This is a genomic window from Thermobaculum sp. T2p, from assembly GCF_059335935.1.
Genome location: NZ_JANZYQ010000007.1, coordinates 57,672 through 153,163, shown reverse-complemented (window position 1 = coordinate 153,163; position 95,492 = coordinate 57,672). Strand labels below are relative to the sequence as shown.

General features: G+C 60.9%; 91 protein-coding genes and 1 riboswitch (1 of these 92 only partly in view). Of the genes, 42 read left to right on the top strand and 49 right to left on the bottom strand.

Translation table 11 applies throughout. The annotated features are described in order from the left end of the window. Positions 1–99 precede the first annotated feature (99 nt). From N2245_RS04020 to N2245_RS03970, 11 genes are all read right to left on the bottom strand, one after another. A complete protein-coding gene (locus N2245_RS04020) occupies positions 100–597 on the bottom strand; it encodes a DoxX family protein (protein WP_494535445.1) in 498 nt (165 codons plus the stop codon). A 124-nt stretch (positions 598–721) separates the two neighbouring features. Then, positions 722–1,753, bottom strand: a complete 1,032-nt coding sequence (locus N2245_RS04015; RefSeq protein WP_494535444.1) for a universal stress protein — start codon at positions 1,751–1,753, stop codon at positions 722–724. 16 nt (positions 1,754–1,769) lie between these two features. Next, on the bottom strand, positions 1,770–2,378 hold the full coding sequence (locus N2245_RS04010) for an NAD(P)H-dependent oxidoreductase (RefSeq protein WP_494535443.1): 609 nt from the start codon (positions 2,376–2,378) through the stop codon (positions 1,770–1,772). A 34-nt stretch (positions 2,379–2,412) separates the two neighbouring features. Further along, positions 2,413–3,288: a universal stress protein gene (locus N2245_RS04005; RefSeq protein ID WP_494535442.1), complete on the bottom strand. Its 876-nt coding sequence runs from the start codon at positions 3,286–3,288 to the stop codon at positions 2,413–2,415. Positions 3,289–3,803: 515 nt separating this feature from the next. Next, a complete protein-coding gene (locus N2245_RS04000; RefSeq protein ID WP_494535441.1) occupies positions 3,804–4,514 on the bottom strand; it encodes a PIG-L deacetylase family protein in 711 nt (236 codons plus the stop codon). Between the two features lie 10 nt (positions 4,515–4,524). Beyond that, a complete protein-coding gene (locus tag N2245_RS03995) occupies positions 4,525–5,478 on the bottom strand; it encodes a GNAT family N-acetyltransferase (RefSeq protein WP_494535440.1) in 954 nt (317 codons plus the stop codon). Positions 5,479–5,483: 5 nt separating this feature from the next. Continuing rightward, positions 5,484–6,329: a carbohydrate ABC transporter permease gene (locus N2245_RS03990; RefSeq protein ID WP_494535439.1), complete on the bottom strand. Its 846-nt coding sequence runs from the start codon at positions 6,327–6,329 to the stop codon at positions 5,484–5,486. Continuing rightward, positions 6,326–7,255, bottom strand: coding sequence for a carbohydrate ABC transporter permease (locus N2245_RS03985; protein WP_494535438.1), 930 nt, complete (start codon positions 7,253–7,255; stop codon positions 6,326–6,328). The genes N2245_RS03990 and N2245_RS03985 overlap by 4 nt, the downstream gene beginning before the upstream one ends. Positions 7,256–7,261: 6 nt before the next feature. Further along, positions 7,262–8,635, bottom strand: coding sequence for an ABC transporter substrate-binding protein (locus N2245_RS03980; RefSeq protein ID WP_494535437.1), 1,374 nt, complete (start codon positions 8,633–8,635; stop codon positions 7,262–7,264). A 68-nt stretch (positions 8,636–8,703) separates the two neighbouring features. Further along, positions 8,704–9,435 (bottom strand): GntR family transcriptional regulator, encoded by a 732-nt coding sequence (locus N2245_RS03975; protein WP_494535436.1) that lies wholly within the window; start codon positions 9,433–9,435, stop codon positions 8,704–8,706. A 650-nt stretch (positions 9,436–10,085) separates the two neighbouring features. Further along, a complete protein-coding gene (locus N2245_RS03970) occupies positions 10,086–10,403 on the bottom strand; it encodes a hypothetical protein (protein WP_494535435.1) in 318 nt (105 codons plus the stop codon). A 307-nt stretch (positions 10,404–10,710) separates the two neighbouring features. Here N2245_RS03970 and N2245_RS03965 point away from each other — a divergent pair, with 307 nt between their 5' ends. Genes N2245_RS03965 through N2245_RS03955 form a run of 3 tightly spaced genes read left to right on the top strand, consistent with a single transcriptional unit; the run spans position 10,711 to position 12,912 of the window. Further along, complete coding sequence (locus N2245_RS03965) at positions 10,711–11,340, top strand: TetR/AcrR family transcriptional regulator (protein WP_494535434.1); 630 nt, start codon at positions 10,711–10,713, stop codon at positions 11,338–11,340. Then, positions 11,327–12,178: an ABC transporter ATP-binding protein gene (locus N2245_RS03960; protein WP_494535433.1), complete on the top strand. Its 852-nt coding sequence runs from the start codon at positions 11,327–11,329 to the stop codon at positions 12,176–12,178. Before N2245_RS03965 ends, N2245_RS03960 begins: the two co-directional genes overlap by 14 nt. Then, on the top strand, positions 12,175–12,912 hold the full coding sequence (locus N2245_RS03955) for an ABC transporter permease (RefSeq protein ID WP_494535432.1): 738 nt from the start codon (positions 12,175–12,177) through the stop codon (positions 12,910–12,912). Before N2245_RS03960 ends, N2245_RS03955 begins: the two co-directional genes overlap by 4 nt. A gap of 82 nt (positions 12,913–12,994) precedes the next feature. Here N2245_RS03955 and N2245_RS03950 read toward each other — a convergent pair whose 3' ends face one another. From N2245_RS03950 to N2245_RS03940, 3 genes are read right to left on the bottom strand one after another with little or no spacing between them, the layout of a single operon-like run. Then, entirely contained in the window at positions 12,995–13,666 is a 672-nt protein-coding gene (locus N2245_RS03950; protein ID WP_494535431.1) for a DUF305 domain-containing protein, read from the bottom strand. Positions 13,667–13,726: 60 nt separating this feature from the next. Further along, a complete protein-coding gene (locus tag N2245_RS03945; protein WP_494535430.1) occupies positions 13,727–14,089 on the bottom strand; it encodes a hypothetical protein in 363 nt (120 codons plus the stop codon). 5 nt (positions 14,090–14,094) lie between these two features. Beyond that, the gene (locus N2245_RS03940) at positions 14,095–14,379 is read right to left on the bottom strand and encodes a metal-sensitive transcriptional regulator (protein ID WP_494535429.1); all 285 of its coding nucleotides are present in this window, start codon (positions 14,377–14,379) and stop codon (positions 14,095–14,097) included. A 100-nt stretch (positions 14,380–14,479) separates the two neighbouring features. On the opposite strand from N2245_RS03940, the gene N2245_RS03935 reads away from it, so the two are divergent. Both N2245_RS03935 and N2245_RS03930 read left to right on the top strand, forming a co-directional pair. After that, positions 14,480–14,704 (top strand): heavy-metal-associated domain-containing protein, encoded by a 225-nt coding sequence (locus N2245_RS03935; RefSeq protein WP_494535428.1) that lies wholly within the window; start codon positions 14,480–14,482, stop codon positions 14,702–14,704. A 9-nt stretch (positions 14,705–14,713) separates the two neighbouring features. Then, a complete protein-coding gene (locus tag N2245_RS03930; RefSeq protein ID WP_494535427.1) occupies positions 14,714–16,801 on the top strand; it encodes a heavy metal translocating P-type ATPase in 2,088 nt (695 codons plus the stop codon). A gap of 108 nt (positions 16,802–16,909) precedes the next feature. Here the strand turns inward: N2245_RS03930 and N2245_RS03925 are convergent, their stop codons facing one another. After that, positions 16,910–17,557: a protein-L-isoaspartate(D-aspartate) O-methyltransferase gene (locus tag N2245_RS03925; RefSeq protein ID WP_494535426.1), complete on the bottom strand. Its 648-nt coding sequence runs from the start codon at positions 17,555–17,557 to the stop codon at positions 16,910–16,912. Further along, a complete protein-coding gene (locus tag N2245_RS03920) occupies positions 17,541–17,828 on the bottom strand; it encodes a hypothetical protein (RefSeq protein ID WP_494535425.1) in 288 nt (95 codons plus the stop codon). Before N2245_RS03920 ends, N2245_RS03925 begins: the two co-directional genes overlap by 17 nt. Between N2245_RS03920 and N2245_RS03915 the strand changes: the two genes are divergently transcribed. From N2245_RS03915 to hemH, 6 genes are all read left to right on the top strand, one after another. Continuing rightward, positions 17,709–18,629 (top strand): ribosomal RNA small subunit methyltransferase A, encoded by a 921-nt coding sequence (locus tag N2245_RS03915; protein ID WP_494535449.1) that lies wholly within the window; start codon positions 17,709–17,711, stop codon positions 18,627–18,629. The two genes, N2245_RS03920 and N2245_RS03915, sit on opposite strands and share 120 nt — an antisense overlap. Positions 18,630–18,646: 17 nt before the next feature. Continuing rightward, a complete protein-coding gene (locus N2245_RS03910; protein WP_494535424.1) occupies positions 18,647–19,534 on the top strand; it encodes a hypothetical protein in 888 nt (295 codons plus the stop codon). 78 nt (positions 19,535–19,612) lie between these two features. Then, positions 19,613–22,072, top strand: coding sequence for a beta-mannosidase (locus N2245_RS03905; protein ID WP_494535423.1), 2,460 nt, complete (start codon positions 19,613–19,615; stop codon positions 22,070–22,072). Between the two features lie 368 nt (positions 22,073–22,440). Next, positions 22,441–23,433 (top strand): PH domain-containing protein, encoded by a 993-nt coding sequence (locus tag N2245_RS03900; protein ID WP_494535422.1) that lies wholly within the window; start codon positions 22,441–22,443, stop codon positions 23,431–23,433. 82 nt (positions 23,434–23,515) lie between these two features. Further along, the gene (hemE, locus tag N2245_RS03895; RefSeq protein WP_494535448.1) at positions 23,516–24,598 is read left to right on the top strand and encodes a uroporphyrinogen decarboxylase; all 1,083 of its coding nucleotides are present in this window, start codon (positions 23,516–23,518) and stop codon (positions 24,596–24,598) included. After that, on the top strand, positions 24,595–25,557 hold the full coding sequence (gene hemH / locus N2245_RS03890; protein ID WP_494535447.1) for a ferrochelatase: 963 nt from the start codon (positions 24,595–24,597) through the stop codon (positions 25,555–25,557). The genes hemE and hemH overlap by 4 nt, the downstream gene beginning before the upstream one ends. A gap of 51 nt (positions 25,558–25,608) precedes the next feature. Here hemH and cysS read toward each other — a convergent pair whose 3' ends face one another. The 4 genes from cysS to N2245_RS03870 form a co-directional block, all read right to left on the bottom strand. Beyond that, a complete protein-coding gene (gene cysS, locus N2245_RS03885; protein ID WP_494535421.1) occupies positions 25,609–27,963 on the bottom strand; it encodes a cysteine--tRNA ligase in 2,355 nt (784 codons plus the stop codon). 72 nt (positions 27,964–28,035) lie between these two features. Next, entirely contained in the window at positions 28,036–29,022 is a 987-nt protein-coding gene (locus tag N2245_RS03880; RefSeq protein WP_494535420.1) for a glycosyltransferase family 2 protein, read from the bottom strand. Further along, positions 29,013–29,462, bottom strand: a complete 450-nt coding sequence (locus N2245_RS03875; RefSeq protein WP_494535419.1) for a GtrA family protein — start codon at positions 29,460–29,462, stop codon at positions 29,013–29,015. The genes N2245_RS03880 and N2245_RS03875 overlap by 10 nt, the downstream gene beginning before the upstream one ends. Before the next feature lie 12 nt (positions 29,463–29,474). Beyond that, a complete protein-coding gene (locus N2245_RS03870) occupies positions 29,475–31,496 on the bottom strand; it encodes a mannosyltransferase YkcB-related protein (RefSeq protein WP_494535418.1) in 2,022 nt (673 codons plus the stop codon). 205 nt (positions 31,497–31,701) lie between these two features. On the opposite strand from N2245_RS03870, the gene N2245_RS03865 reads away from it, so the two are divergent. Together N2245_RS03865 and N2245_RS03860 are read left to right on the top strand one after the other, a co-directional pair. Beyond that, complete coding sequence (locus N2245_RS03865; protein WP_494535417.1) at positions 31,702–33,216, top strand: sulfatase family protein; 1,515 nt, start codon at positions 31,702–31,704, stop codon at positions 33,214–33,216. Between the two features lie 102 nt (positions 33,217–33,318). After that, the gene (locus tag N2245_RS03860; RefSeq protein WP_494535416.1) at positions 33,319–33,582 is read left to right on the top strand and encodes a hypothetical protein; all 264 of its coding nucleotides are present in this window, start codon (positions 33,319–33,321) and stop codon (positions 33,580–33,582) included. Positions 33,583–33,702: 120 nt separating this feature from the next. Here the strand turns inward: N2245_RS03860 and N2245_RS03855 are convergent, their stop codons facing one another. After that, entirely contained in the window at positions 33,703–34,500 is a 798-nt protein-coding gene (locus N2245_RS03855; protein WP_494535415.1) for a class I SAM-dependent methyltransferase, read from the bottom strand. An 80-nt stretch (positions 34,501–34,580) separates the two neighbouring features. On the opposite strand from N2245_RS03855, the gene N2245_RS03850 reads away from it, so the two are divergent. Both N2245_RS03850 and N2245_RS03845 read left to right on the top strand, forming a co-directional pair. Continuing rightward, the gene (locus tag N2245_RS03850) at positions 34,581–35,678 is read left to right on the top strand and encodes an ADP-ribosylglycohydrolase family protein (protein ID WP_494535414.1); all 1,098 of its coding nucleotides are present in this window, start codon (positions 34,581–34,583) and stop codon (positions 35,676–35,678) included. Then, a complete protein-coding gene (locus N2245_RS03845; RefSeq protein ID WP_494535413.1) occupies positions 35,679–36,089 on the top strand; it encodes a PPC domain-containing DNA-binding protein in 411 nt (136 codons plus the stop codon). It abuts the gene before it with no gap. On the opposite strand, the gene N2245_RS03840 is transcribed toward N2245_RS03845, so the two are convergent. Then, positions 36,086–37,240 carry a class I SAM-dependent methyltransferase gene (locus N2245_RS03840; RefSeq protein ID WP_494535412.1) on the bottom strand — a complete coding sequence of 385 codons (1,155 nt, stop codon included), beginning with the start codon at positions 37,238–37,240 and terminating at the stop codon, positions 36,086–36,088. The genes N2245_RS03845 and N2245_RS03840 overlap by 4 nt on opposite strands. Next, positions 37,209–37,718: an HIT family protein gene (locus tag N2245_RS03835; protein ID WP_494535411.1), complete on the bottom strand. Its 510-nt coding sequence runs from the start codon at positions 37,716–37,718 to the stop codon at positions 37,209–37,211. The genes N2245_RS03840 and N2245_RS03835 overlap by 32 nt, the downstream gene beginning before the upstream one ends. 89 nt (positions 37,719–37,807) lie before the next feature. On the opposite strand from N2245_RS03835, the gene N2245_RS03830 reads away from it, so the two are divergent. Further along, positions 37,808–38,782, top strand: coding sequence for an NAD-dependent epimerase/dehydratase family protein (locus N2245_RS03830; RefSeq protein ID WP_494535410.1), 975 nt, complete (start codon positions 37,808–37,810; stop codon positions 38,780–38,782). 71 nt (positions 38,783–38,853) lie between these two features. Beyond that, positions 38,854–42,174 carry a BTAD domain-containing putative transcriptional regulator gene (locus tag N2245_RS03825; RefSeq protein ID WP_494535409.1) on the top strand — a complete coding sequence of 1,107 codons (3,321 nt, stop codon included), beginning with the start codon at positions 38,854–38,856 and terminating at the stop codon, positions 42,172–42,174. 5 nt (positions 42,175–42,179) lie between these two features. Here the strand turns inward: N2245_RS03825 and N2245_RS03820 are convergent, their stop codons facing one another. From N2245_RS03820 to N2245_RS03775, 10 genes are all read right to left on the bottom strand, one after another. Then, complete coding sequence (locus N2245_RS03820) at positions 42,180–42,317, bottom strand: hypothetical protein (RefSeq protein ID WP_494535408.1); 138 nt, start codon at positions 42,315–42,317, stop codon at positions 42,180–42,182. A 74-nt stretch (positions 42,318–42,391) separates the two neighbouring features. After that, positions 42,392–43,396, bottom strand: a complete 1,005-nt coding sequence (locus N2245_RS03815) for a Gfo/Idh/MocA family protein (RefSeq protein WP_494535407.1) — start codon at positions 43,394–43,396, stop codon at positions 42,392–42,394. Between the two features lie 12 nt (positions 43,397–43,408). After that, positions 43,409–44,389, bottom strand: a complete 981-nt coding sequence (locus N2245_RS03810) for a Gfo/Idh/MocA family protein (protein WP_494535406.1) — start codon at positions 44,387–44,389, stop codon at positions 43,409–43,411. 61 nt (positions 44,390–44,450) lie between these two features. Then, on the bottom strand, positions 44,451–45,527 hold the full coding sequence (locus tag N2245_RS03805) for a serine hydrolase domain-containing protein (protein WP_494535405.1): 1,077 nt from the start codon (positions 45,525–45,527) through the stop codon (positions 44,451–44,453). Further along, entirely contained in the window at positions 45,524–47,158 is a 1,635-nt protein-coding gene (locus N2245_RS03800; RefSeq protein ID WP_494535404.1) for a glycoside hydrolase family 3 protein, read from the bottom strand. The genes N2245_RS03805 and N2245_RS03800 overlap by 4 nt, the downstream gene beginning before the upstream one ends. A 17-nt stretch (positions 47,159–47,175) precedes the next feature. Beyond that, complete coding sequence (locus tag N2245_RS03795; RefSeq protein WP_494535403.1) at positions 47,176–48,201, bottom strand: Gfo/Idh/MocA family protein; 1,026 nt, start codon at positions 48,199–48,201, stop codon at positions 47,176–47,178. Positions 48,202–48,843: 642 nt separating this feature from the next. Then, entirely contained in the window at positions 48,844–49,695 is an 852-nt protein-coding gene (locus tag N2245_RS03790) for an NAD-dependent epimerase/dehydratase family protein (protein WP_494535402.1), read from the bottom strand. Positions 49,696–49,704: 9 nt separating this feature from the next. Beyond that, positions 49,705–50,439 carry an ABC transporter permease gene (locus N2245_RS03785; protein ID WP_494535401.1) on the bottom strand — a complete coding sequence of 245 codons (735 nt, stop codon included), beginning with the start codon at positions 50,437–50,439 and terminating at the stop codon, positions 49,705–49,707. Then, positions 50,436–51,347 (bottom strand): ABC transporter ATP-binding protein, encoded by a 912-nt coding sequence (locus N2245_RS03780; RefSeq protein ID WP_494535400.1) that lies wholly within the window; start codon positions 51,345–51,347, stop codon positions 50,436–50,438. The genes N2245_RS03785 and N2245_RS03780 overlap by 4 nt, the downstream gene beginning before the upstream one ends. Before the next feature lie 76 nt (positions 51,348–51,423). Continuing rightward, positions 51,424–52,857 (bottom strand): sulfatase family protein, encoded by a 1,434-nt coding sequence (locus N2245_RS03775; protein ID WP_494535399.1) that lies wholly within the window; start codon positions 52,855–52,857, stop codon positions 51,424–51,426. 144 nt (positions 52,858–53,001) lie between these two features. Between N2245_RS03775 and N2245_RS03770 the strand changes: the two genes are divergently transcribed. The 7 genes from N2245_RS03770 to N2245_RS03740 all read left to right on the top strand — a co-directional run bounded on the left by N2245_RS03770 (position 53,002) and on the right by N2245_RS03740 (position 60,809). Further along, entirely contained in the window at positions 53,002–53,481 is a 480-nt protein-coding gene (locus N2245_RS03770) for a MarR family transcriptional regulator (RefSeq protein ID WP_494535398.1), read from the top strand. Between the two features lie 20 nt (positions 53,482–53,501). After that, a complete protein-coding gene (locus tag N2245_RS03765) occupies positions 53,502–55,202 on the top strand; it encodes an MDR family MFS transporter (protein WP_494535397.1) in 1,701 nt (566 codons plus the stop codon). Between the two features lie 137 nt (positions 55,203–55,339). Continuing rightward, positions 55,340–56,161 (top strand): DeoR/GlpR family DNA-binding transcription regulator, encoded by an 822-nt coding sequence (locus N2245_RS03760; protein WP_494535396.1) that lies wholly within the window; start codon positions 55,340–55,342, stop codon positions 56,159–56,161. 76 nt (positions 56,162–56,237) lie between these two features. After that, positions 56,238–57,623: an ABC transporter substrate-binding protein gene (locus N2245_RS03755; RefSeq protein ID WP_494535395.1), complete on the top strand. Its 1,386-nt coding sequence runs from the start codon at positions 56,238–56,240 to the stop codon at positions 57,621–57,623. A 78-nt stretch (positions 57,624–57,701) separates the two neighbouring features. Beyond that, on the top strand, positions 57,702–58,559 hold the full coding sequence (locus N2245_RS03750) for a carbohydrate ABC transporter permease (protein WP_494535394.1): 858 nt from the start codon (positions 57,702–57,704) through the stop codon (positions 58,557–58,559). Between the two features lies 1 nt (position 58,560). Then, complete coding sequence (locus N2245_RS03745) at positions 58,561–59,442, top strand: carbohydrate ABC transporter permease (RefSeq protein ID WP_494535393.1); 882 nt, start codon at positions 58,561–58,563, stop codon at positions 59,440–59,442. 23 nt (positions 59,443–59,465) lie between these two features. After that, positions 59,466–60,809: a family 4 glycosyl hydrolase gene (locus N2245_RS03740; RefSeq protein WP_494535392.1), complete on the top strand. Its 1,344-nt coding sequence runs from the start codon at positions 59,466–59,468 to the stop codon at positions 60,807–60,809. Positions 60,810–60,849: 40 nt separating this feature from the next. Here the strand turns inward: N2245_RS03740 and N2245_RS03735 are convergent, their stop codons facing one another. Next, positions 60,850–61,059: a DUF2231 domain-containing protein gene (locus N2245_RS03735; protein WP_494535391.1), complete on the bottom strand. Its 210-nt coding sequence runs from the start codon at positions 61,057–61,059 to the stop codon at positions 60,850–60,852. 32 nt (positions 61,060–61,091) lie between these two features. Here N2245_RS03735 and N2245_RS03730 point away from each other — a divergent pair, with 32 nt between their 5' ends. Then, positions 61,092–61,562: a helix-turn-helix domain-containing protein gene (locus N2245_RS03730; protein ID WP_494535390.1), complete on the top strand. Its 471-nt coding sequence runs from the start codon at positions 61,092–61,094 to the stop codon at positions 61,560–61,562. A gap of 24 nt (positions 61,563–61,586) precedes the next feature. On the opposite strand, the gene cas6 is transcribed toward N2245_RS03730, so the two are convergent. Further along, positions 61,587–62,366: a CRISPR-associated endoribonuclease Cas6 gene (gene cas6 / locus N2245_RS03725; protein WP_494535389.1), complete on the bottom strand. Its 780-nt coding sequence runs from the start codon at positions 62,364–62,366 to the stop codon at positions 61,587–61,589. A gap of 75 nt (positions 62,367–62,441) precedes the next feature. Next, positions 62,442–62,621, bottom strand: coding sequence for a hypothetical protein (locus N2245_RS03720; RefSeq protein ID WP_494535388.1), 180 nt, complete (start codon positions 62,619–62,621; stop codon positions 62,442–62,444). 60 nt (positions 62,622–62,681) lie between these two features. Here N2245_RS03720 and ribD point away from each other — a divergent pair, with 60 nt between their 5' ends. The 3 genes from ribD (at position 62,682) to N2245_RS03705 (ending at position 67,765) form a co-directional block, all read left to right on the top strand. Then, positions 62,682–63,809, top strand: coding sequence for a bifunctional diaminohydroxyphosphoribosylaminopyrimidine deaminase/5-amino-6-(5-phosphoribosylamino)uracil reductase RibD (ribD, locus tag N2245_RS03715; protein ID WP_494535387.1), 1,128 nt, complete (start codon positions 62,682–62,684; stop codon positions 63,807–63,809). A 40-nt stretch (positions 63,810–63,849) separates the two neighbouring features. Next, positions 63,850–64,042, top strand: a riboswitch (cobalamin riboswitch). Between the two features lie 158 nt (positions 64,043–64,200). Next, positions 64,201–66,660, top strand: a complete 2,460-nt coding sequence (locus N2245_RS03710) for a ribonucleoside-diphosphate reductase subunit alpha (protein WP_494535386.1) — start codon at positions 64,201–64,203, stop codon at positions 66,658–66,660. Between the two features lie 43 nt (positions 66,661–66,703). Beyond that, positions 66,704–67,765: a ribonucleotide-diphosphate reductase subunit beta gene (locus N2245_RS03705; RefSeq protein ID WP_494535385.1), complete on the top strand. Its 1,062-nt coding sequence runs from the start codon at positions 66,704–66,706 to the stop codon at positions 67,763–67,765. A 16-nt stretch (positions 67,766–67,781) separates the two neighbouring features. Here the strand turns inward: N2245_RS03705 and cofH are convergent, their stop codons facing one another. The 7 genes from cofH to N2245_RS03670 all read right to left on the bottom strand — a co-directional run bounded on the left by cofH (position 67,782) and on the right by N2245_RS03670 (position 72,817). Next, entirely contained in the window at positions 67,782–70,184 is a 2,403-nt protein-coding gene (cofH, locus tag N2245_RS03700; RefSeq protein ID WP_494535384.1) for a 5-amino-6-(D-ribitylamino)uracil--L-tyrosine 4-hydroxyphenyl transferase CofH, read from the bottom strand. A gap of 275 nt (positions 70,185–70,459) precedes the next feature. Further along, entirely contained in the window at positions 70,460–70,642 is a 183-nt protein-coding gene (locus tag N2245_RS03695) for a DUF2273 domain-containing protein (RefSeq protein ID WP_494535383.1), read from the bottom strand. Positions 70,643–70,652: 10 nt separating this feature from the next. Further along, positions 70,653–71,216, bottom strand: a complete 564-nt coding sequence (locus tag N2245_RS03690; protein WP_494535382.1) for a hypothetical protein — start codon at positions 71,214–71,216, stop codon at positions 70,653–70,655. After that, on the bottom strand, positions 71,213–71,794 hold the full coding sequence (locus N2245_RS03685; RefSeq protein WP_494535381.1) for a hypothetical protein: 582 nt from the start codon (positions 71,792–71,794) through the stop codon (positions 71,213–71,215). Before N2245_RS03685 ends, N2245_RS03690 begins: the two co-directional genes overlap by 4 nt. Beyond that, positions 71,778–72,083 (bottom strand): hypothetical protein, encoded by a 306-nt coding sequence (locus N2245_RS03680; protein WP_494535380.1) that lies wholly within the window; start codon positions 72,081–72,083, stop codon positions 71,778–71,780. The genes N2245_RS03685 and N2245_RS03680 overlap by 17 nt, the downstream gene beginning before the upstream one ends. Before the next feature lie 12 nt (positions 72,084–72,095). Next, entirely contained in the window at positions 72,096–72,530 is a 435-nt protein-coding gene (locus N2245_RS03675) for an Asp23/Gls24 family envelope stress response protein (RefSeq protein WP_494535379.1), read from the bottom strand. Positions 72,531–72,559: 29 nt separating this feature from the next. Beyond that, positions 72,560–72,817, bottom strand: a complete 258-nt coding sequence (locus N2245_RS03670; protein ID WP_494535378.1) for a GlsB/YeaQ/YmgE family stress response membrane protein — start codon at positions 72,815–72,817, stop codon at positions 72,560–72,562. A 169-nt stretch (positions 72,818–72,986) separates the two neighbouring features. Here N2245_RS03670 and N2245_RS03665 point away from each other — a divergent pair, with 169 nt between their 5' ends. From N2245_RS03665 to N2245_RS03650, 4 genes are all read left to right on the top strand, one after another. Then, the gene (locus tag N2245_RS03665; protein WP_494535377.1) at positions 72,987–73,565 is read left to right on the top strand and encodes an RNA polymerase sigma factor; all 579 of its coding nucleotides are present in this window, start codon (positions 72,987–72,989) and stop codon (positions 73,563–73,565) included. Then, the gene (locus N2245_RS03660; protein ID WP_494535376.1) at positions 73,550–73,852 is read left to right on the top strand and encodes an anti-sigma factor family protein; all 303 of its coding nucleotides are present in this window, start codon (positions 73,550–73,552) and stop codon (positions 73,850–73,852) included. The genes N2245_RS03665 and N2245_RS03660 overlap by 16 nt, the downstream gene beginning before the upstream one ends. Continuing rightward, the gene (locus N2245_RS03655) at positions 73,849–74,670 is read left to right on the top strand and encodes a mechanosensitive ion channel family protein (RefSeq protein ID WP_494535375.1); all 822 of its coding nucleotides are present in this window, start codon (positions 73,849–73,851) and stop codon (positions 74,668–74,670) included. The genes N2245_RS03660 and N2245_RS03655 overlap by 4 nt, the downstream gene beginning before the upstream one ends. A 93-nt stretch (positions 74,671–74,763) precedes the next feature. Then, entirely contained in the window at positions 74,764–76,359 is a 1,596-nt protein-coding gene (locus tag N2245_RS03650) for an alkaline phosphatase D family protein (protein ID WP_494535374.1), read from the top strand. 47 nt (positions 76,360–76,406) lie between these two features. On the opposite strand, the gene N2245_RS03645 is transcribed toward N2245_RS03650, so the two are convergent. After that, positions 76,407–77,312: a sulfite exporter TauE/SafE family protein gene (locus N2245_RS03645; RefSeq protein ID WP_494535373.1), complete on the bottom strand. Its 906-nt coding sequence runs from the start codon at positions 77,310–77,312 to the stop codon at positions 76,407–76,409. Positions 77,313–77,469: 157 nt separating this feature from the next. Between N2245_RS03645 and N2245_RS03640 the strand changes: the two genes are divergently transcribed. Further along, complete coding sequence (locus N2245_RS03640; protein WP_494535372.1) at positions 77,470–77,859, top strand: hypothetical protein; 390 nt, start codon at positions 77,470–77,472, stop codon at positions 77,857–77,859. Between the two features lie 4 nt (positions 77,860–77,863). Here the strand turns inward: N2245_RS03640 and N2245_RS03635 are convergent, their stop codons facing one another. Both N2245_RS03635 and N2245_RS03630 read right to left on the bottom strand, forming a co-directional pair. After that, positions 77,864–78,349 (bottom strand): DUF421 domain-containing protein, encoded by a 486-nt coding sequence (locus tag N2245_RS03635; RefSeq protein ID WP_494535371.1) that lies wholly within the window; start codon positions 78,347–78,349, stop codon positions 77,864–77,866. A 12-nt stretch (positions 78,350–78,361) separates the two neighbouring features. Then, a complete protein-coding gene (locus tag N2245_RS03630) occupies positions 78,362–78,865 on the bottom strand; it encodes a hypothetical protein (RefSeq protein WP_494535370.1) in 504 nt (167 codons plus the stop codon). A 38-nt stretch (positions 78,866–78,903) separates the two neighbouring features. Between N2245_RS03630 and N2245_RS03625 the strand changes: the two genes are divergently transcribed. The 3 genes from N2245_RS03625 to N2245_RS03615 all read left to right on the top strand — a co-directional run bounded on the left by N2245_RS03625 (position 78,904) and on the right by N2245_RS03615 (position 81,275). After that, on the top strand, positions 78,904–79,377 hold the full coding sequence (locus N2245_RS03625; RefSeq protein WP_494535369.1) for a response regulator: 474 nt from the start codon (positions 78,904–78,906) through the stop codon (positions 79,375–79,377). A 58-nt stretch (positions 79,378–79,435) separates the two neighbouring features. Further along, the gene (locus N2245_RS03620) at positions 79,436–79,924 is read left to right on the top strand and encodes an SRPBCC family protein (RefSeq protein WP_494535368.1); all 489 of its coding nucleotides are present in this window, start codon (positions 79,436–79,438) and stop codon (positions 79,922–79,924) included. A 247-nt stretch (positions 79,925–80,171) separates the two neighbouring features. Beyond that, complete coding sequence (locus N2245_RS03615; RefSeq protein WP_494535367.1) at positions 80,172–81,275, top strand: AIR synthase related protein; 1,104 nt, start codon at positions 80,172–80,174, stop codon at positions 81,273–81,275. Here N2245_RS03615 and N2245_RS03610 read toward each other — a convergent pair. Genes N2245_RS03610 through N2245_RS03600 form a run of 3 tightly spaced genes read right to left on the bottom strand, consistent with a single transcriptional unit; the run spans position 81,272 to position 85,578 of the window. Next, positions 81,272–81,997 carry a DUF72 domain-containing protein gene (locus N2245_RS03610; RefSeq protein WP_494535366.1) on the bottom strand — a complete coding sequence of 242 codons (726 nt, stop codon included), beginning with the start codon at positions 81,995–81,997 and terminating at the stop codon, positions 81,272–81,274. The genes N2245_RS03615 and N2245_RS03610 overlap by 4 nt on opposite strands. A 10-nt stretch (positions 81,998–82,007) precedes the next feature. Continuing rightward, positions 82,008–84,017, bottom strand: coding sequence for a beta-galactosidase (locus N2245_RS03605; RefSeq protein WP_494535365.1), 2,010 nt, complete (start codon positions 84,015–84,017; stop codon positions 82,008–82,010). A 46-nt stretch (positions 84,018–84,063) separates the two neighbouring features. Continuing rightward, entirely contained in the window at positions 84,064–85,578 is a 1,515-nt protein-coding gene (locus N2245_RS03600) for a DUF4129 domain-containing protein (protein ID WP_494535364.1), read from the bottom strand. 144 nt (positions 85,579–85,722) lie between these two features. Between N2245_RS03600 and N2245_RS03595 the strand changes: the two genes are divergently transcribed. The 6 genes from N2245_RS03595 to N2245_RS03570 form a co-directional block, all read left to right on the top strand. Beyond that, positions 85,723–87,018, top strand: coding sequence for an ABC transporter substrate-binding protein (locus N2245_RS03595; protein WP_494535363.1), 1,296 nt, complete (start codon positions 85,723–85,725; stop codon positions 87,016–87,018). Continuing rightward, complete coding sequence (locus N2245_RS03590; RefSeq protein ID WP_494535446.1) at positions 87,015–87,950, top strand: carbohydrate ABC transporter permease; 936 nt, start codon at positions 87,015–87,017, stop codon at positions 87,948–87,950. Before N2245_RS03595 ends, N2245_RS03590 begins: the two co-directional genes overlap by 4 nt. A gap of 9 nt (positions 87,951–87,959) precedes the next feature. Then, entirely contained in the window at positions 87,960–88,787 is an 828-nt protein-coding gene (locus tag N2245_RS03585; protein ID WP_494535362.1) for a carbohydrate ABC transporter permease, read from the top strand. 142 nt (positions 88,788–88,929) lie between these two features. Further along, positions 88,930–89,811, top strand: a complete 882-nt coding sequence (locus N2245_RS03580; protein ID WP_494535361.1) for a GHMP family kinase ATP-binding protein — start codon at positions 88,930–88,932, stop codon at positions 89,809–89,811. Positions 89,812–89,919: 108 nt separating this feature from the next. Beyond that, complete coding sequence (locus tag N2245_RS03575) at positions 89,920–92,775, top strand: helicase-related protein (RefSeq protein WP_494535360.1); 2,856 nt, start codon at positions 89,920–89,922, stop codon at positions 92,773–92,775. Beyond that, positions 92,775–95,492: the 5' portion of an Eco57I restriction-modification methylase domain-containing protein gene (locus tag N2245_RS03570; protein ID WP_494535359.1), read on the top strand. The gene runs 1,335 nt beyond the window's last position; the window shows 2,718 of its 4,053 coding nt (coding positions 1–2,718); the start codon lies at positions 92,775–92,777; its stop codon lies beyond the right edge, outside the window. The genes N2245_RS03575 and N2245_RS03570 overlap by 1 nt, the downstream gene beginning before the upstream one ends.

Here is a 95,492-nt window from a genome sequence, read left to right as displayed (position 1 = left end):
TCTACCGCGCTTCGCTTGGTGGCCCCGACGAGCGTCGCGAACAAAAGTTCGCAACCCTCGTCGGGGATCATTTCGGAATGTCACCCACAAATATTTTACTCACACCCCCGCTATTCTCCAGGCAAGCATGAGCCCTATAGCTCCGATAAGCAAGATTGGGTTGGTGGATACGGTACCTGCCAATAGGTAGTTAGCGTTCATCACGGCCCCGAAGAAGGCCGCTATCCCCGTGAGCACCCCAAGGATCAGCGCGATGCCCACCAGCACCTCTCCCCACGCCACCAGGTAGCTGAACAGTGTGGCGTTGGGCAGCACCAGCTCCCGCAGAAACCAGGCGTACCATCCCTGCACGTCGGGGTGCTCGCCGCCCGTCTTGGCCAGCGCCCCCTTAGCAAATCCCGCCACCACCGATCCAGCCTTTGACCCTACCCAGACTCCAGACGGGTCAACAATCTTCTCCCACCCAGCCCGCAGCCACTCATATCCTATATAGAGCCTCACCACCAGCCAGAAGATCGCCATCCTGGAATCGGCGAACAAGAACCGAGTGATGCTGGGCTCCGGTCTCTGTGTGGGGTCTGCCGTAGCAACTCTCATCGTAAGTACCTCCCGTTAGGTTGTTAGATCCGTTTCCAGTCCTCAGCATAGCCCTTCGAGCCCTCAGACAGAACACTCCAAAAGGTCGTTTAGCGCTATCTGGAGGGCAGTCTTGCCCCACCCCTTAGGATGGGGCACCCTCCTCACCTACTGCGGCGCCACTGGCTGTGCTAGCCCCCTCCACGGCACCGCCCTTCGGGCGCACGAGCACCAGGGGGGCTGTGCTCCTGAGGAGCACCGAGTGAGCCACGCTGCCCAGCAACAGCCGAGTGGTAGCGCCCCTGCCGTGCGTGGCCATCACCACCAGCGCTGCCCCTACCTCGCGGGCCGCATCATCTATCACCTCGACCGGCGCCCCGACGCTCACGTACGTGCGCGGTCTCCTGTCCCCGCTGGACAACCTACGAGCCACCGCTTCCAGGTAGCTCCGGGCACCCTCCTCCTGCACTTCCAGCTCTTCCTGGAGGTAGGAGATCGCCATCCACTCATTGGCAAGCGTGAGTGTGGGAGGATACACGGCCCGCACCAACACCATCTCTCCTCCCAGGGTATTGGCTAGCAGCGCCGCGAAGGGGATGGCGGCCTCAGCAAACGCCGAGCCATCCAGGGGCACCAGCAGCACGGGTGCCTGGTCGAGTCTAGTGACGTCAGGGTTGTGTATCCATGCCCGGATCAACATCACAGGTACCTTTGCCTGCGCAAGCACGCCCTCGGCGACGCTGCCGTACAAGAACCGAAACACGCCGCTCCGGCCATGCGTGGTCATCACTATGAGGTCGGCGTCCTGTGCCTCCGCGGCGATCCGCGTGGCCGGCGCCCCAGGCGGCACGGACCTCAGCACCCTCACCCCCCGGGACTCGATCCTGCCGGCTATCTCGCCGAGATAGCTGCGCGCCTCATGTACCTCACGGAGGTGTTCCCGCGCCTCCGCAGGCCCGTCAGGCCATTCGGGAGGTACCACACGCACCAGCAGAATCTCCGCGCCACTGCGTTCCGCCAGGACCTGGGCATACGGCAGAGCCTGCTCAGCAAGCGCGGAGCCGTCAAGCGGCACTAAGATCCTCCTCAGGGTGGTAGGTTCGTAAGTGTTAGACATCATCTGATTTCTCCTTAGGGTAGATCTCGAGAGTGGTCTCTGGCGAGGATCGACCCACATCCCTGCAGATCAGCGGCTAGGGTGTCATTGCGGCGATCCGCCCTAGCCGCAGCCACATAGCCACGGTGGCGACCCTCTCCCCTAGCTCTCTGGCGGCGTCCAGCTCTGTCAGGTTCGGAGGCCGGTCGCCGCCCGGCCCGGCGACCGTCACGGCACCGTAAGGGGACCTATGCTCCACGAACATAGGCTCAGGTAGTCCTGGTGTCACTACGACCATCCCCAGATGCATCATGAGCCTGAGCATGGCCTGCAGGGCGTGCTCGCTGCCGGCATGCTCCGCACCACAGCTGACGAAAGCTGCTCCTACCTTGTCCTGGAACATTTGGTGCCACCAAGGTGCCCGGCCCTCGACTTTGGCACCTACTTGCCCAGAGAGCAGAGTCTCGAAGAACGAGAGCACCGGCGATGCCGCGTTGCCGAAGTACGCCGGGGTGCCCACTACGATGGCATCAGCGGTTCGCAGGTCTGCCAGCTCCGGCTGCGGCTCCTCACCTATGCGATACAACCGGACATCAGTGCCTGATACTCGCCTGCAGCCCTCCGCCACCGCCTGGGCCATCACGGCCACTGAGCCGAACCTTGAGTAATACACCACGGCCACCTTTACGTCACGATCCGTATCCACGACATTTCCTCCCTTGTCATCCTTAGCCCCGCGCCTAAGGACGCCTGGAAAGCAGCACCAGAGGGGCAACACCGCAGCGCAGCACCTCGGTCGCCACGCTACCCAGCACCAGTCGCTCGAGGCCGGTACGGCCGTGCGTGGTCATCACCACCAGCCCTGCCCTGTGGCCGCGCTCCGCCCGGCATATCTCTCTCCCCGGATCACCGAAAGCCACATCCGTCTCGGCGTCCACCCCGTGCCGTACGCAATCGCTAGCAACCCTTTGGAGGTAACTCTCGGCCTCCAGCCGCGCCACCTCTTCGGGGTCCTCTGAGTAGCGGAAGGTGTCGGGAGTTGTTTCGGCCAGGATCGCCCCCTGCTGCGCCCTCGCGCTAGCCACTCTGAACAGCACCAACTTGGCCCGAAGCATCCCAGCGATCTCTTTAGCAAGAGATAAGGCAGCCTCGGCGAATTCTGTGCCATCCAGGGGCACCAAGATGGTATCGACTTCGGTTGCCGCCATCGACTCGTCGGTCCATCCCCGGACCAGCATCACCGGTGATTGAGAGCGAGCAAGCACGCCCTCAGCGACACTGCCGTACAGGAACCGAGACACGCCGCTCCGGCCGTGCGTGGTCATCACTATAAGATCGACTCCCTCCAGGATCGACGCGCGCACGATCACCTCTACCGGCTCCCCTATGTGGACGGTCGCCTCGACCTTCAAACTAGCATCCCTTAGCTGGGATACCTTCTCATCCAGGTACCGCTCAGCAGCGTTAAATGCCTCGAGCAGGTTCCCCGCCGACATATGCGGCGAGACCGCCCTCAGCAGGACCAGGCTGCTGGATGGCCCCTTCGCCAAGAGTTTGCCCCAAGGGATCGCCTTCTCTGAGAGATCAGAGCCATCCAGCGGTACTAGCACTCTCATGATATTTCCTCCAGCCGCGAGCTTTGTACCCTCATGGTAGTACAGGAAGATCGCGGACTGACACACCCCAAGGTGTGGTTCTCAGCCACCCGCTGGGGTAGTACTGCGATGCGCTGGATGCTCATCCCCTTTGCCTCGGAGCCCGCGCGCCTCACAAAAAGCGCTGACCCCATCAGCAACGCATCTCAAGAGCCAAGGCCGATCCACCTCATATCCCGGCATACTGCAGCAAGATCCGGAGCACGCTCGCAGTCCATACGCGAGGCAAATCCTTCTTTACTGAAAGATTCGTACGTCCACAGGACGAGGCATCTAGGCAACCCCCCTGTAGTGCGCAATCAGGTTGGACGGCATGACCCGACCCACACCGGAGGACGTCTAGACTATATAGTGAGAGCCGGGAGCTGGACCAGCTACTTGGTCCCACAGTCGGCAGAGCGCTCCGGGGAATGGGTCGTCAGCCGCCTAGCGCCAAGGCAGTCTGAGCTTGGGCTAGGTAGCTGCTCCCTCCTCATCTACTCTTCTAGGAGGCCCATACGCTGCCTGACACTGTAGTAGCTGGCAGGGCGCATGAGCGCCACGGCACGATCGCAGCCCGCCTCCGCCCCCCGCATGCGGCTGGCACCATCGTACCATTGCTCGTACCTGAAGGATACCACCTCACCTCGGAACAGGCTGTAGGCATGAATGGCCTCTAGGTACCGGTCCCATACCTCAGTGACATCCAGGTACACCTCAGGCCTGAAGCCCTCCATATCCTCCCAGTTCTCCGCAAAGTACACCCGGGACGGCGAGTGCTCAGGGTATTCCCTCTTGAATGCCTTGAGGCCAGCAAAGAATAGCGAGGCCATCACGTTATCGTGGGTGTTGTTGTGATCTCTGTGGAAGCTGCCCTTCCAGTGGGTGAGGATGACGTCTGGCCTGTGCTTGCGAATGAGGTCGGCGATGTACCACTGGGCCTCCTCATTGACTGGCAGCTCGCCATCGGGATAAGGTAGCATCACGCATTCAGCTCCAAGGATTTCTGCCGCTCTCTGCGCTTCCTCGCGCTTGATCTCGAGGTACTGCTCCGGTGTCAGGACAGGGCTACCTTTCTCTCCACCGGTCATGTGTACCATCACTGCTTTCCAGCCGGCCTGTACGTGCTTGAGCACCACCGCCCCGCCCATGATCTCAGCATCGGCAGCGTGTGCCCCAACTACCATTATGCATCTCTGTGTTACCACCTTCTACCTCCTAGATATCTTTCTTGAGTACTGCAAAGCGTCTCACCTCATGGAAGCCACACTGTGAGTAGAGCTTGGCTGCATAGTCGCCTGTCCAGAGGAACCATGCGGCATGGTAGCCTTGCTTGCGCATCTCCAGGAGCATGTGCGCCAGCAGCACCCTACCTATACCTCTGCTCCTCATATCGGGATGTACACCAAAGGGGCCAAAGCGTTCTGCTCTGTGCTCGGCGTACCCTATCACCTCGTCATCTCGACAGGCAATCACCATCCCCACCGTGCGGGGATCGCCTGCAAACAGGTCGCCCAGCACCCCAGAAGCTTCCCTATGCCAGTCCCAAGTGAAATGCTGCTGAACAAACGCCAGCACCGGCACTATGTCCCGAGGCTCGACCTCTCGCACGACTATGCCCTCGGCTCGGAGCCTATCCTCCGTCTCGCGAATGTGGTTTGGTATCTGGAAGCCCGTGAGCTCGGCCCGCATGCTGAGCGGCCGCTCTATCACCTGCCATCCGTCCTTCACGAGCCAGTCGACGGCGCGACTATAAGCGTGCACGTCGATACCGGGAGTGAAGTAATAGGGGACATAGGGGGATATAGCTACGGATCTTGTTCCCAACGCGCGCAGTCTCTCTAGAGCGGCCTCCAGGAGCTTACGCCCCAGCCCCTTTCCCTGCCAACTGGGCGCCACTGCAAAGGCTGTGATCCAGGCTTGTTCGGGCTGTAGACCGTCGTTGAAGAAAGGCACCTTACGCTTGATAGATAGCAAGAAGCCTGCAACTTCTCCCTCAACCTCCGCAACCAAGCAGCCCTCAGGATCGAAGTTAGGGTCCAGCAGGACCTTAGAGCGCCAGGTAGCCGCGTTGATAGGGTCCGCCACCAAAGCCTCGTTCCACACTCGCAGCAGATCATCCTCGTCTTGAGCACGATAGGGCCGAATAGAGATAGAAACCTCCGCCGCCATACACCTCACCCCTTCATACCAGTCATAGCTATACCTTGCACGAAGTACCGTTGCAGCGCCAGGAACACCAACACCACCGGGATAATGGCCAAGGCCGACCCAGCCATCTGCAGATTGATCACCTGTGGGCTGCTGGCGTAAACCTTCAGGCTGTTAAGCCCTAGAGGAATAGTCCACATATCAGATGATCTTACCACTACGAGTGGCCAGAGGAAGTTGTTCCACTGGTAGACGAAGGCCAGTATGCCCAATGCGCTCAGCGCAGGTGCGCTCAGAGGCACTGCTATTTGCCAGTAGATCCTGAACTCAGAGGCCCCATCTATTCTGGCGGCATCAAGCAGCTCCTCTGGCAAGCTCAGCATATATTGGCGCATCAAAAAGATGCCGAACGCCGTCACGATGTTGGGCACTATCAGTCCCCAGTAGGAGTTCACCCAGCCCAGCTCCTTCACTATATAGAACACTGGAATGAGTACCACAAAGAACGGGATCATGATGGTGGCTAGTACCAGTATGAATAGTAGGTTGCGCCCTGGGAACTGGAATTTAGCAAAGCCGTATCCTGAGAGCGAGCTGGTAAGCAGGATGCCCAAGGTGGTGGTCAAGGCCACAAAGAGGCTGTTGAAGTACATCCTGCTGAGAGGCAGGACCTCTCGTAGCCGGATGTAGTTCTCAAACTGTGGGTTGTGCGGAAACCACACCAGGGGGCGAGCCATGACCTCCGCGGAGGTCATCAGCGAGGCCAAGATCATCCAGATGAATGGCAACAGCATCAGAAACGCCCCCACCGATATCGCCAAGTACTTCACAGCGTTCACGAACATACTCGATGGCCTGAGTTGTGCGCTCATTCTCTCTCCCTCAACAGGCGTAGCTGGATCAAAGTCATGGCGAACACAACGACGAACAGCAGGATCGCCATAGCCGTAGCTCGTCCCATGCGCAGGAACTGAAATGCCGTCTGATACATGTACAGTACCAACGTGTTAGTCGAGTTGACAGGCCCGCCGTTGGTAAGAATGAAAGGCAGATCAAATACCTGTAGGGACGACAGTGTGATGATCACGGCGACGAACAGGATCGTGGGGCGAAGCAGCGGCAAGGTGATCCTCCAAAACTGCTGCCAACTGTCGGCCCCGTCCACCTTGGCGGCATCGTACACCTCGCCAGGAATACTTTGCAGCCCCGCTAGGAAGATGATCATGTAGTATCCCAACTCGTGCCAGATAGACGTGGCTATCAGGCTGGGCATCGCCTGGCTCGGGCTGTTCGTGAAATCCAGCGTCGGCAACCCCAGGAACTGGAGGACACCGTTGAACAGCCCATATGTGGGGTGATAGAGGTTGGACCACACGATAGCAATGGCCACGGAGGAGGTAACGTAGGGCATGAAGAAGGCCGACCTCCAGAGAGCCCTCAGCCGCAGACGGGAGTTGAGCAGCAGGGCCACTGCCAGGGACAGCGCCATAGTCAGCACAACGTTGCCCAAGGCGAAAACGACGCTGTTCCTGAACGTCTGCCAGAATAGGGGATCCTCGAACAGCAGATAGCGATAGTTCTCGAATCCCAGGAAGCGCGCTCTGCTCAGAGGAACCAGCATGTTCCAGTCGTGTAGGCTCACGTAGATGGTGAAGAGGAAAGGGATGAGAGCGAAGACCAACAGGAAGGCGATGGAGGGGGCTATAAATAGGTAGCCCGCTACCGCCTTCCTGTTGAGCACTCTACGGTGCGCGCGCCTCTCACGTGCTGCTTCCTTTGTGGCACTGATCGTGCGCATGAGCGACTATTGCCTCTTTTCCTTCAAGATACGCTCGGCTTCTTGGGCAGCTGTGTCCAGAGCTTCCTTGGGCGACTTTTGCTTGTACCAGGCCGCCTCTATCTGTTTCTGCAGAGAAGTCTTGATCTCTTGGGCGCCAGGAATGATGGGCTCTGTGCGCGCATTGCTGAGTGCCTCTACGAAGGGCTTAATGAATGGATCGTTGATCCGACTAGCCAAAGCCTTTTGATCGGACAACCTACTAGGTAGGGCGTTCAAACCTGTGGTGAGGTACTCTCCCATCGGGGAAGCCTTACCATTTCTCGGACTGTTAAGGCACTCTATAAACTTCCACGCGATGTCAGCGTGTGGACTGTTCTTGTCAACTCCCCACAACCAGTTGTATTGCAGCGCTACTGACTCATGGCTGTCATTGTAGGGAATTGGTGCGGAGCCAAAGCTTTTGATACCTAAGGAGGATGCTCGGAGCGATGATCCCCACCAATTAGCCATGATTGTCATCGCAGCCTTACCGGCAACGAAGTCCTCAAGCCCAAAGCCAAGATTGACCGAACCATCGTTAATGAGATCCATTTCGAAATCTAGGGTTTGAACGCCAGGTTGTTGATTGAACAATGCTTGGGAATAGTCCTTTGAGACGAACTCGCCACCATTAGACCATAACAAGGAGAGCCAAGGATGAACTACTCCTGAATCCCAACCTTTTATGAGCATAAACCCAGCCTGGGTAATCTTGCCGCTTGAGTCCTTCTTGGTGCACCGCTTGGCTGCTGTCCTAACATCATCCCAAGTCTTAGGTACATCATCGATGCCTGCCTGATTGAAGATCTTCTTGTTGTATATCAACTGGTATGAGTCGACCTCGGTTGGATATCCCCAAATTTGACCATTGTAGGTCACGCCCTCTACGGAGCCTTGGCTATAATTGCTTTTGATATCGTCGACCAGATCTACTGGAGGAGGAGCCAGCAGATCACTGCCTACAAAGTCCGGCAGCCATAGATTATAAAAGTGATAGATGTCCACGGTTTGGCCGCCCAGCCTACCTGTCATTATCTTCGTCAACAGCTGATCGAAGGCCACAGTCTGATGCACGATGCGGACGTTCACCTTGCGGGCGCATTCGTCGAACCAAGGGGTGAGCGCCTTTAGCAAGCTCTGATCACCCCAATGAGTGAGCACGGTAAGCGTAGTACTAGCACCGCTTGGCCCGCTAATATGTGGTGCTGGCGTAGGCGTGCTACTGGCACCGGTCGATCCGCTAGACGTTACAGTAGGTGTTGCCGAAGTATTCGATCCTCCACATGCTGCGAGTAAGGCTGGTATCGTTAGAGTAGATAGTTGTATGAATTGTCTACGGCTCATTCTAGCTGTACTCATATATCTCCTCCTGCCTGAAGAAGTCGTTGGATTGATTCATGATAGATGCTGTCAACCCTTATATGTAATCACCTCCAATCCCTAACCAACCGAGTAGAGAAGGTGTATCTATCTCCTCGGTAGGTAGATACGGCATATTCCACTGGATGACCATGGTTGGTGTAGGTAGTCCTACGGGTAAGTAACACTGAGGATCCAGGAGATATCCTAAGTAGGTTGGCTTCTTCCTTGCCAGCCAACCCAGCTTCAACTTCCTGTAGGGCCTCTACTAGGGAGACTCCGTATTTGGTCTCGAGCAGCACGTATAGCGAGTTATGCTCTAGGTCCTCCGCCACTAGCCTCTCACATCCTGGAAAATGGATATGAGTGAGCTCTAGGGCTAATGGTTCTCCATTGGATATACGCAGGCGGTATAACCGAAATACCTCTTGACCTGGTGAGATCTGTAGTCTTTCCGCCACCATAGAATCGGCATTGTACATGCCAGCGGCCAACACTTTGGTGTTGGGAACTTGTCCCCTGTTATGCATGTCCTCAGTGAAGCTGGTGAGCCTATCTAGTTGCTGATAGATACGGGCTCTACGGACGAAAGTCCCCTTGCCTTGTTCCCTGTAGAGTAGCCCTTCATGGACGAGGTCAGTAATAGATTGCCGCACAGTCATCCTACTAACCCCGTACTGCTCACACAGTTCCCTTTCAGAGGGTAGTCGCATACCCTCAACCCACTCCCCAGACAAGATCTTGTCACGGATGATCTCCTTGAGTTGATAGTACAAGGGTACAGGTGCTCGACGGTACAATTAATGATCTCCATACCTCATGATATTATGTTGTATATACCACTGTTACTATAATCCTTATAAACTGAAGCGACGTCGTTGTCAATACCTAGAATTAGATAAAATCTCCTGGGAGCTTTTATGCTGTGTGTTGGTAGATGCGATTGGCTGTAAGCCTAATATATTGAACTTATACTTCTCAGGAAGGCTTGATTTTGAATGCCACGAGTACGAATCGGCGATAAGCTAGGATCGTTATTGTCGTCAATCCCAACAGAGACCAAGCTTATCCAGAGAATGTCGCTGCACACTAGTGGTATCTCCGTGCTCTCAGCCCTAGGAATACGTCATCAACCGTTTCTTCAGGGTAGGAGGCTATGCCAAGTCTTCCTCTATGTTTTATGTTTTAGCACAAAGGACTAATGCCACCTCTTGTTGTGAAGCTTCCTTGAGGATCGGGTCGCATTCGTTATGGCTCGTCTTCAATATGGATTATAGCTCTACCAATAGAGGTCGTAGCAGATGCTAGGTGACTGATGTCTTTTCCACACAAATGTATGTTTAGAGGCCATTCCCATACACGGAGGGGTGCAGTTGGAGACAAGGTAGCATTTAGCTATTGGTTTGCCATATTGAGCAACTACAATGTAGTTCTTTGGACTCACCTGTTGCTAGGCCACGGGTTGGATAATGTCCGGAGCATCGTTGTGAAAGCTGTTGACGTTCCTGGACACTTGGTAGTGCTCAAGCCAGTCGTCGGGGACAGGCAGCAGGTTGCCCACACCCCAAGGCAACAGCTTCAGATACAGCATCGTGATCACCTTCAATACGGCATAGCGTCCCCAACAGATAGATAACCTCCCAATACCTGCCAGACCACGCACACCCACTGCAGCCCCAACATGCGGGTGGAGAGAATCCTGACAATGAGATGTGCAGGCAAGCTTGCGACGCATCCCATCCCACGCACGGATCAAGCAGGTTCCCATGACTCCCTAGGAGAAAGCTTCAACATCATACGGACGCACCTCTCTGACAGACTCATCCGATAACAGCAGGGCTGTACGTAGCGCAGCTAATGGGACTACAAGAGACGTGGACGCCGGTAGGTTGCTTGAGGGTTCCAAGCCATTACGCGGACCTTGCCCCTGCATTACCAACTCAAGCCAGTCACCGATCGATGACTGACATCTGCATTAAGGCTGCCTGAGAGAACTCGGTTCCGCAACCATTATTGAATGAACGATCAATCAACGATATAATGCGCTTGTGTGACCACTCAGTTAGGAGGAAGGTATGGAAGGAGAAGATCGCAAGCGACAGATCCTGCTCGCGGCTTTTGAGGAGTTTTCTGAGAAGGGGTTCCATGGCGCCACCATCAAGGGCATCGCCGAGCGCGCTGGCCTGCAAGCCCCCGCTCTTATCTACTGGTACTTCCCTGGGGGTAAAGAGGAGTTGTTCTACTCGGCAGTGGAGAGCCAGCTATCTTTCCTCCAGTCTTTCCAGGATCCGGAGGCTCTCCTGGACGTTCCACCGGATGTCGTGCTCCACAAGGTGGCGGATGCCTACGGGGAGTTTGTATCACGTCCGGTGACGATTAAGCTGGCCCGACTGCTTCTGGGGGAGGCCCCGCGTCACCCACAGCTGTTCGACCCAGTGTTAGCCCGCGGCCCCATGAGGGTCATTCAATTCCTCGAGACTTACCTGGAGAGGCAGATACAACTAGGGAGACTGCGACCTCACGACGTGCGCTCCAGCGCGAGGGCCTTCCTGGGCATGCTGTTTCCCATGGGGCTGTCCCACGTGCTCCTCCCACAGTTAAGGGAGCAAGGCCCCACGGACGAGGAGTACATAGACGAAACCATCGAGATCTTCCTAGCCGGCCTCAGACCCTGCAAGGAGGAAGCAAAAGATGAACGCGATTGATGTACAAGGCTTGACCAAGCGCTACGGTCGCACCGAGGCTCTACGAGGAGTGGACCTATCGGTACCGGAGGGTTGCCTCTTCGGCTTGCTGGGGCCCAATGGTGCAGGCAAGACAACGCTCATCAGAACCCTTGTCGGTGCGCTGCGCCCGACAGGAGGCAGCGTGCGCGTGCTGGGGCTGGAGCCCCTCAGGCAGCGCTGGCAACTACGCCAACAGATCGGCTACATGCCGCAGTCGCCTGCGCTCTACGAGGACCTATCAGCGCAGGATAACGTAGCCTTCTTCGGTAGTGCTCACTTGAGCCACGGCCTAAGAAAGAGGGTAGAAGAAGTACTCCAACTAACAGATCTTGCAAACAAGGCTGACTATCCCGTGCACGCCCTCTCCGGAGGTATGAAGAACCGTGTGTCGCTTGCCGCGGCTCTCGTCCATCAACCCAGGATATTGTTCCTCGACGAGCCCACAGCTGGGGTGGATCCTTACCTGAGGGCGAGGCTGTGGGAGCTATTCAAAAAACTGGCCTCAGAGGGCACCACCATCCTCATCAGCACGCACCTGATGGATGAGGCGATGCTGTGCGACAGGGTGGCGATACTGCTGGGGGGTAAGGTGGTCGCCGATTCACCGCCTCGTAAGCTGGTGGAGCATGGTGGCACCCGCCTGCAGGTAAGGGAGTACGGCCGGGTACAAGAGGAGCTTATAGGAGGTAGTCCGGAGGCACTGGCGGAAGCCCTCAGGCCGTACGGCCTCAGGGCCAGCGTGGAGGCCATAGATGTGCGGCCAGCCAGTCTGGAGGACGTGATGCTCTCACTGCACAGCCAGGAGATAAAGCAATGAGGAGAATGTGGTTGGTAGCTCGTAGGGTACTAGCGCAGCTTTCACACGACAGGAGGCTCCTCGGGCTCTCCATAGTCGCCCCGTTAGTGATAGTGTACTTCCTAAAGCTCTTCTTCGACACCATGCCCCCGGGCTTCGACGTCGCCCGCTACGCGGTGCCGATCGCAGCGTTCCTGGTGCACTTCTTAGCTTTCCTCCTGAGCGCCATCGTGTTAGTGCAGGAGCGCACTGCCGGCACCATGGAGCGGATGTTCATCAACGGCTACCGGCGACATGAAATCATAGGAGGCTACCTGCTTGGGTACCTAGGACTAGCAACCATTCAAGCTCTGGTGGCACTCACAGAAGTGCTCCTACTGTTTGACCTCAGCTACGACGCAGAGACGCTGTTGGTGCTGTTCGTGGTAGTGTGGCTGCTGGCCATTGCCTCGGTGATGCTGGGCATCTTCATATCGACCTTCGCTCGCCACGAGGGGCAGGTGTTCCCCTTCGTACCGTTGATCCTCGTGCCATCAGCCTTTCTATCTGGCATGTTGGTGGCGCCATATCAGCTACCCACATGGGCTGATTGGCTTGGATTGGCCTTTCCCCTACGCTACGCCAACAACGTGATCCAGGAGATGATAAGCCCTAGCGGGTCATTCGAGAACACCTGGCAGAACCTAGTAGTGCTATTGCTCTACATCCTTGGGCTTTTAGGGTTGGCTTCTTGGGTGATGCGCGAGGTGGAATAGGGAGTATGAATCAGTCCTTCATAAGATCATGTGTGGTTTTGGGGGCGGTATGCCCCCAAAACCACTTGAATCAGGAACAGACTTACTCCCCGTACCAAGCCTTGCGCCAGGTGCGCATCTGGTTGATCTCAGCCTGCTGAGTCTCGATTATGTTCTGGGCCATCTTCCGCACCTCTGGGTGCTCGGCTTTCTGCAGCGCCATCCTGGCCATCGAGACCGCTCCCTGGTGATGAGGGATCATCGCGTCGATAAAGGACTTATCGAAGGGTTTGGCCCGCCGGAACTTATCCAGATCGGTGCCCATCATCCTCTCCCCGTGCATCCCCGGCATGGAGTCCATCATGTCCTCATCAGGCCGCGGAATCCTGTTTGTACCGTACCATTGCCTGTACCAGGTGCGCATCTGATCGATCTCGGCCTGCTGGGCCTTGATTATGTCTTGCGCGAGCTGCTTGATCTGTTCGTGCTCGGCCCTGCGGAGCGCTACCTTGGCCATGTCTATGGCCGACTTGTGATGTGCCGTCATATTGATTATGAACATCTGGTCAAAAGACATGTGGGCCTCTCCGCTTTGACCACCATCCATGGGCGGCATCATCTCATGTGCTTCGGTAGGTATAGGGGTCATATGTACCTCGCTAGTAGGCGCTACCTGCCCAGCGGTAGGTGAAGGAGTAGCCCCCGGAGAGGATCCGCTGCCACACGCGCCTAGCAGGAGCAGGATAAGCACAGATAGCATATGCAAAATCCTCATTATGAGTCCTCCATCTCTATAGATTGCAAGATAGGTACCCGCTGAGACGATGGAGGACTACTAGATACGAAACACCTGTATGGCAGCTCGGAGCTTGTCACGCGACTGCCCGACATCCAACTGAGCTGCGCGCCCCAGAGGCAGCCCGGAAAAGACATGACATAGTTGCATGCGCACTTGGGGCATCACAGCTACGGCAGCCGCCTTTCTGGCCAGGTCCGCACTGAGGCCGGCAGCACAAGCGTTCCGTGAGTGCTGCCCAACCCACGCTTGGCCATCGGTCCCAGCATCCACCAAGGTGTGCGCTGATGAGTGGTCGAGCACGTGCTCGACCGTCATGGGCAGATGCGTGGCATGCAGTATTACTACTAATAACGCACACCACAGCAACCTGTACAAGATGAACTTAGCGACAGCCCGCATAGCCCTCATGGTTTCACGGTCTTACGGAGGACGTGCATCATCTCCCTGATAGCCGCCTCCCTACCATCGCCCTCGACGGCCTCCGCCACGCACTTGCGCAGGTGGTCCTCGAGCACTATAAGTGCCACCTCCTGAGCGGCAGCGTTCATGGCGTTGATCTGCTGGACCACATCTAGGCAGTAGCGATCATCCTCGATCATCCTGCGGATGCCTCGCACCTGTCCTTCTATACGGTTGAGCCGTCTTACGAGCTCTTCTTTATGATCAGCATAGCTGGACGCTCTATCCATACTCTATATTTTTACCTCATAACTTGACCTTTATGCTAGCATTATACTTCCTACATGTATATAGTATAATGCGTGTAGGGAGCATTATAGGAGGTTAGATATGGCACATACGCACACAGAGACTTTGATCGTCCCCGACATCTCCTGTAGCCACTGCGTCAGCAGGGTAGACAAGGCCCTACGCAACCTCGCAGGGGTACGGGAAGTGTCGGTTGATCTGGATTCGAAGCAGCTCAGCATCCAGTTCGACCCTGATGTCACCTCGCTAGAGGCGATCAAGGCCGCTCTAGATGATATAGGGTACCCAGCTGCTAGCGCTGGCTAGGAGATCAATATGGCCCATCACGAACATCACGCACACGACCATCACGAGATGGGGCATAGAGGGCGCCCTAACGGAGCTACCAAGGCCAAGTTGCAGGCAGGGCACGAGCATGTCGGTCATGAATCTCATGCGGGTCACTCGGAGGCCACATTTGCACGCCTCTTCTGGGTATCGCTAGTGCTCACGATCCCGGTGCTAGTGTACTCGGAGCTCCTGCAGCACGTCTTGGGATACTCAGCACCAGCGTTTCCAGGATCGGCATGGCTTTCGCCGGCCCTATCCAGTGTCATCTACTGGTACTGCGGCTGGGTCTTCCTGAGAGGGGCTGTCTCGGAGATTTCCCAGGGACGCCCTGGCATGATGACGCTGGTGGGGCTGGCCATCACCACTGCCTACTTCTACAGCCTAGCGGTTACCTTTGGCCTCCTACGTGGTACGCCATTCTACTTCGAGCTGGCGACTCTTGTCACCATCATGCTACTAGGACACTGGATGGAGATGAGGGCTATAGGCCGGGCCCAGAGCGCGCTAGAGGAGCTAGCAAAGCTGCTGCCGGATACCGCCGAGCGCCTGGTGGACGACCATACCGAAGAGGTACCGGTAGCCGATCTACAGGTGGGAGACCTTATACTCGTGCGCCCAGGTGCGCGCGTGCCGGCCGACGGCCAGATAGAGAGGGGCCATAGCTCACTTGATGAGAGCATGATCACCGGTGAGTCCCGGCCGGTGGACAAAGGCGAGGGTAACGAGGTGGTCGCTGGCACGGTCAACATAGGTGGCGGGGCGCTGCGCGTGAGGGTGACGCGCGTGGGGGAGGACACAGTGCTATCGGGGATAATGAGGCTAGTGCGGGAGGCGCAGGCCAGCCGAGGCAGGGCACAGGTGCTGGCGGACAGAGCCGCCTACTGGCTGACTATTATCGCGGTCGTCGTGGCCGTCATCACGTTCCTTATCTGGCTTTCAGTCAGAGGCTTGGATAACTATACCATCGAGAGGGTGGTATCGACCTTGGTCATCGCCTGTCCCCATGCACTGGGGCTTGCGATACCCCTAGTGGTGGCTATATCTACCACCATGGCCGCCCGCAGCGGCATCCTCGTGCGGGACAGAGCCGCGCTCGAGCGGGCTAGAAAGGTGGACGTAGTGGTGTTCGACAAGACAGGGACTCTAACGCTAGGACAGCAGGGTCTGGTTGACATGGCAGTCGTCGACGGCTTCAATCCAGAGACAGCGCTGTCGCTAGCTGCGTCGGCCGAGCAGCAGAGCGAGCACACCATAGCAAGGGCCTTGGTCACAGCTGCCAAGGATAGAGGCCTCTCTCTGAGCCGGGTGGATGATTTTAGTGCCCTCTCAGGCAGGGGTATCAGCGCCAAGGTGGGCACGCACCAGGTGCAAGTAGGAGGCCCAAGACTGATAGAGCGAGATGGCCTTGGGCTACCTGAAGCCTTGGCAGATAGATCGAGCGAATGGAGCAAGCGCGGGCAGACTGTAGTGTACCTCGTGGTAGACGACAGACCAGTGGCGGCCTTCTCGCTGGCCGACGTCATAAGGCCCGAGAGCTACGAGGCCGTCAGGACCCTCAAGGAGATGGGAATAAAGGTCTCCATGCTGACGGGAGATTCAAAGGACGTCGCTAGATGGGTGGCATCGGAACTCGGGATAGACGAGTACTTCGCTGAGGTGCTCCCCGAGCACAAGCATGAGAAGATCCGTGACCTGCAGGCAAAAGGACTAGTCGTCGCCATGGTCGGCGATGGGGTCAACGATGCTCCCGCGCTGGCACAAGCCGATGTGGGGATTGCGATAGGAGCTGGCACGGACGTGGCGCGCGCCTCGGCAGCGATCGTGCTCGTGCGGGACGATCCCAGGGACGTAGCCAAGGTGATCGCACTGAGCCGAGCTAGCTACCGTAAGATGGTGCAGAACCTGGCGTGGGCCGCGGGCTACAACCTGTTGGCATTGCCACTGGCAGCCGGCGTGCTAGCACCTGTAGGGGTAGTGCTCCCACCTGCGGTGGGAGCACTGTTGATGTCGCTCAGCACCATAGCCGTCGCGCTCAACGCGCAGCTACTGCGCAGGCAGGTCCCCAGCACATAGCTCAAGGGTGTAAGCTAGCTGGAGGGCCACTCAGTTCCTCCATCTAATCGGCGTCGAGCCCGTCGCTAGGTCTAGCGCGCGGGCCTAGCACAGCATGGGGTCAACCTCCTACTGCTCGGGAGGGAAGCTGTACCTACCGTACAGCCGGACGAAGTGAGCCCCGATGACGGTGCGTCGGCGCACCAGGCCCTCGGGCCTCTTCTCGAACAAAGTGACCTCCTCCTGGCCCCCAGGGCCTATAGGCTGCACGAGCCTACCGCCGACGGCCAGCTGCTCCACGAGGGGTGGGGGCACCGCCGGAGACGCAGCGGAGACTAGGATCGCATCGAACGGGGCGTGCTCTGGGAGTCCCAAAGTACCATCCCCCACCACGATCTGGGCGTTCCCAACGCCCTGCCTCATCAGATTGGCCCTCGCCACGTCCGCGATATCGGGCCAGCGCTCTATGCTCCACACATACCTGGACAGGTAAGCCAGCAACGCCGTCTGGAAACCGTAGCCCGTACCAACCTCAAGCACCTTCTCCGAACCCTTCAGCTCGAGCGCCTCGATCATCCTGGCGGCGAGGGACGGCTGCGTGGTCACCTGCCCGTGCAGGATCGGCAGGGGCTCATCGTAGTAAGCACGCTCTACCAGGTACGAGGGCACGAACCCGGCCCTGGGCACCCTGCGCAGCGCCTCGACCACCCGCGGATCGCGCACGCCCGCGGCCATTACTTGGCGGACGAGGTCCTCCTGATCAGGATTTGCCGGCATACAGCAACATTATCCATCCTGTGCCCTGAGCATGCAACTCACCACGGGGCTTGCCTAAGACTAGGCTTGCCCTTATAATGGGAAGGTCTTGTAGCTGGCAATTCAGTACGCACTTTGCAGGGAGGTAAGGGACTATGGCAGGGGTAATTCGCTGGGTAACCAGGGCCCATACCAGGGCCGAGGGCGCGGGGAGCAGAAACGGTCTCAAGCTCACAGCTTTCTGTCCCAGAACTTCCTGCGAAGTCGCCAGCTCGTCGACTACCTGCTCCAAAGCTCCGATATAGGTCCTGACGACACCGTCTACGAGATAGGTCCAGGCAGGGGCATCATCACCGAGCGCCTCGCACGTCGCTGCCGAGAGGTAGTGGCCATCGAGAAAGATCCTTCTCTGGTGGCACGGTTGCGAGCCGAGTTCGTCGACCTGCCGAATGTGCTCGTCCTGGAAGGGGATTTCCTGGGGCACGACCTGCCCAGGAGCCCTTACAAGGTGTTCTCCAACCCACCCTTCAGCATCACGGCGCAGATCGTGCAGAAGCTCACTGGTGCACTACGCCCGCCGGAGGATACCTATTTAATTGTGCAGCAGGAGGCCGCATGGAGGTACCTAGGCGTTCCCCACGAGACGCTCTCCTCGGTGCTGCTGAAGGCGAGTTTTGTGCCCTCGATCACCTATCACTTCCACCGCGAGGACTTCCATCCACACCCCGGCGTCGACGTGGTCATGTTGAGGTTGCTCCACAGGCAGGTTGAGCCTGTGCCTTCGGGGATGAGGCAAGTGTATCGGGATTTCGTCACCTACGGTTTCATGGCATGGCAGCCGTCCCTTAAGGAGACGCTCGGCCCGCTCTTTGGCAGGGGCGGAGTAGATCGCCTGTGGAGGAGGTTGGACCTTCGGCCCGACGCAACCCCGACCTCCTTAGCTTTCGAGCAGTGGCTGGGGCTGTTCTACTCCTACCTGCTGCTGGAGTATCCTCGAGGCAAGCACATCTTCTCAGGTGCAGAGGACAGGCTGCGCGCCCAACAAGCGCACCTGGATAAGCCTCGACGGACCCGCATCCGGCGGGATCAATAAACTTGGAGGTGATCAACTTGACTTTGCCGGATCTATGGCGAGGCCCATTGTCTGGCCTGCTGGCTAGCATAGGGGATGAGGTCTGGGCGTCCCTGCTGCGCGAGGTCGCGCAGCAGGTGCACCGGATGCTGGGCAGGGAGCCGCTCTCCGCCTACGCCGCGGACGTCAGCGTGTTGCTGGTGGGCTCTACTGCGCTGGGCGTGGTGGACGAGGTCTCGGACGTGGACCTCCAGTTGGTGTGCCGAGAGCCGTTGGTTGGGGAGTTCAAGCGCTCCCATCGGGATCTGGGGATCGTAGGTATGGAGGATGAGCTCTTCGTAGAGCTCGAGGTGCAGAGTGGTCGCGGCGGCCACTACACGCTGCGGACCGTGGAGTCGCTGGCCGAGGAGCTGGCGAGGGGCGAAGACTCGGCCCTGTGGCTGGCAGCCACGGCTTGCGCGCTGCACGACCCTATAGAGGTCGCCAGGCTCCTCTCGCAGCACTACCCCTTGAGGGAGGAAGTGTGGCTGCAGAGATGTCGATCGACCTACGTGGCCTTCCGACAGGCAAGTAGGGTCATGGACAACGCCGCAGAGCGTGGCGACAGATGGGCGCTGCTTTGGGCCACCACCGAGGCCCTGCGTCAGGCCCACAGGTGCGCGCTGGCCGTGGACTGGGTGCCAGCGCCCTACGACAAGTGGCTGCACGCGGTAGCCACCAGGTTTCCCACCGGCGCAGCCGTGGCGAAGGTCGCAGGAGATTGCTTGATGTTGTTATGCGATGACTCCACGTACCTGCCTGGACCACACAAACAAAACCACATGGTGATACTGCTAGAGGAGGTACGGGGTGTGCTCATAGATGGTCTCGCTTCTAAGGGCGTGCGAGATGACTGGCTCATGCATTGGTGGAGGCATCTGGACTGAGGACCTTCCGCCACGCTCTACTCTTCCTTATATATAATGAAGAGCTGCAGCAGATCACACAAGCCAGAGAGGTAGAACATGATCGATCAAATCCTGTCGGACAACTGGTGCCTCAAGCAGAGATCGCCCATCGCTAGCCTTGAGGAGGACTTCGATTCTCCCAAAGGTTGGATACGCGCTACGGTACCTGGGTACGTCCACCAGGACCTGATGCGCGAGGGCGTCATACCGGATCCGTTCATTGGTTTGGCGGAGCTCGAGGTCCAGTGGGTAGGCGATGCCGACTGGCTATACAAGTGCACCTTCGAAGCAAGCGACGAAGTCCTCTCGATGCCCTACGTGGACCTGTGTTTCGACGGTCTAGATACCTTTGCCACCGTTTGGCTCAACGGCCAGGAGATCCTGCGGGCTGACAACCAATTTGTGCCCTATAGAGTGCCAGTCAAAGACGTTCTAAGAGAAGGATCCAACGAGCTGCGGCTGCTGTTTGAGTCGCCGCTGAGAGTGGGCCGTAGGCTCCAAGATGAGCACGGCCAGATGCGTGCCTGGAACGGCGACCCCAGCAGGGTCTACGTGCGCAAGGCTCAGTACCACTACGGATGGGACTGGGGGCCGACTCTGCTGGCGATCGGACCATGGCGAGAGATTAGGCTGGAGGGCTACAGCGTCAGGATAGACACCGTGAGGATCCTGCACGAGGTGGCCCCGGACCTGTCGTCAGCGGCAGTCAGGCTGTACCTGGGGCTGGAGGGTGATCTGGAGGGCCGCGAGGTGCTTGTACGCCTGCTAGATCCTGCAGGGCACCCAGCACACACTGACCTGATAGTGGCGCGCAACCACATCGAGCACGAGTTCGACCTGCAGTTCCCGCACCTCTGGTGGCCGCGAGGTCACGGCCCTCAAGCCATGTACACCCTGCAGGTGAGCGTGCGCGAGGGCGACACCACGCTCGCTAGCCATACCCTGCGCACGGGCTTCCGGAGGCTACGACTCCTGCAGGAGCCGGTGGAGGGGGAAGAGGGTAGCAGCTTTACCTTCGAGGTCAACAACGTACCCCTGTTTTGTGGGGGATACAACTGGATACCTGCAGACTCCTTCACCACGCGAGTGGACCGCCCTAGATACGAGCGCTGGCTAAGGCTGGCAGCCGAAGGCAACGCCACCATGCTGCGCGTGTGGGGCGGCGGGATCTATGAGGCCGACGCCTTCTACGAGGTATGCGACGAGCTGGGACTGCTCGTCTGGCAGGACTTCATGTTTGCCTGCGGGATGTACCCCGCCCATGAGGAGTTCCTTGAGAGCGTCCGCAAGGAGGCAGAGTCGGCCATTACCCGGCTCCACGTGCACCCTTCCATAGTGATCTGGTGCGGCAACAACGAGGACTACCAGGTGGCACAATCCATCGGCGCCTATGACCCTGACATCTCACCGGAGGAGGCCCGGGATACCTTCCCTGGACGCATGATCTACGAGCGCGTGCTCCCCGAGGTGTGCGCCAGGCTAGATCCGAGTCGTCCGTACTGGCCGGGCAGCCCGTACGCGGGCGCGGACCCCAATGACCCCACCAAGGGCGACCGCCACGTATGGGAGGTGTGGCACGGCCAGTTGGCGCCCTACCAGCGGTATCCCAGCTTCAGGTCCCGCTTCGTGAGCGAGTTCGGGATGCAGGCCCTGCCCTCTCAGCGCACCATCGAGGCTTTCGCCCCCCCTTCCGAGCGCTACCCAGAGAGCCGGACGCTGGAACACCACAACAAAGCCCAGGACGGCCCCAGGAGGATAGCAGTCTACCTCTCGGATAACCTGCGTGCGCCTTGTGGCCTGGCAGAAGCGGTGTACGCTACGCAGCTGGTGCAGGCCGAGGCCCTGGCGGCTGGGATCCGCGGCTGGCGTAGGGAGTGGAGGGGCAGGGGAAGGTACGGCTGCAGCGGTGCTCTCGTCTGGCAGCTCAACGACTGCTGGCCCGTCACGAGCTGGTCGGTGGCTGACTACTACCTCCGACCCAAGGCAGCCTACTACGTGGTCCGGCGGGAGCTCGCGCCCATCACCATAGGCTACAGCCGGGAGGGCTCCAGGCTGCAGCTGTGGTGCTCCAACCTCACGGGCGAACCGTTCTCCGGGGAGCTGGAGGTCACCCAGTGGTCCCTATTGGGGGAGAAGATCCTGCAGACATCCCTGGAGGTCAACGCCCCCGCGTACGGAAGCGTCGAGCTGGGAGAGGTCCACGTGCACGCCTTCCGCACCACCGTGGTGGGCCTCCGCCTGCTGGCCGGGGGGAGGGTGATCGCTAGGGCGGCCTCATGGCCGGAGCCCATCAAGTACCTGCACATGCCCAAGGGCGGGCTGGACATAGCAATCGACGGGCAGAGGCTGAGGCTGCGCACCACAAGGCCCCTCAAGGGCGTCGTCCTCGAGGCTGAAGGAGATGTTGCCTGGAGCGACAACGCCCTCGACCTGCTACCCCAGGACGAGCAGGTGGTGGTCGCCGAGGGGCTTGAGGGCGAGATCCAGGTGCGCTACCTTGGAGATACCTGGGATTAAGGTTTGCATGTTATGTCGAGTGTTGCTATAATAATAGCGGATCCCAACTCATTCCCCCCTCCTTGACTCCCGGCTCCCCCAGGCCGGGAGGCCAGCGCCGACGGGTGCCCCCTCCTCACCCGTCGGCGCGGAGGCCCCTCCCAAGGGATCTATCGCGCTCTTTCCGCTTAAAACAGCGGGAGGAGCAGTCCGCCACTCCTGCTCCTCCATCTCTATGAGGGATGTCTTATAATTCCGCTGTCCAATCTGAGATTAGCATAAAGCCTCAGCAGGTACCATAAGCCATTTGGCTTAGTCAAGGTATGCAACTTTGCTTAAACTTGCTTGCCTCAGGGACCGCCCGCATCTATGCTTATAACAGGATGGAAGTGAGACGCTATCTACAGCCAGGAGAGAAGATCCAACTGCTAGCGCACAAGCACGCGCTGTGCCTGGTGCGTGCGCTAGTACCACCCATCCTGCTCGTGCTGCTCGCTACCCTCTCCTCCTGGGGCTACGACCTGTACCTAGGCAAGGGGCAGCTGCCGCTGTGGCTGCTGGCGATCGTCGCGCTGGCGGCTATCGCCTGGGGAGCGTACGCTTGGATCGACTGGAGCGGCAAAGTGCTAATCGTCACCAACAGCAGGGTACTATGGGTTGAGCACGTGCCGGGCTTCAAAGAAAAGCATTGGCAATCCCCTCTCAGAGGGCTACAGAACGTCAATGCCAGTAGCAGGTGGTTACAGAGGCTGGTGCGCAGCGGCGATATCCTGTTGGACACCCGATCTGAGGGAGCCCTACTGGTTACATGGATCACCCGACCTCACCACATAGCTACCCGCCTGGGATCGTTGATACGCACTGCCGAGAGCACGCCGATCGCAGTAGCCAGCGACGATGCGGAACCTCTGCCCCCATTGGTGATCCGCAGCCACCCAGTGGCGCTGGTCTCTGAGCTGCTGCGTCCTCTGCTGCTGTTGGCAGCAGCCGGGATTGCCAGCTGGTGGAGCGGCTACCCAGTGATAGGCATCGCCGGGCTGTGCCTGAGTCTGCTGTGGGCCGCCTGGCTGATAGACTCCTGGAGCAACCACGAGATAACCATCGACGAAGAGCAGATAGTGGAGCATAGAGTCTCCCCCCTTGGCCTGCGCGAGGAGACCAAGAGCGCGCCCATCAGCAGCCTGCAGGACATGTCGTACGTCATCAGATCCCCGCTAGCATACTTCCTGCAGTACGGAGACTTGAGGCTGCAGACCGCTGGGGACACCGAGAACTTCTTCTTCCGCCACGTGCCCCACCCGCGCAGGATCTGCGACGAGATAGCGCGTCGCCAGCGAGCGCGGAGGCGCACCCCCACGAGGAGCACCACTATAGTGAGTTGATCGCGACCGGCCTCTTTGGCAGTGGAGGAGGTTATAAGGTAGCATATAGTGTGAACACATTCCCTCATGGAGAGTGCTACTAGTGATAGCTCAAGATGTGTCCGCCCGCCCCATGAGTGGCGAGGAAAGGATGCTGGCCGCCTGTAGGCGCCAGCCCACTGACTCCACACCCATCTGGTTCATGCGACAGGCAGGCCGATGCCTTGCCGAGTACCGTGAGCTGCGGCGCAAGTACGATATCCTCACGCTCGCCAAGACCCCCGAGCTCTGCGCACAGGTGACGCTCATGCCCGTGGACGCCCTGGGGGTAGATGCGGCCGTGATGTTCGCCGACATCATGCTGCCGCTGGGAGGCATGGGCGTAGAGTTCTTCATAGAGCCCGAGATCGGGCCCATCATCCCCCACCCTATCCGCGCCAGGGCGGATGTCGAGGCGATCAGGATCGTGGAGGCCGAGGAGGCCACCCCGTTCGTCTTCGAGGCGATCAGGATGGTGCGGCGGGAACTTGCCGGCAGGGCCGCGCTCATAGGCTTCGCTGGTTCGCCCTTCACTCTCGCCTGCTACATGATCGAGGGCAGGCCCTCCAGGGACTACGCCCACGCTAAGCGGATGATGTACGGCGAGCCCGAGCTGTGGCACGGCCTCATGTCCAAGGTCACAGAGGTTATCGTCCGTTACCTGCGCGGGCAAGTGCAGGCCGGTGCACAGGTCATCCAGCTGTTCGACTCCTGGGTGGGCATCCTGGGTCCCGACGAGTACGCCGAGTACGTGCTACCCTACTCCAAGCGCATCTTCTCCGAGGTCAAGGCGCTGGGAGTGCCGACGATACACTTCGGCACGGGCGCTGCCTCCCTGCTGGAGCTCATGGCGGAGGCGGGGCCCGACCTGGTGAGCGTGGACTGGCGGGTCAGGCTGGATGATGCTTGGGAACGCATCGGCCACGACAGGGGCATACAAGGGAACTTGGACCCGGCGGCCATGCTCGCTCCTTGGCACTACGTGGAGAAGAAGGCGCTAGAGATCCTGCGCAGGGCGAACGGACGCCCTGGACATGTGTTCAACCTGGGACACGGCGTGCTGCCCGACACAGACCCAGGCAAGCTAAGGATGTTGGTGGACCTCGTGCACGAGAGCACGAGCAGATCAAAGGAGGAAGGCGTATGACCATAGAACAAACAGAGAACGTAGGTGTGCTGCTCATGAGCTACGGTGCTGCCAAGACCCCAGAGGACGTGCCCGCCTATATGAACCACGTCTACCACGGCAAGGCGCCCCAGGAGCTGATCGAGGAGTTTCAGCGCCGCTACCGGCTAGTCGGTGGCTCTCCCCTCATAGAGATCACCCGCCGGCAGGCCGAAGCTCTGCGGGAGATCCTGCAGGCGGAGGCCAGAGATGGAACACGCTTTGTGGTTGAGATAGGCATGAGGCATACTCCCCCCTGGATAGCCGAGGGCCTGCGCAGCCTCGTAGAGCAGGGCGCTCGCAGGATAGTGGCGATCATCATGTCTCCGCAGTACTCGCCTATAATCATGGGCGGTTACCACAGGGCGATCGAGGAGGCGCTCAGGGACCTCCCAAGCGACGTGCAGGTTACGATCGCCGGGCCGTGGCACACCGAGCCCGACTTCATAGAGGCGCTTGCGCAGCGGGTCAGCGAGGCCCTGGAGAGGATCCCCGCTTCAGAGCGCGACACCGTGCCGATAGTGCTCACCGCCCACAGCCTGCCCAAGAGCGTGGTGGACAGGGAGCCCTTCTACATCGACCAGCTCATGGAGACCGCCCGAGCCGTGGCCGACAAGCTCGGCTTACCTGATGATCGATGGATGTTCGCCTACCAGAGCGCCGGGCACACCCCCGAGGAGTGGCTCAAGCCTGACCTCAAGGACGTGCTCCCAGGTATCCGCGAGGCGGGTCATAGCAGCGTGCTCGTGGTGCCCGTCCAGTTCTTGGCGGACCACCTGGAGATCCTGTACGACATAGACGTGGCTGCCCGCGAAGAGGCCGAGGCCGAGGGCCTGAAGTTCTATCGCATAGAGGTGTTCAACACCATGCCCCTGTTCATCCGCGCCCTAGCCAACGTGGTAAGGAAGGAACTGAAGACCGAGGCCATGGTCGCCCAGTAACGAACCTGCACAGCACAGGTGGGCGGCTCTACCGCCCACCTTTTTTTGCGCCTAAGCTCCTTGAGAATGGTAGTGGGGGTGACTGTGTTGGTGATCCGGCAGGTGCCGGTGGGGATGCACATGAGGCACACCTGGAGGGGGTAGCTCCTCCGGCGGATGGAAGTGGTCGGCATCCACGTGCCTGGGGTGATCGTGCTCCAGCCAGCGCTCCACCTGCCCGTCCCTGGCCACCAGCAGGCTCTCGCCATGGTGCCATCTAGCTCTGAACAGGTCATAGTTGTGCTTGCTCTTGGTCTGGCGTTCCTCTGGCAGTAGGCTGTACCACTCCCGATGGGGATGTAGGATGATGCGCTGCTCGACCTCCGGCACCACTACCACTCTCAGCCCCGCCGCCTTGAAGAAGAAGCTGTAGTACACATCTGCCAGACGATAGAACCTGAACTTCTCGTTGTCCAGCAGCCCCACCTCCTCCAGCAGCACGCGCCTGGAGGCGAACAGATACCCCTCCATGGCATCAGCCTCGGGACCGGATGTCCGCTCGAACTCGCGCAGGTCCTCCGTCACTAGGCCGAACGGCCCGGCTACTCCGACCGACGTATCGGCCAGGGCCTCCTCCAGCGGTGTCCATACATCGCCCGCGAGCTCCACGGAGGTATCCAGCCAGACGATGTACCGCCCTTCCGAGGCGCGCATCGTGGCGTTGCGAGAGGCAGCGAACCCGATGTTGTGGTCCGCAAAGAGCACCTTGAGGGGGACCCTGACGCCCTCCTCCTCCCAGTAGCCTCGATGGTACAGCTCGAGCATCAGCCCCAAGGTGTCATCGGTGGAGCCGCTGTCGACCACCACGACCTCCACGCTCCTACCGTGTAAGTGGTGCGCCAGGCCGTGCAGGCACCTCTCGAGGTCCTCCTTGTTGTTGTGAGCGATGAGGTTGACCGACCACTCGTACCGATCTGAATCCCCTATATGGCTGGGGACGTCTGCTGATCGAGTGAACACGTTCGGCAGGCGATCTATCCTGAGCTTGTAGGCACGTGTACCTTGGGCAGTATCCCGCAGCTCGACTCCTCGCGCCTCCAGGTCGGACCGCAGCGCATCTGCAAGGGCATAATCTCCCCTGGCTCTAGCCTCCGCCCGCAGAGCTAGCAGCTCACGCACGTCCTGCCGAGGCTCCAGGAGCAACCCCGAGTCAGGCTCGGCGAACACGTCGAGCCCAAGCACCTCATCGAACTCCGCTAGCAGCGCCGCCCTCTCGGCGGGGCCCAGGCCAGAGCGCCGCACCACATCCCACACCACAGCCATGGCAGCGGGCAAGTTCAGGTCATCCTGCAGGGCGCGGTCGAATGCCTCGCGCCAAGGCCTCATAACCTCCTCATCGGGGGGAGAAGCGGCCCCATCCCTGGCCGCTAGAGCAGCCATCCTGAGCCTCCGCAGGGAGGTCTGCGCACCCGCGAGCGCCCTGAAGGTGAAATTGAGCCTGGTCCTGTAGTGCGCCGTGGCAAACAGATACCGCAGCGCCAAAGGTTCGAAGCCTCGGGCCACGATGTCGTCCAGCGTGTAGTCGTTGCTCATCGACTTGGACATCTTTAGGCCGTCAGTCAGCAGGTGCTGGGTGTGCACCCAGTGCCTCACCCAGCGATGTCCCACGTACGCCTCGCTCTGCGCCCGCTCGTTCTCATGGTGAGGAAATATGTTGTCCACGCCACCCGTGTGGATGTCGATCTCAGTGCCGAGATACCTAATTGCCATGGCCGTGCATTCTATATGCCACCCCGGGAAGCCCCTGCCCCAAGGGCTGTCCCACGCCATAACCCTACCGGGCTCGGCCTCCTTCCAGAGCGCGAAGTCGACGGGATGCCTCTTATCGTCGCCAACCTCCTGAGATGCGGACAGCTCCTGTAGGCTGTTACCAGAGAGCTGTCCGTACTGGGGCAGCTTCGTAACGTCGAAGTACACGTTGCCTCCCACCCTGTAGGCATACCCTCTACGCTCCAGCTCGCGCACGATCTCGATCATCTCTCCTACGTGCTGCGTGGCTCGCGGGAAGATCGAAGCGGGCAGGATGTTCATCCGCTCCTCGTCGTGCATGAACGCACGGGTGTAGAACTCCGCTATCTCCTGCGGCGTCTTGCCCACGCGCTTGGCCTCGGCCTCGAGCTTGTCCTCGCCCTGATCTAGCAGCTCCTGCCGCATGTGCCCTACATCAGTAATGTTCTTGACGTGCACCACCTCGTAGCCCTCATGCAGGAGCGCTCGCCTGATCCAGTCGGCGGTGCAGAAAGATCGCAGGTTGCCTATGTGGATGTAGCGATAGACGGTGGGGCCGCAGGTGTACATGCGGATGCACCCGGGCTCCACGGGCACGACCTCCTCCACGCGGCGCGTCAACGTGTTGTACAGCCTCATGGATGGTAACTCCTCCTGCTGATATCTTCTTCATTCTACCTCGATTCTCGAGATACATCAGCTAGGACGGATTCACACCACCGATCTCCACACACGTCCATTGACCTCCCTGCCGGTGGATTGCAGCACCTCTGACTCGACGTACAGGGGGCGACGTCGCACATCATCGTAGATCCGAGCTATGTACTCCCCCAGCAACCCTAGGTACAGGATCTGCACACCTGACACCAGCGCGACCACGGCAGCACCGGGGGCTCTACCCTTAGCTAAGGAACGCACGTTCCGGATCAACCCCCAGCAGGTTAGCGCGGCCCCTACAACGCTTCCAACCCGAATGGGCAATGGGCTGAAGCCCAAGATGGCGTCAGCCGCTAGGGTCAGCATCCGCCGTAGGGAGTACTTGCTACGACCAGCTGGCCTCTCAGCTCTATCGTACAGTACCTCCTCCTGCCTGAACCCCACCCAGACCGTGAGGCCCCGCAGGAACCTATGCCCCTCACGCATCCTCACCAAGGCGTCCACCACCTTGCGGTCCAGCAGGCGGAAGTCCCCGGTATCCCTGGGAATATCCACGGTCGAGATGGCTTGCAGCAGCCGGTAAAACAAGTCAGCAGTTAGTCGCTTAAAGGCGGACTCACCCGCCCTAGAGCGCCTGCGTGCATAGACAACCTCTGCCCCCGCCCGCCACTTGGCTACGAGCTGAGGGATCACCTCAGGAGGGTCCTGTAGGTCCGAGTCCATCACCACGACCGCCCTGCCAAGGGCGTGGTCTAGGCCAGCAGTGATAGCCGCCTGGTGGCCGAAGTTACGGGACAACCTGATCACCTTCACCCTGTGGTCGGAATCGTGCAGCTTCCTTAGGATGCAGGGCGTACCATCGGTGCTGCCATCGTCCACCAGCACCAACTCGAAGCTCTCCCCTAATCCCTCCATCACGAGCCTCACCCGCTCGTAGAAGGCGTACAACAAGGATTCCTCGTTGTACACCGGCGCCACCACCGAATAGGTGGGGCTCTCAATTCTATCCGATGGCCAGTAATAGCTGTTTGCTACAGACATAGTGCTTCTCCTTTCTCTAATTGCGTATGGTCATTAGATCTGAAGACGAACCTGTCGGCCCCTAAGAAGTTGGTGGTGGCCACCACGGCGATCGCGATCGCCGCCGCCACGATGTGCGGTGTTAGCCTATCAGCTAGGTCGAACACCCCAAGGTTGAGGATAGCGGTCCAGGCTATCAGGGCGTGAAAGCGTAACCACCTCCCGAGCCACCCTCCTTGCAGTTGACGGTCCCTCCAGGTGAAGGTGTTGCTCAGCACGAAGTTCAACTGTGCCGACGAGACGAAAGACAACAAGTTAGCTATCCAAGGCTGCCAGCCATGTTCGAGCATGAGCCTCAGGCTTGCCAGCTGCATCATCCCGGCCAGCAGGCCCGTCAACCCAAATCTCACGCCCCTGCCCCACAGGCCAGACAACGATCTCCAAGCGGTAGCTGCGCGCACGGGCATACTCCTCTAACTCTGGGCACCGCTTATGGGCTTAGTCAAGTCGTACACCACTACTCCCCCCACCGTCTTGGACTGGAAGTTGGCCTCTACCCACTGCGTGATCTGGGACGCGGTTCCTGTGCCGCCCATACCACCGCCCATGCCTCCCGCCAGGAAGTAATGCACCTTGCCCTCGCGCACCCACTGCTGGAACTGCTCAAGGGTTGGCGCGGGATCGTTGCCGTTGAAGCCACCTATCGCCATCACGGGGTATTCCGTAGCCAGCTGCAGGCCGGCAGCGCTGTTTGCCCCCACGGTCGCTGCCACCCAGGTGTACTCCTCGGCGTCCTCCCGGAGCAGCTGCACCAACTCCCTGGAGGGGCTGCCCGCGTCCAGCAGGCCTCCAAGGCCTCGATTGGATGGCATCCAGCCAGCACCACCACGACTGCCGTTAGCACCCGATGGGGGAAGACCTGCATTGGCGTTTCCAGCCACAGGTGGTGTAAAGCCCCCGTTAGGGGAGAACATGCCAGCGCGCCAGGCAGGCCCCCCTCCAAAGCGTCCACCCCCACTCGCCATCGCTGGACCAGCAGATGGTAGGGCGCCCGTGTGAGGGGTAGAGGCCGTCTGCACGGCATAGGCCGATGGCCCGGCGAGCGCCACGGCCAGGGCAGTGGCCACAGCCAGCGCGGCCATCCTGCGGCGGAGATAAGGTGCGCACAATAGCACCCCAGCCAGCACCAGCCCACCAACCAGCACAATCATCCTCAGCCAGGGCAACCATGATGGCGTGCGTGCTAGCAGCACGAATGCCCATAGCGAGGTGCCGCTCAGCCCCAAGGCCAATAGGGTCCTCGACCACAGCTGTGACCTCTGGCTCCACAACGTCGTGGCTGCAGTACCTACCAATGCCCCGACAGCCGGCGCCAGAGCCACAGTGTAGTAGGGGTGGATTATCCCCTGCGCGTAGCTGAACACCAACCCAGTAACGAGCAGCCAACCTCCCCATAACAACGCAAATGCCCTGGTCCTATCGGTCCTGGGACGCTTCCAGGAGAGCCAGAAGAGCACGCCGCACCCCAGAAGCGCTGCGGGCAGCAGCCAGGATATCTGCCCACCCATCTCAGCCCCAAATAGCCTTAGAAGCCCGGTGGGTCCCCATCTACCGCCGTTACCCCCAAAGCCTCCAACGCTGCCGACCTCATTGCCGGTCAGTCTACCAAGCCCGTTGTATCCCCATATAAGGTTCAGGAGGCTGTTGTTCTGGGAACCGCCGATGTACGGTCTCTGGCTCGCCGGCCAGAACTCCACGGCTGCGACCCACCAGCCTGCCGAGAGGAGCATCGCCGCCCCGCCGAGCAGTAGCTGCCGCACCCGTTGAGCCAGCCCACCAGGCGCAGCCCATAGATATACCAGGACGAACGCCGGCAGCACCAAGAACGCCTGCATCATCTTCGTCAAGAATCCCAGGCCCACCAGAGCGCCACAGGCCAAAAGCCATCTGGAGCCTCCAGATTCCACCGCGCGCATCAGCGCGTAGGCTGAGCACACCAGCAACAGGGTAAGCAACGCGTCGGGGTTGTTGAACCTGAACATCAGTACTGCCACGGGTGTGACGGCCATGACCAAGCCCGCCAGCAGGCCAGCTACTGGCCCGAACCACCTACGCACCGCCAGGTACAGAACGGCCACCGCAGCTACCCCCTCCAGCGCCTGCGGCAGCAGCACGCTCCATGAGCTCAGCCCGAACAACCTGACGGACAGTGCCATCACCCAGAGCGCCGCCGGAGGTTTGTCCACCGTGATGAAGTTGGAAGCATCGAAAGATCCGAAGAAGAAAGCCTTCCAGCTCGTCGCCCCTGCCTGCACCGCCGCGGTGTAGTAGGCGTTAGCCCACCCAGAGGCCGACAGCCCCCAGATATACAGCACTGCCGTCAGCGCCAGCAGCAAGAGGCTGGCGGGGATCTCCCACCGCACAGCTGCTGCCCAGAGCAACCCGCGTGAACGACGTGCGCTCTTGTCGGCCTCCCTAGGCAACGTGGTTATCATACGGCATCACCTCGAGTCGTAGTCACAAACATGTCTTCCATATCTAACCTCCCGTAGAGAACTTGCTGAGGTAAAGGTTATCTACCGAGGCTAAGAGCACCTTCATCTCAGGATAAGAACTAGATAAGAACCTGCCAACGTACCAGTCTGGACTCACCGGTCCTAAGTGTTTACCATAGGCACAAACTCAGCAAGGAGGTGAAGCGTGAACTGCATCTTCATCACAGTTGACAGCCTCAACCGACACTTTCTATCGGCCTACGGATGTAAGGTAGAGTTCGATGTGCGCACACCTAATATAGACCGCCTAGCACGACGTGCAGCTGTGTTCGAGTGCCACTTCGCTGGCAGCCTGCCATGCATGCCAGCCAGGAGGGAGTTCTTTGCGGGGGTGCAGGAGTTCCTCTGGAGACCTTGGGGACCTATGGAGCCCTTCGATGCTCCCCTAGCACGCGTGGCTCGCAGAGGCGGGGTGGTGCCTCAGCTCGTGACCGATCACTACCACTACTTCCAGCACGGCAGCCACGGTTACTACGAGGACTACATGGGCTACGAGCTGATCAGAGGCCACGAGTACGACGCCTGGCGCACTGCGCCCCGCAGGCCCGACCCCAACTTCCTCCGCCAGATACTCGCCGACCAGCCGGAGGACACCGGCTTCCTCAATCGCGCGGCCTATGCCCGCAACGTTGCAGATTTCAAGACCGAGGAGGACTTCTTTCCAGCCAAGGTGTTCTCGACCGCCGCGGAATGGCTGAGGCTCAACGGCCAGCAGAGGCCCTGGCTCCTGGTGATCGACAGCTTCGACGTGCACGAGCCCTTTCATTGTCCAGAGCCCTATGCCTCGATGTACACCGACGAGGATCCCACGAACCCGGAGCTGATCCTCTGGCCCAGGTACGGCAGAATCAACGAGGGAGACAGCCAGCTGACTGACAGACAACTGGCGTTCGTACGGGCTCAGTACGCTGGCAAGCTTACCATGGTGGACAAGTGGCTGGGCTTGCTGCTGGACGAGATGGATAGGCAGGAACTATGGCAAGACACGTTGTTGATCCTCACCACGGACCACGGACACTTCTTGGGGGAACACGGCTGGATAGGTAAGCCCAACGCCCCGATGTATGATGTGCTGGCCCACACGCCCCTCATCGTGTGGCACCCAGAGAGCCCACTCATGGGCAGCAGAGTGCGAGCTTTGACCTCCGCGGTGGACCTCTACGCGACGATGCTGGAGGCCCTGGGGCTGGAGATACCTGGAAGCACGCACAGCCGCAGCCTGCTGCCGCTGCTCCTAGGAAGCACCCAGCAGCACAGGGAATGGGCGATCTACGGTTACTGGGGCTCGACCGTGAACGTGACTGATGGCCACTACACCTATCTTCACCCCTGCAGGGAGGACTTGGAGGCAACCTGCTACTCCACCATGATGATCGAGCCCATCAACTGGTTCGATCCTCCGAGACCCAAGCTGAGCGCCACTGCCGGCAGGTTCCTCCCCTACACCGACTCGCCAGTGTGGCGCTACACCGCCAGATCGACGAGCAGGCACTCCATTCCCCTCCTGTTCGATATCGAAAGTGACCCTGCCCAGCAGGAGAACCTAGCCGGACAAGGAGCCAGCGAGGAGGTCACCATGCGCGCACTCCTCACACATGCCCTACAAGAGATCTCGGCGCCACCCGAGCAGTACGAGCGGCTGGCCCTAAATTCTCCGTAAGGCCTTGCCTCTAGGTACGGTTGATGACCCGCTGCAAGTATTGCAATCTAGGGTCTTCAAGAATACAATCAGGGTGGGGACCATAGCTCAAAGGAGAAAGCAATGACTTTCTGGATCGGCATAGCTTTCGTCGGCACGATTAATCTACTGGTTTTGATCACCTCGCTGCTTGAAAAGCGCTCCGCACCAAGGACTCCAGTCGAAAGGGCTCAGCTGCATGAACAGCTGTTGGCCAAAGGGTTCTCTCCCCTTGTGGCTGAATACGTATCCCAGGGCAGGCGCCTTGAGGCCGTCAAAGCCTATCGCCAGGAGACTAATCTCGGACTAAGAGAGGCCACGCGCCGTATCGATCGTTGGCTCAAGTAGTCATCCAATTGCTGCATTTGCTAAGCCGCAGATGGCGCATTAAAGACAAGGTCACCTGCATTGCTGGATGCGCCTTGGCACTTTAAAACTCAGCACGTATACCGTTGCTTGCAAACGCTGCTAACCTTGATTACCGCATGGCTTACGGGCTACTAGTACCTTTGAGAAGGGAAAGGTGTAGTAGTAGCTCCTGATCTCCATGGCATCGGCCAAGGGGCGTAGGTGTTCGGCATAGGCCTTCACATAGTGGATGTCGGATATGACCAATCTGCCGCACGGCCGAAGCACCCTCCACATCTCAGCTACAGCCTGTTCTCTAGCTCGATGCCCCTTGATGTTGTGCACGACGAAGTTGGAGACCACAACATCGAACGCCCCGTCTGGAAAAGGCAGGTCACAAGCATCGCCGTCCACCACCTGTAGTTGTACTCCTTCGGCGCGGGCGTTGCGCTCGAGCCCACAACGCCCGTTGCCGCTCAGGTCCCAGGTGGACCACTTATCCAGGGCCACCACCTCAGCACCCATCTTGGCGGCGGCCACAGCCAGTAGCCCAAGCCCCGTGCCCACATCTAGCACCCTGTCCCCCGGCCTCACCCCCGCCAGCCTCAGGAGGGTATAGCGGTGGCGGAGCTTGATATGCCCAGAGTACAGGAGCATCCAGCCACCCACCAGCCAAAAGGACATCGGCCATAGCAGATCCCACGAGTTGAAGTGAGAGGGATCACTCACCCAGAAGTAGGCAGCCACACCCAGCAGCAATCCCCCCACAGCCAACATGCAAACCACTACATAGGGTGCATCCAGCCCGTATCTTAGAGAGAACAAAGAGCTCCTATTCATGTTGGTGATTATAGCCTTCAGCCCGGCAAAGACACAATTCCTCATACCGGGCTTGGAGAGCTTGTTGCAGCAGCGCATATAGCAGAGCTCATCTGGACCTTTGAGAGGCTTGTTAGTATCATCTATGCATATAAGGTAGTAAATAGAGGTAAGGAAAGATGGCCAACCTGCTGGACAAGTTTATAGGTTGTATCGCCGGCTCCTGGGTGGGCTCCGCCATGGGCGCTCCAGTGGAGGGTTGGTCCTTTGAGGAGATCGAGCAACGCTACGGCACGCTTGACCGCATGCTCCCGTACAAGCACAACATCACCTACACCGACTGGGAGCGCCCTCCCGGCACCACCGAGGACGGCATAGAGCGGCAGAAGTTAATCGCCACGGCGATCATCGACAAGCAGGACCGCATCGATTGCTACGACCTGGTGAACACCTGGCTGCGCGACCTCGATCCTGCCAAGATGCTGTTCAAGATGGAGAAGTTCGATATCTCCCTCCTCGAGTGGGCCAGGGCAGGCGTAGAGCCCACCGAGCTTGGCAGGTTGGTGCCGTTCGGCGATCTTGTGACGGTGGCCAGGTCCTCCCATCCTATAGCGCTGATCAACGCCGGTGATCCCGAATCGGCCGCCAGGGATACCTTCGAGGTCGGCAGGGTCTATGCTCCCGACGGCAGCGCCGCTCTAAGGTGGGCGGCGCTGTACAACGCCGCCGTCGCGGAGGCCTGCAGGGAGGAGGCCACCGTGGAGTCGGTGCTCGAGGTGGCTCAGAGGTATGCGCTCTACCGGGACTCGCGGGGGTCTAGATCGATGTACGACTACATAGGACAACAGCTGGAGTGGGCACTGGATCTGGCTGCAACGCATAGGGAGCCACAAGCTCTGAGAGAGGCGTTCTACCGGCATTACTACGGTGGGGAGCACATCCCCTACGGCGCCTCCTACGCCAGCGAGGTGGTCACGAAGGGGCTAGCTATATTCGCCGCCACCCACGGCGATCCCACAAAGGCCATTCTGTGCGCGGTCAACTTCGGACGTGACACTGACTGTCTAGCAGCCATCGCCGGCGGCCTGGCAGGTTCCCTCCGCGGCGCAGGTGAAATTCCCGAAGAGTGGATCACGCAGGTCGACGAGGCCACTCGACAGGATCCCTACACCAACAACCGTAGGACGATTCGGGAGACGGCCGAGGGTCTGCACGCCGCCTTCGTGGTCAGGCTCAGGAGGCTGAGGCGATACCTAGACGAGATGGAGGGCAGGTAGATGTGGATATCAACGACCTCGGCCGGCAAGGTGGCGCTGATCAGGTTCGATCCCAACGAGGACCTGCTGGTGGGGCTGCGCGGCGCCGTTGAGGCTGCAGGTCTGCGACAGGCTACCATAGTCAGCGGTGTGGGATCTCTCCGGCGTTTCCGGGCGCACGTGGTGGGCAAGCCGGAGCTGCCTACGGTGGATAGGTTCTTCCAAGGCGAGGGCCCCTACGACATTCTGGCGGTCACTGGGCTCGTGATAGAAGGCAGGGTACACGCCCACATCACGGTGGCCAACACCGAGCGGACGCTGGGGGGTCACCTAGAGGAGGGATGCAGGGTATTGACCTTCGCGGTGGTGACCCTGCTCGAGCTGCCCGAGGCCGAGATCGCTGGATGGGACAGCGTAGGCCCACTGCGCTAGATCTCCTCAGACAGGAGGGACAGGCCCCTTAGCATGGGCGATCTCAGTCCTTTGTGGGCCACGAGCACCTTGAACCCGCCCAGACCATCGGGCCTGACCAGCTCTTCCACCTGCGCTCTGACGTGCTCGAACTCTCGTGTACTCTTCGCTCTACGCAGGGCCCACTCCATGGCCTCCCCTATCCCTAGTCCCGCCAGGAAGTAGCCCTGTGTGGTGTATCCTGTGACTTCCCCCCCAGCCTCGCGTACCGCCTCCGCCAGCGCACTGAAGTTGACGTGCGCGGTGATGTCCTGCTCCCCCACTCGCCGCAGGGGATCACGGTTTTGGGTATGGCGGTAGTAGCAGGCCAGCGTGCCTTCCGGATGGTCGGGCCCATGCACCTCCTCCGCCCTACCACCGTAGTCTATTGTGAGGAAGAATCCCCGCCTCAGGGATCGCACGACCCTCCTCGCCCAATCGATCGCTCGCAGGTTGACCTCCGCCTTCTGCCCGGGAAGCAGCGCTCTCCCCCAACGCTCGACATAGGCCTCCAGTCGGCCATCGGACAGCTCCCCCGGCGCCAGGCCGAGCGCCAGCCCATCATCCACCACCCACAGCTCATCGATCCTCCCATCCGTTATCCTGATGTAGTGGAACGGCAGAGCGTCGGCTAGCTCGTTAGATAGGCACACGCCAATGATGCTTTCCTCCCCAAGGTCCGCGTCGTCGGCCCAGATCACCGGCAACCTCCGCAGGTGCTCCCGCTGCCGCTGCCGAGCGGATGGCGACACCTCCACGATGAGGTAGCGGACGGTACGGTAGAACTCGGGATGGGCAGCACCCGCCCAACCAAGCAGGTCGGCCGCGAGCAGGCCCTTGCCCGCGCCGTGCTCCACGATGTGGAAGGGGTCCGGGCGGCCCAGCAGCTCCCACATCTCCACCACCTGCCTCCCGATGGTGGCCCCGAACAGGGGGGAGACGTCGGTGCTGGTGTAGTAGTCGCCCTCCGGGCCTATCCTCGGCCCTCCAGCCGAGTAATAGCCGTGAACTGGATGGTACAGCGCCAGGTCCATAAAGCGCTCGAAGGTGATCCTGCCGTGCTCGGCTATCTCACGCCTTATAATACCCAGCAGCTGGGGATTACCCTCCAGCTCCCGCGCCCCTGAGCTCATCAGCCAGCGCCTCCTTGAGCTTGTGATAGCTCTCCTCCAACCTCTCGGGGATCACCTTCACATCCGCCAGAGTAGGCATGAAGTTGACGTCGCCCACCCACCGAGGCACGACGTGGATGTGCAGGTGATCGGGCACTCCCGCACCGGCACACCTGCCCAAGTTCATCCCGATGTTGAACCCCTGGGCCCCAAAACCTCTCTCCAATGCCCCGACGCACAGCTGCACCAGCCTCATCATCTCCAGCATAGTCTGGGGCGGGAGGTCGGCTATCCGCCCGATGTGCTCGTACGGCACGACCATGACGTGGCCCGGGTTGTAAGGGAAGCGGTTGAGGATGATGTACGCTCTGTCTCCCCTGTGAAGCAGCAGGTTCCCCTCGTCGCGCTCCTCCTGGGGGAACCTACAGAAGATGCACCCATCGCTGCTCGCGTTGCCCGTGACGTACTCGGATCGCCATCCACTCCAGAGTCTCTGCATGTCCGTCTCCCTATGCGCTATCTCGCTGCACCGTTATACTGAGTTAGAAGATCTGCAATCTATTGTAGCACACGAGCTCAAGGGATGAGATGAGGTACATGGTAACCGGTGCCACCGGGTTCATAGGTTCGAAGCTGGTCTGGGAGCTGCTGCAGCGCGGCCACGAGGTGGTGGCGCTGGTACGCGATCCCAGGAGGAGCGGTGCGCTACGGGAGCTAGGGGCCGAGGTGAGGCGCGGGGACATCACCGACAGGTCCGCGGTAGTGGGGGCCATGCGGGGCGTGGACGGAGTGTTCCACGTGGCTGCGCGCTATAAGATAGGAGATCGGGACAAGCAGGCCCTCTACAGGGCCAACGTCGAGGGCACGCGCCAGGTGCTGGAGGCCATGGCCGAGCTCGGGATACCCCGTGGGGTGTACACCAGCAGCATAGCGATCTTCTCGGACACTAAGGGGCGCGTACCGGACGAGTCCCACAGGCATGAGGGACCGTTCCTCAACGAGTACGAGCGCACCAAGTGGATGGCTCACTACGAAGTAGCACTGCCGATGATCGCCCGGGGGCTGCCACTGGTGATTGTCATGCCCGGCGTCGTCTACGGTCCAGGGGACAACAGCCTCGTGCACACCCTCCTGCAGCTGTACCTGCGAGGAATGCTGCTGGCCGTGCCCGGAGGCGTAACCTACTCTTGGACCTACGTCGACGACGTCGTCGAGGGACACATCTCGGCGATGGAACGAGGTAGGGAAGGGGAGAGCTACATCCTAGCTGGTCCCGGAGCCTCGCTGCGGGAGATGCTGAAGGTGGCCGAGGAGCTCACAGGGATACCAGCGCCCAAGGTGGAGATACCTCCAGGGCTTATATCCGGGCTCTCTCACCTGGTTGGAAGCTTGGAAAGGGTGATTCCGCTGCCGCCGCTGCTGGCCTCCGAGACGCTGCGGACCATCGCAGGTGCCACCTACCTGGGGAACAGTGCGAAGGCCGGGCGAGAGCTCGGATTCTCTCCTCACGACCTCAGGGAGGGTTTGGCGCCCACCCTGCAGTACGAGAGATCAAGGCTTTGATGCATCTAATCTAAACCTTTTATCGTAAACTATAGTATAATCGGTCACAGATTAGGGGAGGGGGTAACCATATGTCGGCGCCTTGGATAATCCGATCCAAGCTCAACGCACCGGCGCCCAAGGCAGGCATCATCTACCGTAAGGAACTCGCGCCTTGGTTCGCGCGCATGCAGAAGCATAAGCTGTCGTTGCTCACGGCTCCCCCTGGGTACGGCAAGACCACGACCTTATCCCTCTTCGCCCAGCAGAACCCCAGAACCTCGTGGTACACCCTGTCGAGCGCAGATGAGGATCCTGGTGTTTTTCTTCAGCATCTAGTAGCAGCTATAATCCCCCACTGCCCTCAGGTCGAGGAGCTTTCGAAGTCCTTGCGGAGTTTGGATCTAGAAAGAGTGCTGCTTGGTATCATCCACGCGATGCAGGACTCGGCAGGCTTCACGCTCGTGCTGGATGACTTTGACTTCGTCCGCGATCAGCGAGAGGTGCTGCGCCTGCTAGATTCCCTGATTACTTACTCCCCACAACAGGTGATCTTCGCCCTGGCCTCGAGGACGCGCATCCACCTGCCATGCATCCCGAAGCTCAGAGCGACCAGCGCTTTGCTGCGTATGGACTCTGAGGCTCTCAGGTTCTCACAGGACGACATTGCGAGGTTGCTAAGGGCGGAGGGAGTCCACCTGAGCGCCAACGACCTGGAGGCCGTATACGCACTGACGGAAGGCTGGCCCCTGGGGATCAGGATAGTGGCCCAGTACCTGGCCTCGGGAGCTACCCTGAGCGACCTGCGCGCCAAGCTCGCCTACAGGGGCAGCGAGCTGTACGAGTATCTAGCGCAGGAAGTCATAAGCAAACAGCCCCCGGAGGTCGTGAGCTTCATGCTAGAATCCAGCCCACTGCCGACGCTGGAGCCCGCTCTGCTGGACAAGGTGCTGGAGCGCAACGACAGCCAGAAGATGCTGGAGGACCTAGAGGAGCGCGGGCTGTTCGTGTCCAGGACGGGCGAGGACAGGCTCAGGTACCACCCACTGGTGCGCGATTACCTGCTAAGGCAGGCCCGTGCCTCCGGCAGTCGCGTGCGGGAGGTAGCGCGCCGAGCGGCAAGATACTACGACAGCAAGGGGGAGCCGGAGCACGCGCTGGAGCTCTGGCTGCTGGGCGAGGACTACGAGGAGATCTACGGCATGCTCTCGAGGTGGGCACCGCGTTGGCTGCGCGAGGGTCATTACTCGCGCCTATTACGGGCGATCGAGAGCATCCCCACCCCCAGGCTAGAGGATTACCCGGAGCTGATCTACTACAAAGCCAGGGTGCTGCAGGCCATGGGCAAGCTGCACACCGCCTTCGAGCTGTACGGCGAGGCCGCCAGGCAGTTCGAGGAGGAGGGGGACGGCAACTGGTTGTCCAGGGCACTGCTGGGTAGGGCCAGCATCTACCGCGAGAAAGGGCAGATCTCACGGGCCGGAGATACCTACTTCCGCGTGCTCTCCCTGCTTGAGCCTGAGGACATCGTTACCAGGGCCGAGGTCATCATGATGCTGGGGATCAACGACGCCGCCTCAGGTCTGCTGGGCAGTGCCGAGCGGCGGCTGCGTGACGCCCTCGAGCTGTACGATCTGGGGGAAGACGCGGACGGCCAGTTCCATGTCTGGAACAACCTCGCTCAGGTGGTATACCTGCGGCGAGGCGACTTCCCAAGCGCTCTGGAGGCCGCCTCGAGGGCTCGCCAGATAGCCACCGAGCTGGATGCAGACGTCTACATAGCTAATGCCAACGCCACCCTAGCCACGGTGCTCTACATGCAGGGCGACTACGCACGCGCCAGGCAGCTTGCGGATGCCAACTATAACCTCGCGAGCCGCCTGGGCAACCAGGCTGAGACGATCGACGCCCTGGTAGTGAGAGCTCATACCCTGCGGTACGGCAGCGACCGGGACAAGCGCGCGGCGAAGGAGCTCTACAGCGATGTGCTCAACAGGATGTCTACCCTGGAGACCGACCGCCACCTTGCGTTGGAGGCCCTGCTCGGGCTCAGCTCCCTCCATCGCCTGCTCGGCGACCCCAAGGGAGCCGAGGGTTACGCCCAGCAGGCGGCGGCAACTGCCGAGCGCTTAGGTCACGAGTGGTTCCGGCAGGTGTGCCTCCTCGAGTTGGCATCGGTTCTGGCTATGATGAATCGACGGGAGGAAGCGATCGCCATGGCTTCGGCCTGCCTGGAGTGGTTCCGATCCTGCGGAGATAGATACCATCAGGCACACAGCCTGCTGTTACTGGCCTATCTGGAGGGAGAGGTAGAGCCTATGCTGAAGGTCGTGGAGGAGGGTGGGTACTGGGCGCTGCTCTCCCGTGAGAGGTACTTCGCCCTGCCCCTCCTCGTCAGCGCCCTGGGCGACGAGGGCACGGCCGAAGCGGCCAAGCGCGCCCTCCTGACCATGGGGAGCGATGCCCTGGGAGGCGCCCACAACTGGCTGCTGGGCGACGCCGCCGACGAATCCCAGCAGGGGGGCATGCTCCTGGGCTCGCTGATCGATGACGCCGCGAAGTCGGACACCTCGGTCTCCAAGCTACGCTCCCTGGCGGAGGAAGCCCTGCGACACATGGTATCTCGCCCACCTTACACCCTGTACATTCAGATGCTGGGAGGCTTCAGGGTACTCCGGGGAGATGAGGCCGTGGGCGAGAGGGAGTGGCGAAGCACCAAGACGCGTGTCCTACTACAGTTCCTAGCCTCCCATAGAGGACAGATGTTCCCCAAGGAGAGGCTGATCGAGCTGCTATGGCCGGATATGGAGCCCGCAGCGGCCGACAACAACTTCAGATTCAGCCTGAGCATACTGACCAAGGTGCTGGAGCCGCAGAGGCCGAAAGGCGCCCCCCCGTACTATATCGTGCGCAGAAACGAAGCCTATGGGCTGGACATCTCGGCCGACGTGGTAGTGGATACCGAGGAGTTCGAGGAGCTGGTGCGACAGGGCAAGGCAGCCTACCGTCGAGGGTTGCCCGGCAGGGACGAGGCGATCGTGCTGTTGCGCAGGGCCCTAGATCTCTACAAAGGCGACTACCTGCCGGAGAACCTGTACGACGACTGGACCTTGCTGGAGCGAGAGAGACTGAGGGAGCTGTTCTTCGATGCCTCCACCCACCTCTCCTTGCTGCTGCTGCAGGGCGGGGAGTACGACGAGGTGATCAAGCTCGCCTGGCGCGCGGTGGAGATGGACCCGTGCAGGGAGGAGGCCTACCGGCTGCTGATCAGGGCGTACGCTGAGAAGGGCGATAGGATAGCCGCCATCCGAGCCTACAAGCTCTGCGCCTCCAACCTCCAGCGGGAGCTGGGGATGGACCCCATGCCGGAGACACAGGAGCTGTACAACCGCCTCCGTCAGATCGGCCGCTGACGGCGCTACCAACGGGAGCGCATCATCTCGCTGTCGTCGTAGATCCCCAGCAGGTACAGCACGCAGCACACCAGCATCACCACCAACCACGCAGGCGAGAGCATGAACCAGCACACCCAGTACTGCAGGCGCCTCCGGGACATATACACCCTCCACCGGGGATTCAAACGCTCACCAGCTAATTAACCCCCTCAGGAGGCGAAAGGTTCCAACCCAGCTAGACGTGCTGCACCCTCGATACCTGGGCACTACGGACCGATTCATAAGCTGCGTGCACAACCTCCACCGCGCGCAGGCCGTCCTCACCGCTGGCCAGCGGCGTACGTCCCTCCCTGATGGCGGCGAGGAAGTCCTCGATCATCAGGGCGTCTCCGTCCTCACCCCAGGGCAGCTCGGCGGCACGCACCCGGGAGTTGCTGTAGAATTTGCTGTGCTGCGCCGTGTAGTTGAAGTCGGCGATGCCCTCAGTGCCGACCACCTGCAGGGTGACGTCCCCCCAAGTGGGAAAAGCCTTGTTGGGCCGGGACCAGCTAGGATCGAGGGTAACCACCACCCCACCTTCCAAGCGCATCACTAGCAGGCCACAGTCCTCCACTCCCAAGTCCTCGTAGAAGCGGGTGTCCGCCTCGGCATACACGGACTCGAACTCACGCCCCGTCACGAAGCGCACCAGGTCCACGACGTGCACGGTGTGGTCCGTGACTGCCCCACCCCCCGAGAGCTCGGGCTGCACGAACCAGCCTCCAGGCATCGTGCCGCGGTTGGTCCCCCTGATGGACACCAGCTCGCCCAGCTTGCCTCCCTCCAGGGCGGCCCTCAACTCAAAAGAGGCCGTGGCGTGGCGGACCGGGAAGGCGGTCCCCAACAGCACACCAGCCCTACGGCAGGCATCGACCATCTCACGGGCATCCCCTGGAGAGGTGGCCAGTGGTTTCTCGCACAGCACATGCACTCCAGCTGAGGCGGCAGCAAGGGTGAGCTCCTTGTGGCGGGCGTTCTCCGCACAGATCACCACCCCATCGCACATCTCCAGAGCTTTCTCTAAATCAGGCTCATACTGTGTATGGTATTCTTTGGCCTTAGCCTCACCACGCGCTTGATCGTTGTCCCACAGGCAAATTAGCTCGGCGTCCTCTCGCTCGCTCAGCACCCGGGCGTAGGAATCGGCGTGCAGGTGAGCCGCGGACAGTATGGCTACTCTTATCTTGGCATTAGCACTCACCTCAAGACCTCCTCACAGCGTTACTGGCACATCCCTTTGTGCCGATTCAAGGGCGGCTAGCCCGACCCTCAGGGAAGTTAGCGCCTCTTGGCCGCTGCACCTTGGCTCGGGGCCTCCGAGCAGCCAGCGCACCCAGGCGTGGTCCTGCTCCTCGTAGGGACCTCTGCGAGCGGGCATCCTCACCGGCACCTCCACCGCCGGGCGCTCCCCCTCGGGCCGCTTGAGCTGCAATGCAAACGGTCTGGTGGACGTGCTGTCGGTGGCAAGCAACGCCTCGCTCCCGGCAACCTCCAGGGAGGTGGCGAAGCCCATGTGAGCCCAGCTGCCCTCCACGTAGGAGATCACGCCACTCTCGTGCCGCATTGATACCACACCTACCATATTCTCCGGGCTATGACTGGTCAGCTGAGCGTAGACTCTCCTGACCGGTCCGAAGGTCCACAGCAGCCAGTCGATATCGTGAATGGACATATCGAGGATCACTCCTCCGCTAAGGTTGTAATCGGCATACCAGTTGCGTGTGCCCCTGGGGAAGGCGTTCACCCTGATGGTCCGCACCGTGCCAACCGTGCCCAAGGCACCTTGCTGCACCAGCTCCCTGGCTTGGTAGTACTCCGGGAACCAGCGCACGACGTGGCCCACACCAAGCTTGACACCCGCCTTGGTGACGGCCTCGACTATCGCTTCACCATCCTCCAAGGTACGAGCGAGGGGCTTCTCACAGAAGACGTGCAGCCCTGCCGAGGCCGCCAGCTCCACGTACTCCCTGTGGTACGGCGTAGGGGTAGCCACAACCACCGCCTCTACGTCGTCCCTCTGCAGCAGCTTGGCAGGGGACTCTTCAGCCCAAGCCCCCACGCTCTCCGCAAGTTTCCTAGCCCTATCCAGGTTGGTGGAGGCCACCGCGACTATCTGTACGTCCGGCTCCTGTGAGAGGATGCGCGCGTGGTAGTTTGCCATGGTGCCAGCACCTATGATCCCTATACTGATCACTTCTCCCTCCCTGTGTAGCGGTATGAGCTCATTATAAGACCAGCTGCCCAAGCTTACAAAGTCAAGCTAGCGCGCACACCACGGCATTGTGGAAGCGCCGCCGCAGGGAGACTATCCCGGGGCGCAACGTGGCGTGCACCCTGTTGGTGAGCAGTATCATCTTCAGTCGATACTCAGGATCGATCCACAGGCTGGTACCCGTGTAGCCGGTGTGACCGAAGGCCCGCGGCGAGGTCAGCTGCCCGCTGTTGTCGTATGGATCTCCCTTCAGCACCCAGCCCAACCCTCTGTGCCCACCTAGGCCAGCAGTGTAGTCTCGCAGGGCCGCGGCCACCAGCGGCCTGGGGAAGAACCCATCCTCGGCCCAGGGCAGCCAGCAGGCATCCAGGTAGCGCGCCAGGTCCTGTGCGGTAGAGAAGAGTCCCGCATGCCCGCTCACTCCGCCCAGCGCCCAGGCGTTGTCGTCGTTTACCTGCCCACGCTGGTAGCCCCCTAGGTAATCCCTGTACTCGCACGCCGCGATCCTGTCACTTAGCTCCTTCGGCGGCAAGAACATGGTATCACTCATGCCCAGAGGCTCGTAGAGCCGGACGCGGATCCATTCCCCCAGATCCTGGCCCGTTACCCTGCGCACCCACTCCCCGAGCAGGATGTATCCCAGGTCGCTGTAGACCACCTTGGCGCCGGGTGGGTGCACCAGCGGCATGGAGAGCACACGCTGGATGATCTCCTCCGGCGTCCAACCGTGCTCGTACAGCTTGACGTGCGCCGGCAGGCCCGATGTATGCGTCAGCAGGTGCAAGAGCGTTATCCTCTCCTTGCGGGGGTCGCCCGCCCACTCCTCGAACACCTCCGCTGCGGGAGCCTGCAGGTCGGCCGCGCCCTCCCAAACCAACAGGAGGATGGCCGGCAGGGTGGCCACCACCTTGGTGAGAGACGCTAGGTCGAAGATCGTGTCCGCGCGCATCGGCACGCGCTCGCTTGGCAGGTCGACCGCATGGCCCACGACGTGCGGCTCCAGCCAGCCCCGGTCCACCCCCAACAGCGCCACGGCTCCCGGGATCAGCCCAGCCGCCACGGCCTCGTCCAGGATGGCGTAGGCCCTCTCGATACCGCGCCTGACCAACTCCGAGTTCACCTCCCACGCCCCCCGCGCGTGAGGCCGTGCCCACGGGGATACAGGCCGGGCAAGCTGACCGGCAGCCTGCCCCTGGGCTCTATCTCCCCGAACACCACCCGCACAGCCGCTTCCACGGCCCCGGGAGTATACTCGTAGGTCGCTAGGTAAGTGCCAAGTGAGGGGAACGCCAGCAGGTCGTAGGGGTTACGTACGGCGATGCCTATCACCCTCACCTGTGCCTCCAGCAGCTCCCTCATGAGCGCGGCCTGGTCTGGGTAGAGGTGGGCGTTGAGCGTGGCGTAGATCACTATGTCTGCCCCACTGGCCCGCGCCAGCACCTCACGACGGAAGCCCTCGTCGTGAGGCGTGGGCACGGCCATGCCCTCCACCCGTGGATGCCTGTGGGCGACGGCTTCGGCCAAGAATCCCTCGGGGAACCTGTTGTCCTCCGCCCAGGTGAGCTCCTCGCGCTCTGGGTACAGCACCAGCAACCTGCTAGGGGCATCCATCTCGAGTGGCAGCAGGCCGGCGTTGTCCCGCACGAGCGTCACGCTGGCCTCGTACACCTGCTGAGCAAGCTCCGTGTGCTCCCGTCCCCCAACCCAGTCCGGCAGGTCCTCGCTCAGTGCCTCCGGCCAGGAGAGGTAACGAGCCTTCAGCTCCTTCACCCTAGCAGCGGCCTCTTGAAGGCGCTCCTCAGATAGCCCACCGGCGCGCAAGGCTTCGTAGATCGCGCGTATGCCCCCTAGCTGCCTATCATATCTGTGGGAGATCAAGGCGATGTCAGCCCCAGCTCGCAGGCTCAGGACGGCCGCCCTTTCGGTGCCCACCGTCGAGGACACGGCCCTCATCTCCAGGCAGTCGGTGATCACGAGCCCATCAAATTTCAACTCTTTCCGCAGGAGACCACCTATGATCTCGGGAGACACCGTGGAGGGTAACTCCTCTCCCATGAGCGCCGGCAGGTATAGATGAGCTACCATGACCGAGTCAGCACCGGCCTCCACACCACGTCTGAACGGTAGCAGCTCCACGCTCTCCAGCCTCTCTAGGTCGTGCGGCACGACCGGCAACGACAGATGAGAGTCCACCGCCGTGTCCCCGTGCCCTGGAAAGTGCTTGAGGCAGGAGAGCACACTAGCCTCCGCATAGCCCCTCACGGCAGCTGCCACCATCTCACCCACGGCCTGCGGGTCCTCCCCAAAGGACCTCACACCTATGACAGGGTTGGCTGGGTTGTTGTTGACGTCTGCCACCGGTGCGAGGTTCATGTTGACGCCCAAAGCCCGCAGCTCCCTACCGGTGGCAGAGGCCACCTGCCGAGCGCACTCGGGATCCCCAGCGGCCCCGAGCGCCATGCTGCCGGGCAAGACGCTAGCCCCCCTACCCAGGCGTCGTACCACGCCGTTCTCCTGGTCGATCATGATCAGTAAGGGTTGCCTGTGACCCGCATCGAACGCCGCGCGCTGCAGGGTGGCCGTCAGCCCCCTTAGCTGCTGCACGTCCCGCACGTTCCGAGAGAACAGAATCACGTTGCCTACCCTGTAGCGCTGGATGAGCTGCAGCACCTCTGGCGTGGGCTCGTACCCTGGGAAGCCTACCGCCACCACCTGCCCCACCAGGTCCTCTACCCTCAGATCGTCAGCCAAGAACTCACCTCCAACACTTAGATAATTATGTCCACTGGCAGATTGCGCTCAGCGCTTTCAACGGCCCCAAAGACCATCGCCAGGCTGCGGATGTTGTCCGAGGCCACGGTATCCACCTTTCCCCCCGAGAGCACCGCCTGCACGAAGTCGCGGATGAGGCCTGCGTGCCCTCCTACCTTGTCGCCCTCATACGGGGGCACCTGCACGTCCTCCAGCTCCGAGAGGAACCCGCCCGTGGCCTTCACCACCTGGGCGCGGAAGCCATCCTCGCCGTCCCAAGACACGCTGCCGCTGGATCCTATCACCCGCCATTGACCCGACCATGAAGTATTGAGCCCCTCCGCGCACCAGCTGCCCCTGAAGTTGAACACCAGGCCGCCCGAGAGCTCGAACACCGCCACCGCCGAGGCGCCGTGGTCATACCATGAGCCCTCCGGGTTCCACTCCTTGCAGTAGACCGACACAGGGTCGGCACCCGTGATGAAGCGTACCATGTCGAAGATGTGGATAGCCATGTCCACCAGCAGCACGTGACGCATATGATCGCGAAAGCCCCCGAAATGGGCACCTATGTAGAAGTCTACGTTGACGGTGGTGGGCCTGCCTATAGTGCCCTCATCCAGGAAACCCTTGAGAGCACGCACACCACGGTTGTACCTGTAGTTCTGCATCACCGCCAGCATCTTGCCGGAGGACGCTGCTGCCTCCACCAGTCTACGCGCCCCCTGCAACGTGTCTGCCAGGGGCTTCTCGGTAAGGACATGGCAGCCATGGCTCAGAGCCTCCAGCGTCACCTCCACGTGCGCCTCGGGGATCGTGCAGTTGAACACCACGTCGGGAGAAGTGGCAGCCAGCACGGACTCGAGGTTGCTGCCGATGAAGGCCGACCCCAGGTTGAACTCTTCCGCCCTGTTGTGCGCGGCCTCCTCCACGACGTCCACCAGCCCCACCACCTCCACCTCGGGTATCTGGGACAGGGCGCCGAGCCAAGCTCGGCTTATCCCCCCACAACCCACAAGCACAGCTTTGATCTTATCAGGCAATGTACCACCCCCTTCACAAAGATATCTAAGTTAGGATAGCCTAGGGTGCTCGGAGACACAAACCGTCACCCTACCTCCCACAGCTCTCTATCATACATGCGCGGCGGGCTCGGTACCAGAGGCAAAAACAAGACTCTGAGCAAGATGGGAAAGCGGGCTCCTCTCGCACACCACAAGCTCGGCCCTAGGCATCATCGGGACGATGTCGCGGCATAGGGCCCCGTCCACGTTGCGATCGTAGAGGCCGACGATCACGAGATCGGAGACGCACCCTTTGGGCAACCGAGGGTAGAGCCGACCCACCTCTCGGGATAGGGGGATCGTGCTCCAGTGCTAGCCGTCACCGCGAGATAGGCCCAGCGAGTGATCTCGTCGTAGCCCAATGACCGCCGCAGGCCATCGAGATCCCGTGCCAGCGCCTCGACCGAATAGTCGCCGGATCGGGCGGAGAGCTTGACCTGCCACGGCCGCGCTGGTCATAGTCCACGACTGTGCAGCCCCCTACAAGAGGGCCCACCATCAGCCCGAAGTTGTGGGCGTTGCCCCCGGGCCACCGTGCAGGACGAACACCGGCGGACCGCCGTTTGGGGTACCAGTGCCTAGACAGCCCACCTCCAAGCAGAGCTCAAACTCAGTCATCCGCTACTGTCCACCTGCGCGCTCGCCTGAGCCCAGCATCTGCCTGATCTCATCGGCGTACAGTACCTCGGAATCGTCCTCTGGAGCATAGCCAACCACCCTACGGGCGTTGACTATGCTCCAGAACTTGCGAGCGTTGTTGGAGACGCCGTAGAAGATATGGAAAGGCACGCCGTGCTCGTCCTCTATGTTGGGAGTCTCGATGGACCTGCAGAAGAGTTGCTGGAGGTCCCGCGGGGAGACGTATCCCGCCAGGTCGCGCAGGTACCGGAACAGCGGCTTGTCAACGTAGTCCCGCGCGCGGATCTCCCTCGGGGCCACTATGCGGATCTGCACCACCTCCAGCTTCCTACCCAGGGCCCCGCACGCGTACACGAAGCCCAGCGACTCGTAGGCGGCCTTGGCCCAACCATAGAAGCTGTCGGGCCGGGGATAGTCCTCAGGCGTGACCACATCCTTCAGCCCCTTCGACCAGGGCTGCTCGTACCACTTGGTGGCCTGGTTGGTACTGGCAGCCACCACCCTGCGCACGCCGTTGTCCAGGGACAGCTGGTAGACCCTCTGCATCATGTCCACGTTCGCGCGTTCGGCCTCGTACTGTACTCGAGGGTCCGAGCTCTCCGGGCGGACGTACGCCAGGTGCACCACCACGTCCACGCTCTGAAAGAGCAGGGCCAGCGCCTCCTCCCTCTCGCGCAGCAGGTCTACTACCTGGACGCCTTTCACTGGGCGGCCCTCGGCGTCGTGCGTGCGCAGATCGATCAAGGTCAGCTCGTACCTCTCTCTGAAGGCCGGCAACAGCTGCGCGGCTATGTAGCCCGCAGCGCCCGTGACCAGCACCCTAAGCCTAGACATGTTCTCCTCCTACACGTAGTTCCGTCCCTCGTCTCGCCTGTAGAACCACACGGCCACCCCGAGGAACAGGATGGTATATCCCAGAAGCCACAGCCAGTCCTGCAGCCGCCAGGGATCGCCCCGAACCACGTCCCACACGATGTTGCCCCAGCGCCTGGTGGGCAGGTAGGGCGATATCTTGGCAGCTGCACTGGGCAGAGCGTCGGGAGGCACCCACAAACCTCCCAGGAAGGACAGGGGCAACCACAGCATGTTGGCGACCGCTATCGCGGCCCTGGGCCCCGTGGAGTAGCCAATAGCTATACCCAGCAGGGTGAACGGTACTAGCCCCAGTAAGATGGCGACCGCGAAGCGCAGCCACTGCCCCGATCCCATCGATACAGGGGTGGTGAACAGCGCGAGCACGAGCACCGCCACCCCCGTCAGCAGCGCGAACAGGAAGGAGTTGAGGAAGCGGGCCGCGGTGCGCACGCTCATGGGCAGCGGCAACGTGCGCAGGTAAACTTCCCAAGGCGTGCTACGGTCTGTGGCAATCCCTACTCCGAACTGGAAGATAGCCACCCCTAGCACAGAGAACACCATGAAGGAACCTAGGATGAAGTTGGCCGCGCGAGAGGTGTCCGCATTGGGTATTCCAAAGAAAAGGAAAAGCACCAGCGGCAGGATCAATGTGCCGGTAATGTACTCCGGCGTCCGCAAGTAAATCAGTATCATAGACCGAGTGTGAGCCCACAGCAGCTTCATCTTGCCCCCTCCGTGATCGCGATGAATGCCTCCTCTAGGCTGACGGCCAGCACCTCCAGGTTGGAGAAGCCCACGCCCGAGGCCACCAGCGCCCGCACCAAGGAGTCCGAGTCCTTCGTGTAGACGGTGTAGGTGCAACCTTCCTGGTGCACGCTGACCACATCTGGCAGCTCAGGCAACTCGGGGGCCTCGAATCGCACCCGGCGCACGCCGACGATCGCCTTGATCTCGGCCACACTACCCTCTGCTACTATCTTGCCCTCGTTGATCACCACCACCCGGGTGGCCAGCGCCTCGGCCTCCTCCAAGTAGTGCGTGGTAAGCACCACGGTCCTCCCGAGGGACACGAACTCCCGGGCGGCGTCCCACAGCGCGCGCCTGGACTCGACATCCAGGCCCGTAGTGGGCTCGTCCAGAAAGACCACCTCGGGGTTGCCTACGAATGCCAGGGCGACAGCCAATCTTCGCCGTTGGCCGCCGCTGAGGGTGCCCGTACGCCTGCCGGCCACATCCTCGAGGCCGAACCGCCTCATGGCATCATCGGTGGCCATCGGCTTAGGATAGTGAGCCCGCACGAGCTCGATCACCTCCCTCACCCTCAGCTCATCGGGAAAGCCTATGTTCTGGGGGGTGGCTCCCACCCGCAGCCGGCACCTCCAGTCCCGGGGATCACCACCGAACAACCTGACTTCGCCCTCGGTCGCCCTCCGCAGACCGAGCATGATATTGATCGCGGTCGTCTTGCCCGCACCGTTGGGCCCTAGCATCGCCAAAAGCTCTCCAGGCAGAACCTCGAGATCGATCCCACGCAGCGCCTCTACGCCGCCGTATCTTTTATGTACCCCCCGCATGGCCACCACAGGGACGCACCCTTCGGCATCCCTGGCAACTCCCAATTGAACGCCCATATCTCCTCCCTCCCGCGCATCAAGCGCACATTTATATTAGTACAAATATGTCACAACCCGGCCATCATTTCCACTCCTAAGGGCAGGTGAAGGCCCGACACCTCTCGTACTCCCGCAGCTGCTGGTGGAGCCTCTCTAGAGGTAAGCCCTTGCTCGTGGATATCCCGCTCAGCAGATTTTGCAGCTCCCAGGGATCTCTACGCAGGTCGTAGTACTCCCTAAACGTCATGTGTTGCAGTCCCCAGTCGTGATAGTATTCCACATATTGGTAGCTGGGAGTGATCAGCGACACCCAGGTAGGTGACCAGTGTTCTAGAAGCAGCACCGAACGATGGAAGCCCTGATCCAGCAGGGAATGGCCGTCCATGGGGGCATCGATCTGAACACCAGTGGCCTGCACTATGGTGGGAGCTATGTCTATGTTGGCTACCAGGCGGTCGTCCACTGCACCAGCGGGTACATGCCCGGGCCAGCGCATCATCATGGGCACCTGCACGGACTGCGTATAGGGCCAGGACTTAGACACCAGCCCATGCTCACCCCAAAGGAAACCGTTGTCCGAGATGTAGATCACCAGGGTGTTGCGATCCAGTCTCGTGCTGTGCAGCGTGCTCATCACCCTGTTCACCAGGTCATCGGCAGCCATGAGCATCCTCTCCTGCTGGGTGGGGATGATCTGCGTGAAGTAGCGCTGCCGCTGAGCACTCGACCAACGCATGCGCCCACGGTCGTCCGGAGGCAGCTGGTAGTGCTCCACGCGGTGAGTGCGCTCCAACCTGCGCACGAACGGAGGCTTGTCGGATATGTCCCGCTCACACGTGGCGGGATCACCATGGAAGGGAGGCACGTACACGGCCGCGTACCTCTCGGGAGGTTGGAACGGCGCGTGGGGCACGTGGGGGGCGACGTACAAGAAGAACGGACGCCCATCCCCCGCGGCTGCCCTCTCGCGGATGAACTCCACGGCGTCGTCCGCGACGTGGTCCGTGGAGTATCCAGGCACGCGCTCCAACCTCCCTTGCTCGTTGAAGAGGGCGTTGTAGTGATCTGGCTCTTGTATCCCCCAGCGATCAAAGTATGGAGGGGCCTTATCTATGTCCCAGTAGTTGAGGTACTTGCCGAAGATCGCCGTGATGTAGCCGGCCCTCTGGAGGTAGTGTTGGATCGTCAGCTGCTGGGGCAGACGCTCCGTGTAAACGTTCTGCAGCACGCCGTGGTTGTGGGCGTACAGCCCGGTGAAGATCGAGCTGCGCGAGGGACAGCACAGCGGCGTGGTAACGTAGGCGTGGCTGAAGTACGTGCCCCCACGCATCAACCAGTAGCGGGTATGGGGCATCACTCCAAGGGTGCCCACGCGCTGGTCATCGGTGACGATCAGCACGACGTTGGGGCGCACGGGAGTACCCTCCACCGTCCGGGGACAGGCGTGCATCCCAAGCAACGACAGCACGAGCGCCACCCACAAGATCTCCCACCTGCGCAGTGTGAACAAGCCACGCCAGTTAGCCATATCGCCTCCAACCTGGTAGCTACCTAATCTAACTAAGATCCGAGGGCAAATGTTCCTTGACAAGAGATTAAAAAGTAATATACTAAAGTAGCTTAACAATTAATCAGGTTGAAATTTTAGATGGGTATTCGGAAGGTGATAAGAATGCACGCTACTCAACACCAATGTGCTGAGCTGATATTCTCCCTGATGTTCCATCTGCGGTGGGTTTTGACCCACACACTCCGTCAGGAGAGCCAGCAGCTTGGGCTGAGCATCCAGCAGCTCTTTGCGCTGGGAGCCATCGCCTACGGCTGCAAGCAACCCAGCGACCTCGCGAGGAAGATGTTCGTCTCCCTGCCCGCCGCCACCAGCATGGTGGACACGCTCGTCGAGCACGGCCTGGTGCATCGGGAGAGGGGCAACGACGACCGGAGGGCGGTGTACCTCTCCTTGACCGATAAGGGACGCGACCTGCTCGAGTCGGGACGGGAGAAGGTGCTTGGAGCCTTGGGCGAGGTCGTGGCCTGCCTGGAGGAGCAGGAGCAGGAGGAGCTTCGGCGCCTGCTGCTCAAGATGGATGAGTGCGCCTCTGAGCTCAAGGAGGCCTATCAAGCCCAACGCGAGGGCGAGAAGTTAGTTTAGATCTGAGGAGGGATACATATATGGCACAAGCTACGGTTGCGACACCACAAACGACAAGCCTGAGCCAGTTGCCGCGCAGGCAGATCTATCTCACCCTAGCCGGCCTGATTCTAGCGATGTTGCTGGCCGCACTGGATCAGACGGTTGTGGGCACAGCGATGCCCAGGGTGATAGCCGAGCTCAAAGGCTTCAACCACTACGCCTGGGTGTTCACGGCGTACATGGTGACATCGACCACGATGGTGCCGATATTCGGCAAGCTCTCAGACATCTACGGGCGCAAGTGGTTCTACCTAGGAGGTGTGGCTACCTTCCTAGTGGCCTCCTGGCTGTGCGGCCTCAGCCAGACGATGACCCAGCTGATACTCTTCAGAGGGCTGCAAGGCGTGGGCGCCGGCGTCATGCAGGCTATAGCCTTCACGGTAGTGGGCGACTTGTTCCCGCCAGCTGAGAGGGGCAAGATCCAGGGCGTGTTCAGCGCTGTGTTCGGTTTGGCAAGCATCGTAGGGCCGACCCTCGGGGGCTGGATTACCGACAATCTCAACTGGCGCTGGGTGTTCTACGTCAACGTCCCCATCGGGGTGCTGGCTCTGGCCACGCTGTTCTTCTTCTTCCCGCACATCAAGCCCCACGGGCACGAGCGCTCTATAGACTACTGGGGAGTGCTGGCGCTGATCTTCGGCGTGGTGCCCATGCTAATAGCCTTCTCCTGGGCGGGCACCGAGTATCCCTGGGGTTCCAGCCGCATAATCGGGCTGCTAGCCTTCTCGGCGATCATGCTGCTGGGCTTCGTCTGGCTAGAGACCAGGGCGCAGGAGCCGGTGATACCACTATCGCTCTTTCGCAACCGTACCTTCACGGTGTCGGTCATCTCGACCTTCATCACCTCGGCAGGCATGTTCGGGGCGATCATGTACATCCCCCTGTTCGTGCAGGGCGTGATCGGCACTTCGGCGACGAGCAGCGGCACGATCCTGATGCCGATGATGTTCGCGCTGATCTTCTCAAGCATAGTGTCGGGCCAGATCATATCGCGTACCGGCAAGTACAAGGCCATTACCATCATTGGCCTGCTGGTCATGACAGGCGGCCTGTATCTGCTATCGAGGATGGACGCCTCCGCTACGAACGCCCTCGTGGTACGTAATATGGTGATCACTGGCCTGGGGCTCGGAGTCACGATGCCCGTGTTCACCATGGCAGTCCAGAACGCGCTGCCCTACAAGATGCTAGGCGTAGGTACAAGCTCCTTGCAGTTCTTCCGATCCATCGGTGGAACGATAGGTGTGGCGATCTACGGTTCGCTCCTCAACAATAGGTTCCAGGACGCTCTGCAGACCAACCTGCCCAGGCAGCTGACCCAGATCGTGCCGGCCGACAGGCTGAAGGCACTGGACAACCCCCAGGTGCTGGTCAGTCCGGAAGCGCGCCAGGCCATGCAGCAGGCCTTCGCGCAGATGGGCCCGCAGGGGGAGCAGATCCTGCGACAGCTGATGGAGTCAATCAAGGTATCGCTCTCCTCAGCGATCACCGGCATCTTCCTGGTGGCGGCTGCTGCGGTGCTCGTGTCCACCATAGTCACGCTATTCCTGCCCGAGCTGCCGCTGCGCAGGAGCCATCACACAGCGCCAGTGGTCGAGACCGGAGAGTTCTACTACTCCGACGAGGAGGCTGAGGGGACAGAGCGATCCAAGCAACGCCCCTCCTACGAAACATCCTGAACATCACCCACTACTCCTACCCCCTGCGCGTGGGGGAGGCGAGCGCCTCCCCCACATATTTTTTGTCCGCGAGCCATAAACGATCATAAAAGAGCATCTATGATCATATTCGAGCAATCAAATATTGACATTTGCGTTTGGCAGTAGTAGTATTACCTAACCTCAGGAAGAGAGGCGGGGCCAAGATGTTGGATGCGGAGCGAAGGCAACAGATAGTCAGCTTCATCGAGGAGAACAACGGCGCCACCGTGGCCGAGCTAAGCAGGCAGTTCGGTGTGAGCGAGGCGACTATACGACGTGACCTCCTGCTCCTCAGCAGGAAGGGACTGATCGAACGGGCGCACGGCGGTGGCGTACCACGCAGGATGAGACACACTCAGGGATTTCCAGAGCCCCCGCTCCTCAGTCGGGCCGCACTCCAGGTAGAGGAGAAGAGGCGCATAGGAAAGGCCGCCGCGCAGTACGTCGATGACGGCGACTCCATCATGGTGTCAGGCGGCACGACGACTGCCGAGATGATCCCCTACCTGGCGGACAAGCGCGACCTCACGGTCATCACGAGTGCACTCAACATAGCCAACCTGCTGGCAGCCTACCCTAACATCACCGTGATAGTCCTGGGGGGCGTCCTGCGTCATGGCCACCTCAGCCTGCTAGGTGTATTGACGGAGGAGGCGCTGGAGAACATACGGGCCGACAAGCTCTTCATGGGCACCCCCGCCATCCATGCCGACTATGGCCTCTCGGCGGACGACATGGCCGAGGTACAGGTGGATAGAGCTCTGATGGACGCCTCTCGTGAGGTGATCGTGCTGGCCGACCATACGAAGTTCGGCAGAGTAGCCACCATCCGAGTGGCGCCGATCAGACGGATACGCAGGGTAATTACAGACAAGGCTGCCCCGCAGGATGATATCGCTGCACTGCGGGAACAGGGCATAAAGGTAGACGTTGTCTAAGCGGGGAGGTGATGGTTATAGGGCTTAAGACCATCTTGTCGGATCTTCAGGTCATTAAAAGTTCAGGAGGAGCAAGGTGTCACATGGACGTATTCCTAAGCAAGCCCTAACAAGAAGACGATTCCTACAAGCTGCAGCGCTGGCGGGGTTGTCGCTGGCAGGCTGTGGCGCGCCAGGGGGAGGTGCTCAGCCTACACTACCCCCAGCCAGCCTAACCGCTACGGTCGAGGCCAAGGGAGTATCGGTGTCCACCCCCATAGCTGGTAAGACCAACGTCACCTGGTGGACACACAACAACCCAGCGTTCGTCGCCGCTAATAAGGAGATGATCCGCAGGTTCGAGCAGGCCAATCCCAACATCCACATCGTGTATCAGTACTTTCCGTACGACGTGTTCATCCGCAAGCTGCAGGCGGGTTATAGATCCGGCACCGTGGCAGACATGCAGCAGATGTTCGGTACCTGGGTGACGGACTACGCCAAGAACGGCCTCCTGGAGCCCGTGCCGCCCGACATCGCGGGCTCGATGGAGGACAAGTTCTGGCCCGCAGCCCTGGGCGCCTACAAGTGGGAGGGCAAGTACTATGGTATGCCCAATGAGTACAACCTGGAGAACGGCGGAATGCTGGCCAACCCCAAGCTATTCCAGGAGGCCAACATCAAGGCCTACCCCAAGACCTGGGCGGAGCTGGTGTCGGACGCTCAGCGCCTGACCAAGCGCGACCAGAAGGGGAAGATCCAGCAGGTGGGCTTTGCCTTCACCAACAACGACAGCATCACCTTCCTGTTCCTATCGATGATCCTGCAGCAGGGCGCTACCTACTGGGCCAAGGACGGCGTGCACGTGGACTTCTCCACCGATGCGGCCAAGAAGGCCTGGGCCGATGAGACCGCACTGGTGACCAAGTACAAGGTGGACAGCGAGCAGGCCTACACCGGGGATTCCTACGAGATATTCTTCCGGGGCAAGGCTGGGATGGCCATGCGGGGCCCCTGGGTCATAGCCGTCGCCAAGGAACAGTTCCCCCAGTTCAAGTTCGACTACGTGCCCATGCCACCCTACGCCGGCACCGAGCCCAAGTTCGCGGCCGAGTCCGGCTGGGGCGAGGTGGTCAACGCCAAGGCCAAGCCCGAGATCAAGGAGGCCGCTTGGAAGTTCATCGAGTTCATCCACCAGCCGGAGAACCTGCGCGACTGGAACATCCTGACCTTCACCATCCCCTCCCTCAAGGAGCTAAAGGACGACAAGAAGATCCTGCAAAACGCTCCGCAGATCAAGACCTCCTTCGAGGTGCTGCAGTACGGCCAGTGGGTTGGGCCCGTGCAGGACAGGGATCGCTTCTGGCAGTACGTGCACGACGCCTTCACGTCGGTCGAGCTGGGCAAGATGTCGCCGGAGGACGCGCTCAAGGACGCCGAGAAGAAGATCAACGCCATGATCGATGAGCACGTAGGGCCCTAGCGGGGAGGTGTAGCCATGGCCGTCATCGCGCACAGAACGCATAGGCATCGCAGCTATCCACCCGGCCACTCCAGGCGCATGTTGTTCGTCGCCACCTGGCTGACGCCCATCATGCTGCTGTTCGCTGTGTTCTCGTTCCTGCCCATCGCTTGGGTGATCTGGCTGAGCCTCCACAGGTACAACCAACTATCCCCCACCGTGCCGTTCGTGGGACTGCGCAACTACACCTTCGCTTTTACCAAGGATCCCTTCTTCCTCAACGCCCTCGGAAATACCCTGAAGTTCGCGTTCGTGGCCGTGCCCCTTAACCTCGTGGTCTCCCTACCCATAGCCATGGGACTGAACAAGATCACGCGGCTGAGGGCGCTGTTCAGGGCATCTTTCTTCATGCCCGCGATCACCTCGGCGGTGGTAGTATCGCTCATCTGGCAGCCCATCTACGACCCCATGGCGGGCTGGCTCAACACCTTCCTGAGCGCCCTGGGACTGCCCACCAGGGCTTGGCTGGCCGATCCAAGCACGGCGCTATGGGCGGTGATGGTCGCTGCTCTCTGGCAGGACCTGGGCTACAACATCATCGTGTTCCTAGCGGGGCTGCAGGGTATTCCAGACGAGTTCTACGACGCCGCCAAGGTGGACGGCGCAGGTGCATGGGCGCGCTTTCGTTACATCACCATCCCGCTGCTGCAGCGCACGCTGGTCTTCGTGCTGGTGCTCACCATGATCTCCTACCTGCAGGAGTTCACCCATGTCCAGGTGATGACCGGCGGCGGCCCCATCCACTCAAGTGAGACGCTGGTGCTCTACATCTACCTCAAAGGCTTCCAGGACTTCCAGATGGGCTACGCCTCAGCCATGTCCGTGGTGCTGATGCTCATCATCCTGGTGATCACGCTCGTGCAGCTGCGGCTGCTGCGCACGCGATGGGAGTACTGATATGACGGTGCACACGACCGAAACAACAGCTACGGCAGCACAGGCAGGTACCATCACCAAGACCCGCACGGTTAGGGCGGGCACGGCCCTGCTCTACCTGGTGCTTACCCTGCTGGCGATCACGTTCGCCATGCCGTTCTTCCTGATGCTGTCCAACGCTTTCAAGACCCCGGCAGAGATCATCCAGATACCTCCCTCGCTCATCCCCAAGCACCCATCGCTCGACAGCTTCCGGGAGGTCATCCGCACGGCCCCTTACATCACCTGGTTCCGCAACAGCGTGTTCGTAGCGGCCTCCGTCACGCTGCTGACGCTGTTTACCAGCTCGATCGGAGGGTACATCTTCGCCAAGTTCGATTTCCCCGGCAAGAACGTGCTGTTCATCCTGCTGCTGAGCACGATGATGGTACCTTTCTCCGTGCTGCTGATCCCCATGTACCTGATAACCGACTACCTGCACCTCCTGAACACCCTCTGGGCACTGATCATACCCGGCATGGTGAGCGCCTTCGGGGTGTTCCTGCTGCGGCAGTTCATCGCCAACATTCCCAACGACCTCATCGAGGCGGCAAGGATGGACGGCGCCTCCGAGTTCTCAATCTACTCCAGGGTGATCTTACCACTGGTCGGCCCACCACTGGCCGCTTTGGGCATCTTTACGTTCCTAGGCTCCTGGAACGACTACCTATGGCCGCTGGTGGTGATCAACGACCTGAACAAGATGACGCTGCCCTTGGCGCTGAGCTTCTTCAACAGCGCCCACGCCCAGCGCTACGACTTAGTGATGGCCTCGGCGACCATGATGGTGCTGCCGGTGTTCGTGGTGTTCGGGATATTCCAGAGGTACATAGTCAACGCCTTCGTGCTGACGGGTATCAAGTAACAGATACGCTTAGGAGGAGGATGATGTCTCAGATCAAAGTCGTGATCATAGGCGCAGGTAGCACGGTGTTCACACCGGGCTTGCTCGCCGACATGGCACGGTCACCGGTGATGAGGGACGCCCAGGTGGTGCTGGTGGACCTCAACCCTACCGCGGTGGAGATCATGACCAAGCTGGGGCGGCGACTGGCCTCGGAGAAAGGCGTGAACCTGCAGGTAGAGGGCACCACCGACAGGCGCCAGGCCCTGCCCGGAGCGAACTTCGTGACCACAACGATCGCCGTCGGGGGTGCACGTGCTTGGGAGCAGGACTTGCGCATCCCCGAGAAGTACGGCATCTACCAGACCGTGGGCGACTCGGTGGGACCGGGAGGAGTCTTTCGAGCCCTCCGACACATCCCGGAGCTGGTGGCCATCGCCCACGATATGGAGGAGCTGTGCCCAGAGGCTTGGCTCTTCAACTACACCAACCCCCTGAGCGTCAACGTCCGTGCGGTGCACAAGGCCACAACTATCAAATGCGTGGGCCTGTGCCACGGCATACTGCACACCCGCCGGGCCATAGCTCGGGATCTGGGCGTACCTCCGGAGGAGCTGAGCCTGGTGGCCGCCGGGGTGAACCACCTCTCCTGGGTGCTGGACATCCGGCACCGAGGGCAGGACGTCTACCCAAGGTTCAGGGAGATGGTGCGCGAGCGCCTGCAGGACCCCCGCGCCCAGCCGAGCCATGACCCCTATGAAGGGCTCCAGCTCGTCAGCGCTACCCTCATGGAGATCTACGGCTTGTATCCCTCCCCGGGAGATCGCCACGTAGCCGAGTTCTTCCCACACTTCCTGCGGATGGAGGGCGGATTCCTGGCCTATGGCCTCCAGCCCGGGCTTGACCTGACCAACGATATCCTGTCGGGTAAGGGCTCGCTATGGGAGCACCTGCGGGCGGAGGCGGAGGGCACCGCCCCCATAGATCCTAACTTGCTGGATGAGGCACGCGAGGGCGAGCGGGCCGTGAGCATCATGGAGGCCATCCTGCAGGATCGGCCGCAGTATGAACTTGCGGTCAACGTGCTCAACGAGGGCCTGATCCCCAACCTACCATCCTACGGCGTTGTGGAGGTGCCAGGAGTGGTGAGTGGCTACGGCGTGAGGGGCATGGCCGTGGGAGAGCTGCCCGAGGGCATAGCAGGGGTGCTGAGCGCTCGCATCCGGCAGCAGGAGCTCACCGTGGACGCGGCCCTCACGGGTAACAAGCAGCTGGCCATACAGGCCATGCTAGCCGATCCTCTCGTGCGGGATGTGAAGGCAGCCCGGGCCATGTTGGACGAGCTGCTGGAGGCCCATGCCAGCTACCTGCCTCAGTTCGTCACTTAGCCTCCACCACAGAAGCTACCGTGTGCTTGTTCCCAGTTCCCTACTTGCCTGAGAGGGAACTGGGAGCGTTCGGCTTGGCTCCCTCGTCCACGCCTATCCCGAGACGGTACACCAGTTCCCCACCACTCCATGCCGTAAGCGCTCCGATCAAGATGGCGATCGCTTCCAACACTATGCTCAGTCCAGAAGGCAAGTGGTCAGAGCTACCGGTCCTCAGCAACCAAGATATCAAGAATAGCACCACTACCACAACGTTACCCAGGCCGTGTAGAGCTACAAGTGATGCCTTACGGCGTGAGGAAGGGCGTTGGCAAGCCCGCCCAGGAGTATTCGCTGACTCTACGGGCTGAGGAGCTGTTCCCCAAGCCCTACGCAGTGGTGCTGGGCAGGCTTATGGAGGCCCTAAAGGGCCGTCTCTCAAGGGAAGAACTGGAGGAATGCCTGCGAGAGGTGGGAAGGACGTTGGCATCATCCCAGACGAAGCCTATAGGCGACATGGAAGCAAGGGCGGAATCAGCGGTGAGGCTCCTCGAACAGCTGAGAGGGCTAGCGGAGCTGGATCGCGAGGACGGTACTTTGGTGATCCGAGGACGCAGCTGCCCTTTAGGAGGACTCGTGAGAGAGGATCCAGAGCTGTGCAAGCTGGCTCAAGAAATGGTGGAGGTCGTAGTAGGTGTCTCCGTCAAGGAGTGTTGCGATCGTTCGCCCACACCTGCATGCCGCTTCGAGATCGGCCCAGTCCCAAGGTCTTAGAGTGGAAGGTCGACCGTTCGAGATCTATGCACCGAATCCATGGGTCTTGGGGCGCAGCACGTCGAACATGCCGAAACCCTGGGCGTTCTTGGCGCCCAGGCCGGCATCGTAGGCCAGCCAGAAGTAGGGCTCCGGCAGGTACAGTTCGTACACGCCCAGCCAGCCCTTGATGATGTTGCCTTTGTAGGTGACCACGGCCATATCCCTATTGCTAACACGCACCGGCTGCAGGTAGGAACCTTCTAGGTCCCGCTGGGGGTCCGTCTGCCAGCACAGAGATAGAGCCTTGCGAGCCAGGTTGGAGAGCACCATCTCGTTCCACTCGTTCTCGAACGGCGAGTAGTAGTAGGTCTTCTTAGAGCCCCTGAAGGTGGTCAGGGTGCTGTAGAGTGTGATGGGAGATACCGCCCTGATGAGCAGCTTGCTCCGCCCAGACACCTCGGGCTTGGGCTCCACCGCCACCTCGTCCACTATGCACACGTTATCTCCTAGGCGCACCTGAGGCCGCTTGAGGAGGTGCTCGGCTATAGAGGATAGTAGCTCAACATCCACCGCAGCTATGCGGATCGTCACCCCATCTAGGAAGCTGATGCGGTCCTGGTGTATGCGGTACCTGCCCCCCAGGCGCGCGAAGGTAAACATCTTGAAGCTGCGGCGAAAATAGGCGTGAGCCTCATCGTGTACCCAGCGGGCTAGGCCAGCGTCCAGGTTGCTGTAGATAAACCCCTGCACCGCGTGGTTGTAGTGCAGGGGCAGGACTATCTCATCACTCGTCTCGGGATATAACCTTACCCTGATCCTCAATAGCTGTTATCCCTTCACTCAGTGAGGTTGACACATTTACGTAAGGTTACACCCAAAAGAGCCCCAAAGCAAGGGTTAGTTCGTAGGCTGCTCGAACAGGCTGCCGAACACGCCCCCGAAGTAGATTCCAAGGGTCCCGACGAGCATTATCACCCCGGCCAGGGTGTGTAGGTCCTTCCCCAAGGCGTACCCCACCACCAGGGTCACCACTATAAGCACCACACCGCCAAAGATTGCGCCCAAGAACGACTTCATGCCTTGCTCCTTTGGGAAATTTGTACAGCTTGCATGTTACCATTATGTAGCATGCAGGAGATGCTGGCAACCACTAGCGCACACGAAGAGCACATGCGCAGGGCGCTCGAGCTGGCGCAGAGTGCCCTGGGACGCACATGGCCCAACCCAGCCGTGGGCGCCGTGATCGTGAGGGATGGCCAGGTGGTCGGGGCGGGCGCTACCCAGCCGCCAGGAGGGCCCCACGCCGAGGTGGTAGCGCTGGCCCTAGCCGGGGAAGCAGCTAGAGGAGCTACCCTCTACGTCACCCTCGAGCCTTGCTCTCACTGGGGAAGAACCCCTCCCTGCACGGAGGCGGTTATCCAGGCGTGCGTGCGGGAGGTGCATGTCGCCACTCTCGATCCCAACCCCCAGGTGGACGGTAAGGGTGTGGCGCAGCTCAGGGAGGCTGGCATAGTGGTGCACATCGGGCTCTGCGGGCGAGAGGCAATGCGAATCAACGAGGGCTTCCTCAAGAGGATGAGGATCGGCCTGCCGTTCGTGACCCTCAAGTACGCCATGACACTCGATGGGCGTATAGCCACGCGCACCGGCAGCTCCAAGTGGATCACCAGTGAGGAAGCCAGGACTCACGTGCATAGGCTACGGGACCGGGCGGACGCCATCATGGTGGGCGTGGGCACGGTGCTCGTCGACGATCCCCTGCTCACCACCCGCCTCCCAGCCGAGCTGTGCGGCTACGGTGGTCCGCACCACCCCCTGAGGGTGGTGGTGGACAGCCGCGGCAGGACTCCCGTCAAGGCGGCTATGCTACGGTCAGATACCCCGGGGAGGACGCTCATAGCATGTACCACCCTAGCCCCCGAGGACAAGAGACGGTCCTGGCAGGATGCCGGCGCAAAAGTGGTGGTGTTTGACCCAGAGGACGGCAGAGTGCCCCTGGAGGCTCTGCTGCGATACCTAGGGGACATGGGGGTCAACAGCATCCTGGTTGAAGGAGGGGGAACGCTGCACGGTGCCCTGCTAGATGCGGGGCTGGCCGACAAGGTGGTGGCGTTCGTGGCACCCAAGTTGGTCGGTGGTGAGAACGCCCCCGCGCCGGTGGGCGGCCGCGGCGTGGCCGACATGGCCTCCGCCCTCGAGCTAGCCGAGGTCAGCGTGACCCAGGTAGGCCCTGATCTCCTCATCGAGGGCTACCTCCGGATATAAAAATCCCATATGTAGTATTGACAATTGTCACATACCTCAATATATTGTAATTACCGTCGGTTCGCTGGTGTGGCCAGCGAGGCAAGAGGGAACCCGGTGAGAATCCGGGACTACCCCGCAGCGGTGAGCGGGAACGAAAACCGCAGCACGGCACTGGGGACTTCCCTGGGAAGCCGCGGCGAGTAGGCCATCCGCCCGCAAGTCCGAAGACCTGCCGACGGTCCACGCGCGAGCGTGGTTGCGGTGCCGACCTTCGAGGGTGAGGCGGGCCGAGGAAAGATGTCATGGTGGAGCAGCATGCCTGGTGCTGTTCCTTCCCGCTGCTCTTGCCTCGTCCTTCCTCTCCAGGCCCCCGGGTCGGATCTCCTAAAAACTAGCAAGGAGTAAGGAGATGTCGACTGCAGTTAGGGAGCTGGAGACTAGTCGAGTCAGAGTGGTATACCCAGACGGTAGCTTAGCATCACTGGACCCGGATCGCATACGACGACACCTAGAGTATGTCTGTCGAGGGCTACCAGAATGCGATCCATATGAGCTGGCGAACGAGGTGGTACGGTCCCTCTACGACCGGGTCACGCCAGCCCAGATCAGGACCGCGATGATCCTGGCCGCCCGAGCCCGCATCGAGCGCGACCCAGCTTACGATAAGGTAGCGTCGCGCCTGATGCTAGAGCAGCTCTACCAGGAGGCTTGGGAGCGAGTGCCTCAGGAGGCGGAGCTGGAGACCACGTACAGGGAGATGTTCCCACAATATGTGCATGCCTGTATCTCCGCAGGCAGGCTCTCGGAGGAGCTGGCAAAGTTCGATTTGGAACGCTTGTCCCGCGCGCTTAGCCCCGAGAGGGACCATAAGCTGGAGTACATAGGGCTGCAGACCCTCTACGATCGTTACCTACTGGACGTGGATGGCAGGCGCCTGGAAGCCCCGCAGTACTTCTGGATGAGGGTGGCCATGGGACTGGCGCTGCGCGAGGACGATCCCAACGCACGCGCGATCCAGTTCTACGAGCTGCTGTCCTCCCTGCGGTTCGTCAGCGCCACCCCCACGCTGTTCAACAGCGGCACCCCCCACCCCCAGCTCAGCTCCTGCTACCTTTCCACGGTGGAGGACGACCTAGAGCACATCTTCAAGGTCATCGGCGACAACGCCAAGCTCTCCAAGTGGGCGGGCGGACTGGGCAACGACTGGACGCGGGTGCGAGCCACGGGCGCTCTCATCAAGGGTACACACGGCAAGAGCCAAGGGGTCATCCCCTTCCTCAAGATCGTCAACGACACCGCCGTGGCCGTCAACCAGGGCGGCAAGCGCAAGGGCGCGGTGTGCTGCTACCTCGAGCCCTGGCACCTGGACTTCGAGGAGTTCCTCGAGCTGCGCAAGAACACGGGCGACGACCGCAGGCGCACGCACGACATGCACACCGCCAGCTGGGTGCCAGACCTCTTCATGCGAAGGGTGCTGGAGGGGGGCAAGTGGACCCTCTTCTCCCCCAACGAGGTGCCCGACCTCCACGAGCTGTACGGCAGGGCCTTCGAGGAGCGCTACGTCCAGTACGAGCGCATGGCGGAGGAGGGCAAGCTGCGGCAGCACAAACAGGTGGACGCCAAGATGCTCTGGCGGAAGATGCTCTCCATGCTGTGGGAGACCGGCCACCCTTGGATAGCTTTCAAGGACCCCTCCAACATTCGGTCAGCGCAGGACCACGTCGGGGTGATCCACTCCTCCAACCTGTGCACCGAGATCCTCCTGCCCACCAGCCGTGAGGAGACGGCGGTATGCAACCTGGGGTCCATCAACCTAGTAGAACATCTATCAGAAGATGGCCTTGACGAGGAGAAGCTAGCAGATACCGTTCGCACCGCCGTCAGGATGCTCGATAACGTCATCGACATCAACTTCTATCCCACGCCTGAGGCCAGGAGGTCCAACCTCCGGCACCGCCCCATCGGGCTAGGGATCATGGGCTTCCACGACGCGCTGCTCGCGCTGCGTATCCCCTACGCTAGCCAGGAGGCAGTCGAGTTCTCGGATTACACCATGGAGCTCATCTCCTGGCACGCCATCCTGGCCTCGAGCGAGCTTGCTGCCGAGCGCGGCCGATACCCATCCTACGAGGGCTCTAAGTGGAGTCGCGGTCTGCTGCCGATCGACACGATCGAGCTGCTGGAGCGCGAGCGTGGAGGCGATCTCGAGATGGACCGTACGGCCAGGCTGGATTGGAGACCAGTGCGCGAGGCCGTGGCCCGATGGGGTGTGCGTAACTCCCAGATCATGGCGATAGCCCCCACTGCCACCATCTCCAACATCGCTGGCGTCTCCCAATCGATCGAGCCCCACTACCGCAACCTCTTCGTCAAGTCCAACCTGTCGGGAGATTTCACCATCGTGAACCCCTACCTGGTGGCCGACCTCAAGCGGCTGAGGCTGTGGAACCAAGAGATGCTTGACAGGATCAAGTACTATGATGGCTCCATCCTGCCGATAGAGGAGATTCCTGGCGAGATCAAGCACCTGTATCTGACTGCGCACGAGATCGACCCGCTGTGGCTGATCGAGTGCGCTAGCCGCAGGCAGAAGTGGGTGGACATGGGGCAGTCGCTCAACATCTACATCGCCGAGCCCAGCGGCAAGAAGCTGCACGAGATCTACCTAGCGGCCTGGCGCAAGGGGCTGAAGACCACCTACTACCTGCGAGCCGTGGGGGCCACCAATGTAGAGAAAGCTAGCATGGATATCAACCGCTTCGGGGTGCAGCCACGATGGATGAGGTCACGCTCCGCCTCCAGCCGCGTGCGGATCGTCCGTGAGGGGAGCACCTGCCAGATAGGCGAAGACTGCGAAGCCTGCCAATAGCTGATACCAACATCTCAACACAGATAGTAAGGAGGGAAAGAATATGAGCGCTTGCTGCACACCAGACAGAGGGGGTATGTACGACCTGAGCCAGAGGATACGAGTGGAGGACAAGAGGCTGATCAACTGTAAGGCCGTGGACGTCAACCAGCTGTGGCCACTCAAGTACGCTTGGGCGTGGGAACACTACCTCAACGGCTGCGCCAACCACTGGATGCCCACCGAGGTGCCGATGCATAAGGACATCGAGCTGTGGCGCTCCGACGCCCTCACGCCAGACGAGAGGCTGGTGATCATGCGCAACCTCGGCTTCTTCAGCACCGGTGAGAGCCTGGTCGGCAACAACATCGTCCTGGCGATCTTCAAGCATATCACCAACCCCGAGGCCCGGCAGTACCTGCTGCGCCAGGCCTTCGAGGAGGCCATCCACACCCACGCCTTCCACTATATAGTGGAGTCGCTCGGCCTGGACGGCCGTGAGGTTTTCAATATGTACCGCGAGGTGGACTCCATCAAGGGAAAGGACGAGTTCGTGATGTCCCTCACCGAGCGGGTGCTCGACCCCGACTTCACCACAGAGACTCTCGAGGGCATCCAGGACTTCATCCGCAACCTCGTGGGCTTCTACGTGATCATGGAGGGCATATTCTTCTACAGCGGCTTCGTCATGATCCTATCCTTCCATCGCCAGAACCGCATGACGGGCATCGGCGAGCAGTTCCAGTACATCCTGCGGGACGAGACCGTGCACCTCAACTTCGGCATCGACCTCATCAACACCATCAAGGAGGAGAACCCCGAAGCCTGGACGGAGGAGCTGCGCCGCGACCTCGTGGGGATGATCCGTCAGGCGGTCGAGTACGAGATCGCCTACGCCCGCGAGTGCCTACCCAACGGCGTGCTGGGGCTCAACGCGGACCTCTTCCGCGAGTATGTGCAGTACATCGCTGACAGGAGGCTGGAGCGCATAGAGCTGCCGGTGCAGTACCGCTCGCGCAACCCATTCCCCTGGATGAGCGAGACGATGGACCTGCCTAAGGAGAAGAACTTCTTTGAGACCCGCGTCACGGAGTACCAGAACGCTGGCACGCTGGTGTGGGACTAGATCCCACACCAGCTCCTCACCTGCGTGCATACCGCTTGACCGGAGGCTGCACGAGCGGTAGCAGGGGAGGTGCGCCGAACGACGCCCTCCGACGATCCTCCGGCACCTCCCCATACAGCGTCGTCCTTTGCCTGGGGACCCTACCGATGGAGGTGATTATCTCCTCCATCTTCTCCGGTGGTAGCTCTTGCCCGTTCTCCCCACCGGCGGCGCGGGTGATGCTCTCGTTCATGAGCGTCCCTCCTAGGTCGTTGGCGCCCGATCGCAGGCAGAGCTTCACCCCCTCAACCCCCATCTTCACCCAGGAGGTCTGAATGTTCGTGATCTCGGGATAGAGCACTAGACGGGCAACTGCGTGCATCAGCACAGCCTCCCGGAAGGTCGGGCCACGCCTGGCCATGCCCTTCCAGAACATCGGAGCCTCCATGTGGACGAAAGGCAGAGGCACGAACTCGGTGAAGCCTCCGGTCTCCCTCTGCAGTCCCTTAATCCGCAGGAGGTGCCGCGCCCAGTGCACCGGGCTATCCACGTGCCCGTACATGATGGTGGCGGTGGTGCGTATCCCCAGCAGGTGCGCCTGACGTATCACCTCCAGCCACTGCTCCGTCCGGATCTTGTCCGGGCAGATGATCGCCCTGACCTCGTCGTCGAGGATCTCGGCGGCCGTGCCAGGCAGCGTACCCAGCCCGGCGGCCCTCAGCTCCGAGAGGAACTCCCGCACGCTCAAGCCCAGCGTCTGCGCTCCCTGCCACACCTCCAGCGGGGAGAAGGCGTGGATGTGTATCCCGGGCACGGCCGCCTTCACGGCCCGGCAGATGCGCAGGTAGGTCTCGCCTGTGTACTCGGGGTGTATTCCCCCCTGCATGCACACCTCGGTGGCTCCTCGATCCCAGGCCTCGCGCGCCCGGCGCACGATCTCCTCCAGCGGCAGGTCGTAGGGCGCCCCCCGCAGGTTCTCCGAGAGCTTGCCCTTGGAGAACGCGCAGAACTTGCACCTGAAGTAGCAGATGTTGGTGTAGTTGATGTTTCGGTTGACGACATAGGTTACCACGTCACCGCACGTTCGGCGCCGCAGCTCGTCGGCAGCCTCGCACACCGCCTGAAACTCACTGCCCCTGGCCGCAAACAGGCGCACTACCTCCTGCTCTCCCAGGTCTCGACCGGCCATGGCATCGTCGATGATCGCTAGGAGCTCTCCAGACACTTTGCCTCCGCCGCACACCACGGGCAGCTCACCTGAGCTGCCAGGAGACCAATCGTCGGTGCGGGCGTAGCCCTCGCTGTCGGCATGATGCAGCAGCTTGGGCAGCACCTGGGGATCCACCCACCTGGAGGGCTCACGCACGTATTCGGGGTAGATCGCCAGCCTCTCCACGAGCTCCTTCCCGGCCTCTTCCGTCTTCTGGGCCAGTTCCCGTAGGTGCGGCCAAGGAGCCTCCGGGTTAACATGATCGGGCGTCACGGGCGACACCCCTCCCCAGTCGTTGATGCCAGCCTCGATCAGTTTTCCATAGGTGCCAGGACTCAGGTTGGGAGGCGCCTGTACGTTCATCTCAGGCCCCAGGACTATACGAGCAACAGCTACCGTCCACAGCAGGTCCTCCAGGGTGGGCTCGGGGGCATCAGCCATGCGAGTACCTGGTTTGGCACGGAAGTTCTGCACGATCACCTCCTGGATGTGCTCATAACGCCGGTGCAGATCACGCAGCACCAGGAGCGACTGTATTCTCTCCCGACGCGTCTCTCCTATCCCGATCAGGATGCCGGAGGTGAACGGCACAGCCAACTCTCCGGCAGCTTCGATAGTCGCGACTCGCACGGCGGGGTGCTTATCCGGCGAGCCGTAGTGCGGTCCGCCCCTAAGCGAGAGCCGTTCCGAGGCTGTCTCGAGCATTATTCCTTGGGATACGGTTACCTTGCGCAGCACCTCTATCTCCTCGCTGGTCATGACACCTGGGTTGGCGTGCGGCAGCAGGCCCGTCTCCCGCAGCACTAGCTCGCACATCTCCGCCAGGTAGGATATGGTGCTAGGGTGTCCCATCCGCTCCAGTTCCTCCCTGGCGACCCTGTAGCGCAGCTCCGGCTTGTCGCCCAGGGTGAACAGCGCCTCCTTGCACCCGGCTCTGGCCCCCGCCCGCGCCACCTCGAGCACCTCCTCGGGCGTCATGTAGGCCCTCTCCACCTTGCGAGGCGACCAGGCGAAAGTGCAGTAGTGGCACACATCGCGGCAGAGGTGGGTCAATGGGATGAACACCTTGCGAGAGTAGGATACCCTGTTAGCGTGGGCGGCGTCCCTCATCGCAGCTGCGACCTGCATGAGAGACTGCAGATCATCATAGTCAGCCAGCAACAGCGCTTCCTCCGGAGACGGCAGATCCCCCTCCAGCGCTCGCTCGAGTATTTGGTGCACCACAGTCACTGGTAGCCCTCCTTTCCCAAATGCGCGACGTCAAATATGGCAGTATGAAGCTTCCACGAGAGCTTTGCGCCAACTCGTGCGCAGGTAGATATGTAGCTTTATACGGACTCTGAGGATCGTGGTAGGAGGGAAGGCTAACCCATTGCGGGTACGGTGCCTGCGGGTTGCCCGCCAGGGCGCGGCGCCCCACGCAGCGGCCGCGCCCCTATTGAGTTGTTGGCTGGTTTAACGTATCTGGGCTCTAGGTTAACACATACGCTGGAAGCTGTGCAAGTCTAGTACTGCCTACGACGCTGGAGGCTGGAGAGGTCGAGTTCGCCCTCGATGTACATCCCAACCAGGTAGCCCACTATACCACCGAGGATGATGAGCGCGGTGGCTCCCCAGCCCAGCCATAGTATGAGCAGGACGACCAAGGCCCCCACCAGGGCTCCCAAGTATTTCGCATTGATTACCATCTGCTACTCCTTATCGATTCTTGCTAACTTTCGACAGCACCACACGCACTCGTCGCACCGGTACTCGCTGCAGCTGCAGCTCCTGCGCAACACGAGTCTTGATGCCCTCACCATAATCTACAAGCTTGATGCCCATGGGACAGTCCACATCGCATTGCACCTCGAACGCACCGCGATGCCACCGCAGGCTCACGTACGGTGACCTCGCACCGGCCTCGCGCGCGGCCTGTGTAGCCAACTTGGCCACAGCGGTGGAGGTCAGTCTGAGCTCCCTGCCAGGAGTATCAACCACCACCACCTCGCGTGGGTTACGCACGACGGCCAGCTCACGCAACAGCAGAGACAAGCCTATCAAAGCCGCCACCAGGGCCACAATCGCGACGATGGCTCTGCCTCCCGGCGATATGCCTTGCGGAGATAGACGGGAAAGCCCATCCACGGCCGACCTGTAGCCCGTATAGTAGTTCAGGTCCGACGGCGAGAGCACGCCGAAGTTCACGAGCAGCAGCAACAGGGACGCCGCTCCCACGAGCAGCGCGAGGAGCAGAATGACTACTCTATTGAAAGCGTTCACTTTACCCTCACCTTCGCCCTTCTGGGATCGATCTCCCTGCAGTCCAAGGACAGCTTCCGCAAGGGCACACCCCAAGACTCTATAAGCGACCTACGCAGGTTTTCATCCAGCCTAGCCCTTGCCTGAGACAGGTCCTCACCGCGCCTGACTAGCGCCAACGACTTTAGACCAATACCTCCTCTGCGGTAGAGCTTGACCCTGCGCTTGGAATCCAGCACCGCAGCATCGGACTCCAACACCTCCTGTGTGCCCATGTCCACTACTCTAGGATGCAAGCAGACATCCTCCGTCAACTTCGCGCATGTGGGGGGCGCAGGCCTGAGTTCCAGCACCAGCAGGACCAAGCATATCAGTACCACCAGCACGAGCACCGCTATGGTGGCCGCTGGAGCCTTGCCTTGTTCCAGCTGGGATACCAGCTGCACTATGGAGTCACGCCATGCACCCAGCTGGGCTCCTTCCCACAGCGTCTGCAGGTCGTAACCGAATAGCCCGAGACTGTAGATAAATACTATGATACCGCCTATGAGCAGTGCCGCTGACAGCAGCACCATGAGCAACCTATTGAGAGCGTTCAACTTCAGGTACCCCCTCCAGATCCTCTACCACTATGGTCAACATGCGGTCCCCTACTAACGGCTCGACCGCTGCCCGCACCCTCTCGACCAGCAAGGGGACGGGCACACCATCTGGATAGGAGGCTATAATGTGCACCCTTACATCCGAGGGCGTCACTACCACGCCTTGTACCTTCTCACCTGCCCCGTACGTGGCAGCCTCGGCGTAGGTACCTCTACCCAGTGAACTTACACCATGGACCGCGAGGGCGGCCTCAGCAACCGCCCTCGCCAGAGATATCTCATCCAACTTGGCCCCTCCTTACCGGACCCTCTGAGTTTCCTCTTCCTCCTCCTCGCGCTGCGGCTGGGGCAGGATCACATCGTTCACTGTGATGTTCACCTCGGTGACCTTCAGGCCCACCAAGCTCTCCACTCGATTGATGATGTTCCTGCGCACCGCCTCGGCCACGGCCGGTATGGCTACCCCGTAGTCGACAGCGAGGTTGAGATCCACGGCCGCCTCCTGCTCGCCCACCTCGACATGCACGCCACGGGTGACGCCCGGAGATCCGGTGGCTCTCTCGACCAAGCCTCCTATGGCCCTGGCCGCACCTCCGCCCATGTGCACGCCCTCTACCTCCTGCGCGGCCATGCCGGCTATCTTAGCCACCACCACATCCTCGATGGTGGTCTTGCCCCTCTCCGTCTGTAGCGGGGCGTTCTGAGTCAGGGATCTTTCCTGTGTGTTGGACATTATGCGAACTCCTTTCTCAAAATATAGCTTTATACTCTTCTACCAACGACCATCCTGTAGATCGCCAGGAGCACGATGGACCCGATGACCGCCACAATGATCGACCACAGGTTGATTCCGCTGACCCCCTCGGCACCGAACAGGCTGACGATCCATCCACCAATCACTGCACCTATGATGCCGATGATGATCGTGACGATGATGCCGCCTGGGTCGTCACCAGGCATGATCCACTTGGCCAATGCCCCAGCGATGAGCCCCACGATGATCCAAGATATGATTCCCATTCCTTTGCCTCCTTAGTTTTCCACCATGTTATGACACCGCGTCGGGTCATATGTTACAGCTCTATGGGAAGATCCCCTGCCCGCCGCGATCGTCACCCTATATAGCACGCTACGTGCCAAGGTGGTGCAGATCTTGCTAAAAACCTATGCATATTGTGGGAACTAAGCTGTGGAAGGGTTGCTGCAGTTGGACGATCTAGAGGGCACCGAGACGCTGCTGGAGGAGATGGAGCTGGTAAGGGCCGCACGCCAAGGCGACAAGCTGGCCTTTGGGACGCTGGTCCAGCGATATCAACAACAGGTATACAGGCTGTGCTACCGAGTGCTGGGCAACCACCACGACGCCGAGGACGCCTCCCAGGAGGTGTTCCTGCGGGCGTACGATCGGCTACCACAGCTAGAGGGCAACGATAAGTTCCGCAGCTGGTTGATGCGCATCGCGGTCAACACCTGCCTCAACGAGCGCAGGCGGCGTCGCCCCACCACTGAGCTAGCAGATTGGCACAGGTCTGCTCCGGACGACCCTGAGGACAATGCCCTGCGCGCCGAGAGGTTGAGGCTCCTCGAGGAGGCTATTCAAGAGCTGCCTAAAAACCATAGAATAGCATTGGTGCTCAAGGATCTGGAAGGGCTAGATTACGCACAGATCGCAGACTACCTGGAGGTGCAGGAGGGCACAGCCCGCGTGTGGGTCTACAGGGCAAGGCAGAAGCTGAGGGAGAGCATAGATCGATGGAATGGGACATGATCCTCCAGAGATACGTCTGGGGAGAGCTAAGCGAGGAGGAGAGGGCCTCGCTTGAGCTCGAGCTGGAGCGCAGTCCCCAGCTGAGGGCTAGGCTAGAGGCTTACGTGCGCCTGCACTCCGCCCTGGAGGATATCTCCAGACAGGCGGTGGCAGCCCCCGACCTGAGCAGATCAATTGAGAGGAGGGTACAGTTGGCATCGTACTTACGCGGTATGCTGCAGCTGTGTGGGGGGGTAGTGGCCTCCTACGCAAGGGCTATCCTCGCCATGTTGGGGTTGAGCCGATGATCACTACGGCAGACCTGAAGGAGGTCTTCGTAAACTATATCCCACGGGTAGCCGTAGCACTCCTGGTGTTTCTCATCGGTGTGCTCGTCGCCCTCGTCATCCGAAGGCTGCTGGTGTTCGCACTGCAGCGAGCACAGTTCGACCGTCTGTGCCAGAGCCTTGGTCTCTCGGAGGTGCTAGGAGGAGTTGGGCGCGCTCCATCCAAAGCGGTCGGGACTATTGTGTTCTACCTACTACTGGCCTTCTCCTTCCTGCTGGCACTGGGACCTTTGGGGGCGCAGTTCATATCAGTTATGCTGAGCCAACTGCTGCTGTACATACCTAGGGTGCTGGCCGCAGCGCTGCTGCTCGTGTTGGGCATAGTCCTGGCGCGAGTGCTTGCCGAGATGGCTGATCGGACCCTTGTAGGGTTCGGTATATCGGGCAGCAACTGGCTACGCAGGACCGTACAGGGATTCGTGCTGTTCGTAGCGGCGATGCTTGCCGCCACCATGTTAGGGATAGACGTGACCATCATCATCGTGCTGATGGTTGTAGCGTTGGGGGGAGTGATACTGACCACGGCCCTGGCTCTGGGGCTCGGCCTGCGCACCATGTCGGAGAATATAGCCGCCGGGAGGTACATCTCTCAGGAGGTATCCGAGGGCGACGAGATAGCCGTAGAGGGATACGTGGGTCGCGTGCGAAAGATCAGCTACACATTCACGGTCATCAGCGCGCGCGATGGCAGGACGTACATAGTACCCAATGCCTACCTCATGAGGCACGTAGTGGAGAAGAGGAGTCCCGATCAAGATACCACCCAGTACAATCTATAGGCAAAGCTAGTCTCGCGCTTGCTTGGCCTTAAGCCGATCTTAATGCGCGCGCTCTATCCTCCCAAGTAGAGCAAGCTCTCAGGAGGTGACCTAGTGTTCGCTCTGGAAGCAGCGCATATGATCAAGCTGGCCACAAGCAGGCGCAGGTTCTTGCTGTCCACAGGATGGTTAGCAGGCGTAGCCCTCTCCGCCGAGCACGTCTCCCAAACGCGACTGGCAAGCCTCCCACGCGGTAGCTACCCATTCACCTTGGGGGTGGCCTCAGGAGACCCATTGGAGGACTCGGTGGTCTTGTGGACTAGACTGGCTCCAGATCCCCTGGCACCCGACGGCGGCATGCCGGCGCATCCGGTGCCAGTTAGGTGGGAGGTATCTGAAGATGTACATATGAGGAGGGTGATCAAGAGGGGCACGGCCATCCCCAGGCCGGAGTACGCCCATTCGGTGCACGTGGACGTTCGGGGGCTAGCAGCCGACAGAGAGTACTACTACCGCTTCGCAGCCGGCGGGGAGGAGAGTCCAGTGGGCAGGACGCGCACCGCTCCGCCAGCGAGCTCACACCCCATGGAGGTATCGTTCGCCTTTGCCTCCTGTCAGGAGTTTCACTCCTACTACACAGCATACAGACACATGGCGGCGGAGGACCTGGACTTCGTGGTACATCTGGGGGACTACATTTACGAGAACGTGCTGCGCAGCCCAAGAGGATTGAGCCTACCAGACGAAGTCATCCTCGAGCCCAAAGACCTCCCCTCTTATAGGCTGAGACACTCACTCTACAGATCTGACCCCAATCTGCAGGCGGCTCACGCCGCATTCCCATGGATAGTCACCTGGGACGACCACGAGGTGGAAAACAACTACGCGGATGAGTACTCAGAGGACTACCCAAAGGTATCCTCGGAGGAGTTCCTGATCCGCAGGGCTGCAGCTTACAGGGCTTACTGGGAGCATATGCCTCTCAGGGTACCACCTCCCAACGGTTCAGGGCTCAGGCTCTACAGGAAGTTCTCTTTCGGAGACCTGCTGGCGTTGCACGTGCTGGACACCAGGCAATATAGGGATAGGCAGACGGACTGCGCCGGCGAGGAGCTGGTCGGAGGCTACTGCCGATCCGCAGTCGATCCCAATAGAACCATCTTGGGCGATGATCAGCTTCGCTGGCTGTTGAGCTCTCTAGAAGTCTCCAGCGCGATCTGGAACGTCCTGGCCCAACAAATAATCTTCTCCCAGAGAGATAACTTGATCGGTCCAGGAGAGAACTACGTCGGCAACGGCGACCAATGGGACGGCTACAAGGCGGACCGGGACAGGTTATTGGAGTTCCTGCGGCAGCGCAGGCCTTCGAACCCCATAATCATCACCGGCGATGTGCACCGCAACTACGCCTACAACATCAAGGCCGACTTCGGGGATCCCGACTCCGAGACGCTTGGGGCGGAGTACGTGGGCACCTCAATCAGCTCTGGTGGCACACCAACAAGACGGGAGACCGTGATAGGTGGCACAGCAGACGATCCTCATCAGGTGATGTACAACAACTCCAGGGGCTACGTACGCTGCAGGATCAATAGAGACACATGGCAGACAGACTACAGGGTGGTGGATACCGTAAGCCGTCCAGAATCTCCCATATCCACTTTAATCACCCTGACCAGCGATAACGGCGAACCTGGGATAAAGCTGTAGCAGGGAGGCGCGAGTCGGGCAAGCCCGACTCGCGCGGGGTCTTCTGCCTAGCTCGAGTACTCGTACTCTCTCGAGATCTCCACACGCCTCTCACCCGACTCCTGACGAGAGGCAACAAAAGCTGTGACACAAGCTGCCACCCACACCACGCCGATCACGCTGTAGGCGGTGGCGGCGACGGATTGGCTGGCATCCAAGGATGTCAGCAGGGTCCGGGCGTTGGTCAGCAGGATGAGTCCTCCTACCGCGGACCCAAGCACCCTCGGGTGCATCTTTCGCACCAGCCAGGCCGCGATCGGAGCAGCGATCATGCCCCCGATCAGCAGCGCCAGCACGAGCTGTAGGGCTATCTGGCTGCGATCCAGGGACACAAGGAAGCCGGCGCTGGCAGCTATGGCCACCAGAAACTCGCTGGTGTCCACCGTGCCCACGGTGCGGCGGGGATCAAGTCTACCCGAAGCCAATATAGTGGGCGTGGATATTGGCCCCCAGCCACCGCCACCGGCCGCATCCAGGAAGCCAGCCAGCGCTCCCAGGGGCACCAAGAACTTCGGGGTGAGCTTCTTCTTGATCTGAGGGGTGCTCTGGCCCAGGAAGGCAAAGCGGATCAGGATATACGTCCCCAGGAGGAAGAGGAACAAAGCTATCCAGGGTTTAGCGGCCTCAGCGGACACCGAACTGAGCACCACAGCCCCGCAGAACGCGCCAATCGCCCCGGGCACTGCCAACCAACCTACCGCCGACCAATTCACATTGCCCAGCTTCCAATGGGAGAGCCCGGACACCAGCGTGGTCCCCACCTCTGCAAGGTGGACGCTGGCGGAGGCAAATGCCGGTGCTATCCCGGCCAGTACCAGCAACGTGGTCGAGGTTACACCGTAGGCCATCCCCAGGGAGCCGTCGACCAACTGCGCGGCCAACCCCACTACGGCCAATATCAACAACTTGCGCAACTTACAACCTCCAGATCGCAAGATTCTCTACTGTATCAGTCAACTTAGTTGAGAGTTTACAACTTGGCCTTCAAAGATGGAAGAGCAAACACTAAAGTATTAGTATTGAAACTTAGTCGGACTATAAAACTTTCTTATAGCATCTTGGGAGGCGAGGATGCGCAAGGGGTGCTTTCGGGAAGGTCTCCATCGACAGCTCTTCCCCCCAGAGGGAGCCAGCGACCTCAGGATCACTCTGCTGACGGCCTACCTGCCGGTGCTGCTCTGGATAGCGGGACTAGAGCTGCCAGCGTCTGCGGCCGGCGTGGCGTTCGCGATCTCCCTGGTCAGCATAGGGCTCGGCGCGCTCCTCGGGAGGAGGTTAGGGATGAGCCTCTTAGGAACGATCTGGAGGGCAGCGATGTTGGCTGCGGCCTTCTTCACCACCTACATCGGCAGGACTCTATGGGGCAAGTGGTGGTTAGGGATAGGACTGGCGATCGGCGTGTTGAGCGTGATGGTGGTGACGGCCACCCTGGTGCAGTGCCTACTACCTCCAAGGAACTGACTTGCTACCGAGAGCTCTCCATAGTAGCCCTGGACGTGACCCAAGGCACCCAGCTGGGGATGATAGATATGTGACCGTCCCTCTCGAGCACCGCGTACTTGATCTGCTCCATCCGCTCCAGTCCATGGATGGTGCGGGCGTTCTCCAGCACGTCATCTAGGCTGACCCTGGCGCGCTTCAGCCTATCGTGATGAACCACGCCGTTCTCCACCAGCACGAGGGGCACATCGTTCACCAGCTTGTCGAGGGCGCGAAAGCGCAAGGTTAGGAAGGAGAGCACTAGATCCGTGCCCACCAGCGTCAGCACGATGAGGAAAGCATTGGTTAGGGAATTGTCACCATCGATCATCGCCTGCTGGATAGCCTCGGAGATGATCAACAAGAGCACCGCATCGAAGGTGGTGATCTGCGCGAGCGATCTCTTACCATTTATCCTAAAGATGATCAGTAGGAAGAGGTATACTGCTAGCCCCCTGAGTATAGAGTTCATATTATCCTCCCATTATGGCCATACTATCTGCTTGAGGTTCACACGGCTGCTCCCATTCAAGAGCACCTCCCCCGAAGATACCCCCGCCCTGTCGAACTGGAAGTTGAAGATCACCTCGGGGCGCGTCACCCCTTTACCCACCTGGAACTCGAAGACCGTGTAGCCATCCTCGCTCCTGGCGCTGGAAGGCAAGGGCACTATGTTAGATATGTCCACCTGGTCCAAGTAGGAGCGCGGCAGCGCCAGGCTGAATCGCCCGTTGCGCGTGGCCCTTCCGTCCACCTCAAGAGACATCCGTGCGGGCGTCTCCAACCGAGCGAAGCGAGGGTAGCGGACGAGTAGCTGGCCGTCTGTGGACCTGACCTTCCCCCAGCTGAGCGGCCCTCCACCTAGGACGCCCAGCAGTCCCGCCAGGAAGGCTACGAGCAGCAGCAGCCTCCCGGCGTACTCCACCAGCCACTCACGCCGCTGAAACCGCAGGTCCTGCTCTAGCTCTAGACCATCTACCCTCTGCATAACCTCTATGCCCCCATCAGAGATATCTAAATAAGAGGATGCAGGAAAACTGGTACGGATGGAAGGACTATCACTCTATAGATATAATGTCTCAGACTCTATCTGCGCCGGGAGCGCGACCGGGGAGCAGCATGCACAGGGGAAAGATATTCGTAGTCGACGACCTGGAGGACTTCAGGCAGCTGTTGGAGGATGTGCTGTCGGAACAGGGCTATGAGGTGCTGAGCTTCGAGCGGGCAGCCGATGCCCTGGCGGCGCTGCAGATCCAGCCGCCCGACCTACTTATAACCGACATAAGGCTGGGGGACGAGAACGGGCTAAGACTAGTGCGTGCCATCAGGGCCAAAGCGGAGACCCACCGGCTGCCGGTCATCATCTGCACGGCGGCCATCCTAGACCTGGAGGAGTTTGAGCCGATCGCGGACCCATGCATACAAGTCCTGCCGAAGCCCTTCGAGATCGCTGACTTGGTGCGAGATGTGAGCGATATGCTGGAGAGAGGATGTAAGTGATCGGAGTGGAACGGGTCTTGCGATAGACAGTCGTGATGTTATGTAGGAGGCAGTAAAGATGGCTAGCGTAGTCAAGAGCATAGATGTGAACTTGCCGGTGCGCACCGCCTACAACCAATGGACCCAGTTCGAGGAGTTCCCCAGGTTCATGGAGGGCGTCAAGGAGGTGAGGCAGCTGGATGATAAGCACCTTCACTGGCGCGCCGAGATAGGTGGCAAGGAGGAGGAGTGGGACGCCGAGATCACCGAGCAGATCCCAGACGAGCGCGTGGCCTGGACCAGCACCACAGGCGCGCGTAATGCCGGCGTGGTGACCTTCCACTACATCGACGACAACACCACTCGAGTGACGCTGCAGCTGGACTACGAGCCCGAGGGCTTGGTGGAGAACATAGGCAGCATGGTCGGCGCGGTGGACCGAAGGGTCGAGGGCGATCTCAAGCGCTTCAAGGAGTTCATAGAGAGCCGTGGTGTGGAGACCGGTGGATGGAGGGGCACCATACAGGAGCATCCAGAGGCCAGCCAGGATCCCTCCGAGAGGATGTGATCGCTGGACAGGGGGGGCGATGCTGGGCACCTGGGCACCGCCCCCCGCACGGCAGGTAGAAGGGATCTCCCCGCCAAGTACAATTATCTCTGAAATCGTTTCCCATGTCTAGATCTGGCAACGATTTTCTTCCGTTGCAGCCTTAAGGGCCGTGCTATCCTTAGAGGTGAAAGGTTTTATGTTGGCCCCACCCCCGACCTCGATCGTGTATCATCTCTAGGAGAGACCACGAAAGGGGAAGGGAAGATTGGACAAGCAAGACAGGTACGCCTCTGCTGGCGTGGACTACGACGTGCTGGACAGGGTGAAGCGGTTGGCGCTCGCGGAGGCCGGCCGCACCAGCGGGGTTCTGTCACGTTTGGGCATGAGCGAGGTCCCCGAGAGTCGAGGGGAGACCGCCTACGTGGTGGATGCCGGAGACCACTACATCGCCACGGTGCTGGAGTGCTTGGGCACAAAGAGCCTCGTAGCGGACGCGATGAGGCCCCACCTAGGTAGGTCCTCCTACGACCTCATCGCCCAGGACGCCGTGGCCGCGATCATCAACGACCTCGTCGCCGTCGGTGCCACCCCGCTGGTAGTGCACGCCTACTTCGCGGTGGGGGCCTCAGAGTGGTTTGCGGACGAGGAGAGGGCCTCGGACCTGGTGCGCGGCTGGGCGCAGGCCTGCTTAGAGGCCGGGGCCTCCTGGGGTGGTGGGGAATCGCCAGCCCTCGGGGGCATCATCCAGACGGACGCGATAGACCTCGCAGGCTCGGCGGTGGGGATCGTGCGCCCTAAGAGCCGGCTGGTGACCTCGGACAAGCTGCGAGCGGGGGACGCGATCGTCCTGCTGGCCAGCACAGGGATACACACCAACGGGCTGAGCCTAGCGCGCAAGCTGGCCGCTGAGTTGTCCGACGGCTACCTCACCCCCATGGAAGACGGCAGGTACTTCGGGGACGCCCTCCTGGACCCCGCCCCCCTCTACTCGCGCGTGGTAGAGGGAGCTCAGGAGGCGGGACTAGAGATCCACTACATGGTGCACATTACCGGCCACGGCTGGCGCAAGCTGATGCGTGCCCCCCAAGATCTGACCTACCTGCTGGAAGAGGTACCCCCTGTACCCCCAGTACTTGAGTTCATCTGCCGCGAGGGACGCATCCCGGAGGTCGAGGCCTACGCGCTGTTCAACATGGGGGCGGGCTTTGCGATCTTCCTGCCGCCGGAGCAGACCGATGAGCTGGTGCGCTTGGCCGGCCAGCAGGGCATTGACGCCATCGTGGCCGGCAGAGTGATCGAGGGACCACGCAGGGTGGTGATCCAGCCCAAGGGCCTAGAGTACTCCGCTGAGGATCTCCGGATACGCTAGAGCAGGCTCCGCAGGGTCGTGGCGTTCTCGACCGCGTAGGCGCGCACGTCGTTGTTGAAGTAGACGTAGACATCCCGCTCACGGAGGCGCTCCCTTATCCATTCAGCCCAGGACCGCAGCTGCTCCTCGGTGTAACGCGAAGCGTACAGCTTGCCTGGGCCGTGCATCCTGATATAGGTAAAGCTGCCCATCTCGATCCGCCAGGATGGGAGGTGAGGGGAGTCGTTGAGCACCAGCGACGCCTCCAGCATCCGCAGCGGCTCAAGGCCCCCCTCCCCGAGCCAGGAGTCGTGTCGAAACTCAAAAGCGTACCTCAGATCCCCCGGCAGCAGCCGACAGAAAGCCGCGAGCCTCTCCACGTGCTCCTCGTCGGCGTGCATGGAGGCCGGGAACTGCCACAGGACCACCCCCAGCTTGCTTCCTAGCCCCCTGGCTCCGGAGAGAAAATCTTCCAGTGGAGCCTCCACCTCCCGCAGGTGCCGCAGGTGCGTGATCAACCTTGGGCCCTTGAGAGCAAAACAGAAGCGCTCAGGAGTTGCTTGGCTCCAGCGCTCGAACACTCCGCGCGAGAACCTGCCGTAGAAGGTGGCGTTGATCTCCACGGTGTCGAAGTGCTCGGCGTAGAACCTCAGCCACTCCCGCTGCGGCAGCGACTTTGGGTAGAATCTGCCACGCCAATCCCTGTACGTGTAGCCGGAGGTGCCCACGTAAGGGGTGCCCATGGCCCCGCCCTCAGGAGCTGGCCCGAAGGATCCGCACGTCGTAGGCGGCCATCACGATCTCTCCACGGAGCTCCTCCCCGCTCAACAGCTCTAGGAAGTTCTCACCCTCAGGCAGACGGACGGTCACCTCCTCCGGGTTGTGGTTGAGGAGGAACACCAGGCGAGCTCCTTCCCTCTCCCGCAGCGCCGCCTCCACCCCTGCGGGGGTCTCCATCACTGGCTGGACTCCCTGCTCGAGGAGCAGCTGGCCGTAGAACTCGCCCAGGAAGCGATCCTCTGGGTGGCTGGCGATGTAGTAGGCCCTGCCCTCGCCGAAGCGGTTCTCGGTCACCACCGGTGTGCCGGCGTAGAAGTCCTCGCCGTAGGTGGCCACGACCCTGGCGGTCTCTATCCGCACTATGTCGCACATGCGTCCACACTCGTAGGTACCCGTGCCGTCGGCCATCACGATGTGGTTGACCTGACCCTCATACAGGGCATCTATCTCCTCTACCCAGATGCCCAAAACCCTCCGCAGTGGTCCAGGATAGCCCTCGAACGCCAGGTCGTGCTCGTCGGCCACGCCCGAGAACTGGGTGGCCACGAACACGCCACCACCACGCACGAAGCTCTCGATCCGCTCAGCCACTCCAGGCTTTACCATGTACAGCATTGGAGCTATCACTAGGTCGTAGCGCGACAGATCCGAGTCGCTGAAGACCACGTCCACAGGCACGTTCTTCCGCCAGATCGCCCGGTAGTGCTGGCGCACGGTCTCGACGTACCTCTTCTCCCGGACGGGCCCCACGGCATCGTCGACCGCCCACCAGTTGTTCCAGTCGAACATCACGGCCACCCTAGCGGGCGTAGCGGCCCCGATGGTCGCATCCCCCAGGCGATCGAGCTCCGCGCCCAGCTCTGAGACCTCGCGGAACACCCTGGCATCCGTCCTGCCGTGGTGCTCCACCACAGCCCCGTGGAACTTCTCGCAACCGCCCCTGCCGCGGCGCCATTGGAAGTACATCACCGTCTCCGCCCCGTGGGCCACCGCTAGGTAGCTCCACAGCCGCAGCACACCTGGCCGCTTGAGCTGGTTGACCGGCTGCCAGTTCTGGCTGCTGGGCGTCTGCTCCATGAGGATGAAGGGCTTACCATCCTTCAGTCCCCTATTGAGGTCATGCAGGAAGGCGATGTCGCCGGGATCAGCAGTGGGCCAGGGGTAGCAGTCCCAGGAGACGACGTCCATCTCCTTGGCCCACTCGCGATAGTCCAACAGCGGGTAGGTGCCCATGAGGTTAGTGGTGATGGGCATGTCCGGAGAGTGCTCTCGGATGGCGTCGCGCTCGATCTTGAAGCACTCGAGCATAGACTCGCTCTGGAAGCGCTTGTAGTCGATTGTCAGGCCGTGGGTGAGGTTCTCGCCGTTGGCATATGGAGGAGTGATCTGCGACCAATCGGTGTAGGTGTGGCCCCAGAAGCGCGTCCACCACCTACGGTTGACCTCGCCAAGGCTGCCATAGCGCCTTCGCAGCCAGTCCCTGAAGGCCTCCGCGCACACCTCGCACATGCAGGTGCCGCCGTACTCGTTGGAGACGTGCCAGGCCAGCAGGCCGGGATGCCTGCCGTAGCGCTGCGCAAGCCGGCTCGCCACCTCGCGGATGAAACGCCGGTAATTGGGAGAGTTGGGGCAGTAGTTCACCCTACGCCCATGGTGGTTCCTCCGGCCAGTGCTGTCTGCCCTTAGCACGTCTGGGTAGCGCTGCGACATCCAGGCAGGCTGCGCGGCGGTGGGAGTGGCCAGCACGAAGTATCTGCCGGCAGAGTACAGCCTCTCCAGCACCTCGTCCAGCCATTCGAAGGTCCAAGTGTCCTCCGCGGGCTGCAGCGACACCCAGCTGAAAACCCCCACCGTGGGAACTTTGAAATGGGCCTCCTGCATGAGGCGCAGATCCTCGTCCCATACCTCGCGGGGCCACTGCTCAGGATTGTAGTCACCGCCGTGCCAGATGAAAGGTGCCTTGGGGTTGATGGGACCGTACAACTTCACCCTCCTTAAAATCTAGGCGTTAGAATATTTTACAGATGCGCTAGCGCTCCTCCTCGATGCACTGGGTCTCCTGCTTGCGTCTGAGCTCCTCTTGGATGCGTTCCACATCGGCCCTAGCACGCTCGGCCTCCTCCTCGGAGAGGGGTTGACGGCTGTAGCGGGCGCGCACGAACTCCGCGGTCAGGTCGTCCAGCGCGGGCTCGGCCTCGGGCACCTCCGGACCAAGGGCCCGCTCGAAATCGTAAGGCGTCTGTGACCGCCGCCGGGGATGCCCCGCGCCCTCGGCCACCTCTAGCATCCGCAGGTAGTAGTACCTTACCTTTCCCCTGGGATCCAACCTGTTGGGGTCTATCCTCTCGCCGCGGGCGACGCCTCCGAGGGTGCGCCCCGCGGCCCTGAGCCTCTCGGCGAGCCGTCGGGAGGCGCTGGACGCCGCGCCCGTGATCCGGGCCCACAGCGACCTCCACCAGGCGCGCAGCACTTCGAGGAGGCGTAGGCGGGCCAGCGGCGCCAATAGGTCCGGGCGCGTGCGCAGGTACGCCCGCAGCACGTAGACCAGGATCGCCGCCACTATCGCCCAAAAGATCAGGGAGTTCAGGAATCCCGGCCAGCTGAAGCCCCCATCCTGCGGCCGCCGCATGAATTCAGGTAGCTCGCGCGGAGGAGGGGGACTATCTCCTGTCCGCCCGCCGAAGAGGTGCGCTATCAGCCAAAGGAAGGGCAGTGATATCAGGAACCAGATAGCGCCTATCGTCCAGATGATGGCGCTGAGGATGAGCCCGAGCGTCTCCAGCAGCCCCATGGTATAGGTGGTCGGCAGCAGAGCCACTACCAGGAGCACCAGCACCAGGAAGAGCAGGCTGTACCGTAGCCAGCGGGAACCCAGCGCTGGCTGAACCCTAGCGCCCACCTGTTCCCAGTGGGCGCGCAGCGTGGAGTACCTGATCTGCCCCAGCATCACGAAGCCCAAGAGGAAGTACACCAGCACGTTCAGGATGACCCCACCCACTGGGGGCCTCGAGAGCTGGAAGAGGCTGCGCAACCCCAGATGGGTCATCCCAGCAAAGATGAGCAAGATAACTGCCCCAAATAGGAAGCGCGAGGCCAGCCGCTCCTCCGGAGGCACGTAAGTGGCGGACCTCTCGGGCATCTCCCCCAGCGCCTCCAGGTCCCTGGCTGTAAGCGTGCCTCCAAGCCAGCACGCCACGACCACCCCATAAGCCACCAACGCCGGGGGACTGAAGTCGGGGATGCCCGCCAAGGGGTTAGCACTACCCTCGTTGAGCCCCTCCGCCAGCTGTAGCACGAGGAAAAGTCCCACCAGCTCCATCAGGCGGTAGCGCAGGGTAGGATAGCTCCGGGGGAGCCGCTCCCGTATCAGCCGATAGGAGACTTGCGCCTCCAGCGCCGCCAGCGCCGATATCACCACCAAGTATCCCCCCCGCCACTGGGGCTGGAGCAGCTCGATGAGCTGCACTATGGACACCACTATGCAGCCGAACAGCACGGCCACAGCCAGAGGTCTGTAAACGGTCACCAGCAGCCTATCCCTCATCGTACTCGAATGTTACTCCCATCTATACCAACAGGTCAAATACCTAGCTAGGTACCACGATACATGTTGACTCAAAACTAAAGTAGATATACACTAAACTCCGCGTTACCCATATAGGATATATGCAAAGAAAGGAGTATTGAGATGCCGAAGGTCCTCACACGGCGCGACTTCCTGGCCAGGGCCGCTGCGGGCTTGGTAGGATGCGCGCTAGCGTCCATGGGTTGCGGCACCCAGACGCAGGGCAGCAACGGCACCGGTCGTACCACCCTCAACCTGTGGTATTGGAACCGCTCGATCGACGACAACATCCTCGCACAGGTGAACAAGCGCTTTCCCAAGGCCAACCTCGTGCCACAGAAGATCGGCGGCGACTACCGGTCGAAGCTGCTGATCACCTTCGCTGGCAAGTCGTACGTCCCCGACATCGCCGGCATCAACGTGGACATCGCGACCTACTTCCCGGACGCCGACCAGTTCGTGGACCTCCAGAGCGTGGGGGCCAACGAGGTGAAGTCCGAGTACCTGGAGTGGAAGTGGCTGCAGGGCATCACCCCTGAGGGCAAGATGATAGGCTTCCCGATGGACATCGGCCCCATAGCGCTCTTCTACCGCGAGGACATCCTGCGGAAGGCCGGCGTACCCACCGATCCTGACCAGCTCTACGAGAGGATCAAGACCTGGGAGGAGTACTTCGAGCTGGGCGAGTTCCTCAAGTCCAAGCTGCCCCAGAGGGTGTCACTGGCCGACGAGATCACGCAGATCTTCCAGCACGTGATGGCTCAGGGTGCCGACTGGTACCAAGACAAGAGCGGACACTTCATCGGCGACCAGGCCCACGTCAAGCGCGCCTGGGACCTGGCAGTGACCGCCCACAGGAAGGGCCTGCTAGCCAACTCAGCCCGCTACTCCACCGACTGGAACGCCTCCGCCGATACCGGCAGGTTCATCACCTTCCACGGCGCGGTGTGGATGAAGCTCATCCTCAAGGACGCCGCTCCAGACACCACCGGTCTGTGGCGGGTGTGCCCCGCGCCGGGCGGGGCGGGCAACAGCGGAGGATCCTTCCTGTCGATCACTCGCTACTGCAAAGATCCGCAGCTGGCGTTCGACATCATTAGTTGGGTGCAGAACCCCGAGAACCAGCTCAAGGCGTACGTGGAGATAGACCTCTACCCCTCCACGCCCAGCATCTACAACCGTCCCGAGATGAACCACCCGGAGGAGTTCTTCGGTGGGCAGAACACCAACCCTATCTTCAGCGAGTCCGCCCGCCAGGTGAAGCCCTTCTACCTGGGCACGGAGTACAACATCATCAACCCCATCTACGCCAAGGAGCTCACCAACGTAGCCACCCAGGGGAAGGACCCCGAGAGGGCTTGGGAGGACGCCCTCCACGAGATCCAAAAGAGACTACAGCTGAGAGGTGTATGGAAATGAGCACGGTAGGAGTAGCCACCAAGGAGAAGGAGGCGGGCAGGAAGTCGTGGCGGACGTGGAGCACATACGTCCCGATGTACATCTCCATCGCCCCTTTCTACATCCTGTTCGCCGTATTTGGGCTGTTCCCGATATTCTTCTCCCTCTATCTATCCTTCCACAGCTGGGACGGCATAGGGGCAATGCGCTTCGTGGGACTGGAGAACTTCCGCTATCTCGTGACCGATCCCAACTTCTGGCAGTCGATAGTCAACACCTTTATCATCTGGATCATCTCGACGATCCCGATGCTCGTGCTCGCCCTGATCCTGGCGTTCCTGCTCAACTGGCCGATCAGGGGCAAGGGCTTCTATCGAGCGGCCTACTTTATTCCGAACGTGACCTCGATCGTCGCGATCGCGATCATCTTCGGCTCGATCTTCGGCAACAACGCTGGGCTTCTCAACGCCGCGCTGCAGGCGGTGGGGCTGCCCACCGTGCAGTGGCTGAATAATGCCTGGGGCATCAAGATCGCGATCGCCTCCATGGTGATCTGGAGGTGGACCGGCTACAACGCGATCATCTACCTAGCAGGGCTGCAGGCCATCCCCTCAGCGCTGTACGAGGCCGCCAGGGTCGACGGCGCCACCGGCCCGCAGATCTTCTACCACATCACGCTGCCGATGCTCCGGCCAGTGATCCTCTTCACGGTGATCACCTCCACCATCGGTGGCATGCAGCTCTTCACGGAGCCTCAGGTGCTGGTGGGCAACGGCGGCGGCCCTGGCCAGTCGGGCCTGACGATGGTACTCTACCTCTACCAGCAGGCGTTCACCCAGAACATGTTCGGTTACGGCGCAGCGATCGGCTGGGGACTGTTCGTCATCATAGTGCTCTTCTCGGCCTTCAACTGGCGAGTGGTCCAGAGGGCCGGCACTGTAGGTCCGAGATAGGAGGCATCCATGGCAAAGCGGTACTTCACGAGCTCGATCATCCATATCCTCCTCATCCTGGGGGTGTTGATATCTATCTTCCCGTTCTACTGGTTAGTGGTCATGTCGACCAACACCACCGGTGACATCTTCCGATACCCCCCGAAGCTCACCTTCGGCAACCAGCTGCTGACCAATATCCAGCACGTGTTCCAGAGCATCAACTTCCTGGACTCCTTCATTAATACTCTCATCGTGTCGGTGGTGACAACCATCCTGCTGTTGGTGTTCGACTCGCTGGCGGGCTTCACCTTCGCCAAGTTCGACTTCCCGGGCAAGAACATCCTGTTCCTGATCCTGCTGGCGACATTCATGGTGCCCGGCCAGCTCTCCACGGTGCCTATGTTCGCGATCATGGCGACGCTGGGCTGGGTGGGCTCTCTCAAGGCACTGATCATCCCCGGGGCGGCCAACGCCTTCGGCATCTTCTGGATCAGGCAGTATGCGCAGGAGGCCGTGCACGACGAGCTGCTGGAGGCCGGCAGGCTGGACGGCTGCGGACACTTCCGGCTGTGGTGGCACGTGGGCCTGCCAGCGCTGCGTCCGGCGCTGGCGTTCCTGGGGATCTTCAGCTTCATCTACACCTGGAACGACTACTTCTGGCCCCTGGTGGTGCTGATCAACCCCGAGCACCTCACCCTGCAGGTGGCGCTCTCGCAGCTCAACGGCATCTACAACACCGACTACAGCATGGTGATGGCGGGCACGCTACTTGCTACCCTACCACTGATAGTGATATTCCTGCTGGGCAGCCAGCAGTTCATATCCGACCTGACGGCAGGTGCCGTCAGGGAATAGAGACCAACAACCGTGGGCACCGAGCCCGCATGGCTACTACCTCCCCGCTCAAGGGCCTCCCACAAGGGGGCCCTTCTTCGTGCCTACGGCGTTGGCCCGACTTCTGCTAATGGCGAGTCAGAACCTTCCGGAGGATAAGAGGATGTCAGAGGACGAGGCTGTCAGGGTTAGAATACCCGTGCGGGTGGACTTCGCGGGAGGGTGGACAGACGTGCACTACTTCTCGAGCCAAGAAGGGGGCGAGGTGCTCAACGCAGCTATCCTGCCCTGCGTAGAGGGCGAAGCCGACTGGCGGGGCACCCAGCTGGACTTGCGGTACAGCCTGGATCTGCCCCCAGGTACAGGGCTGGGCACGTCGGCATCGGTGGACGTGGCCTGGCTGGCGATGACCTACAGGCTGATGGGGCGCGAGTTCACCGCCGCGGAGCTGGCAGAGGATGCCTACCGGCTCGAGAAGCTGCTCGGCGTGGAGGGCGGCAAGCAGGACCAGTACGCGGCGGCACTGGGAGGCTTCAACTACCTACGCTTTGGAGCGGAGGATGAGCCTGCGGATGTCGAACAGCTGGACATCCCGCTGGGGGTCAGAGCTGAGCTCGAGGGCAGACTCCTGCTGGCCTATACCGGGCAGGCTCACGCCTCGGGCGACCTACATGAGCGCGTGTGGGATGCCTACCGCAGCGGCGACCGTGAGAAGCACGAGGTGCTCTGCCGCATGCGTGAGCTGGTGCCCTTTGCCCGCCGGGCGCTGCTGGATGCCCAGTTCGAGGAGCTGGCGCGCATCATGATCGAGACCTACGAGCTCTCACTTCGCCTCGAGAGGGAGCTCGTGACACCAGAGATGGACGCACTGGCGGAGGCCGCCCACCATGCCGGCGCCATAGGCTGGAAGGCGTGCGGCGCCGGAGGTGGTGGCTGCATGCTATTCCTCTGCCAGGAGGGTGCTCTCCCCAGGCTCGTGGAGCGCTTCGAGAAGATGGGCGTGCAGGTGATTCCCGTGCGCTTCCAGCCCGGCTCAGAGCGGTGAGCCCTCTGGTGCACAAAGATAACAGAAAGGGCTAGGCCCGCAGCAAGATGTGGTATATTGTTTACCACAATCTACATGCTATGCTGTGCAGCATGGGAGCATTTTGTTATGTCAAATCCATCCTATCCTGTCGGTACTATAGTACGCGCGCGTGACCGGGACTGGATCGTCCTGCCCAGCGACCAAGAGAATCTCCTGATGCTCAAGCCGCTGGTGGGCAGCGAGGAAGAGTCCATCGGGGTGTTCCTCCCACTGGAGGGTGGAGGGATCAGGCATTCCAGCTTCCCAGCCCCCAGCCCTGAGAGCCCAGGCAATATCTTCGCGGCGTTGACGATCGCCGATGCCGCACAGCTGATTATCCGTTCGGGCGCCGTGCCTTTCAGATCGCTGGGGCGGTTGTCGTTCGTTCCCCGGCCCTATCAGTTTGTACCGCTGGTGATGGCCCTGCGCCAGCACCCGGTCCGCCTCTTGATAGCCGACGACGTGGGTGTGGGTAAGACGATCGAGGCCGCGCTGATCGCGCGCGAGTTGCTCGACAGAGGCATCGTGCGCCGCCTAGCAGTGATCTGCCCCGCGCACCTCTGCAGCCAGTGGCAGGCCGAGTTGGCCGAGAAGTTCTCCATCCATGCCGAGACGGTCCAGCCCTCCACCATAGGCAGGCTCGAGCGCAACCTGCCGCGCACGGATGTGTCCATCTTCAGGCACTACCCCTACCTCGTGGCCAGCATAGACTTCCTCAAGAGCGACCGGTACAGGGAGACCTTCCTGCGCGATGCCCCCGAGCTGATCATCGTTGATGAGGCACACATCGCAGCCCGACCTGGGCCAAGGGGCTCTTCCCAGCAACAGCAGCGCTATCGTCTGCTCTCGGAGCTAGCCCAGAGTCGGGACCGCCACCTGGTGCTTGTGACCGCCACCCCGCACAGCGGCATAGAGGATAGCTTCAGGTCCTTGCTGGGCATGCTCGACCCTCGATTCGACACCGATCCCGAACAGCCCTTGCCACAGGCAGATCTCCGGCGCCACTTCATCCAGCGCCGCCGGAACGACCTCAGCCAGTGGCTGGGGACGACCCGCTTCCCCCAGCGGCAGAGCATTGAGAAAACCTACCTGCTCACGGAGCAGTATCTGGAATTCTTCAACAAAGTGTGGGACTACTGCCGGGAGCTGCTCTCCGAGCAGCCGGTCCTGGGCAGATATCAGGAGAGGATACGCTACTGGGGCGCGCTCTCGCTGCTGCGCTGTATCCTCTCCAGTCCCAGAGCCGCCGTCGCCGCACTGGAGGCACACATAGAGAACAGACTAGAGCAGCTGACCGGCCAGCCCGACTTCGGTGAGGATCAGCTGGTGGAGGCGGTGGACCAGTCGTACAGGCCCGCCGTGTTCGAGAGCCTGGAGCAGGAGGAAGCCAGCGACTATCTCACGGTCGCAGGCGACATGGGCACCTCGAGCAATAAAGCCCTCAGATCCAGAATCAAGAACTTCATCACCATGGCCCGTAAGCTCGAAGGTCCCGGCACAGACAGCAAGCTCGACTGCCTTGCCGACTCTCTGCGCGATCTCCTGCGAGACGGTTTCCAGCCCATCGTGTTCTGCTACTTCATCCACACCGCCAATTACCTCCAGGAACAGCTGGAGAGTATCCTGGGCGGGGAGTTTGAGGACCTGCAGATAGAGGCCGTCACTGGCGAGCTCAGCGAGGACCAGCGCAAGGAGAAGATCGCCCAGCTCGCGCAGGCCCCTCGCAGGATACTGGTCGCCACAGACTGCCTTAGCGAAGGCATCAACCTGCAGGACCACTTTGACGCCATTGTACATTATGACCTGCCTTGGAACCCCAATCGCCTCGAGCAACGGGAGGGCAGGGTCGACCGCTTCGGCCAGCAGCGTGATGAGGTGCGCGCGGTGACGATCAGCGGCGAGAACAACCCCGTCGACCTCACCGTTATGAGAGTGCTAGTACGCAAGGCACGGACCATCCGGCAGCAGCTGGGCATCTCGGTGCCCGCCCCAGCCTACTCCGAACACCTGCTGGAATCGCTCATCAAGCAGCTCATGCTCACCAGGCTCAACAGGCAGGCTCCAGGGCAGCTGCCGCTCGCCCTGGAGTCGGACGAGGTCCAGAGATTCCACCGGGAGTGGGACCGCTCCGCCGAGAGCCAGAGACCAATCTTCAGCCAGGAGACGATCCGGCCCGAGGAGATCCGCCAACAGATCGAGACCGTGGACTCCGTCCTAGGCACTCCCGAGACGCTCGAGCGGTTTCTCCGGACGGTGACTCAACGCTTACAGGGCTTCCTCCAGACCAGGGGCAGGTCCGGTGCCTTCGAGCTCGATCCGGGAGAGCTGCGCGACAGACTAGCTCCCCTTGGGTACAGCAGGTGGCCGTTGCGGGTGGTCTTCGACCGCCAGCAGGACAGCAACGCCGAGTACTTAGGCCGCAACCACCCCATCGTCGAGACCTTCTGCCGCGAGGTGCTCGGCCGCGCCATGCGGGACGATCCCAAGTTCACACGCACGGGCGCGGCCTACACCCGCCTGGTGGACCGACGCACTTTTCTGGTCATCTTGCGCATCCGCTACCTGATGCGGGAAGCGGTCGAGCAATATGCCGAGGAGGTGGTGTCGCTGGCAATCCGCCTGCAGGGAGGCAGGCCAGTCCCGATGAAGCCCTACATACAGGAGGGCAGGCGCCTGCTGGAGGCGTTCGGTAATCCCGATAATTTCATCCGCAGGGAGATGCCCCTTGCCGAGCGCCGGGACCACATCGCCGAGCTGCTCAGGGCCTTGGATGCCCATCAGGAATGGTACAGCGAGGTGCTAGACGACAGGCGGGAGGATCTCATGCGGTCGAACCAGCAGATCGGCAGCATGGTCGGCAGCCGCAATAACCTCCAGATAGAGCCACAGAAACCGCCCGACATTCTTGCTATCTACGCACTATCGCCGGGAGGTGGTGTCTGATGCCCTACACGACGATCACGATCGAAGGGGGTCTCTTCCCCTCAGACCTGCTGGACAGGCTAGTGCCCCAGGCAGGTACGACGATGGAGGGTCAGGGGCCGAAAGACTTCGGCTTCGACGACGACTTACCGGCGCTGCTGGCCAACATGCAGGCAGCGTTCAACGATATGCGCACCTACTGGGAGTCCTTCCAGCGCAGGCTCCAGCACGCTTCCAGCACAAGCCGCACCACAGTAACCCGCGAGAGCTGGATGCTGCCCGTCCTGGAGCTGCTGGGGTTTACTAACGTAAGGTACGTGCCGGCTGCCACGGAGGTCGGCCAAGAGAGATATAACATCTCCCACTTCTACGGCGACGTGCCCATCCACATAGTGAGCTGCGACCAGCAGCTGGACCAGCGCGTCGGCAGAGAGCGGCGGAGCCCCCACTCCACCGTGCAGGAGTACCTCAACCGCTCAGATGCCCTCTGGGGCATGGTCACCAACGGCCTCAGGCTGCGCCTGCTGCGCAATTCCGCCCTCGTGTCCCATCCCGTGTACCTGGAGTTCGACCTGGAGGCGATGGTCCGTGGCGAGCTGTACAGCGAGTTTGTGGTGTTGTACCGGCTGCTCCACTGCACGCGCTTCCCGCAGCTGGGCAAGCCCCCAGACAAATGCCTGCTCGAGCGCTACTACCAGCAGGGCATAGACGAAGGCGGCCGGGTCCGCGAGCGCCTACGAGACGGTGTGGAGTGTGCGCTGCGGATCCTGGGGCGGGCGCTGCTGGACCATCCCGAGAGCGGGCAGCTGCGGGAAGCACTGGCCACGGGAGAGCTCTCTCCCCAGGGCTACTACCGAGAGCTGCTGCGGTTGATCTACCGGCTGCTCTTCCTCTTCGTCGTGGAGGAGAGAAAGCTCCTGCTGCCCCCCGCCGACGATGAGCACGTCCGACGCCTTCACGAGGTGTATCTCCAACACTACAGCGCCACCCACCTGCGCGAACGTTGCGAGAGGCACCACGTTGGGGACACTTACTGTGACCTATGGCACGGCCTCATGCGGACCTTCGAGCTCCTGCGCGACGACGAGCTGGCGCGCAAGCTGGGCATGTTCCCCCTCAACGGCGAACTGTTCGGCCCCCACGCCTGCACCCACATCGAGCGAGCCTTCTGCACCAACCAGGACCTGCTGGATGCCGTCGCCAGCCTTACCCTCTTCAAGGACGAGAACACCTCCCGCAGGGTCAACTTCGCCTGGCTCGACGTCGAGGAGCTGGGCTCCGTCTATGAGAGCCTGCTGGACTACCACCCCAGAGTAGAGATCACGCCCGCTGGCACAGGCGTCAGCTGTAGCTTCGAGCTGGTGATGGGCTCCGAGCGCAAACAGACCGGCTCTTACTACACACCGCCCTCTCTCGTGCGCCAGCTCATCAGGACAGCCCTCGAGCCGGTCATCGAGCAGCGGCTGAGGGAAGCCGGTGCCGACAGGCAGAAGCAGGAGGAGGCTCTGCTCAACTTACGCGTGTGCGACCCCGCCTCGGGCTCGGGACACTTCCTGCTGGCGGCCGCCAGGCGCATCGCTCGAGAGCTCGCGCGCGTCCGCACCGGCGAGGAAGAGCCCCCGCCACAGGCCTACCGCGAGGCGCTGCGGGACGTCATCCGCGAGTGCATCTACGGCGTCGACAAGAACCCCCTAGCGGTGGACCTCTGCAAGGTCGCGCTGTGGATCGAGGGCTACAACACCGGCATGCCCCTCAACTTCCTGGACAACCACATCAAGTGCGGCGACTCCCTCGTGGGCGTCTTCAACATTCAGTCGCTGGTCGAGGGCGTGCCCAATGGGGCCTACGATGCCGTGGAGGGCGACAGCAAGGCCATCGCCTCCGCCATCAGGAAGCGCAACAGGGAGGAGAGAGAGGGCAAGCAGCTAACTTTTTGGGGAGGAGTCGACATCCCTAACATCTCCACGATCGCCAGGGAATTTGCTCAGCTATCGACCTTTGCCGAGCGCACCCCAGAGGAAGTGCGTCGCAAGGAGCAGCGCTACGGCGACCTCCGCAGACCCGGCACCAGGTGGTGGGACTACAAAGTGGCGTGCGACCTGTGGACCTACGCGTTCTTTGCGCCCCTGCGCAGCGGCGAGCCCGTACCTACCACCCGCAGCGTGTGGGACGCCCTCTCGCATCCCGCGCAAGACGCACACCTTGATGGGAAGGCTATAGGCTACTCGCAGGAACACCCTTTCTTCCACTGGCCACTCGAGTTCCCGGAGGTGTTCGACCGCGGCGGCTTCGACGTCGTCCTCGGCAACCCCCCATGGGAGCGCATCAAGCTGCAACAGCAGGAATTCTTCGCCTCCCGCGACCCTCAAATAGCCAAGGCGCGCAACAAGGCCGAGCGCGAGCGGCTCATCAAGCAGCTGCCCCAGACCAATCCAGATCTGGCGAGGGAGTACGAACTTGCTCTGCATAACTCGGAGGCGCAGAGCAAGTTCGTGCGCCGAAGCGGGCGCTTCCCCCTCTGCGGGCGCGGCGACGTCAACACCTACAGCGTCTTCGCGGAGAACTTCCTACAACTACTGTCGCCAAAGGGTAGAGCCGGACTGATCGTGCCCACGGGCATCGCCACCGACGACACCAACAAGCATTTCTTCGCTGAGGTCGTGCGCACCGGCCGCCTCGTCAGCCTGTACGACTTCGAGAACAAGGGCATATTCCCTAGCGTACATGACAGCTACAAG

Bases quoted from the DNA above. Each gene is read 5' to 3' on its own strand.
- N2245_RS04020 (WP_494535445.1), bottom strand. From the start codon at position 597: ATGAGAGTTGCTACGGCAGACCCCACACAGAGACCGGAGCCCAGCATC.
- N2245_RS04015 (WP_494535444.1), bottom strand. From the start codon at position 1,753: ATGTGGGTCGATCCTCGCCAGAGACCACTCTCGAGATCTACCCTAAGG.
- N2245_RS04005 (WP_494535442.1), bottom strand. From the start codon at position 3,288: ATGAGAGTGCTAGTACCGCTGGATGGCTCTGATCTCTCAGAGAAGGCG.
- N2245_RS03995 (WP_494535440.1), bottom strand. From the start codon at position 5,478: ATGGCGGCGGAGGTTTCTATCTCTATTCGGCCCTATCGTGCTCAAGAC.
- N2245_RS03990 (WP_494535439.1), bottom strand. From the start codon at position 6,329: ATGAGCGCACAACTCAGGCCATCGAGTATGTTCGTGAACGCTGTGAAG.
- N2245_RS03985 (WP_494535438.1), bottom strand. From the start codon at position 7,255: ATGCGCACGATCAGTGCCACAAAGGAAGCAGCACGTGAGAGGCGCGCG.
- N2245_RS03980 (WP_494535437.1), bottom strand. From the start codon at position 8,635: ATGAGTACAGCTAGAATGAGCCGTAGACAATTCATACAACTATCTACT.
- N2245_RS03970 (WP_494535435.1), bottom strand. From the start codon at position 10,403: ATGGGAACCTGCTTGATCCGTGCGTGGGATGGGATGCGTCGCAAGCTT.
- N2245_RS03965 (WP_494535434.1), top strand. From the start codon at position 10,711: ATGGAAGGAGAAGATCGCAAGCGACAGATCCTGCTCGCGGCTTTTGAG.
- N2245_RS03960 (WP_494535433.1), top strand. From the start codon at position 11,327: ATGAACGCGATTGATGTACAAGGCTTGACCAAGCGCTACGGTCGCACC.
- N2245_RS03955 (WP_494535432.1), top strand. From the start codon at position 12,175: ATGAGGAGAATGTGGTTGGTAGCTCGTAGGGTACTAGCGCAGCTTTCA.
- N2245_RS03950 (WP_494535431.1), bottom strand. From the start codon at position 13,666: ATGAGGATTTTGCATATGCTATCTGTGCTTATCCTGCTCCTGCTAGGC.
- N2245_RS03945 (WP_494535430.1), bottom strand. From the start codon at position 14,089: ATGCGGGCTGTCGCTAAGTTCATCTTGTACAGGTTGCTGTGGTGTGCG.
- N2245_RS03940 (WP_494535429.1), bottom strand. From the start codon at position 14,379: ATGGATAGAGCGTCCAGCTATGCTGATCATAAAGAAGAGCTCGTAAGA.
- N2245_RS03935 (WP_494535428.1), top strand. From the start codon at position 14,480: ATGGCACATACGCACACAGAGACTTTGATCGTCCCCGACATCTCCTGT.
- N2245_RS03930 (WP_494535427.1), top strand. From the start codon at position 14,714: ATGGCCCATCACGAACATCACGCACACGACCATCACGAGATGGGGCAT.
- N2245_RS03925 (WP_494535426.1), bottom strand. From the start codon at position 17,557: ATGCCGGCAAATCCTGATCAGGAGGACCTCGTCCGCCAAGTAATGGCC.
- N2245_RS03905 (WP_494535423.1), top strand. From the start codon at position 19,613: ATGATCGATCAAATCCTGTCGGACAACTGGTGCCTCAAGCAGAGATCG.
- hemH (WP_494535447.1), top strand. From the start codon at position 24,595: ATGACCATAGAACAAACAGAGAACGTAGGTGTGCTGCTCATGAGCTAC.
- cysS (WP_494535421.1), bottom strand. From the start codon at position 27,963: ATGAGGCTGTACAACACGTTGACGCGCCGCGTGGAGGAGGTCGTGCCC.
- N2245_RS03880 (WP_494535420.1), bottom strand. From the start codon at position 29,022: ATGTCTGTAGCAAACAGCTATTACTGGCCATCGGATAGAATTGAGAGC.
- N2245_RS03870 (WP_494535418.1), bottom strand. From the start codon at position 31,496: ATGATAACCACGTTGCCTAGGGAGGCCGACAAGAGCGCACGTCGTTCA.
- N2245_RS03860 (WP_494535416.1), top strand. From the start codon at position 33,319: ATGACTTTCTGGATCGGCATAGCTTTCGTCGGCACGATTAATCTACTG.
- N2245_RS03855 (WP_494535415.1), bottom strand. From the start codon at position 34,500: ATGCGCTGCTGCAACAAGCTCTCCAAGCCCGGTATGAGGAATTGTGTC.
- N2245_RS03850 (WP_494535414.1), top strand. From the start codon at position 34,581: ATGGCCAACCTGCTGGACAAGTTTATAGGTTGTATCGCCGGCTCCTGG.
- N2245_RS03845 (WP_494535413.1), top strand. From the start codon at position 35,679: ATGTGGATATCAACGACCTCGGCCGGCAAGGTGGCGCTGATCAGGTTC.
- N2245_RS03840 (WP_494535412.1), bottom strand. From the start codon at position 37,240: ATGAGCTCAGGGGCGCGGGAGCTGGAGGGTAATCCCCAGCTGCTGGGT.
- N2245_RS03835 (WP_494535411.1), bottom strand. From the start codon at position 37,718: ATGCAGAGACTCTGGAGTGGATGGCGATCCGAGTACGTCACGGGCAAC.
- N2245_RS03830 (WP_494535410.1), top strand. From the start codon at position 37,808: ATGAGGTACATGGTAACCGGTGCCACCGGGTTCATAGGTTCGAAGCTG.
- N2245_RS03825 (WP_494535409.1), top strand. From the start codon at position 38,854: ATGTCGGCGCCTTGGATAATCCGATCCAAGCTCAACGCACCGGCGCCC.
- N2245_RS03820 (WP_494535408.1), bottom strand. From the start codon at position 42,317: ATGTCCCGGAGGCGCCTGCAGTACTGGGTGTGCTGGTTCATGCTCTCG.
- N2245_RS03790 (WP_494535402.1), bottom strand. From the start codon at position 49,695: ATGTCTAGGCTTAGGGTGCTGGTCACGGGCGCTGCGGGCTACATAGCC.
- N2245_RS03785 (WP_494535401.1), bottom strand. From the start codon at position 50,439: ATGAAGCTGCTGTGGGCTCACACTCGGTCTATGATACTGATTTACTTG.
- N2245_RS03780 (WP_494535400.1), bottom strand. From the start codon at position 51,347: ATGGGCGTTCAATTGGGAGTTGCCAGGGATGCCGAAGGGTGCGTCCCT.
- N2245_RS03775 (WP_494535399.1), bottom strand. From the start codon at position 52,857: ATGGCTAACTGGCGTGGCTTGTTCACACTGCGCAGGTGGGAGATCTTG.
- N2245_RS03770 (WP_494535398.1), top strand. From the start codon at position 53,002: ATGCACGCTACTCAACACCAATGTGCTGAGCTGATATTCTCCCTGATG.
- N2245_RS03765 (WP_494535397.1), top strand. From the start codon at position 53,502: ATGGCACAAGCTACGGTTGCGACACCACAAACGACAAGCCTGAGCCAG.
- N2245_RS03750 (WP_494535394.1), top strand. From the start codon at position 57,702: ATGTTGTTCGTCGCCACCTGGCTGACGCCCATCATGCTGCTGTTCGCT.
- N2245_RS03745 (WP_494535393.1), top strand. From the start codon at position 58,561: ATGACGGTGCACACGACCGAAACAACAGCTACGGCAGCACAGGCAGGT.
- N2245_RS03740 (WP_494535392.1), top strand. From the start codon at position 59,466: ATGTCTCAGATCAAAGTCGTGATCATAGGCGCAGGTAGCACGGTGTTC.
- N2245_RS03730 (WP_494535390.1), top strand. From the start codon at position 61,092: ATGCCTTACGGCGTGAGGAAGGGCGTTGGCAAGCCCGCCCAGGAGTAT.
- N2245_RS03720 (WP_494535388.1), bottom strand. From the start codon at position 62,621: ATGAAGTCGTTCTTGGGCGCAATCTTTGGCGGTGTGGTGCTTATAGTG.
- ribD (WP_494535387.1), top strand. From the start codon at position 62,682: ATGCTGGCAACCACTAGCGCACACGAAGAGCACATGCGCAGGGCGCTC.
- N2245_RS03710 (WP_494535386.1), top strand. From the start codon at position 64,201: ATGTCGACTGCAGTTAGGGAGCTGGAGACTAGTCGAGTCAGAGTGGTA.
- N2245_RS03705 (WP_494535385.1), top strand. From the start codon at position 66,704: ATGAGCGCTTGCTGCACACCAGACAGAGGGGGTATGTACGACCTGAGC.
- N2245_RS03695 (WP_494535383.1), bottom strand. From the start codon at position 70,642: ATGGTAATCAATGCGAAATACTTGGGAGCCCTGGTGGGGGCCTTGGTC.
- N2245_RS03675 (WP_494535379.1), bottom strand. From the start codon at position 72,530: ATGTCCAACACACAGGAAAGATCCCTGACTCAGAACGCCCCGCTACAG.
- N2245_RS03670 (WP_494535378.1), bottom strand. From the start codon at position 72,817: ATGGGAATCATATCTTGGATCATCGTGGGGCTCATCGCTGGGGCATTG.
- N2245_RS03660 (WP_494535376.1), top strand. From the start codon at position 73,550: ATGGAATGGGACATGATCCTCCAGAGATACGTCTGGGGAGAGCTAAGC.
- N2245_RS03655 (WP_494535375.1), top strand. From the start codon at position 73,849: ATGATCACTACGGCAGACCTGAAGGAGGTCTTCGTAAACTATATCCCA.
- N2245_RS03640 (WP_494535372.1), top strand. From the start codon at position 77,470: ATGCGCAAGGGGTGCTTTCGGGAAGGTCTCCATCGACAGCTCTTCCCC.
- N2245_RS03635 (WP_494535371.1), bottom strand. From the start codon at position 78,349: ATGAACTCTATACTCAGGGGGCTAGCAGTATACCTCTTCCTACTGATC.
- N2245_RS03630 (WP_494535370.1), bottom strand. From the start codon at position 78,865: ATGCAGAGGGTAGATGGTCTAGAGCTAGAGCAGGACCTGCGGTTTCAG.
- N2245_RS03625 (WP_494535369.1), top strand. From the start codon at position 78,904: ATGCAGGAAAACTGGTACGGATGGAAGGACTATCACTCTATAGATATA.
- N2245_RS03620 (WP_494535368.1), top strand. From the start codon at position 79,436: ATGGCTAGCGTAGTCAAGAGCATAGATGTGAACTTGCCGGTGCGCACC.
- N2245_RS03610 (WP_494535366.1), bottom strand. From the start codon at position 81,997: ATGGGCACCCCTTACGTGGGCACCTCCGGCTACACGTACAGGGATTGG.
- N2245_RS03600 (WP_494535364.1), bottom strand. From the start codon at position 85,578: ATGAGGGATAGGCTGCTGGTGACCGTTTACAGACCTCTGGCTGTGGCC.
- N2245_RS03595 (WP_494535363.1), top strand. From the start codon at position 85,723: ATGCCGAAGGTCCTCACACGGCGCGACTTCCTGGCCAGGGCCGCTGCG.
- N2245_RS03590 (WP_494535446.1), top strand. From the start codon at position 87,015: ATGAGCACGGTAGGAGTAGCCACCAAGGAGAAGGAGGCGGGCAGGAAG.
- N2245_RS03585 (WP_494535362.1), top strand. From the start codon at position 87,960: ATGGCAAAGCGGTACTTCACGAGCTCGATCATCCATATCCTCCTCATC.
- N2245_RS03580 (WP_494535361.1), top strand. From the start codon at position 88,930: ATGTCAGAGGACGAGGCTGTCAGGGTTAGAATACCCGTGCGGGTGGAC.
- N2245_RS03575 (WP_494535360.1), top strand. From the start codon at position 89,920: ATGTCAAATCCATCCTATCCTGTCGGTACTATAGTACGCGCGCGTGAC.